This is a genomic window from Crenalkalicoccus roseus, from assembly GCF_004761865.1.
In the GTDB taxonomy this organism is placed as follows: Bacteria; Pseudomonadota; Alphaproteobacteria; order Acetobacterales; family Acetobacteraceae; genus Crenalkalicoccus; species Crenalkalicoccus roseus.
Genome location: NZ_SJDM01000002.1, coordinates 110,396 through 218,568, shown reverse-complemented (window position 1 = coordinate 218,568; position 108,173 = coordinate 110,396). Strand labels below are relative to the sequence as shown.

The 108,173-nt window shown below is 74.7% G+C and carries 112 protein-coding genes, 1 tRNA gene and 1 pseudogene (1 of these 114 cut by a window edge); 51 read left to right on the top strand and 63 right to left on the bottom strand.

Annotation, left to right across the window (positions count from 1 at the left end):
• The 7 genes from ET526_RS03190 to ET526_RS03160 all read right to left on the bottom strand — a co-directional run.
• Nucleotides 1–902, bottom strand: partial view of an NAD-dependent epimerase/dehydratase family protein gene (locus ET526_RS03190; protein ID WP_135466211.1) — the 5' portion only. The gene continues 100 nt to the left of window position 1, outside the view; the window shows 902 of its 1,002 coding nt (coding positions 1–902); its start codon is at nt 900–902; its stop codon lies beyond the left edge, outside the window.
• A 127-nt stretch (nt 903–1,029) separates the two neighbouring features.
• On the bottom strand, nt 1,030–1,395 hold the full coding sequence (locus ET526_RS03185; RefSeq protein WP_135466210.1) for a RidA family protein: 366 nt from the start codon (nt 1,393–1,395) through the stop codon (nt 1,030–1,032).
• A 72-nt stretch (nt 1,396–1,467) separates the two neighbouring features.
• Nucleotides 1,468–2,640 (bottom strand): multidrug effflux MFS transporter, encoded by a 1,173-nt coding sequence (locus ET526_RS03180; protein ID WP_135466209.1) that lies wholly within the window; start codon nt 2,638–2,640, stop codon nt 1,468–1,470.
• A 14-nt stretch (nt 2,641–2,654) separates the two neighbouring features.
• Nucleotides 2,655–4,235, bottom strand: coding sequence for an acyl-CoA synthetase (locus tag ET526_RS03175; protein WP_240048229.1), 1,581 nt, complete (start codon nt 4,233–4,235; stop codon nt 2,655–2,657).
• Nucleotides 4,236–4,252: 17 nt separating this feature from the next.
• On the bottom strand, nt 4,253–5,707 hold the full coding sequence (locus tag ET526_RS03170) for an amidase (RefSeq protein WP_135466208.1): 1,455 nt from the start codon (nt 5,705–5,707) through the stop codon (nt 4,253–4,255).
• 24 nt (nt 5,708–5,731) lie between these two features.
• Complete coding sequence (gene mscL, locus ET526_RS03165) at nt 5,732–6,226, bottom strand: large-conductance mechanosensitive channel protein MscL (protein ID WP_135466207.1); 495 nt, start codon at nt 6,224–6,226, stop codon at nt 5,732–5,734.
• Between the two features lie 95 nt (nt 6,227–6,321).
• Nucleotides 6,322–6,398 (bottom strand) — tRNA-Pro (locus tag ET526_RS03160).
• A gap of 269 nt (nt 6,399–6,667) precedes the next feature.
• Between ET526_RS03160 and ET526_RS03155 the strand changes: the two genes are divergently transcribed.
• Complete coding sequence (locus ET526_RS03155; RefSeq protein ID WP_135466206.1) at nt 6,668–6,991, top strand: ArsR/SmtB family transcription factor; 324 nt, start codon at nt 6,668–6,670, stop codon at nt 6,989–6,991.
• Here the strand turns inward: ET526_RS03155 and ET526_RS03150 are convergent.
• The 8 genes from ET526_RS03150 to ET526_RS03115 all read right to left on the bottom strand — a co-directional run bounded on the left by ET526_RS03150 (nt 6,970) and on the right by ET526_RS03115 (nt 12,552).
• Nucleotides 6,970–8,187: an MFS transporter gene (locus ET526_RS03150; protein WP_135466205.1), complete on the bottom strand. Its 1,218-nt coding sequence runs from the start codon at nt 8,185–8,187 to the stop codon at nt 6,970–6,972. The two genes, ET526_RS03155 and ET526_RS03150, sit on opposite strands and share 22 nt — an antisense overlap.
• A 36-nt stretch (nt 8,188–8,223) precedes the next feature.
• Nucleotides 8,224–8,619, bottom strand: a complete 396-nt coding sequence (locus tag ET526_RS03145; RefSeq protein ID WP_135466204.1) for a MerR family transcriptional regulator — start codon at nt 8,617–8,619, stop codon at nt 8,224–8,226.
• Nucleotides 8,616–8,930, bottom strand: a complete 315-nt coding sequence (locus tag ET526_RS03140; RefSeq protein ID WP_135466203.1) for an integration host factor subunit alpha — start codon at nt 8,928–8,930, stop codon at nt 8,616–8,618. The genes ET526_RS03145 and ET526_RS03140 overlap by 4 nt, the downstream gene beginning before the upstream one ends.
• An 81-nt stretch (nt 8,931–9,011) precedes the next feature.
• The gene (locus ET526_RS03135) at nt 9,012–9,992 is read right to left on the bottom strand and encodes a beta-ketoacyl-ACP synthase III (protein ID WP_135466202.1); all 981 of its coding nucleotides are present in this window, start codon (nt 9,990–9,992) and stop codon (nt 9,012–9,014) included.
• Nucleotides 9,993–10,007: 15 nt separating this feature from the next.
• Nucleotides 10,008–11,054 (bottom strand): phosphate acyltransferase PlsX, encoded by a 1,047-nt coding sequence (gene plsX, locus ET526_RS03130; RefSeq protein ID WP_135466201.1) that lies wholly within the window; start codon nt 11,052–11,054, stop codon nt 10,008–10,010.
• 119 nt (nt 11,055–11,173) lie between these two features.
• Nucleotides 11,174–11,377, bottom strand: a complete 204-nt coding sequence (gene rpmF, locus ET526_RS03125; RefSeq protein ID WP_135466200.1) for a 50S ribosomal protein L32 — start codon at nt 11,375–11,377, stop codon at nt 11,174–11,176.
• 94 nt (nt 11,378–11,471) lie between these two features.
• Nucleotides 11,472–11,996: a YceD family protein gene (locus tag ET526_RS03120; protein ID WP_135466199.1), complete on the bottom strand. Its 525-nt coding sequence runs from the start codon at nt 11,994–11,996 to the stop codon at nt 11,472–11,474.
• Entirely contained in the window at nt 11,986–12,552 is a 567-nt protein-coding gene (locus ET526_RS03115; protein WP_135466198.1) for a ubiquinol-cytochrome C chaperone family protein, read from the bottom strand. Before ET526_RS03115 ends, ET526_RS03120 begins: the two co-directional genes overlap by 11 nt.
• 70 nt (nt 12,553–12,622) lie before the next feature.
• Here ET526_RS03115 and ET526_RS03110 point away from each other — a divergent pair, with 70 nt between their 5' ends.
• Nucleotides 12,623–13,120: an outer membrane protein assembly factor BamE gene (locus ET526_RS03110; RefSeq protein WP_135466197.1), complete on the top strand. Its 498-nt coding sequence runs from the start codon at nt 12,623–12,625 to the stop codon at nt 13,118–13,120.
• Between the two features lie 91 nt (nt 13,121–13,211).
• On the opposite strand, the gene ET526_RS03105 is transcribed toward ET526_RS03110, so the two are convergent.
• Genes ET526_RS03105 through ET526_RS03055 form a run of 11 tightly spaced genes read right to left on the bottom strand, consistent with a single transcriptional unit; the run spans nt 13,212 to nt 22,504 of the window.
• Nucleotides 13,212–14,381 carry an MFS transporter gene (locus tag ET526_RS03105; RefSeq protein ID WP_135466196.1) on the bottom strand — a complete coding sequence of 390 codons (1,170 nt, stop codon included), beginning with the start codon at nt 14,379–14,381 and terminating at the stop codon, nt 13,212–13,214.
• A 49-nt stretch (nt 14,382–14,430) separates the two neighbouring features.
• On the bottom strand, nt 14,431–15,438 hold the full coding sequence (gene thiL / locus ET526_RS03100) for a thiamine-phosphate kinase (RefSeq protein ID WP_135466195.1): 1,008 nt from the start codon (nt 15,436–15,438) through the stop codon (nt 14,431–14,433).
• 4 nt (nt 15,439–15,442) lie between these two features.
• Nucleotides 15,443–15,982, bottom strand: coding sequence for a transcription antitermination factor NusB (gene nusB / locus ET526_RS03095; protein ID WP_135466194.1), 540 nt, complete (start codon nt 15,980–15,982; stop codon nt 15,443–15,445).
• A complete protein-coding gene (ribH, locus tag ET526_RS03090; RefSeq protein ID WP_135466193.1) occupies nt 15,979–16,464 on the bottom strand; it encodes a 6,7-dimethyl-8-ribityllumazine synthase in 486 nt (161 codons plus the stop codon). The genes nusB and ribH overlap by 4 nt, the downstream gene beginning before the upstream one ends.
• Entirely contained in the window at nt 16,461–17,609 is a 1,149-nt protein-coding gene (gene ribB, locus ET526_RS03085) for a 3,4-dihydroxy-2-butanone-4-phosphate synthase (protein WP_240048228.1), read from the bottom strand. Before ribB ends, ribH begins: the two co-directional genes overlap by 4 nt.
• Nucleotides 17,606–18,217, bottom strand: coding sequence for a riboflavin synthase (locus tag ET526_RS03080; protein WP_135466192.1), 612 nt, complete (start codon nt 18,215–18,217; stop codon nt 17,606–17,608). Before ET526_RS03080 ends, ribB begins: the two co-directional genes overlap by 4 nt.
• A complete protein-coding gene (gene ribD, locus ET526_RS03075; RefSeq protein WP_135466191.1) occupies nt 18,199–19,326 on the bottom strand; it encodes a bifunctional diaminohydroxyphosphoribosylaminopyrimidine deaminase/5-amino-6-(5-phosphoribosylamino)uracil reductase RibD in 1,128 nt (375 codons plus the stop codon). Before ribD ends, ET526_RS03080 begins: the two co-directional genes overlap by 19 nt.
• Before the next feature lie 29 nt (nt 19,327–19,355).
• Complete coding sequence (nrdR, locus tag ET526_RS03070) at nt 19,356–19,808, bottom strand: transcriptional regulator NrdR (protein ID WP_135466190.1); 453 nt, start codon at nt 19,806–19,808, stop codon at nt 19,356–19,358.
• 33 nt (nt 19,809–19,841) lie between these two features.
• Complete coding sequence (gene glyA / locus ET526_RS03065; RefSeq protein ID WP_135466189.1) at nt 19,842–21,146, bottom strand: serine hydroxymethyltransferase; 1,305 nt, start codon at nt 21,144–21,146, stop codon at nt 19,842–19,844.
• On the bottom strand, nt 21,143–21,610 hold the full coding sequence (gene rpiB / locus ET526_RS03060; RefSeq protein WP_135466188.1) for a ribose 5-phosphate isomerase B: 468 nt from the start codon (nt 21,608–21,610) through the stop codon (nt 21,143–21,145). The genes glyA and rpiB overlap by 4 nt, the downstream gene beginning before the upstream one ends.
• A 45-nt stretch (nt 21,611–21,655) precedes the next feature.
• Nucleotides 21,656–22,504 (bottom strand): dienelactone hydrolase family protein, encoded by an 849-nt coding sequence (locus ET526_RS03055; protein ID WP_135466187.1) that lies wholly within the window; start codon nt 22,502–22,504, stop codon nt 21,656–21,658.
• A 216-nt stretch (nt 22,505–22,720) separates the two neighbouring features.
• On the opposite strand from ET526_RS03055, the gene ET526_RS03050 reads away from it, so the two are divergent.
• On the top strand, nt 22,721–23,728 hold the full coding sequence (locus ET526_RS03050) for a cyclase family protein (RefSeq protein WP_135466186.1): 1,008 nt from the start codon (nt 22,721–22,723) through the stop codon (nt 23,726–23,728).
• Between the two features lie 342 nt (nt 23,729–24,070).
• Complete coding sequence (gene rpoD / locus ET526_RS03045; RefSeq protein ID WP_135466185.1) at nt 24,071–25,921, top strand: RNA polymerase sigma factor RpoD; 1,851 nt, start codon at nt 24,071–24,073, stop codon at nt 25,919–25,921.
• 54 nt (nt 25,922–25,975) lie between these two features.
• Here the strand turns inward: rpoD and ET526_RS03040 are convergent, their stop codons facing one another.
• Nucleotides 25,976–27,646 carry an NAD(P)/FAD-dependent oxidoreductase gene (locus ET526_RS03040; RefSeq protein WP_135466184.1) on the bottom strand — a complete coding sequence of 557 codons (1,671 nt, stop codon included), beginning with the start codon at nt 27,644–27,646 and terminating at the stop codon, nt 25,976–25,978.
• A 323-nt stretch (nt 27,647–27,969) separates the two neighbouring features.
• On the opposite strand from ET526_RS03040, the gene ET526_RS03035 reads away from it, so the two are divergent.
• Together ET526_RS03035 and ET526_RS03030 are read left to right on the top strand one after the other, a co-directional pair.
• Nucleotides 27,970–28,719 carry a metal ABC transporter ATP-binding protein gene (locus ET526_RS03035; protein WP_135466183.1) on the top strand — a complete coding sequence of 250 codons (750 nt, stop codon included), beginning with the start codon at nt 27,970–27,972 and terminating at the stop codon, nt 28,717–28,719.
• On the top strand, nt 28,665–29,576 hold the full coding sequence (locus ET526_RS03030; RefSeq protein ID WP_456305106.1) for a metal ABC transporter permease: 912 nt from the start codon (nt 28,665–28,667) through the stop codon (nt 29,574–29,576). The genes ET526_RS03035 and ET526_RS03030 overlap by 55 nt, the downstream gene beginning before the upstream one ends.
• Before the next feature lie 18 nt (nt 29,577–29,594).
• Here ET526_RS03030 and ET526_RS03025 read toward each other — a convergent pair whose 3' ends face one another.
• Complete coding sequence (locus ET526_RS03025; protein ID WP_135466182.1) at nt 29,595–30,503, bottom strand: DMT family transporter; 909 nt, start codon at nt 30,501–30,503, stop codon at nt 29,595–29,597.
• 168 nt (nt 30,504–30,671) lie between these two features.
• Between ET526_RS03025 and ET526_RS03020 the strand changes: the two genes are divergently transcribed.
• Nucleotides 30,672–31,376, top strand: a complete 705-nt coding sequence (locus tag ET526_RS03020) for a cysteine hydrolase family protein (protein ID WP_158295471.1) — start codon at nt 30,672–30,674, stop codon at nt 31,374–31,376.
• Nucleotides 31,376–31,870, top strand: a complete 495-nt coding sequence (locus ET526_RS03015) for a CinA family protein (RefSeq protein ID WP_135466180.1) — start codon at nt 31,376–31,378, stop codon at nt 31,868–31,870. Before ET526_RS03020 ends, ET526_RS03015 begins: the two co-directional genes overlap by 1 nt.
• Here ET526_RS03015 and ET526_RS03010 read toward each other — a convergent pair.
• From ET526_RS03010 to ET526_RS03000, 3 genes are read right to left on the bottom strand one after another with little or no spacing between them, the layout of a single operon-like run.
• Nucleotides 31,861–33,027, bottom strand: coding sequence for an acyl-CoA dehydrogenase family protein (locus ET526_RS03010; RefSeq protein ID WP_135466179.1), 1,167 nt, complete (start codon nt 33,025–33,027; stop codon nt 31,861–31,863). The two genes, ET526_RS03015 and ET526_RS03010, sit on opposite strands and share 10 nt — an antisense overlap.
• A 3-nt stretch (nt 33,028–33,030) precedes the next feature.
• Nucleotides 33,031–33,804 carry an SDR family oxidoreductase gene (locus ET526_RS03005; RefSeq protein WP_135466178.1) on the bottom strand — a complete coding sequence of 258 codons (774 nt, stop codon included), beginning with the start codon at nt 33,802–33,804 and terminating at the stop codon, nt 33,031–33,033.
• Nucleotides 33,805–33,828: 24 nt separating this feature from the next.
• On the bottom strand, nt 33,829–35,367 hold the full coding sequence (locus tag ET526_RS03000; protein WP_135466177.1) for an acetolactate synthase large subunit: 1,539 nt from the start codon (nt 35,365–35,367) through the stop codon (nt 33,829–33,831).
• A gap of 275 nt (nt 35,368–35,642) precedes the next feature.
• On the opposite strand from ET526_RS03000, the gene ET526_RS02995 reads away from it, so the two are divergent.
• The 3 genes from ET526_RS02995 to ET526_RS02985 are packed head-to-tail and all read left to right on the top strand — an operon-like array spanning nt 35,643 to nt 38,226.
• Nucleotides 35,643–36,680, top strand: a complete 1,038-nt coding sequence (locus ET526_RS02995) for an ABC transporter substrate-binding protein (protein ID WP_135466176.1) — start codon at nt 35,643–35,645, stop codon at nt 36,678–36,680.
• A complete protein-coding gene (locus ET526_RS02990) occupies nt 36,677–37,438 on the top strand; it encodes an ABC transporter ATP-binding protein (protein ID WP_204623459.1) in 762 nt (253 codons plus the stop codon). Before ET526_RS02995 ends, ET526_RS02990 begins: the two co-directional genes overlap by 4 nt.
• Complete coding sequence (locus ET526_RS02985) at nt 37,435–38,226, top strand: ABC transporter permease (RefSeq protein ID WP_135466174.1); 792 nt, start codon at nt 37,435–37,437, stop codon at nt 38,224–38,226. Before ET526_RS02990 ends, ET526_RS02985 begins: the two co-directional genes overlap by 4 nt.
• Before the next feature lie 139 nt (nt 38,227–38,365).
• On the opposite strand, the gene ET526_RS02980 is transcribed toward ET526_RS02985, so the two are convergent.
• From ET526_RS02980 to ET526_RS02960, 5 genes and pseudogenes are all read right to left on the bottom strand, one after another.
• Nucleotides 38,366–39,697 (bottom strand): NAD(P)H-dependent oxidoreductase, encoded by a 1,332-nt coding sequence (locus ET526_RS02980; protein ID WP_135466173.1) that lies wholly within the window; start codon nt 39,695–39,697, stop codon nt 38,366–38,368.
• 199 nt (nt 39,698–39,896) lie between these two features.
• Nucleotides 39,897–40,798: pseudogene (locus ET526_RS21865) on the bottom strand (Bug family tripartite tricarboxylate transporter substrate binding protein).
• A 41-nt stretch (nt 40,799–40,839) separates the two neighbouring features.
• On the bottom strand, nt 40,840–41,265 hold the full coding sequence (locus tag ET526_RS02970; RefSeq protein ID WP_135466172.1) for an aconitase X swivel domain-containing protein: 426 nt from the start codon (nt 41,263–41,265) through the stop codon (nt 40,840–40,842).
• Entirely contained in the window at nt 41,262–42,512 is a 1,251-nt protein-coding gene (locus ET526_RS02965; protein WP_135466171.1) for an aconitase X, read from the bottom strand. The genes ET526_RS02970 and ET526_RS02965 overlap by 4 nt, the downstream gene beginning before the upstream one ends.
• A 71-nt stretch (nt 42,513–42,583) precedes the next feature.
• Nucleotides 42,584–43,153 carry a BON domain-containing protein gene (locus tag ET526_RS02960; protein WP_158295470.1) on the bottom strand — a complete coding sequence of 190 codons (570 nt, stop codon included), beginning with the start codon at nt 43,151–43,153 and terminating at the stop codon, nt 42,584–42,586.
• 85 nt (nt 43,154–43,238) lie between these two features.
• On the opposite strand from ET526_RS02960, the gene fdhD reads away from it, so the two are divergent.
• From fdhD to ET526_RS02910, 11 genes are all read left to right on the top strand, one after another.
• Nucleotides 43,239–44,138, top strand: coding sequence for a formate dehydrogenase accessory sulfurtransferase FdhD (gene fdhD / locus ET526_RS02955; protein ID WP_135466169.1), 900 nt, complete (start codon nt 43,239–43,241; stop codon nt 44,136–44,138).
• Nucleotides 44,135–44,812: a molybdenum cofactor guanylyltransferase MobA gene (gene mobA, locus ET526_RS02950; RefSeq protein WP_275668628.1), complete on the top strand. Its 678-nt coding sequence runs from the start codon at nt 44,135–44,137 to the stop codon at nt 44,810–44,812. Before fdhD ends, mobA begins: the two co-directional genes overlap by 4 nt.
• The gene (locus ET526_RS22310) at nt 44,809–44,934 is read left to right on the top strand and encodes a hypothetical protein (protein WP_275668627.1); all 126 of its coding nucleotides are present in this window, start codon (nt 44,809–44,811) and stop codon (nt 44,932–44,934) included. Before mobA ends, ET526_RS22310 begins: the two co-directional genes overlap by 4 nt.
• An 83-nt stretch (nt 44,935–45,017) precedes the next feature.
• On the top strand, nt 45,018–45,812 hold the full coding sequence (locus ET526_RS02945) for a RibD family protein (RefSeq protein WP_135466168.1): 795 nt from the start codon (nt 45,018–45,020) through the stop codon (nt 45,810–45,812).
• Nucleotides 45,809–46,777: a zinc-dependent alcohol dehydrogenase gene (locus tag ET526_RS02940; protein WP_135466167.1), complete on the top strand. Its 969-nt coding sequence runs from the start codon at nt 45,809–45,811 to the stop codon at nt 46,775–46,777. The genes ET526_RS02945 and ET526_RS02940 overlap by 4 nt, the downstream gene beginning before the upstream one ends.
• 13 nt (nt 46,778–46,790) lie before the next feature.
• Nucleotides 46,791–47,192: a 6-pyruvoyl trahydropterin synthase family protein gene (locus ET526_RS02935; RefSeq protein WP_135466166.1), complete on the top strand. Its 402-nt coding sequence runs from the start codon at nt 46,791–46,793 to the stop codon at nt 47,190–47,192.
• Nucleotides 47,189–48,229 (top strand): glycosyltransferase family 4 protein, encoded by a 1,041-nt coding sequence (locus ET526_RS02930; RefSeq protein WP_135466165.1) that lies wholly within the window; start codon nt 47,189–47,191, stop codon nt 48,227–48,229. The genes ET526_RS02935 and ET526_RS02930 overlap by 4 nt, the downstream gene beginning before the upstream one ends.
• A complete protein-coding gene (locus ET526_RS02925; protein WP_135466164.1) occupies nt 48,226–49,119 on the top strand; it encodes a class I SAM-dependent methyltransferase in 894 nt (297 codons plus the stop codon). Before ET526_RS02930 ends, ET526_RS02925 begins: the two co-directional genes overlap by 4 nt.
• 111 nt (nt 49,120–49,230) lie before the next feature.
• Entirely contained in the window at nt 49,231–50,502 is a 1,272-nt protein-coding gene (gene otnK, locus ET526_RS02920) for a 3-oxo-tetronate kinase (protein WP_135466163.1), read from the top strand.
• A complete protein-coding gene (gene otnC / locus ET526_RS02915) occupies nt 50,499–51,134 on the top strand; it encodes a 3-oxo-tetronate 4-phosphate decarboxylase (protein WP_135466162.1) in 636 nt (211 codons plus the stop codon). Before otnK ends, otnC begins: the two co-directional genes overlap by 4 nt.
• A gap of 18 nt (nt 51,135–51,152) precedes the next feature.
• Nucleotides 51,153–51,758, top strand: a complete 606-nt coding sequence (locus ET526_RS02910; protein WP_204623457.1) for a nitroreductase family protein — start codon at nt 51,153–51,155, stop codon at nt 51,756–51,758.
• 1,295 nt (nt 51,759–53,053) lie between these two features.
• On the opposite strand, the gene ET526_RS02900 is transcribed toward ET526_RS02910, so the two are convergent.
• Nucleotides 53,054–54,184: a bifunctional 2-methylcitrate synthase/citrate synthase gene (locus ET526_RS02900; protein WP_135466161.1), complete on the bottom strand. Its 1,131-nt coding sequence runs from the start codon at nt 54,182–54,184 to the stop codon at nt 53,054–53,056.
• A 50-nt stretch (nt 54,185–54,234) separates the two neighbouring features.
• The gene (locus ET526_RS02895) at nt 54,235–55,788 is read right to left on the bottom strand and encodes an MmgE/PrpD family protein (RefSeq protein ID WP_135466160.1); all 1,554 of its coding nucleotides are present in this window, start codon (nt 55,786–55,788) and stop codon (nt 54,235–54,237) included.
• Nucleotides 55,789–55,958: 170 nt separating this feature from the next.
• On the opposite strand from ET526_RS02895, the gene ET526_RS02890 reads away from it, so the two are divergent.
• Complete coding sequence (locus ET526_RS02890) at nt 55,959–57,347, top strand: dihydroorotase (RefSeq protein WP_135466159.1); 1,389 nt, start codon at nt 55,959–55,961, stop codon at nt 57,345–57,347.
• A 72-nt stretch (nt 57,348–57,419) separates the two neighbouring features.
• Here ET526_RS02890 and ET526_RS02885 read toward each other — a convergent pair whose 3' ends face one another.
• From ET526_RS02885 to ET526_RS02880, 3 genes are read right to left on the bottom strand one after another with little or no spacing between them, the layout of a single operon-like run.
• Nucleotides 57,420–59,390: a glycosyltransferase family 2 protein gene (locus ET526_RS02885; protein WP_158295469.1), complete on the bottom strand. Its 1,971-nt coding sequence runs from the start codon at nt 59,388–59,390 to the stop codon at nt 57,420–57,422.
• Complete coding sequence (locus ET526_RS21200; protein WP_158295468.1) at nt 59,387–60,160, bottom strand: hypothetical protein; 774 nt, start codon at nt 60,158–60,160, stop codon at nt 59,387–59,389. Before ET526_RS21200 ends, ET526_RS02885 begins: the two co-directional genes overlap by 4 nt.
• A complete protein-coding gene (locus tag ET526_RS02880; protein WP_135466157.1) occupies nt 60,157–61,068 on the bottom strand; it encodes a hypothetical protein in 912 nt (303 codons plus the stop codon). Before ET526_RS02880 ends, ET526_RS21200 begins: the two co-directional genes overlap by 4 nt.
• A 170-nt stretch (nt 61,069–61,238) precedes the next feature.
• Here ET526_RS02880 and rfbF point away from each other — a divergent pair, with 170 nt between their 5' ends.
• A complete protein-coding gene (gene rfbF, locus ET526_RS02875) occupies nt 61,239–62,036 on the top strand; it encodes a glucose-1-phosphate cytidylyltransferase (protein WP_135466156.1) in 798 nt (265 codons plus the stop codon).
• Nucleotides 62,037–62,049: 13 nt separating this feature from the next.
• Here the strand turns inward: rfbF and ET526_RS02870 are convergent, their stop codons facing one another.
• Both ET526_RS02870 and ET526_RS02865 read right to left on the bottom strand, forming a co-directional pair.
• Nucleotides 62,050–62,589: a UPF0262 family protein gene (locus ET526_RS02870; protein ID WP_135466155.1), complete on the bottom strand. Its 540-nt coding sequence runs from the start codon at nt 62,587–62,589 to the stop codon at nt 62,050–62,052.
• Between the two features lie 29 nt (nt 62,590–62,618).
• The gene (locus ET526_RS02865) at nt 62,619–63,080 is read right to left on the bottom strand and encodes a DUF983 domain-containing protein (protein WP_135466154.1); all 462 of its coding nucleotides are present in this window, start codon (nt 63,078–63,080) and stop codon (nt 62,619–62,621) included.
• A gap of 180 nt (nt 63,081–63,260) precedes the next feature.
• Here ET526_RS02865 and ET526_RS02860 point away from each other — a divergent pair, with 180 nt between their 5' ends.
• Complete coding sequence (locus ET526_RS02860; protein ID WP_135466153.1) at nt 63,261–63,926, top strand: aspartate/glutamate racemase family protein; 666 nt, start codon at nt 63,261–63,263, stop codon at nt 63,924–63,926.
• A gap of 229 nt (nt 63,927–64,155) precedes the next feature.
• Here the strand turns inward: ET526_RS02860 and ET526_RS02855 are convergent, their stop codons facing one another.
• A complete protein-coding gene (locus ET526_RS02855; RefSeq protein ID WP_135466152.1) occupies nt 64,156–65,148 on the bottom strand; it encodes an N-carbamoyl-D-amino-acid hydrolase in 993 nt (330 codons plus the stop codon).
• A 173-nt stretch (nt 65,149–65,321) separates the two neighbouring features.
• Between ET526_RS02855 and ET526_RS02850 the strand changes: the two genes are divergently transcribed.
• Both ET526_RS02850 and ET526_RS02845 read left to right on the top strand, forming a co-directional pair.
• Entirely contained in the window at nt 65,322–66,518 is a 1,197-nt protein-coding gene (locus ET526_RS02850; RefSeq protein WP_135466151.1) for a chymotrypsin family serine protease, read from the top strand.
• Between the two features lie 139 nt (nt 66,519–66,657).
• Nucleotides 66,658–66,960 (top strand): hypothetical protein, encoded by a 303-nt coding sequence (locus ET526_RS02845; protein ID WP_135466150.1) that lies wholly within the window; start codon nt 66,658–66,660, stop codon nt 66,958–66,960.
• A gap of 14 nt (nt 66,961–66,974) precedes the next feature.
• On the opposite strand, the gene ET526_RS02840 is transcribed toward ET526_RS02845, so the two are convergent.
• From ET526_RS02840 to ET526_RS02830, 3 genes are all read right to left on the bottom strand, one after another.
• On the bottom strand, nt 66,975–67,769 hold the full coding sequence (locus tag ET526_RS02840; RefSeq protein ID WP_204623456.1) for an NUDIX hydrolase: 795 nt from the start codon (nt 67,767–67,769) through the stop codon (nt 66,975–66,977).
• A 5-nt stretch (nt 67,770–67,774) separates the two neighbouring features.
• On the bottom strand, nt 67,775–68,773 hold the full coding sequence (locus ET526_RS02835; RefSeq protein ID WP_135466149.1) for a Bug family tripartite tricarboxylate transporter substrate binding protein: 999 nt from the start codon (nt 68,771–68,773) through the stop codon (nt 67,775–67,777).
• 128 nt (nt 68,774–68,901) lie between these two features.
• The gene (locus ET526_RS02830) at nt 68,902–70,194 is read right to left on the bottom strand and encodes an ERF family protein (RefSeq protein WP_135466148.1); all 1,293 of its coding nucleotides are present in this window, start codon (nt 70,192–70,194) and stop codon (nt 68,902–68,904) included.
• A 191-nt stretch (nt 70,195–70,385) separates the two neighbouring features.
• On the opposite strand from ET526_RS02830, the gene ET526_RS02825 reads away from it, so the two are divergent.
• Nucleotides 70,386–71,105 (top strand): DUF1028 domain-containing protein, encoded by a 720-nt coding sequence (locus ET526_RS02825; RefSeq protein WP_135466147.1) that lies wholly within the window; start codon nt 70,386–70,388, stop codon nt 71,103–71,105.
• A 185-nt stretch (nt 71,106–71,290) separates the two neighbouring features.
• Here the strand turns inward: ET526_RS02825 and ET526_RS02820 are convergent, their stop codons facing one another.
• Nucleotides 71,291–72,145: an alpha/beta fold hydrolase gene (locus ET526_RS02820; protein ID WP_135466146.1), complete on the bottom strand. Its 855-nt coding sequence runs from the start codon at nt 72,143–72,145 to the stop codon at nt 71,291–71,293.
• Nucleotides 72,146–72,251: 106 nt separating this feature from the next.
• Between ET526_RS02820 and ET526_RS02815 the strand changes: the two genes are divergently transcribed.
• Entirely contained in the window at nt 72,252–73,475 is a 1,224-nt protein-coding gene (locus ET526_RS02815) for an MFS transporter (RefSeq protein ID WP_158295467.1), read from the top strand.
• A 42-nt stretch (nt 73,476–73,517) separates the two neighbouring features.
• On the opposite strand, the gene prpB is transcribed toward ET526_RS02815, so the two are convergent.
• Nucleotides 73,518–74,441: a methylisocitrate lyase gene (gene prpB, locus ET526_RS02810; RefSeq protein WP_135466144.1), complete on the bottom strand. Its 924-nt coding sequence runs from the start codon at nt 74,439–74,441 to the stop codon at nt 73,518–73,520.
• Between the two features lie 200 nt (nt 74,442–74,641).
• On the opposite strand from prpB, the gene ET526_RS02805 reads away from it, so the two are divergent.
• From ET526_RS02805 to ET526_RS02775, 7 genes are read left to right on the top strand one after another with little or no spacing between them, the layout of a single operon-like run.
• Nucleotides 74,642–75,391, top strand: a complete 750-nt coding sequence (locus tag ET526_RS02805) for a CoxG family protein (RefSeq protein WP_135466143.1) — start codon at nt 74,642–74,644, stop codon at nt 75,389–75,391.
• A gap of 59 nt (nt 75,392–75,450) precedes the next feature.
• Nucleotides 75,451–76,347, top strand: a complete 897-nt coding sequence (locus tag ET526_RS02800) for an AAA family ATPase (RefSeq protein WP_135466349.1) — start codon at nt 75,451–75,453, stop codon at nt 76,345–76,347.
• A 40-nt stretch (nt 76,348–76,387) separates the two neighbouring features.
• Nucleotides 76,388–77,608 carry a vWA domain-containing protein gene (locus tag ET526_RS02795; protein ID WP_135466142.1) on the top strand — a complete coding sequence of 407 codons (1,221 nt, stop codon included), beginning with the start codon at nt 76,388–76,390 and terminating at the stop codon, nt 77,606–77,608.
• Nucleotides 77,605–77,928 (top strand): XdhC family protein, encoded by a 324-nt coding sequence (locus tag ET526_RS02790; RefSeq protein ID WP_135466141.1) that lies wholly within the window; start codon nt 77,605–77,607, stop codon nt 77,926–77,928. The genes ET526_RS02795 and ET526_RS02790 overlap by 4 nt, the downstream gene beginning before the upstream one ends.
• Entirely contained in the window at nt 77,925–78,641 is a 717-nt protein-coding gene (locus ET526_RS02785; protein ID WP_135466140.1) for an XdhC family protein, read from the top strand. The genes ET526_RS02790 and ET526_RS02785 overlap by 4 nt, the downstream gene beginning before the upstream one ends.
• The gene (locus ET526_RS02780; protein ID WP_135466139.1) at nt 78,638–80,287 is read left to right on the top strand and encodes an NTP transferase domain-containing protein; all 1,650 of its coding nucleotides are present in this window, start codon (nt 78,638–78,640) and stop codon (nt 80,285–80,287) included. Before ET526_RS02785 ends, ET526_RS02780 begins: the two co-directional genes overlap by 4 nt.
• 24 nt (nt 80,288–80,311) lie before the next feature.
• The gene (locus ET526_RS02775) at nt 80,312–81,109 is read left to right on the top strand and encodes an alpha/beta hydrolase (RefSeq protein WP_135466138.1); all 798 of its coding nucleotides are present in this window, start codon (nt 80,312–80,314) and stop codon (nt 81,107–81,109) included.
• Nucleotides 81,110–81,127: 18 nt separating this feature from the next.
• Here ET526_RS02775 and ET526_RS02770 read toward each other — a convergent pair whose 3' ends face one another.
• Nucleotides 81,128–82,423, bottom strand: a complete 1,296-nt coding sequence (locus ET526_RS02770; RefSeq protein ID WP_135466137.1) for an amidase — start codon at nt 82,421–82,423, stop codon at nt 81,128–81,130.
• 151 nt (nt 82,424–82,574) lie between these two features.
• Between ET526_RS02770 and ET526_RS02765 the strand changes: the two genes are divergently transcribed.
• The 6 genes from ET526_RS02765 to ET526_RS02740 all read left to right on the top strand — a co-directional run bounded on the left by ET526_RS02765 (nt 82,575) and on the right by ET526_RS02740 (nt 86,668).
• A complete protein-coding gene (locus ET526_RS02765; RefSeq protein WP_240048227.1) occupies nt 82,575–83,051 on the top strand; it encodes a hypothetical protein in 477 nt (158 codons plus the stop codon).
• A gap of 10 nt (nt 83,052–83,061) precedes the next feature.
• The gene (locus tag ET526_RS02760) at nt 83,062–83,487 is read left to right on the top strand and encodes a hypothetical protein (RefSeq protein ID WP_135466136.1); all 426 of its coding nucleotides are present in this window, start codon (nt 83,062–83,064) and stop codon (nt 83,485–83,487) included.
• A gap of 15 nt (nt 83,488–83,502) precedes the next feature.
• Complete coding sequence (locus ET526_RS02755; RefSeq protein ID WP_135466135.1) at nt 83,503–84,762, top strand: MFS transporter; 1,260 nt, start codon at nt 83,503–83,505, stop codon at nt 84,760–84,762.
• 74 nt (nt 84,763–84,836) lie between these two features.
• Nucleotides 84,837–85,214 (top strand): hypothetical protein, encoded by a 378-nt coding sequence (locus tag ET526_RS02750; RefSeq protein ID WP_135466134.1) that lies wholly within the window; start codon nt 84,837–84,839, stop codon nt 85,212–85,214.
• A gap of 69 nt (nt 85,215–85,283) precedes the next feature.
• A complete protein-coding gene (locus ET526_RS02745; RefSeq protein WP_135466133.1) occupies nt 85,284–85,634 on the top strand; it encodes a RidA family protein in 351 nt (116 codons plus the stop codon).
• 455 nt (nt 85,635–86,089) lie between these two features.
• The gene (locus ET526_RS02740; protein WP_240048226.1) at nt 86,090–86,668 is read left to right on the top strand and encodes a CHAP domain-containing protein; all 579 of its coding nucleotides are present in this window, start codon (nt 86,090–86,092) and stop codon (nt 86,666–86,668) included.
• Between the two features lie 21 nt (nt 86,669–86,689).
• Here ET526_RS02740 and ET526_RS02735 read toward each other — a convergent pair whose 3' ends face one another.
• Genes ET526_RS02735 through ET526_RS02720 form a run of 4 tightly spaced genes read right to left on the bottom strand, consistent with a single transcriptional unit; the run spans nt 86,690 to nt 90,746 of the window.
• Nucleotides 86,690–87,856: a serine hydrolase domain-containing protein gene (locus ET526_RS02735; protein WP_135466131.1), complete on the bottom strand. Its 1,167-nt coding sequence runs from the start codon at nt 87,854–87,856 to the stop codon at nt 86,690–86,692.
• A 31-nt stretch (nt 87,857–87,887) separates the two neighbouring features.
• Nucleotides 87,888–88,469, bottom strand: coding sequence for a TetR/AcrR family transcriptional regulator (locus ET526_RS02730; RefSeq protein ID WP_135466130.1), 582 nt, complete (start codon nt 88,467–88,469; stop codon nt 87,888–87,890).
• A gap of 47 nt (nt 88,470–88,516) precedes the next feature.
• The gene (locus ET526_RS02725; RefSeq protein ID WP_135466129.1) at nt 88,517–89,794 is read right to left on the bottom strand and encodes an MgtC/SapB family protein; all 1,278 of its coding nucleotides are present in this window, start codon (nt 89,792–89,794) and stop codon (nt 88,517–88,519) included.
• A 22-nt stretch (nt 89,795–89,816) separates the two neighbouring features.
• Nucleotides 89,817–90,746 carry a 3-hydroxyacyl-CoA dehydrogenase gene (locus ET526_RS02720; protein ID WP_135466128.1) on the bottom strand — a complete coding sequence of 310 codons (930 nt, stop codon included), beginning with the start codon at nt 90,744–90,746 and terminating at the stop codon, nt 89,817–89,819.
• Nucleotides 90,747–90,825: 79 nt separating this feature from the next.
• Here ET526_RS02720 and ET526_RS21195 point away from each other — a divergent pair, with 79 nt between their 5' ends.
• The 5 genes from ET526_RS21195 to ET526_RS02700 all read left to right on the top strand — a co-directional run bounded on the left by ET526_RS21195 (nt 90,826) and on the right by ET526_RS02700 (nt 94,710).
• Nucleotides 90,826–90,969: a hypothetical protein gene (locus ET526_RS21195; protein ID WP_158295465.1), complete on the top strand. Its 144-nt coding sequence runs from the start codon at nt 90,826–90,828 to the stop codon at nt 90,967–90,969.
• Nucleotides 90,969–91,718 (top strand): hypothetical protein, encoded by a 750-nt coding sequence (locus tag ET526_RS02715; RefSeq protein WP_135466127.1) that lies wholly within the window; start codon nt 90,969–90,971, stop codon nt 91,716–91,718. The genes ET526_RS21195 and ET526_RS02715 overlap by 1 nt, the downstream gene beginning before the upstream one ends.
• The gene (locus tag ET526_RS02710; RefSeq protein ID WP_135466126.1) at nt 91,715–92,863 is read left to right on the top strand and encodes a toxic anion resistance protein; all 1,149 of its coding nucleotides are present in this window, start codon (nt 91,715–91,717) and stop codon (nt 92,861–92,863) included. Before ET526_RS02715 ends, ET526_RS02710 begins: the two co-directional genes overlap by 4 nt.
• A 114-nt stretch (nt 92,864–92,977) precedes the next feature.
• The gene (locus ET526_RS02705) at nt 92,978–93,520 is read left to right on the top strand and encodes a hypothetical protein (protein ID WP_135466125.1); all 543 of its coding nucleotides are present in this window, start codon (nt 92,978–92,980) and stop codon (nt 93,518–93,520) included.
• Between the two features lie 122 nt (nt 93,521–93,642).
• Nucleotides 93,643–94,710 (top strand): alcohol dehydrogenase, encoded by a 1,068-nt coding sequence (locus ET526_RS02700; protein ID WP_135466124.1) that lies wholly within the window; start codon nt 93,643–93,645, stop codon nt 94,708–94,710.
• A gap of 45 nt (nt 94,711–94,755) precedes the next feature.
• Here the strand turns inward: ET526_RS02700 and ET526_RS02695 are convergent, their stop codons facing one another.
• Nucleotides 94,756–95,265 carry a cupin domain-containing protein gene (locus ET526_RS02695; protein ID WP_135466123.1) on the bottom strand — a complete coding sequence of 170 codons (510 nt, stop codon included), beginning with the start codon at nt 95,263–95,265 and terminating at the stop codon, nt 94,756–94,758.
• Between the two features lie 106 nt (nt 95,266–95,371).
• Here ET526_RS02695 and ET526_RS02690 point away from each other — a divergent pair, with 106 nt between their 5' ends.
• The gene (locus ET526_RS02690) at nt 95,372–95,971 is read left to right on the top strand and encodes a cysteine dioxygenase family protein (RefSeq protein WP_135466122.1); all 600 of its coding nucleotides are present in this window, start codon (nt 95,372–95,374) and stop codon (nt 95,969–95,971) included.
• A 292-nt stretch (nt 95,972–96,263) separates the two neighbouring features.
• Here the strand turns inward: ET526_RS02690 and ET526_RS02685 are convergent, their stop codons facing one another.
• Together ET526_RS02685 and ET526_RS02680 are read right to left on the bottom strand one after the other, a co-directional pair.
• Nucleotides 96,264–96,737, bottom strand: coding sequence for a DUF3237 domain-containing protein (locus ET526_RS02685; protein WP_204623455.1), 474 nt, complete (start codon nt 96,735–96,737; stop codon nt 96,264–96,266).
• 15 nt (nt 96,738–96,752) lie between these two features.
• The gene (locus ET526_RS02680) at nt 96,753–97,169 is read right to left on the bottom strand and encodes a rhodanese-like domain-containing protein (RefSeq protein ID WP_135466121.1); all 417 of its coding nucleotides are present in this window, start codon (nt 97,167–97,169) and stop codon (nt 96,753–96,755) included.
• Nucleotides 97,170–97,274: 105 nt separating this feature from the next.
• Here ET526_RS02680 and ET526_RS02675 point away from each other — a divergent pair, with 105 nt between their 5' ends.
• Nucleotides 97,275–98,012 (top strand): maleate cis-trans isomerase family protein, encoded by a 738-nt coding sequence (locus ET526_RS02675; RefSeq protein ID WP_135466120.1) that lies wholly within the window; start codon nt 97,275–97,277, stop codon nt 98,010–98,012.
• 207 nt (nt 98,013–98,219) lie between these two features.
• Here the strand turns inward: ET526_RS02675 and pncA are convergent, their stop codons facing one another.
• Nucleotides 98,220–98,876: a bifunctional nicotinamidase/pyrazinamidase gene (gene pncA, locus ET526_RS02670; protein ID WP_240048225.1), complete on the bottom strand. Its 657-nt coding sequence runs from the start codon at nt 98,874–98,876 to the stop codon at nt 98,220–98,222.
• A gap of 86 nt (nt 98,877–98,962) precedes the next feature.
• Here pncA and ggt point away from each other — a divergent pair, with 86 nt between their 5' ends.
• Nucleotides 98,963–100,696: a gamma-glutamyltransferase gene (gene ggt, locus ET526_RS02665; RefSeq protein ID WP_135466119.1), complete on the top strand. Its 1,734-nt coding sequence runs from the start codon at nt 98,963–98,965 to the stop codon at nt 100,694–100,696.
• Here ggt and ET526_RS02660 read toward each other — a convergent pair.
• Genes ET526_RS02660 through ET526_RS02650 form a run of 3 tightly spaced genes read right to left on the bottom strand, consistent with a single transcriptional unit; the run spans nt 100,665 to nt 103,562 of the window.
• Nucleotides 100,665–101,990, bottom strand: coding sequence for a TRAP transporter large permease (locus tag ET526_RS02660; RefSeq protein WP_135466118.1), 1,326 nt, complete (start codon nt 101,988–101,990; stop codon nt 100,665–100,667). The genes ggt and ET526_RS02660 overlap by 32 nt on opposite strands.
• Nucleotides 101,990–102,484 carry a TRAP transporter small permease gene (locus ET526_RS02655; protein WP_135466117.1) on the bottom strand — a complete coding sequence of 165 codons (495 nt, stop codon included), beginning with the start codon at nt 102,482–102,484 and terminating at the stop codon, nt 101,990–101,992. The genes ET526_RS02660 and ET526_RS02655 overlap by 1 nt, the downstream gene beginning before the upstream one ends.
• Nucleotides 102,485–102,509: 25 nt before the next feature.
• The gene (locus ET526_RS02650) at nt 102,510–103,562 is read right to left on the bottom strand and encodes a TRAP transporter substrate-binding protein (protein WP_135466116.1); all 1,053 of its coding nucleotides are present in this window, start codon (nt 103,560–103,562) and stop codon (nt 102,510–102,512) included.
• A 308-nt stretch (nt 103,563–103,870) separates the two neighbouring features.
• Here ET526_RS02650 and ET526_RS02645 point away from each other — a divergent pair, with 308 nt between their 5' ends.
• Nucleotides 103,871–105,067 carry an LLM class flavin-dependent oxidoreductase gene (locus ET526_RS02645; RefSeq protein WP_135466115.1) on the top strand — a complete coding sequence of 399 codons (1,197 nt, stop codon included), beginning with the start codon at nt 103,871–103,873 and terminating at the stop codon, nt 105,065–105,067.
• A gap of 19 nt (nt 105,068–105,086) precedes the next feature.
• Here the strand turns inward: ET526_RS02645 and ET526_RS02640 are convergent, their stop codons facing one another.
• Together ET526_RS02640 and ET526_RS02635 are read right to left on the bottom strand one after the other, a co-directional pair.
• Nucleotides 105,087–106,058 carry a 2-hydroxyacid dehydrogenase gene (locus ET526_RS02640; RefSeq protein WP_135466114.1) on the bottom strand — a complete coding sequence of 324 codons (972 nt, stop codon included), beginning with the start codon at nt 106,056–106,058 and terminating at the stop codon, nt 105,087–105,089.
• Between the two features lie 83 nt (nt 106,059–106,141).
• Entirely contained in the window at nt 106,142–108,085 is a 1,944-nt protein-coding gene (locus tag ET526_RS02635; RefSeq protein ID WP_135466113.1) for an elongation factor G, read from the bottom strand.
• Between the last annotated feature and the right edge of the window lie 88 nt (nt 108,086–108,173).

The window sequence follows — 108,173 nt, the reverse complement described above, 5'->3', positions numbered from 1 at the left end:
GCACGGTCGTCGGCATGGTAGCTGCCGATGTCGATCGGCGCGCGGTCGGCCGGGAATTCCTTCACGAGGTAGTGACCGCGGCCGCCATTGGCCGCGATCAGCCGCTCCGCGAGGTCGAGCAGCCTGGCCGGGGGGGCGCCGCCGATGTTGAACACCCGCCCCGCCACCTCCGGGCACGACGCGCTCTCCGCCGCGCGGAGGAAGGCCTCGGTCACGTCGTCCACATAGGTGAGGTCGCGGAGCTGCTCGCCGCCCCAGACCTCGAAGGGCTCGCCCTCCAGCACGCGGCGGATCCAGATGCCGAGGAAGGTCTGCCGCGCGTCGCGGATGCGCAGCCGCGGGCCGTAGCAGTTGGTCAGGCGCAGCGAGACCACGGGGCGGCCGTGCACGCGCTGCTCCAGCAGCCAGTACTGCTCGCCCGCCCATTTGGAGACGCCGTTGGCGTCGGGCGGGTTGACCGGGTGCAGCTCGTCCACCGGCAGGCGGATCGGGCGGCCGTAGAACTGGCGCGTCGAGGCGTGCACCACGGTCGCCCGCGGCGCCACCTCGCGCATCACGCCGATCAGCCGCACCTGGGCCACGGCGTTGACGCCGATATCCGCCACCGGGTCCTTCTGCCCGCCCATGTGGCTGGTCTGGGCGGCCATGTTGAACAGCACCTCCGTGCCCTCGCACAGGCTGTGCAGCTCGGTGTCGCGGATGTCGCCGCGCACCAGCAGGACCGAGGCGCCCTCCAGATTGGCCCGGTTCGCCCCCCCGTCGGGGAACATGGCGTCGAGCGCCGTCACCCGCGCGCCGTGGCGCGCGAGGGCATGGCAGAGCGCGCTGCCCAGGAAGCCCGCGCCACCGGTCACCAGCACGCGCCGGCCGCGCCACCAGGCGGCCCGTTCCGCGTCGTTCATGCTCGTCACAGCCCCTCCCGGGCGGAAGGCGGCGGCCCCCGCCCGCTCCCGTCCTGATCGCCGGGAAATGCGGCGGAACCATGCCTGCCCGCCGGGGCCGGCGCGGCACGGGCAGGCCGGGGCGCGGTCATGCCCCGCCGCGTTCCGGCAGCGCGGCCACCCCGGTGATCTCGACCTTCCAGGCGGGGTCCACGAGCGGTGCCTGGATGGTCATGCGCGCCGGCTTCGCGGCGGGGTCGAGCCAGCGGTCCCAGGCGCGGTTCATCGCCGGGGCGTCGCGGATGTCGGCCAGCACCACCGTCACCGACAGCAGGCGGCGCTTGTCCGTCCCCGCCGCCGCCAGCAGCGCGTCGATCTGGGCGAGGATGTCGGCGGTCTGGCCCTCCGCGTCCAGGCTGGCGTCGTCGGCCACCTGGCCGGCGAGCCAGACCAGGCCGCCATGCACCACGGCCCCGCACAGCCGCTCCTCCTCCGCCAGGCGCCTGATGCCCATGCCGACCTCCCTAGGACAGTGCGGCAGACTGCCACCTGCGTCCCGGCAGGCAAGGGGGGCGGCGCGCCTTCCTCACCGCGCCAGCGCGACGCGCGCGAGCAGCCCCGCCGCGGCGCAGAGCGCCATCACCAGCGCCATCGGCAGCGCCGTGCCGTCCTGCAGCGCGCCGGTGAGCCAGCCGGCGAGAGCGCCGAGGCCGAATTGCAGCGCCCCCAGCAACGCCGAGGCGCTGCCCGCCGCCCGCCCGTGCGGCGCCATGGCAAGCCCGGCGGCCAGCGGCGAGGCGGCGCCGATGCCGGCGACGAAGACCAGCACCAGCCCGGCGGTCAGCGCGAATCCGGCGATGCCGGCCAGCACCGCGGCGAGCAGCAGCGCCCCCGCCCCGGCCATCGCCGCCTGCACCGCGGCGAGCGCGCGCTCCGCCGGCACCCGCCGCGCGAGGCGGGCGTTGAGCTGGGCCACCGCCATGATGCCAAGCGCGTTGAGGCCGAAGAGCAGCCCGTAGCCGCGCGGCGACAGGCCGTGCAGGTCCATGAACACGAAGGGCGAGGCGGCGATGTAGGCGAACATCCCCGCGGTGGCGAGGCCGCCCGCCAGGGCGTTGCCGAGGAAGCGCCGGTCGGCGAGCAGCGCGGCGTAGACGCCGAGCACCGCGAGCGGCCCGTCGCGCCGCCGCCGCGCCGGCGGCAGGCTCTCCGGCAGCGCCAGGGCGACGGCGAGGATCAGCGCCGCCCCGTAGGCGGCGAGCGCCCAGAAGATCGCCCGCCACCCCGCCACCGCCAGCAGCGCGCTGCCGAGGCTCGGCGCCAGGATCGGCGCGATGCCCATCACCAGCATGAGCTGGGACATCATGCGGATCGTCGCCGGACCCTCGGTGAGGTCGCGCACCACGGCGCGCGCCACCACCATGCCGGCGCAGCCGCCGAGCCCCTGCGCCAGGCGCAGCCAGGAGAGCCAGCCCACCTCCTGCGCCAGCGCCGCCCCGGCGGAGGCCAGGGTGAACAGGGAGAGGCCGAGGAACAGCGGCGGGCGCCGGCCGAGACGGTCGGCGAGCGGCCCGTAGGCGAGCTGCCCGAGCCCCATCCCGGCGAAGAAGGCGGCGAGGGTGCGCTGCACCGCCGCCGGCTCCGTCGCCAGGTCGCGGACCATGGCGGGGAAGGCCGGCAGGTACATGTCGATCGCCAGCGGCCCGAAGGCGGCGAGGCCGCCGAGGATGACGATCAGCCGCGCGCCGCCGGCGGGCATCCGGCCCGGCGCGTTCAGAAGCCGATGCCCTCCGCCGCGAGCCGCTCCTTCACCATCCGCTTCGGCACCTTGCCGTAGCCCGAGCGTGGCAGCGACTCCCACACCACCACGCGCAGCGGCTGCTTGTAGCGCGCGACGCGGCCCTGCAGGTGGGCGAGCACCTCGGCCTCGGTCAGGGCCGCGCCGGGGGCGGGCACCACCACGGCGATGCCGGCCTCGCCCCATTTCGGGTGCGGCATGCCGACCACGGCGCATTCCAGCACGCCGGGATGGGTCAGGATCTCCTCCTCCACCTCCCGCGGATACACGTTGGAGCCGCCCGAGATGTACATGTCGCTGGCGCGGCCGGTGATGGTGAGGAAGCCCCGCGCGTCCATCCGGCCGAGGTCGCCGGTATGGAACCAGCCGTGGCGGAAGGCCTCGGCGTTCGCCGCCTCGTTCTCGAAGTAGCCGGCGAAGACGGCAGGGCCGCGCACGCAGATCTCCCCGATCTCGCCGGGCGGCAGGCGGCGGCCCTCGGGGTCGAGGATCGCCACCTCCATGCCGGTGCGCGCGGCGCCGCAGGTGCCGGGCGGGAGGCCCGCATCCGCCTCTAGGCCGTGCTGGTCGGCGCGCAGCACGGTGATGCAGCCGGTGACCTCGCCCATGCCGTAATACTGCACGATGCAGGGGCCGAGCTTCTCCAGCGCCCGCTTCTGGTCCTCGCGGTACATCGGCGCGCCGGCGTAGATGACGTGGCGCAGCGAGGAATGGTCGTGGCGGTCCACCGCCGGGTGCTCGACCATCGCCTTCAGGATGGTCGGCACGGTGAACATGTTGCCGACCCGGTGCTCCTCCACCAGCCGCCAGGCCTCCTCCACGTCCAGCCGCTCTCCCGACAGCAGCACGGTGCGGGCGCCGCGCGCCACCTGCCCCATCTGGTGCACGCCCGCCCCGTGGCTGAGCGGAGCGACAACGAGGGAGGCGTCATGCTCGGTCACGCCGGGAAACAGGTCGGCGAGGTGGTTGTTGATCACGAAGGCCATCTGGCCGTGGGTCAGCACCGCCGCCTTCGGCCGCCCCGTGGTACCGGAGGTGAAGAAGAACCAGCACGGGTCGCCATAAGCGACCTCCGCCTCGTGGTCCGGCGGCGGCGGCGTGGCGGCGGCGAGCGCGGCCTCGTACTCCACCTCCCCCGCCTGCGCGTCGCCGAGGGCGAACACCGTCTCGCACCACGGCCCGGCGGCGCGCACCGCCTCGGCGTGCGCGGCGAAGCCGCGGTCGCGCAGCATGGCGCGGGCGCGCGAGGTGGCGGCGAGGTGCACCACCTCCGGCGGCGTCAGGCGGAAATTGGTCGGCACCCAGACGGCGCCGATCTTCAGCACCGCCCACAGGCTCTCGAACATGGCGTTGCCGTTGCGGGAATGCACCAGCACCCGGTCGCCCTTGCCGATGCCGCGCGCCCGGAGCGCCGCGCAGAAGCGGTCCACCCGCGCATCCAGCTCGCGCCAGGTCCAGCGCCGCTCGCCCCAGACCAGCGCCAGGCGGTCGGGCACGCGTTGCGCGGTCTGCGTCAGCAGCCGCCCGAGGTTCATTGCTGTCGCGGGGCCCATCATCCCTCCCCTTCCTATGCTCAGGCGAAGCCCGGCGGCGGGGTGAAGCCGCGCCACTCCGCCTCGATCTGCCGGGCGAACTCGATGCAGGAGAGGTCCTCGTACTGCGGCCCGACGATCTGCACGCCGATGGGCAGCCCCTCGGGCGAGTCGCCCACCGGCGCGACGGTGGAGGGCAGGTAGGCCATGCCGCTGAACCCGGCCCAGAAGAGCTGGTCGGTCGCCGGCACCGCGCGCCCGTTCACGGTGATGCGCCGCTCCCAGCGCTCGCCCGCCTGGTCGTGCGGGACCGCGGCGGAGGCGGCAGCGGGGCAGAGCAGCAGGTCCCAGTCGCGGAAGAAGGCGGCCCAGGCGCGGCGCATCCGCTGCCGCCGCTCGTTCGCCGCCAGCCAGTCCCTGTGGAACAGCGTGTTGGCCCGGAGCATGCGGGCGCGGTAGCTCTCGTCTTCCGGCGCCAGCGCCCGCGCCTCCGCCTGCTGTGCGGCGAAGGCCTCGGGCGGGATGCGGGCGGAGGTGGCGGCGCGCAGCAGGCGGATGTAGAGCGCCGCGGCCTCGTCCGTGTCCACCTCCGGCCGCGCGGTGCGGCTCACCGTCGCGCCCCGGGCGGCGAGGAAGTCGGCGAGGCGCGCGATCGCCTCCTGTACCGGCGCGTCCACCTCGGCGTTGCGGTCGTCGAGCATCACCGCCACGCGCCAGTCGGCCAGCCGGGTCCGCCGCGGCGGCGGCAGGGCGAGGCGCCAGCCCACGGCCTCGATGGCGTCCGGCCCGGCGATGATGCCGAGCGCGGCGGCGAGGTCGCCGGCGCTGCGCGCCAGGGGGCCGATCACGGCGATGTCCGTCTCCGCCAGGTTGCCGTCCAGCGCCTGGCCGCGCGGCGGGCAGATGCCCCATGTCGGCTTGTGGCCGAACACGCCGCAGTAATGCGCCGGGTTGCGGATCGAGGCGCCGATGTCGCTGCCGAGCTCGAGCGCCGAGAGCCCCGCCGCCAGCGCCGCCGCCGAGCCGCCGGAGGAGCCGCCCGGGGAGCGCGAGAGATCCCAGGGGTTGTTCGTGGTGCCGTGGATGGCGTTGAAGCTCTGCCAGTCGGCGAGCAGCAGCGGCACGTTGGTCTTGCCGAAGATCACCGCCCCGGCGCCGAGCAGCCGCTCCACCGCGACGGCGTTGCCCTCCGCCCGGCTGTCCCTCAGCTCGGGCAGGCCCCAGGTGGTGGGCAGGCCGGCGATGTCGAAGCTCTCCTTCACCGTCATCGGCAGGCCGTGCAGCGGCCCCCAGGCCTCGCCGCGCGCCAGCGCCGCGTCGGCGGCGTCGGCGCGGGCGCGCGCCCGGTCGAAGTCGCGCACCACCACGGCGTTGAGGCGCGGATCCAGCCGCTCCACGCGGGCGATGTGGAGATCGAGCAGCTCGCGGCAGCCGATCCGGCGCTCGCGGATCGCCAGCGCCAGATCGAGGGCGGAGCGGAACGGCAGGTCGTGCATCGGCGTGTCCTCCCGCGCCGGAGCCTACACCGGCGCAGCCGGCGGCGCAGGGGGCGGCCGCGCCCCCTCCTCCGCCCGGGCGCGCAGCGCGTCGCGGATCTCGGCGAGCAGCGCCTCGGTGCGCGTCGGCGGCACGGCGGTCCTGCCGAGATCCTGCAGCCGCAGCCGCGACAGCACGCGGATCAGCCAGAAGATGGCGAAGGAGACGATCAGGAAGCGGATCACCGTGTTGAGGAAGCTGCCGACGGCGAGCACCGCCGCCCCGCCCTCGCGCGTCGCCGCCAGCGAGGCGCGGCGCTCGCCGCTCAACACGATGAAGACGTTGGAGAAGTCCACGCCGCCGATCAGCAGGCCGATCAGCGGGTTGATCAGGTCCTCGACCAGGGAGGTGACGATGGCGGTGAAGGCGGCGCCGATGACGATGCCCACGGCGAGGTCCACCACGTTGCCGCGCATCAGGAAGGCCTTGAAGTCGCGCAGCCAGGCGGGCTCGTGCAGCGGGACCGGACCGATCGGCATGCCTCACCTCCTCGACGGGGCCGGCCCGCTGGGAACGGCCGGCGCGTCCAGGATAGGCGATGCGGTGACGCTGTCGAAAGGAGGGGGCGGGCCGATGGTCGGAGCGGCGGGATTTGAACCCACGACCCCCAGTCCCCCAGACTGATGCGCTACCAGGCTGCGCTACGCTCCGACGGAGGCCTTCCTACCATCCGGCCACCCCGTCCGCCAGCCCCCCGCCCCGCAAGGGGCGGGCCGGTGGCGCTTCGGAACCGTCCCGGCACGTCTTTCGCCGGCGCGGCTCCCTCGCCTACTCTTCCCGCATCACCGCCTGCCGGCCGATGATGACCCGACCCGCCCCAGACCCCCCCGCGCCTCCGGACACCGCCCACGGCGCCACGGCGCGGCGCGAGCGCACGGAGAGGGCGCCTGCCCCCCCGCCGGCTGCGGAGGAGGCCCGCCATGCAGGTTGAGGCGCCGCCGGACATCGCCCTGCTGGAGGAGCGGGCGGCGGAGGCGACGCGCCTGCTGCGTCTCCTCGCCAACGAGAAGCGGCTGCTGGTGCTGTGCCACCTGGTCGGCGCCGGGGAGATGAAGGTGGGCGATCTCGCCGACAACGTCGGCCTGTCGCAATCGGCGCTGTCGCAGCATCTCGCGAAGATGCGCGAGGACGGGCTGGTCGCCACGCGGCGCGAGGCGCAGACGATCTACTACCGCCTGGCCGAGCCCAAGGCGGCGCGGCTGCTCGAGGTGCTGCGCGACCTCTACTGCCCCCCGCGCGGCTGAGCGGCGCCCGCCGCCTCCCGCCGGTGCGCCCGCCAGGCCACCGCGGCGCCGGCCAGCGGCAGCACGGCGATGGCGGCGAAGGCGATGCTGTAGCCGCCCAGCGCGCCCACCATCAGCGCGAAGAGCGAGGGGCCGGCGACCACGCCCGCAAAGGTGCAGGCAAGCACCCCGCCCGTCGCCACCCCCGCCCGGCCGGCGCGGGCCATGCGCGCCGCCTCGGCGATCAGCACCCCGTTCCAGCCGGCGGCGGAGAAGCCGAGCGCACCGATCAGCGCCAGCACCGCCGCGACCGGCCAGGCGGTGGCGAGCGGCAGCAGCGCCGCCGTCACCGCGCTGGCAAGGCCGATCAGCGCCAGCACCGCCAGCCCGGCCCGCCAGCGGTCGGCCAGCAGCGCCCAGACAAGGCGCGCCACCGCGCCCGCCCCCTGCACCAGCGCCGCCGCCGCCCCGGCGGCCACCGTGCCCCAGCCGAACTCCTCGACCAGCATGGTCACCGCATAGGCGCCGAGCGCGAGCTGGATGGCGGCGAACAGCGCCCCAATGATGGCGAGCGCCGTCAGCCCCGGCTGTGCGCGCAGCTCGGCGAGCGCGCCGCCGGTGCCGCCGCGCAGCGGCGCCGCCGGATCGCGCTCGGCATCCCAGGCTGGGCGGAAGGCGGCAAGGCCGAGCGCGGCCAGCGCCAACGCCGCCGCCGCGAGCAGCGCCGCCGCCCGCCAGCCGAGCCAGAGCGCGACCGAGGGCAGCAGCAGCCCGGCCAGGGCGGCCCCGAGCGGCACGCCGGTCTGCTTCACCGCGAAGACCATGTTGCGCCGCGCCGGCGGGGCGAGGCGGCTCAGCACCTGGGAGGCGGCGGGGTTGGTCTGGCCGTAGCCGGCACCGATCAGCGCCGAGCCGAGCAGGATCGCCGGCACCAGGGCCGAGGCGATCAGCACGCAGCCCAGGGCGACGGCGGCGAGCGCCGCCTGGGTAGTGCGCGCCGGCCCCCAGCGCGCCAGCAGCCCGCCCGAAAGGCCCGAGCCGGCGGAGGCGAAGACATAGACCACCGCCACCTGCCAGCCGACGAGATGCGCCGGCAGGCCGATGTCGCGGGCGGCCAGCGGTGCCAGCACCGGCAGCACGAACACCGCCAGGGTGGCGAGGGCCTGGCAGAGCGTGGTGGCGCCGAGCGCCGCGGGAAGGCCGTCGGTGCGGATCATTCCGGAATGCGGCGGGGCGCCTCCCGCCCGGGCGCCTCAGGCACGGGCCAGGGCGCGCAGCTCCTCGGCGATCTCCTCGAGCTCCTCGAGCGCCGCGCGCAGCCCGTGGGCGCCCGGCTCCGCCGCCTCCGGCTCCGCCGTCGGGGCGGCCTCGGCGAGCCCCCCTTCCCGCAGCAGGCGCTGCACGCCCTTGATCGTGTAGCCCTGGGTATAGAGCAGGTCGCTGATGCGCCGCAGCAGGGCGATGTCCTCCGGGCGGTAGTAGCGCCGCCCGCCGCCGCGCTTCAGCGGCTTGAGCTGGGGGAATTTGGTCTCCCAGAAGCGCAGCACGTGCTGCGGGATCTGCAGGTCGTCCGAGACCTCGCTGATGGTGCGGAAGGCCGTGGGCGCCTTGCGCAGGCGGGGCGGGGCGGGGGCGTGGTCGCCGCTCACGCCGCGTCATCCCGCTTCGGCGGGACCTGGTTGTTGATGCGGGCACGCAGCACCTGCGAGGGGCGGAAGGCGAGCACCTTGCGCGGCAGGATCGGCACCTCGACCCCGGTCTTGGGGTTGCGCCCCACCCGCTGCCCCTTCTGGCGCACCAGGAAGGTGCCGAAGGCGGCGATCTTCACGGGCTCCCCGGCCTCCAGCGCGGCGGAGATGCGCTCGAGCACGGTCTCGAGCAGCGCGGCGGATTCGTTCCGAGACAGGCCGACCTGGGCGTAGATGGCTTCCGCCAGATCAGCGCGCGTGAGCGTGTTCATCCCGCAGCCGGTTCCCGCAAGCCCTTCATCGGTCTAGGAAACCTGTATCCGCCGCGGGCGTCAACCGCGCCTTGCGGAAGGCTAGTAGCGCGCCAGCGCCGCCCCCCAGGTGAGGCCGCCGCCGATCGCCTCCATCACGATCAGGTCGCCCCGCTCCAGCCGGCCGGAGGCGTCGGCCTCGGCCAGCGCCAGCGGGATCGAGGCGGCGGAGGTGTTGGCATGCCGGTCCACCGTGACCACCACCCGCTCCGGCGGCAGCCGCAGCTTCTTGCCCATCGCCTCGATGATGCGGAGATTGGCCTGGTGCGGCACCAGCCAGCGCACGTCCTCGTGGCCGAGGCCGTTGGCGGCCAGCGCCTCGTCCACCACGGCGGCGAGCTTGGAGACGGCGTGGCGGAACACCTCCTTGCCGGCCATGCGCAGCTTGCCGCACGCGCCGTTCGAGCCGGCGCCGCCGTCCACGTAGAGGATGTCGCCGTGCCGGCCGTCGGAGTGCAGGTGGGTGGAGAGGATGCCGCGGTCGGAGGCGTCGCCCTTCCCCTCGCCCGCCACCAGCACCACCGCCCCGGCGCCGTCGCCGAACAGCACGCAGGTGCCGCGGTCGGTCCAGTCCATGATGCGGGAGAACACCTCCGCGCCGATCACCAGCGCGCAGCGCGCGGCGCCGGTGCGGATCAGCGAGTCCGCGACGCCGAGCGCGTAGACGAAGCCGGTGCAGGCGGCTGAGACGTCGAAGCCGAAGCCGCGGGTGATGCCGAGATGCTGCTGCACCCGCACCGCCGTCGCGGGGAAGGCGGAGTCCGGGGTAGCGGTGGCGACGATGACGCAATCCACCGCCTCCGCCGGCAGGCGCGCCCGCTCCAGCGCCCGGCGCGCCGCGGCGGCGGCCATGGAGGAGGCGGTCTCGCCCGGCGCGGCGATGTGGCGGCGGCGGATGCCGGTGCGCTCCACGATCCAGGCGTCGGTGGTGTCGAGCCCGTGCTCGCGCGCCAGCTCCTCGTTCGAGACCGCCCGCTCGGGCAGGTAGCCGCCGCAGCCGGCGATCAGCGCGCGCATGGTCATCGTTCTTCGCTGCCTTCAGCGGGAGGCGGGTTCGAGACCCGCCGCCGGGGAGGAGAGCCGGGCGAGGCCCTCCCGGATCCGGTCGTTGAAACGGTGCGTCACCATGTCCATGGCGACGTCCACCGCATGGGCGAAGCCCAGCGCGTCGGTGCCGCCGTGGCTCTTCACCACGACGCCGCGCAGGCCGAGCAGGATCGCGCCGTTGTAGCGGCGCGGGTCCATCCATTCGCGCAGCCGGTCGAGCGCCGGGCGCGCCAGCAGGTAGCCCATCCGCGCCGGGATGCTGCTGGTGAAGACCTGGCGCAGCAGGTCGCGCATCAGCTTCAGCGCGCCCTCGCCGGTCTTGAGCGCGACGTTGCCGGTGAACCCGTCGGTGACGATCACGTCCACCGTGCCCGCGGCGATGTCGTGCCCCTCGACGAAGCCCTGGAACTGCGCCGCGATGTGGCTCTCGCGCAGCACGTCCGCGGCCTGGCGCACGCGCTCGTCGCCCTTCAGCTCCTCGGAGCCGACGTTGAGCAGGCCGATGGAGGGCGCGGGCAGGCCGAGCACGGCGCGGGCGAAGGCGTCGCCCATCACCGCGAACTCCACCAGGTTGCGCGCGTCGCACTGGACGTTGGCGCCGAGGTCGAGCATCACCACGTCGCCGCGCGCCGAGGGACCGATGGCGGCGAGCGCCGGGCGGTCGATCTCCGGCAGCGTCTTGATCACGATCTTGGCGAGCGCCATCAGCGCCCCGGTGTTGCCGGCGGAGACGACGCCCGCCGCCTCCCCCGCCGCCACCGCGTCTATCGCGACGCGCATGGAGCTGTGGCGGCCCTGCCGCAGCGCGGCGGTGGGCTTCATGTCGGCGGAGACGACATCGGGCGCGTGGCGCAGGCTGCACGCGCCGGCCGCGCGGCGGCGGCGGGCCAGCAGGGCCCCGACCCGCCCCTCATCCCCCACCAGCAGGAAGCGCGCCTGCGGATGGCGCTCGGCCGCGAGTTCGAGCCCGTCCAGGACGATGTCGGGCGCGTTGTCGCCCCCCATGGCGTCTATGGCCAGGGAGTAGGTCTGCGACATCTAGGCGGGCTCCCCGTGGCGCGCGGAGCAATCCTCCCCGCCGCGCGGCCGCGCCGCGCCCGGGAAGGGCCATGTCCGTGCCATGGCGGCGCGTTCGCGCGGGCGAGCCAAGGGGGCTCTCAGGTGCGGACGGCCGCCTTCAGGGCGTCGCCGGCCGGAACCACCTCGCGCCCGTCGTAATGGCCGCAGGAGGCGCAGACGTGATGCGGCCGCTTCAGCTCGCCGCAATTGGGGCATTCGGCATAGGCCTCGCGCGACAGCGCCTCATGGCTCCGCCGCATGCCGCGGCGGGAGGGCGAAACCTTCTTCTTCGGAACGGCCATGGTGCCGAGCCTTTCTCGATGTAAACGCAGTGCTTTCGGCGGGAGCGCGCGGGCTTAGCACCGCCCCCCCGCCCATGCAAGCGCGCCGCGCCGCTCAGCGTTTCCGGGGCAGGCGGACGAGGGCGGCGAAGGGGCCGGAGGGGGGGAGCGCCGCGCCGCCCTCCTCCGGCAGCGTGGCGCCGGGCGCCCGAGGATAGGGATCGAGGGCGAGGGAAAGCTGCTCCGCCATCGCCTCGCCGAGGTCCGCCACGCCCTGGGGAGCCTCGATCTCGTCCATCTCCTCCGGCCCCTCATCGGCGATCCGCCCCGGGGGCAGGAAACGCAGCGCCACCTCCTCCTCGACCCGTTGCGCGACCGGCTCCAGGGTCACCACGCAGGTCTGGGTCACCTCGGCGGCGAGGCGGCCGCGGGCGAGGACGGCGCCATCCGCCTCGGCGGTCAGGCGCAGCTCGGCCCGCAGGCTGGCGATGGCGGGAATGCCGAAGCGGCGCGCCAGCGCCTCCCGCTCCGCCGCCCCGGCCTCCACCACCTCCCGCCGCCCCTCGGGGCCGACCAGGGCGAGGCGGAGGGGGCGGGAGAATTCCGGCCGGATCACGGGCACGGGGCGGTCAGCCGGCATGGGAGGCCTCCAGCGGGATGGGGAAGCGCGCCTCCCCGCGCAGGAAAGCCGCGAGGTCCTGCGTCGCCAGCGCGGCGGCCACGCCCATCGCGTGGTCGGCGAGGCGGAGCGCCGCGGCGGGCGGCCCCTCCGGCCCCGGCTCCCGCCGCCACACGTTGCGCGTCAGCGCTGCGGCCAGCGCCGCGCGGTCGCCGGCCTCGAGCGCCGCCTCATAGGCGCGGGCCCTGCCGTGGAAGGCCTCCCACATCCGCCGCACCCGCTTGCCGACGGCGAGGTCGCTCACCCCCATCTCGCGCAGGTTCAGGTCCATGTCGGAGAACATGGCGTCGAACACCGCCTGGGCCAGCGCCGCGCCGCGCGGGTCCGGGTCGGTGCGCAGCCGGCGGATCAGCAGCGCGACGTGCAGGCCGACCAGGTCGAACCGCCCGTCCAGCGTGTCTGGGGCGCCCTCCGGCCCGAAGAAGCGGGGGTTGCGCGCGGCCGCCACGGCCGCCCCGTACAGCGCGAAGCCCGAACGCTCATGCGGCTTGCGGCGGAACAGGGCGAACAGGCCCATGGGTCGGCGGTCCTTCAGGCGCTGGCGGGCCCGTTGACCGGGCCGGGACGAAATGGCATTCGCCCCCCACATGGATCGCCCTCGCCCCACGGTCAACGCAGCCCGGCGCGCGGCGCTCGCCCTGGCCGCCCTGCTCCTGCTGCCCGGCTGCAGCCTCTTCGAGGCGCCGGTGGTCCAGCGCGGCCACCGGGTGACCCAGGACCTGCTGCAGGACATCACGCCGGGCGTGCACACCAGGGCGGACGTGCAGGCGCTGCTCGGCTCCCCCACCACGCGCAACAGCTTCGGCGAGGAAAGCTGGTTCTACATCAGCAGCAAGACCCGCCAGCGGCCGGGCCGCAGCCTGCAGGTGCGGGACCAGCGCACGGTGGCGGTGGATTTCGACCAGAACGGCGTGGTCCGCCAGGTGCGGGTCCTGACCGAGGCCGACGCCCGGCCGGTCGTCATGGTCTCGCGCGAGACGCCGACGCCCGGCACCGACCGTACCCTGCTGCAGGAGCTGTTCGGCAACATCGGCCGCTTCGGCCCCGCCCCCGTGGGCGGCGAGGGGGGCGGCACCGGCCGCTGAGCCGCCCCTCCCGCCGGCGGCCGCATCCCGCCGCCCTATGCGGCCGGCCGCAGCGGGATCCCGGCCGCGGCCGGCGGTGCCGCCGACCGGATCAGGCCGCGGCGCGCCGTGGCGCCGCCCGCCAGCGCTGCCAGGCGAGCAGCGCCACCGCGGCCGCGAGCGGGGGCAGGATCGAGACGTTGAGGGCCGCCCAGCCCGCCTGCGCGTGGACGGCGCCGGAGAGGAAGGCGGTGCAGGCGACGGTGCCGAACACCAGGAAGTCGTTCGCCGCCTGGGCGCGCACCCGCTCCTCCGGCGCATGGGCGGTGCCGAGCAGGGCGGTCGCGCCGACGAACATGAAGTTCCACCCCACCCCCAGCAGCGCCAGCGCCAGGGCGAAGTGCCAGAACCCCTGGCCGAGCAGCCCGACCGCGACGCAGAGCGCGGAGAGCACGGCACCCGCGACGATGACCCGCCGCACCCCGTAGCGCGCGATCAGCCGCCCGGTCACGAAGCCCGGGGCGTACATGGCGACGGCATGGGCCTGGATCACTGTCGCCGAGGCGGCGATCCCGAAGCCGCAGAGCATCATCTCCACCGGCGTCGAGGTCATCACCAGGTTCATCGTGCCGAAGGCGACCATGCCGGTGACCGCGGCGGCGATGAAGGCGGGGCGGGCGATGATCTCGCGGATCGGGGCGCCGCCGGCGTCGCGCGGCGGGGGCGGCGGCAGGCGCACGAAGGTCAGCAGCACCATGCAGAGGACGGGCAGCAGCGCCAGCGCCATGTAGGTGCCGAGGAACAGGTAGGGCGCGAACACCCCCTGGGTGTGCTTGACGATCTCCGGCCCGAGCGCGGCGGAGACCACGCCCCCCGCCATCACCAGCGAGATCGCCCTGGCGCGGTAGGCGGGGGTGGCCACCTCGGCGGCGGCGAAGCGGTAATGCTGGGCGATGCCGAAGCCGAGCCCGGCGGGAATGGCGCCGAGGCAGTAGAGCAGGAAATCCCCCTTCCAGACGCCCAGGGCGAAGACGACGCAGCCGAGGAGCGAGGCCGCCGCCCCGAGCAGGAAGCCGGCGCGGCGGCCGAGCCGGGCGAAGACGATTCCGGCCGGGATCGAGGCCGCCATGGTCGCGGCCATCTGGATGGCGACCGGCAGGGTGGCGAGCGACTTGTCCTCGGCCAGGGAATGGCCGATCAGCGCCCCCATCATCACCTGCCCGACGATCGAGGAGTGCATCAGCGCCAGGCAGAAGAACAGCAGCCAGACCTGCCGCCGCATCGCGGCCTCGGCGTCCCGGCCCGCCCGCTCCGCGGGCGCTGCGGCGGCTTCAGAAATGGCTCCATCCTCCCCTGGCGAGGCCGAGCGGGGCGCCGTCCTCGCCCAGCACGGCGACCTCCGCCCTGCCCTCGACGAACCGCCCGATGCGCGTGACCGGCACGCCGGCGGCGGCGGCACGGGCGGACACCGCCGCGGCTTCCCCGGGCGGGGCGGCGAAGAGCAGCTCGTAATCGTCGCCCCCCGCCAGCAGCAGGGGCAGCAGGGCCGGATCGGCGGCGAGCGCCGCCCGCGCGGCGGGGGAGAGCGGCACCCGCGCCGCCTCCAGCACCGCGCCGCAGCCGGAGGCGCGGCAGAGATGGCCGAGGTCCTGCACCAGCCCGTCCGAGACGTCCATCGCCGCCCGCGCGAGGTCGGCCAGCGCCGCGCCGAGCGCGAGGCGCGGCTCCGGCAGGCGGTAGCGGCGGGCGAGGAAGCCCTCCGGATCCGGCGGCAGCCGCCCCTGCAGCACGGCGAGGCCGAGCGCCCCGTCGCCGATGCTGCCCGAAACCCAGAGCTCGTCGCCCGGCCGCGCCCCGCGCCGGCGCAGCGCCGCCCCCGGCGCGACGGTGCCGAGGATGGTGAGCGACAGGGCGATCGGCCCCGGGGTGGAGACGGTGTCGCCCCCGAGCGTGCCGAGGCCGAAGAGCCTCTGATCCTCGGCCAGCCCGGCGGCGAAGGCGGCGATCCACTCCTCGGCCACCCGCTTCGGCAGCGCCACGGTCATCAGGTAGCCGAGCGGCGCCGCGCCCATGGCGGCGAGGTCGGACAGGTTCACCCGCAGCAGCTTGCGGCCGACGGTTTCCGGCGGATCCTCGGGGAGGAAATGCACCCCCTCCACCATGGCATCGGCGGCGATCACGAGCTGGCGCCCCGGCGGCGGGTCGAGCACCGCCGCATCGTCCTCGAGGCCGAGGGCGCCGGGCCCGGCCAGGGCGCGGAAATGCCGTGCGATCAGCGCGAACTCCCCCGGCAGCCCCGCGCCGGCCTCCTCCTCGCCTGCGGCTGCGCCGGGCGGCATCGGCTCAGCGCCCGGCGCGGCGCGGCGCGGCGAACTCCTCGGGCCTCAGGGTGCGCGCGAGCGCGTCCAGCACGCCGTTGGCGAAGCGCGGCTCCTCCCCGCCGAAGAAGCCGTGGGCGATGTCGAGATACTCGTTGATCACCACCCGCGCCGGGGGCTCCTTGCCGCCGATCAGCTCGGCCCCGGCGGCGCGCAGCAGGGCGCGCAGCACCGGATCGAGCCGCTCCAGCGGCCAGTCCTTGTCGAGGTGGCGGGCGAGCAGCCCGTCCAGCGTCTCGCCCTCGCGCGCGGCGCGGCGCACGATGGCGCCGAACAGCGGCACGTCGGCCTCCGGCACCCGTCCTTCCTCGTAGCCGGGGATGTCGCCGCGCGGGCCGGGCAGCGCGCCGATGCGGTGGCGGACGAACTGCTCGATCACCACCTCCGCCGGCTCGCCGGTCTGCTCGCTCTGGTAGAGCGCCTGCACGGCGGCGACGCGCGCGCCGGTGCGGGGCCGGCCGCGCGGCCTCGGCGCGGCCGGCCTGCCCTTGCCGGTGCCGCTCATGCGAGGCCCCAGCGCCGCCGCAGCGCCACCTGGCCGAGCAGCGCCCGCGCCGCCTCGGCGCCCTTGTTGTGCCGGTCGTCGGAGGAGCGGGCGATCGCCTGCTGCAGCGTGTCCACGGTGAGCAGGCCGAAGCCGACCGCCGCGCCGGTCTCCACGCCGATGGCCATGACGCCGTGGCAGACCGCGTCGCAGATGAAGTCGTAGTGGTCGGTCTCGCCCTTCACCACGCAGCCGAGGAGGAGGAAGCCGTCATGGCGCGCGCCCGGGTGGGAGAGCGCCATGCGCAGCGCCGCCGGCAGCTCGAAGGCGCCGGCGACGCTCACCACCTCGAGCGCGGCGCCGGCCTCGGCCAGGACGCGCTCGGCGCCGCGCAGCATCCCGCCCACCACCTGCTCGTAATAGGGGGCCTGGATCACCAGGATCCGCGGCGCGGGTCCGGAGAGCCGCGCCGCCTGGCGCTCGGGCGCGTCCCTGGTGCTCACTGCCAGTCCTCCGGCGTCACCGGGCGGCTCTCCACCACCCGGAGCCCGTAGCCCTCGAGGCCGACCACGGGGCGGGGGTTGTTGGAGATGCGCACCATGTCGCGCACGCCGAGATCGGCCAGGATCTGCGCGCCGATGCCGTAGTCGCGGATCTCCGGCGGGGCGACGCGCTTGTCGCGGCCGCGGCGGATCTGCTCGCTCATGTTGGTGGGGCGCCAGTCCCGGATGATGACGACGACGCCGCGCCCCACCTCGGCGATCATGGACATCGCCGCGTGCAGGTCGCGCGTGCCCTCGCCCATGACGATGTCGTGCATCAGGTTCGCCGCGTGCATGCGCACGTGCACCGGGCCGGGGGCGGAGACGTCGCCCTTCACCAGCGCCAGGTGCTCGGCGTATTCCAGCGTGTTGGTGTAGACGACGAGGCGCCAGTCGCCGCCGATGCGGTGGTGGATGTGCCCTTCCACCACGCGCCGCACCAGCCGCTCGGTCCGCCGGCGGTAGGCGATCAGGTCGGCGATGGTGCCGAGCTTGAGGCCATGATGCTGGGCGAAGGCGACGAGGTCCGGCATCCGGGCCATGGTGCCGTCGTCGTTCATGATCTCGCAGATCACGCCCGAGGGGTTGAGGCCGGCGAGGCGGGCGATGTCCACCGCCGCCTCGGTGTGCCCGGCGCGGACCAGCGTGCCGCCCTCGCGCGCCATCAGCGGGAAGACGTGGCCCGGTGTGACGATGTGCTCCCGCCCCATCTCCGGGTTGATGGCGACCGCGATGGTGTGCGCGCGGTCGGCCGCGGAGATGCCGGTGGTGACGCCGTCCCGCGCCTCGATCGAGACGGTGAAGGCGGTCTGGTGGCGGGTGCCGTTGGCCGCGGCCATCAGCGGCAGGCCGAGCTGCTCCACGCGGTGGCGCGTCAGCGCCAGGCAGATCAGGCCGCGCGCGTGCTTGGCCATGAAGTTGATGGCGTCCGGCGTGGCGAACTGCGCCGGGACCACGAGGTCGCCCTCGTTCTCCCGGTCCTCGTCGTCCACCAGGATGAACATGCGGCCGCGCCGCGCCTCCTCGATCAGCTCCTCGGTCGGGCTGATGAACTCGGAGAAGCTGACCTTCCCGGGGGCCGTTCCGGCCATGGAGCCCGCGCTCATGGGGTCGTCTCCCGCAGCCGGGCGACATATCGTGCCAGCATGTCTATCTCGATGTTCACGAGCCCGCCCGGCTGCAGCGTGCCGAAGGTGGTCACGGCAGCGGTATGAGGGATGATGTTGACGCCGAAGATGTCCCCGTCAACCTCGTTCACGGTGAGCGAGACGCCGTCCACGGCGATCGAGCCCTTCACCGCGACGTAGCGCGACAGGCCGGGCGGCAGGCGGAAGCGCCAGCGCACCGAGGCGTTCTCCGGCTCCGCCGAGAGCACCTCGGCCACCCCGTCCACATGGCCGGAGACGAGGTGCCCGCCGAGTTCGTCGCCGAGCCGGAGCGAGCGCTCGAGGTTCACCCGGCTGCCGGGGCGCAGCCGCCCGAGCGTCGTCCGCGACAGCGTCTCGGCCGAGGCGTCCGCGGCGAACCAGTCCCCGCCGAGATCCACCGCCGTCAGGCAGCAGCCCGAGCAGGCGATGGAGGCGCCGATGGCGGCCGGCTGGGGCGTGGCCAGGAAGCCGGGCGAGGTGCCGATGACGAGGCGCATGTCGTGCCCGCCGCCGATCGGCTGCACCTCCCGCACCGTTCCGAGATCGGTCACGATTCCGGTGAACATGGCTGCTCGTCCTCGCGCTCGAACTCGGTCAGCACGTCGTCGCCCAGCGGCCGGGCGGCAACCCTCCGGAACCTGGGCATGGCGGAAAGCGAGGCAAGCGGCAAGGGCCGCACGGCGGGCAGCCCGTCGCCGCCCATCACCCCGGGGGCGTGGAACCAGGCGAGCCGGTCCACCAGCCCCGCGCGCAGCAGCGCCGCGGCGATGCCCGCCCCCCCCTCGGCCAGCACCCGGGTGATGCCGCGCTGCGCCAGGGCGGCGAGCAGCGCCGCCATCTCCAGCCCCTCCCGCCCCCGGCGCAGCGGCAGGATCTCCACCCCCGCCGCCTGGTAGGGGGCGAGCACGGGCGGGGGATGGCCGGTGGCGGTGGCGATCCAGGTCGGCGTCTCCCGCGCGCTGCGCACCAGCCGCGCCGTCAGGGGCGTGCGCAGCCGTTCGTCGGCCACCACCCGCGCCGGCGGCACCCGCGCCATGCCGGGGATGCGGCAGGTCAGCTCGGGATCATCGGCGAGGACGGTGCCGGAGCCGACCAGCACCGCGTCGTGGCGGGCGCGCAGCGCGTGCGCTTCCCGCCGCGCCGCCTCGCCGGTGATCCAGCGGCTCTCCCCGCCGGCGGTGGCGATGCGGCCGTCGAGGGTGGTGGCGAGCTTGAGCGTGACCAGGGGCAGGCCGCGAGTGATGCGGCGCGCGAAGCCGGCATGCAGCGCCCGCGCCTCCTCCTCCATCAGCCCGAGCTCGACGATCACCCCCGCCTCGCGCAGCCGGGCGAGGCCGCGCCCATCCACCCGCGGGTCAGGGTCGCGGGCGGCCACCACCACGCGGTGCACCCCGGCGCGGACCAGCGCCTCGCAGCAGGGGGGCGTGCGCCCCCAGTGGGAGCAGGGCTCGAGCGTGACATAGGCGGTGGCGCCGCGCGCCGCCTCCCCCGCCCGGGCCAGCGCCTCCGCCTCGGCGTGCGGGCGCCCGCCCGGGCAGGTCCAGCCGCGCCCGACCACCCGCCCGTCGCGGACGATGACGCAGCCGACCGAGGGGTTGGGCCAGGTGTTGCCGAGGCCGCGGCGGGCGAGCGCCAGCGCCGCCCGCATATGGGCGCGGTCCTCCTCGGAGGCCATGCTAGCCGCGCGCGGCCGCGGCGGGCCGCTCAGGTCTCATCGAGCTCGCCCAGGAAGGCGCGGAAGTCCCGCGCCTCGTTGAAGTTGCGGTAGACGCTGGCGAAGCGGACATAGCCGACCTGGTCCACCCCCTTCAGCGTCTCCATCACGATCTCGCCGATCTGGCGGGAGGTGACCTCGGTCTCCGCCTCGGTCTCCAGCCGGCGCTGGATGCCGTTGACGAGACGCTCGATGCGGTCCTCGTCCACCGGGCGCTTGCGCAGCGCCACGCGGATCGAGCGGGCGAGCTTCTCGCGGTCGAAGGGCACGCGGCGGCCATCCGCCTTCACCACCGTCAGCTCGCGGAGCTGCACGCGCTCGAAGGTGGTGAAGCGGGCGCCGCAGGCGGGGCAGGAGCGGCGGCGGCGGATCGCCGCCCCGTCCTCGGCGGGGCGGCTGTCCTTCACCTGGGTGTCGTCCTTGCCGCAATAGGGGCATTTCACCGCCTGTTCCCTCCCCTCCCCGCCCCTCGGGGCTCAGCCCCGGTAAATCGGGAAGCGGCGGCAGAGGTCGAGGACGCGAGCCCTCACCCCCTCCTCCGCCGCCGTGTTGCCCTCGGCGGCGTTGGCGCGGGCGAGCCCGTCCAGCACCTCCCCGATCAGCGCCCCGACCTCGCGGAACTCCGCCTCGCCGAAGCCGCGGGTGGTCGCTGCCGGCGTGCCGAGGCGGATGCCGGAGGTGACCATCGGCTTCTCCGGGTCGAAGGGAATGGCGTTCTTGTTGCAGGTGAGGTGAGCGCGGTTCAGCGCCCCCTCCGCTGCCTTGCCGGTGACCCGCTTCGGCCGCAGGTCCACGAGCAGCAGGTGGTTGTCCGTCCCCCCGGTGACGAGGTCGAGCCCCTGGGCGCGCAGCGCCTCGGCCAGCGCGCGGGCGTTGGCGACCACCTGGCGGGCATAGGCGCGGAATTCGGGGCGCAGCGCCTCGCCGAAGGCGACCGCCTTGGCGGCGATCACATGCATCAGGGGCCCGCCCTGCAGGCCCGGGAAGACCGCGGAGTTGATGCGCTTCGCCAGCGCCTCGTCGTCGGTCAGGATCATGCCGCCGCGCGGGCCGCGCAGGGTCTTGTGCGTGGTGGTGGTGACCACGTGGGCGTGCGGGAAGGGAGAGGGGTGCGCGCCGCCGGCGACGAGGCCGGCGAAATGCGCCATGTCCACCATGAAGAAGGCGCCGACCTCGTCGGCGATGGCGCGGAAGCGGGCGAAGTCCCAGTGCCTCGCATAGGCGCTGCCGCCGGCGATGATCAGCTTCGGCCGGCTCTCCCGCGCGATGCGGGCCACCTCCTCCATGTCGATCCTCTGGTCCTCGCGCCGCACCGTGTAGGGCACGGGGCGGAACCACTTGCCGGAGAGGTTGGCGAGCGAGCCGTGCGTCAGGTGCCCGCCGGCGGCGAGGTCGAGGCCCATGAAGGAATCGCCGGGCTGCAGCAGGGCGAGGAACACCGCCTGGTTGGCCTGCGCGCCGGAATGCGGCTGGACGTTGGCGAAGCCGCAGCCGAACAGGCGGCAGGCGCGCTCGATCGCCAGCCGCTCCGCCACGTCCACGAACTCGCAGCCGCCGTAGTAGCGTCGCCCCGGATAGCCCTCGGCGTACTTGTTGGTCAGCACGCTCCCCTGCGCCTCCAGCACGGCGCGGGAGACGATGTTCTCGGAGGCGATCAGCTCGATTCCGTCCTGCTGGCGGGCCAGCTCCCGCCCGATGGCGTCGGCGATCTCGGGATCGGCCTCGGCGAGGGGGGCGGCGAAGAAGCCGTCCCCGGCGGGGCGGGCGGCGATGTCGTTCACGGCGTGGCTCCTCCCGCCTGCGGCGGCGTCAGCTTGGCGAGGCGCCGGTCGTGCCGGCCGCCCTCATATGGCGTGGCGAGGAAGGCGCGCAGCGCGTCCAGCGCCACCTCCGGCCCGGTGAGCCGGGCGCCGAAGGCGGCGATGTTGGCGTCGTTGTGCGCGCGGGTGAGGCGCGCCTCGGTGCTGTCGTGCAGCACGGCGGCGCGGATCGCGGGGTGGCGGTTGGCGGCGATGGCCATGCCGATGCCGCTGCCGCAGACCAGCACGCCGAAGCGGGCGCGGCCCCCGGCCACGGCCTCCGCCACGCGGTGGGCGTAGTCCGGGTAGTCCACGCTCTCGGGCGCGTCGGTGCCGAAGTCGAGCAGGCGGTGGCCCTCGGCCGCCAGCGCCTCGGCCAGCACGCGCTTGAGCGGCAGGCCGGCGTGGTCGCTCCCGATGGCGATGGTCAGGGGGGTGGTCTCCATGGCGCTGCACTACCATGGAAGGTGGGGCGCCGGAACGCCGCGCCCCTATTCCTTGTGCGCCGGCGCGCCGTGCCGGGCGAGGAAGGCCGGCACCCGCCGCAGCGCGTCCTGCCGCGCCGCCGGGTCCGTCCCCATCCGCGCGACACCCCCGGGCGCCTGGGCGAGGCCGCGCAGTTCCCTGAGCGGCATTCCCGGCTGGTCGAAGCCATGATGCGCGCCGGGATAGGCGATGACCGTCACCCCCGCCCCCGCCCGCGCCGCCAGGTCCCGGCAGGGGGCGCTGGGCGTCCATTCGTCCGCCTCGCCGAGCAGCATCAGCACCGGCACGGCCGGGCGCCATTCCGGCAGCGCCTGCCCCGCGCGCCGGCAGCCGGGGTAGAGAGCGACGGCGGCGCGGATCAGCCCCGGCGGCACGGGCGCCCCGGCCGCCGCCAGCGCCGTGCTGGCGCCGTGCGACCATCCGAGCAGGAACACGCCCGCCCCCGGCGCCGCCCAGGGCTGCGCCGCGGCCCAGGCGGCGGCGGCGAGGGCGTCCTCCCGCCGCAGGGTCTCGGGGCGGAGGCCGCGCTCGCCGCCGCGGCAGGTTTCCGCCACGCCGCGGCTGCCGAAGCTGTCCGGGAACAGCACGGGGTGGCCGCGCGCCGCGAGGCGTGCCGCCCAGTCCCGCTCCCGCGGCGGCAGGCGCGGCTCCGCCGCGGGGCCTCCCAGCCCGGCGCAGCCATGCAGCGCGACGACCGGAATGCCCGGCCGGCCATCCTCCGGGAGCACCAGCAGGCCGCGCAACGTCACGCCCCCCGGCCCCGGCAGGAGGACCGCCTCCGCCGCCCGCGGCGGTGCGGCCGGCAGGAGGAGCGGAAGCAGCAGCGCGGCGAGGCGGAGGAGGCGTCCGGTCATCCCCCCGCCCTACCGCGCCCCGCGCCCGCGCGGAACCTCCGGCCTCGCGGCATTCGGCGAGAAGTGGAAAGGGCCGCGCCCCGCGCCCGCGCGGAACCTCCCGCGCCTCGCACGCGCGGCCTGCGCAATGTTGATCGCCGCCGCGCGCCCCGCTCGGCCAGGATCGCCGCCGCGGCGGCCCCCCCTCGCGGCGGCCGGCCTGCGGGAGGAAGACCCATGCACACGCTATCCCGACGGCATCTCCTGGGCGGCATCTGCGGCGGCTGCGCGGCGGTGCAGCTCGGCCTCCGGGCGACCCCGGCGCAGGCGCAGCAGGCAGCACCCGCGGGCGCGGCGGCCGCGGGCCAGCAGAACTGGTTCCCCTCCCGCTGGGGGCCGCAGGACGAGATCGGCGCCGCCAACCTGCTGACGCCGCAGAAGGTGCAGCAGGCCGCGCAACTCGTCCGCGAGGGCCGGACCTGGCGCATGGGCATCGTCGTCGGGCGCGACACGCCCGCCTACCCGCCGCGCAACCTCGCCGTCACCATCCTGATGCCGAACCAGTATGGCGGCGCCGTCGTCCCCTCCGAGAACCGGGTAAGCTATGTGGACGACATGATCACCGGCTGGCTCGGCGTCGGCACCCAGATAGACGGGCTCGCCCATCTCGGCATCGACAACGTCTTCTACAACGGCAACCGCGCCGGCGACTTCGTCCGGGTCACCGGCGTGACCAAGCTCGGCATCGAGAAGATCCCGCCCATCGTCACCCGCGGCGTGCTGATCGACCTGGCGCGGTTCAGGAACAAGCCCCGGCTCGAGGGCGGCGAGCTGGTGACCGCCGAGGAGCTGCGCACCGCCATGCAGCAGCAGAACGTGCAGGTGACGCCGGGCGACGTGGTGGTGCTGCACACCGGCTGGCTCTCCGTGCTCGACGAGGACGCGCAGCGCTTCGGCGCCGAGGAGCCGGGCATAGACGGCGAGGGCGCCGCCTTCCTCGCCTCGCTGCAGCCGGTGGCGGTGGGCGCCGACACCTGGGGCGTGGAGGCGGTGCCGTTCCGCAACCCCTCCGTGCTGTGGGAAGGGCATCAAGTGCTGCTCGCGCGCAACGGCATCTACATCCTCGAGAACCTGGATACGCGCGGGCTGGTCCGCGACGGGGTGACGGAGTTCATGTTCGTGCTCGGTCAGCCCCTCTACCGCGGCGCGGTGCAGGCGATCATCAACCCTGTGGCGATAAGGTGATCTGCTGATCCTCCCTTGCGCAAGACAGGCGGCGCCGGACGGCGCGCGGCGCCGCCTCCGTCCGAGCCGGCACAGCCTCCGTGGGCGCGCAACGGAGGGTTGCCAGGATTTGGGGTGTTAGCCGGAACCAGGATTTCCTATATCGGCGATCGCCCCGAGGGGGGCACCTTCCTGACCCGGAGCCGTCCGGCCCTGAGGCCTGCCGCGCAAGCGTGCGGGTTGGCCGGCGTTGCGGAGGGCGGGGCCGGGTGCCGGGGCAGCATGGATGGAGGGACCGGACCGGGCCCGCGGCGCCGCCGCGGCCCGGCAGGTCCGCATTGATAAAGAGTGAGCAGGGCGCACATGGACGGAATGGTCGGGTACAGGGAGGCGGTTCGCGGTGAGGCGGAGGACGGCATGCCGTTCGACGCGCGCTCCAGGGCTCTGTCGGAGCTCCTCGCGCGCGGGAACGCGCGCGGCCACGTGACCCGTTCGGAGTTCGACTCCCTGCTGCCGCCGGGCCTGACCCCGACGGAGGAGATCGAGGAGGCCGAGGCCGTCCTCGAGGAGGCGGGGATCGCGGTGGTCGAGGATGCCGCCGAGGAGGGCGAGGCCCAGCCCGGCGCGCCGGCCCCGGTGCAGGTGGCGGCGGGCACCGCCGACCCGGACGAGGTGGAGAGCGTGCGCACCGACGACCCGGTGCGCATGTTCCTGCGCGACATGGGCGCCGCCGAGCCGCTGACGCGCGAGGGGGAGATCGCGGTCGCGCAGCGCATCGAGGCGGGGCGCGAGGCGATGCTGGCGGGCCTGTGCGAGAGCCCGGCCACCTTCGTCGCGATCGCCGCTTGGCGCGAGGCGATCGCGGCCAGCCGCCTGCCGCTGCGCGAGGTGATCGAGATCGAGGCCGCCGCCGCCGCCGCCGACGCCGCGCCGGCCGAGCCGGTCGAGGAGGGGGCCGAGGCGGCCGAGGCACCGCACGCGACGCTCGAGGAGCGGCTGAAGCCGGAGACGCTGGCCGGGCTCGACGCCCTGCTGGCGACCGGGGAGCGTCTGCGCGCCCTGCCGCTGGAGGCCACCGCCGAGCGCGCCGCGGAGCGGCGCGGCGCGGCGGAGCTGATCCGCACCCTGCGCCTGCGCGAGGCGCGGATCGAGGAGCTGGTCGGCCGGCTGCGCGAGGCCAACCGCCGCCTCGCCCCGATCGAGGGCCGCGCGCTGCGCCTGGCGCAGGCCGCGGGCGTGGCGCGCGAGCAGTTCCTGCAGCTCTGGGACGCCAGCGCGGAGGGCGCGCAGCGCGTGCGGCAGGCCGCCGCCGCGGTGCGGCCGCGCGGCCAGGGCTCCGTCGCCCGCCAGGCCGCGGCGCTCAGGGCGCTGGACGAGGGGATGGACGAGATCCTGGCCGAGGCCGAGCGCCTGACCGCCGACACCGGCCTGCCGCCCGCCCGCCTCAAGCGCGTGCATGCCGAGGTGGTGCGCGGCGAGCGCGACATGCGCCGCGCCAAGGAGGAGCTGACGCGCGCCAACCTGCGCCTGGTCGTGCATATAGCCAAGCGCTACCGCAATCGCGGGCTGATGTTCGGCGACCTGATCCAGGAGGGCAACATCGGCCTGATGCGCGCGGTGGACAAGTTCGACTGGCGCCGCGGCTTCAAATTCGCGACCTACGCCACCTGGTGGGTGCGCCAGGCGATCACCCGCGCCATCGCCGACCAGGCGCGCACCATCCGCGTGCCGGTGCACATGGCCGAGACGGCGGGCAAGATCGCCCGCGTCGGGCGGCGCCTGCAGCAGGAGAGCGGCCGCGAGCCGACGCCGGAGGAGCTGGCCTCGCGCCTCGGCATGCCGATCGAGAAGGTGCGCGCCGTGCAGCGCCTGGCGCGCGAGCCGGTCAGCCTGGAGACGCCGATCGGCGAGGACGGCGATGCCGAGCTCGGCGACCTGATCGAGGACCGGGACGCGGTGATGCCCTTCGACGCCGTGGCGCGGTCCTCCCTGCGCGAGCAGGCGGCGCGGATGCTCGCCGGCCTCTCCCCGCGCGAGGAGCGCATCCTGCGCATGCGCTTCGGCATCGGCATGCCGAGCGACCACACGCTGGAGGAGGTCGGCCGCACCTTCGGCGTGACGCGCGAGCGCATCCGCCAGATCGAGGCGAAGGCGCTGCGCAAGCTGCAGAACGGCAGCCGCGGCCGGGCGCTCAGGAGCTTCCTCAGCGACTGACCGCCAGCCCACCCCGAGGCCGGGGCCCGGATGCCGCGCGCATCCGGGCCTTCCCTATCCGTAGGCCAGCGCCACCCCGGCGCCTCGGCTCATCATCTCCCGCGGCACCTCCTGCCCCGTCAGGTGCAGCGCCAGCGCCTCCGCCACCCGGATGCCGTCCACTGCGGCGGAGAGGATGCCGCCGGCATAGCCCGCCCCCTCCCCGGCCGGATACAGGCCGCGCGTGTTGACGCTCTGGAAGTCGGGGCCGCGGCGGATCCGCACCGGGCTGCTGGTGCGCGTCTCGACGCCGGTCATCACCGCATCCGCGCGCGCGAAGCCCGGGATCTGCCGGTCGAAGGCGAGGATCGCCCGGCGCATCGCCGCCACCGCGTAGTCGGGCAGGCAGGCTGCGAGGTCGGCCGGCGTCACGCCGGGGCGGTAGCTCGGCACCACCTCGCCGAGATCCGTGCTCGCCCGCCCGGCCAGGAAGTCGCCGACGCGCTGCGCCGGGGCGCGGTAGCCGCCTCCGCCCGCCGCGAAGGCCGCGCTCTCCCAGCGGCGCTGGAAGGCGATGCCGGCCAGCACGTCGCCCGGATAGTCCGCGGGCGAGATGCCGACGACGAGGCCGGCATTGGCGTTGCGCTCGGCGCGCGAATACTGGCTCATGCCGTTGGTGACGACGCGTCCGGGCTCGCTCGTCGCCGCCACCACCGTCCCGCCCGGGCACATGCAGAAGCTGTAGACGCCGCGCCCGTCCGCATCGTGGTGCACCAGCTTGTAGTCCGCCGCGCCGAGCAGGGGGTGGCCGGCGTTCGGGCCGAAGCGCGCGCGGTCGATCATGCCCTGCGGGTGCTCGATGCGCACGCCGATGGAGAAGGGCTTGGGCTCCAGGAACACGCCGCGGTCGCGCAGCATGGCGAAGGTGTCGCGCGCCGAATGGCCGACGGCGAGGATCACCCGGTCGGCGGCGATGACCTCGCCATCGGCGAGCGCCACGCCGCGCACATGGCGGGTGCCGGAGGCGTCCTCCTCCACCAGCAGGTCGGTGACCCTGGCGCCGAAGCGGTATTCCCCGCCCAGCCGCTCGATCGTCTCGCGCAGCCCCTCCACCACCGTCACCAGGCGGAAGGTGCCGACATGCGGCCTGGAGACGAAGAGGATCTCCTCCGGCGCGCCGCAGCGCACGAACTCCGTCAGCACCTTGCGGCCGTAATGCCGCGGATCCTTGATGCCGGAATAGAGCTTGCCGTCGGAGAACAGCCCCGCGCCGCCCTCCCCGAACTGCACGTTGCTCTCCGGCTCGAGCACGCCGCGCCGCCACAGGCCCCAGGTGTCCTTGGTGCGCTCGCGCACGATCTTCCCGCGCTCGAGCAGGAGCGGGCGGAAGCCCATCTCGGCCAGGATCAGCGCCGCCATCAGCCCGCAGGGGCCGCAGCCGATCACCACCGGGCGGCGCGCCAGCCCCTCCGGGGCGCGGGCAACGTGGCGGTAGCGCGTGTCGGGGGCGGGGGAGAGGTGGCGGTCGCCGGCGTGGCGCCGCAGCACCGCCGCCTCGTTCCGCAGCGCGAGGTCGAGCGTGTAGACCAGCATGATCGCGCGAGGGTTGCGCGCGTCGTGGCCGCGGCGGAAGACGGTGAGGCCGAGCAGGTCCTCGTCGCGCAGGCCGAGGCGGCGCAGCACGGCGGCGCGCAGCGCCTCGGGCGGATGGTCCAGCGGCAGGCGAAGCTCGGTCAGGCGCAACATGCGGGCAGAGGTTCCAGCGGGGGGCAGTAGAGCAGATCGCGGACGGCCGGAACCGGCCGGGAGCATGAATCTGCTCCGCCAACCAAGGCCGGGACGGATCGCGGGCGGCCGGAAGCGCGACTCTGCTCCGCCCACCAGAGCCGGGGCACCGCGGGAACCGGCACGCTGTGCTTGCCGATCGGCAGCCAGATGTTATGTCATAACATCATGCGCCTTCCCTGGTCCGACCCCCTCGCCCTGTCCGCCGGCGCCGGCGCGCGGCTCGCCCTGGCGGCCGCCCTCGCTGTCCTGCTCTGGCTCGGCGTGTTCTGGGCGATGCAGCCGTGACGGCGCCGGAGATCCGCCTCGCCGACCTGACCGTCTCCCATGAGCGGCGGCCGGCGGTGCACCACGTCTCCGGCCGCTTCGCCCCGGGCAGCCTGACCGCCGTGGTGGGGCCGAACGGCGCCGGCAAGACCACGCTGCTGCGCGCCATTGCCGGGCTGCACCCCCCGGCGGAAGGACGGGTGGAGACGGGGGGCGCGCGCATTGCCCTGCTGCCGCAGCAGGCGGCGCTGGACCGCGGCTTTCCCGTTTCCTGCCTCGACGTGGTGCTGTTCGGCCTGTGGGTCGAGGCCGGCCCGTTCCGCGCCCTGCCGCGCGACGGCCGGGCGCGCGCCGTGGCGGCGCTGGAGGCGGTGGGGCTCTCGGGCTTCGGGCGGCGGCCGATCGGCAGCCTCTCCGCGGGGCAGTTCCAGCGCGTGCTGTTCGCCCGGCTGCTGCTGCAGGACGCGCCGGTGATCCTGCTCGACGAGCCCTTCAACGCCGTGGATGCCCGCACCGCCGCCGACCTGCTCGCGGTGGTGCGCCGCTGGCACGGCGAGCGGCGGACGGTGATCGCCGTGCTGCACGACCTCGACCTGGTGCGGCGCGAATTCCCCGAGACGCTGCTGCTGGCGCGGGACTGCCTGGGCTGGGGGCCGACCGCGGAGGTGCTGACCGCGGCCAACCGCCTGCGCGCGCGCATGATGGCGGAGGCCTGGGCCGAGGAGGCGGTGCCCTGCGCGCGCGGCGCCGTGCGGGACGCCGCCTGATCCTGCTCGACCCCTTCCTGGAATTCGGCTTCCTCCGCCGCGCCCTGATCGGCTGCCTGGCGCTGTCGGTGGCGGCGCCGCCGCTCGGCGTGTTCCTGGTGCTGCGGCGCATGAGCCTGACCGCGGACGTGCTGGCGCACGGCATCCTGCCCGGCGTCGCCCTCGCCTTCCTGATCGCCGGCCTCTCCGTACCGGCGCTCGCCGCCGGCGGGCTGGTGGCGGGGCTGGTGGTGGCGGTGGGCGCGGGGGCGCTGTCGCGCGCCACGGGCGGGCGGGAGGACGCCTCCTTCGCCGCGCTCTACTTGGTGGCGCTGGCGCTCGGGGTGGCGCTGGTCTCCTGGGGCGGCGGGGCGGTGGAGCTGAACCGGATCCTGTTCGGCTCGGCGCTCGGGGTGGACGACGCGGCGCTGCTGCTGATGGCGGGCACCGCCACCCTCACCCTGGCGGTGCTGGCCTTCGCCTGGCGCCCGCTGGTGCTGGAATGCTTCGACCCCGGCTACGGCCGCAGCGTCGGCGCCCATGGCGCGCTGTGGCATCTCGGCTTCATGGCGCTTCTGGTGCTGAACCTGCTCGCCGCCTTCCAGGCCCTCGGCACGCTGATGGCGGTGGGGCTGATGATGCTGCCGGCCATCGCGGCGCGGCACTGGGCGCGGCAGGTGGGGGGCATGGTCTATGCCGCGGTGGCGATCGCCGCCACCGCCTCGGTGGCCGGGCTGCTGCTGTCCTACCACGCGGACATGCCGACCGGGCCGGCGGTGGTGCTCTCGGCCGGCCTCGCCTGGGCCGGCTCGGTCCTGGCCGGGCCGGTGGACGGGCTGCTGCCGCGCCTCCTGCGCCGGCGCCACCTGACGGGGTGAGCCGGCCACGGCACGGCGTCAGCGCCCCCGCCCTCTTCCCCCCGCCGCGGTCAGGGCGATGTACACGCCGGCGGCGACGATGATGCCGGCCCCGGTCCAGGTGTGCGCGTCCGGGAACAGGCCGGAGACGACGTAGCCCACCAGCACCGAGCCGATGATCTGCCAGTACTGGAAGGGGGAGAGCACGTTGGCCTGCGCATAGGTCATCGCCCGCGCGACGCAGTAGTGCCCTGCCGCGCCGAGCAGGCCGAGCGAGCAGAACAGCAGCGTGTCCACCACGCTCTCCGGCGCCTTCCAGAAGAACGGCACCACCGCCGTCATCACCAGCGCGCCGATCAGCCCGCTGTAGACCACCGACGTCTCCGGCCGGTCCGTGCCGGCGACGCCGCGGGTGTAGATCTGGTAGAGCGAATAGGCCATGGCGCTGCCCATGATGAGCAGCGTCGCGGGGTGGAAGACGTCGCTGCCCGGCCGGATCACCACCACCACGCCGACGAAGCCGATCAGCACGGCGACCAGGCGGGAGGGCTGGATGCGCTCCCCCAGCATCGGCCAGGCCAGCAGCGTGACGAAGAACGGCGCCATCAGGCTGATGCAGGCCGCCTGTGCCAGCGGGATGTGCTTGACGCCGAAGAAGAACAGCGTGGTCGAGGCCAGCAGCAGCATGGAGCGCGCGAACTGCGCCCCCGGCCTGACGGTGTGCAGGATGCGCAGCCCGTTGCGCGGCAGCAGCAGGATCAGCACGATCAGCAGGTGGCCGGCGGTGCGCGCCCAGATGATCTGCTCCGAGGGGTAGGTCCGGCTCAGCACCTGCACCAGCCCGTTCATCACCGGGAACAGCGTGCTCGCGGTGCACATCAGCAGCACGCCGATCAGGATGCGGGTGTCGAACCGCCCGGGCGGCGCGGCTGGAACGGGGGAGGTCACGCCGCGGCCGTGCGCGGGCGACCGCCATGCGAGGCATCGCCGCCGATGCCCCCGGCAGGGCGCTGGTGCAGGGTGTGGGACATGCGATTCCAGGGCTGGTCCCCGGGCAGTCTGCCGGGCCGAGGCGGCGAATCAACCCCCTTGCCGCGCCGGCCATGCGGCGGTGTGATGGCGGCCGTCCGCAAGGAGGCCGAGGTGCAGAGATCCTACGCGGGAGCCGACCCCTTCGCCCTGACCCGCTTCGAGCTGGCGCCGGGCCGCGTCGCGCTCGTCGTTATCGACATGCAGAACGACTTCCTGCACGAGAGCGGGTGGTACGCCCGGCAGGGCATCGATATCGCCCACATGCGGGCCGCGATCACCCCGACCGCGGCGCTGGTGGCCGAGGCGCGGGCCCACGGCGTGCCGGTGATCTGGACCCGCCACGGCTTCCGGGACCTGCGCGACGCCGGCATCCTCGCCCGCCACCGCCCCTTCTTCGCCGAGGGCGGGCTGCGCCCGGGAAGCTGGGGCTACGAGGTGCTGGAGGAATGCGGCGCCCGGCCGGACGACTGGTTCGTCGAGAAGCAGCGACTCTCCGCCTTCTTCGCCACCAACCTGGAACTGGTGCTGCGCGCGCTGCGGGCGGAGACGGTGCTGTTCTGCGGCGTGCTGACCAACCAGTGCGTCGCCGCCACCTCCAAGGATGCGAGCTTCCGGGATTTCCAGCCGATCGTGGTGCGCGAGGCCACCGGCACCACCCTGCCCCACCTGCACGATCCGGCGCTGGAGATGATGGCGGTCGGCTGGGCCGAGGTGCGCAGCCTTGCGGATACCGTCGCGGCGCTGCGCGCGCTGCCGCTGGTCAACGAGCCGGCGGGAGGGCTTGCCTGATGCGGACGCTGCTGCCGATCGCCGGTCGTGCCGCCGCGCTGCTGAAGGCGCGGGGCGAGACGGTTGCCGTCGCCGAATCCTCGGCCGGCGGGCTGGTCTCGGCGGCGCTGCTCGCCGTGCCGGGCGCCTCGGCCTATTTCCAGGGCGGCGTCGTGGTGTACACGCGCGCGGCGCGGGAGCGGCTGCTCGGCATCCCGGCCGCCGCGCTGGACGGCGTGCCGCCCTCCTCCGAGCCCTATGCGGCGCTGCTCGCGCGCGGGGTGCGGGAACGCCTCGGCACCACCTGGGGCCTTGGCGAGACCGGCGCCGCCGGCCCCACCGGCAACCGCTACGGCCACGCCGCGGGCCATGCCTGCCTCGCCGTCGCAGGGCCGGTGGAGCGGGCGCTGACGCTGGAGACCGCCAGCCCCGACCGCGAGGCCAACATGCGGGAGTTCGCCGCCACCCTGCTGCGGATGCTCGTGGAGGCGCTGGAGACCGCTCCTCAGAAGTAGCCGAGGCCCATGATGCCGTCGGGGCCGGGATCCTCGCCGGCGAGCCTGCGCCCGATCAGGTCGCGCAGCGTCTCCGAGGCGCCGCCGCCGAGCGAGCCGTAGCGCGCGCCGCGGTAGAGGCGCGAGACGGGGTACTCGTCGGTGAAGCCGAAGCCGCCATGGAGCTGCACCGCCTCCGAGGTGACGCGGATCGCCATCTCGTTGCAGAACACCTTGGCGGTGGCGGCGAGGAACGGGTCCGGGAAGGGGTCGGCGGTCCAGCAGGCGCGCCAGAGCAGGCCGCGCGCCGCCTCGATGTCCTTGTACATGTCGGCGAGCTTCCAGCGTACGCCCTGGAAGTCCGCGATCGGCCGGCCGAAGATCGGGCGCTCGCGCGTGTAGCGCACCGCCTCGTCGAAGGCGCCCTCGGCGAGGCCGAGGCTGATCGCGGGGTTCAGGCAGCGCTGGGTGTTGAAGGCGGAGAGCAGGCGGCGGAAGCCGTCCTCCCGGATCACCAGGGTCTCGATCGGCAGCTCCACGTCGTTGAACTGCACCTCGTGCAGGTTCTCCCCGCCCATGGTGTGGAAGCGCCCCGTGACCGCGAGGCCGGGCGTGCCGCGCTCGACCAGGACGCAGCCGATGCCCTCCCGCCCCGGCCTGCCGTCGATCCGCGTGAAGACCACGAACATCCCCGCCTCCTCGGCGCGGGAGATCAGGGTCTTGGTGCCGTTCAGCACCAGGCGGTCGCCGCGGATCACGGCGTTGGTGCGGTAATTCGCCACATCCGTGCCGGCATGCGGCTCCGTCATGCAGATGGCGAGGATGCACTCGCCGCGCACCACCGCGGGCAGGATGCGGCCGCGGATGGATTCGGGCGCGTACCGCGCGATGACGCGGGTCTGCACGCCGGCCTCGCCCAGCACCGCCATCGCCGTAGGGTAGCAGACCTTGGCGATCTCCTCGAGGATCAGCGCCGTCTCGAACACCGGCAGGCCGAGGCCGCCATACTCCTCCGGCACGCTCATCCCGAGCACGCCGAGGCCCGCGAGGTCGCGGATGTTGTCCCAGGGGAAGGTGCCGTCCATCCAGCGCAACGCGCGCTCGCGGAAGCGGGTCTGGGCCAGTTCGCGCACCGGGGCGATCAGCGCGCGCTGCTGGTCGGTAAGCCGGAATTCCACGGCTCAGCCCCGGAACTGCGCCCCGGCATCCACCTCCAGCGTGGTGCCGGAAAGGTAGCCGCCGCGCGGGCTGGCGCAGAACACGGCGAGATCGGCGATCTCCTCCGGCTTCGCGGCGCGGCCGAGCGGCAGGTTGGCGAGCATCTCCTGCCAGCGCCCCTCGTCGCCGAAGCGGGTCCTGGCGCGGCTCTTCGACAGCTCGATGATGCGGTCGGTCATGGTGGCGCCCGGCGCGATGCCGACCACCCGCACCCCCTTGTCGGGGCTGCGCCCGCCGAGCGCGGCGGTGAAGGCGATCAGCGCCGCGTTGCCCGCCGCGCCGCAGATGTAGTCGGCGCGCGGGGTGCGACCGGCCATGCCGATGATGTTGACGATCACCCCCGCGCCGCGCGCCTCCATCGCCGGCAGGTAGAGCTGCGTCAGATGGATGTAGCCGAACACCTTCAACGCCCAGGCCTGCTGCCAGCGCGCCAGGTCGATGTCGTGGACCGTGCCGCCCGGGATGGCGCCGGCGTTGTTCACCAGGATGTCGATCTCCGGATGCGCCGCCTTCAGCCCCTCCCGCGCCCCCGGATCGGAAAGGTCGGCGGCATGAACCGCGACGGCGACGTTGTGCCGCGCGCGGATCGCCTCCGCCGCCTGCTCCAGCGCCGCCGCGTTGCGGGAGGCGAGGACGAGGTCGCACCCCTCCCGCGCGAAGGCCATGCCGCAGGCGAGGCCGATGCCCTTCGACCCGCCGGTGACCAGCACCCGCCTGCCGGCGATCTCCATTTCCATGGCGTTCCCTCCCCTCGCGGGTGGTCAGATCAGCAGCTCGATCAGGAACGGCCCCGGCCGTGCGAAGGACTGCGCCATCAGGTCGGCGCAGCGGTCCAGCGTGTCGGCCTGCGCCGCTTCCACGCCCATGCCGTTCGCAAGCTGCACCCAGCCGATGTCGGGATTGCCGAGATCCATCATGTCGAGCGCCGTGCGGCCGGGATTGGCGCCGACGTTGCGGTACTCGCCGAGCAGGATCTGGTACTTGCGGTTGGAGAGCAGCAGCGTCGTCACCGGCAGCCTCTCCCGCGCCTGGGTCCAGAGCGCCTGCACCGTGTACATGGCCGAGCCGTCGGCCTGCAGGCCGACCACCCGCCGCCCGCCGACCGCCACGGCGGCGCCGGTCGCGACGCAGGGGCCGTAGCCGATGGCGCCGCCGCAATTCTGCAGCCAGTCATGCGGCGGCGCGGCGTTGGTGAGCGGGAAGAAGCCGCGGCCGTAGGTGACGCTCTCATCCACCACCACCGCGCCCTCCGGCATCAGCGCGGCCAGGGTCTGCGCCAGCCCCTCGGGCGAGAGGGCGCCGCGCGCCGGCTCCGGCCGCGCACCGGGGTCGGGGATGTCCGCGCGCGGCGCGCCGAGCTCCTCGGCCAGGGCGGCGAGGGCCTGCTCCGCGTCCTGCTCGAAGCGGGTCAGCACATGCACCTCGGCGGCGGGCGGGTAGAGCCGGCTCGGCTTGCCGGGATAGCCGAAGAAGCCGACCGGCGCCTTGGCGTTGACCAGGATCAGGTGCTCCACCCAGCCCAGCGCCTGGGCCGCCTGCTCCACCACATAGGGCACGCGGTCGAGCGCCAGGCGACCGCGGCCGCGCTGGATGCGGCCGTTGGAGCCCTCGGCCATCAGCCTCGCGCCGGTGGCGGCGGCGATGCGGTGCGCCTGGCGCTGCGCCCCTTCGCGCAGCCCGAGGCCGCCGAGCAGGATCAGCACGTTGCGCTTCTCGCGCAGCACCCGCGCCGCCTGGCGGATGGCATGCGGGTCGGCCTGCGGCACCGCCGGCACGGGCAGCGGCTGCGCCACCACGCCGCCCTCGTTCCAGGAGGCGTCGGAGGGCAGGATCAGCGTCGCCACCTGGCCGGGAGAGGTGCGCGCGGCCTGCACCGCCACGGCGGCGTCGGCGCCCACATCCTCGGCGCGGGTCGAGGTGCGGACGAAGGCGGAGGCGCCGCGCGCCCAGCCCTCGGTGTCGGCGGTCAGCGGCGCGTCGTAGGGGCGGTGATACACCGCCTGGTCGCCGACGATGTTGACGATGCCGCTCCGCGCGCGGCGGGCGTTGTGCAGGTTGGCGAGGCCGTTGGCGAGGCCCGGGCCGCAATGCAGCAGGGTGCAGGCGGGCTTCTCCGCCATGCGCCAGTAGCCGTCGGCGGCGCCGGTGACGATGTTCTCCTGCAGGCCGAGGATGCAGCGCATGCCCGGGATGCGGTCCAGCGCGGCGACGAAATGCATCTCGCTGGTGCCGGGGTTGGTGAAGCAGACGTCAACGCCGCTTCCCAGCAGGGTATGGACCAGGCTTTCGGCTCCGTTCACGGCGTCTCTTCCCCTTTCCGGCAAGCGCCCGCCGCCGCCCTCGGATGGGGTGCGGGGCGGGCAGAGAGGGGTGCAGGGTGCGCGGGACCGGCCGCGGCCGCAAGATGTCCTGCCATCGGGTCCTGTCTCAGTTCGCCCTCGGCCGCCGCAGAAGACTGCGGTGCAATCGGGCGAACTGAGACACTGGGGGCCATTGGCGCTTGCGCCCCCCCGCAGGCGTGCCACCCTGTCGCGCCGGCCGGGCGGTGGCGCCGCCGGCGGAGAGGGGGGATTGCATGACCGTCCAGCGCTTCATCGTCTCGCGCCGCGCGGCGCTCGGGCTGCTCGGCGCCGGCGCGCCGCTGCTCGTGGCGGCCCCCGGCCCGGCGCGGGCGCAGCCCAGGCTCGACCGCGTGAGCTTCGTGACGAACTGGCGCGCCCAGGCCGAGCATGGCGGCTTCTACCAGGCGCAGGCCGCCGGCCTCTACCGCGAGGCGGGGCTGGAGGTGGAGCTCCGCTCCGGCGGGCCGCAGATCAACCCGGCGCAGCTCCTGGTTGGCGGGCGGGTGGACATGTCCATGGGCAACGGCCTGACGGCGCTCAACTTCGTGCGCGAGGCCATGCCCTTCCTCTGCATTGCCGCGATCTTCCAGAAGGACCCGGTGGTGCTGATCGGCCACCCCGGCACCGGGCTGACGGGCTTCGAGGCGCTCAGGGGCCGCACCATCCTGATCAGCGCCGAGCCGCGGGTGACCTGGTGGCCCTTCGTGCGCGAGAAGTTCGGCCTCTCCGACGACCAGGTGCGGCCCTACACCTTCAACCTGCAGCCCTTCCTGGCCGACCGCCGGATCGTGCAGCAGGGCTATCTCGGCAGCGAGCCCTTCTCCATCCGCCAGCAGGGGATCGAGCCGGTGCTGCTGCTGGTGCACGACGCCGGCTTCGAGAATTACGGCACCACCATCAACGTCGGCGCCCGCACGCTGGCCGAGCGGCGCGAGGTGATCCAGCGCTTCGTGGACGCCACGCTGCGGGGCTGGGACCAGTACCTGAAGGGGCCCGCGGGCGGCTTCGACACGGCGGGCGCCAACCGCCTGATCCGGGAGCAGAACCCGGAGATGACGGAGGAGCTGATCGCCTTCGGCACGCGCATGATGAACGAGCAGGGCATCGTCCGCTCCGGCGACGCGGCGACGCTCGGCATCGGCGCCATGACCGAGGAACGCTGGGGGCGCTTCCACGATTCGGTCGCCGCGGTCGGCGTGCTGCCGAGGGATCTTGACTGGCGCCGCGCCTTCGACCTCTCGCTGGTCAACAGGGGCATCGGCCGGGCGTGACGGCGGCGGCGCCGCTCGTCTCGCTCGGCGGCGTCGCCCGGCGCTTCGGCAACGGCACCCTGGCGCTCGCCGGCCTGGACCTCGCGATCGAGGCGGGGGAGTTCCTCTCCATCCTCGGCCCCTCGGGCTGCGGCAAGTCCACCCTGCTGCGGTTGCTGGCCGGGCTGCTGGCCCCGAGCGAGGGGCGGATCGACTGGCCGCGCGGCCATCCCGGCCGCCGCGGCATCGGCTTCGTGTTCCAGGACCCGACGCTGATGCCCTGGGCGGATGCGCTCGCCAATGCGCGCCTGCCGCTGCGCCTCGCCGGCCTGCCGCGGGCGGAGCAGGAGGCGCGGGGGCGGGCGGCGCTCGCCGCGGTCGGCCTCGCGGGGTTCGAGCGCGCCTATCCGCGCGAGCTCTCGGGAGGGATGCGCATGCGCGTTTCCCTCGCCCGCGCCCTGGTCACCCGCCCTGCCCTGCTGCTGATGGACGAGCCCTTCGCCGCGCTCGACGAGATCACCCGCCACCGGCTGAACGACGAGCTGCTGGCGCTCTGGCAAGGCAGCGGCATGACGGTGGTGTTCGTCACCCATTCGGTGTTCGAGAGCGTCTACCTCGCCACCCGCATCGTGGTGATGGCGGCGCGGCCGGGCCGGGTCGCCGCCGTGCTGCCGGTCGCGGCGCCGATGCCGCGCCCGCCCGGCTTCCGCACCTCCGCCGCCTATGCCGCGCTGTGCCGCGAGGCGAGCGCGGCGCTGGAACGGGCCATGGCGGCATGAGCGCGGCGCCGCGCCTGCTCCTCTGGCTGCTGCCGGCGCTGACCGGCCTTGCCGTGCTCGCGGGGTGGGAGGCGCTGGTGCGGCATTTCGCGGTGCCGCCCTACGTCCTTCCCGGCCCGGTGGCGGTCGCCCGCGCGCTGGCCGAGGACTGGCCGCTGCTCTCCGCCTCGCTGCTGGCGACGCTGCGCATCGCGCTGCTCGCGCTGCTGGCGGCGGTGACGGTGGGCGGGCTGCTCGCCGTGCTGTTCGCGCAGTCGCGCTGGGTGGAGCGCGCCCTCTTCCCCTATGCGGTGGTGCTGCAGGTGACGCCGATCGTCGCCATCGCGCCGCTGATCCTGATCTGGGTGGACGACGTCACCCTGGCGCTGCTGCTCTGCGCCTGGATCGTCGCCTTCTTCCCGATCCTGTCCAACACCGTGCTCGGCCTCAACAGCGCCGACCGCAACCTGGAGGAGCTGTTCCGCCTCTACGGCGCCACGCGCTGGCAGGCGCTGTGGCTGCTGCGCCTGCCCGCCGCGCTGCCCTTCTTCCTGGCCGGGCTGCGCGTGGCCGGGGGGCTCTCGCTGATCGGCGCGGTGGTGGCGGAGTTCGTCGCCGGCGCCGGCGGCACGGGATCGGGCCTCGCCTTCCGCATCCTGGAGGCCGGCTACCAGCTCCGCATCCCGCGCATGTTCGCCGCGCTGGCGCTGATCAGCGCCTGCGGCATCGCCATCTTCGCCGCGCTCGGCCTGGTGCAGCACCTGCTGCTGCGCCGCTGGCACGAGAGCGCGCTCGGGCGCGAGGGGTAGGACGCTTGCCGTCCGGCCCAGCTCGCGACAAACGCTCCCCTCGTTGATCGTACGAGCATCCTCATCCGTTCAGGCGGGTCCCCTGGACGGGATCCGCTCCGGGGCCATGCCCGCGCAGTCGGCGCCAGGGTGCCTCGCGCTACAGCGCCGGCGCCGGCGCCACATTGGCGCGGCTGCGGCCCGGCAGCGGGAACAGCGCGTCCTGCTCGGCGCGCAGCCGGTCCACCAGCCGGCCCGGCGGCAGCTCGACATCGTCATAGGTCAGCACCGCATCCTTCGCCACGGCGCGGCGCAACCGGCAGCCTTCGGCCACGCCCATGGGCAGCAGGCGCGCGGCGCGGGCGGCGGGATAGGTCTCGCACTGGCCGTAGGTGTGGTAGCCCCCCAGCCCATCCAGCACCGTGCCCGCGGCGAGGTCGGTCTTGGCCGTCGCCACCACCTCGACGCGCGGCCCGTCCAGCGGCTGGATCACGGGGTCGCCGCACAGCACCACGCGCGCGACGGAGAGCGGCACCTCGAAATGGCAGAGGTGGTAGGGGGTGTAGAAGCTGTAGAGTGGCCCCTCCCCCAGCTTGTACAGGTTCAGGTAGTGGCGCTGCTTCGGGTCGTCATGCGCGGCCAGCACATAGACCCCCGGCCCCGGCCTGGCGCCCACGACGTAGTCCACGATGCCGCCATGCGCGCGCAGCATCCCGATGTCGTACACCCTCGTCAGCTCGTCCACATGGCCGGCGTGGTCGAGGCCGAGCATGCCGCGCTTCGCGATGCCCATCCCGGTGGCGTTGGCGACGATCGCCTGCTCGAAGCTGATCTTGGTGCCGTCGGCGAAGCTGGTGACCATGTGCGGGTCCTGGCCCCATTTCGCCGCGAAGCCGGCCTGCGTCGTCGGCGTGCGGTAGGGGTCCTGCAGGCCCTTGATGTTGCCGCAGACCAGCGGCGTCAGGCCGATGGAGCGCACGAAGCGGTACAGGTTCATCTGCACGCCCGGCTGGTCGCCGTCGCTGCCGGAGAGGATCACGCCGGCGCGGTCGGCGTGGCGCTTCAGCACCGGGCCCACCGTGCCGTCCACCTCCGCGTTCATGGTGACCACATGCTTGCCGTGGCGGATCGCGGCCATGATGACCTGCGCGCCGAACTCCACCGCCCCGGTCACCTCCACCAGGCAGTCGATCCCCTCGGCGGCGCAGAGCAGCGCCGGGTCGCCGGTGACGGCCGGTACGCCGGCGCGGATGCAGTCCTCGAGGGCGGCGACGCTGCCGACCTCCCGCACCTCCTCCCGCCCCGCCTCGGCATAGGCGCGGATGGCGCGCGGCGGGGTGCGGTTGGCGATGGCGACCAGCCGCATCCCCGGCACCGAGTTGACGATCTGGTTGGCGATGCCGCGCGCCATGAAGCCTGCGCCCACCATGCCGACCCGCACCGGCCTGCCCTCGGCCTCCCGCTGCCGCAGCAGCCTGTCCACGATGATCATGCCATCTCCGTCCCTGGCGCAGGCCGAGCCCGCCGATGCCTTCCTCTACCGTCCCGGGGAGATCGCTTGGAGGCCCGAAGGCGTGAGGCGCGGTCATCTGCCCGTGTGCGGAAGGAATCGCCGGGCGGCGCCCTCATGCCGGCGGCCGCGTTCGCCACGCCGCCCCCATCACGGCCGGCCGCGATGGGATCCCGGCAGGTCAGTCCGCGCTGGCGCCGGAGACCCGGACCGCCTCGCCCCATCGCCGCCGCTCCTGGTCCAGGAAGGCGGCCAGCTCCTCTCCCTGCAGCAGCATCGGGCTGATGCCGAGCCGCGCCAGCCCCTCCCGCCAGTCCGGCCGCTGCGCGATCCGCGCTATCTCGGCGGCGAGGCGCGCCGCCGCCGCCTCGGGTATCGCCCGCGGCGCCACGACGGCCCACCACGCCACCATCTCGTGCCCGGAGACGCCGGCCTCGGCCATGGTGGGCACCTCGGGCAGGGCGGGGCTGCGCGCCGGAGCGGAAACCGCGAGTGCCCGCACCCTGCCTGCCTGGATCTGGCCGAGCGGAGACTGGACGGGGTCGAACATTGCCGGGATGTGGCCCGCTGCCAGGTCCTGCACCGCGGGGGCGCTGCCGCGATAGGGCACATGGGTCAGCGCGGCTCCGGTGCGGATACGGAACATCTCGCCCGCCAGATGGCCGGGCGTTCCGGCGCCGGCTGCGCCCGGGTCCAGGCCACGAACTCGGCCACCCCGCGCACCGGGACGGCGGCGTTCACCACCAGCGCCACCGGCGCCCCGGCCACCACCGCGAGGGGACGAAAGTCGCGCTCCGGGTCGAAGGGCAGGGTGCGGTAGAGTGCTTGGTTCACCGCCAGCACGCCGACATTGGAGAGCAGCAGCGTATGACCGTCGGGCGGCGCCTTCGCCACCGCGTCCGCGCCCACATTGCCCCCCGCGCCACCGCGATTGTCCACCACCACCGGCTGGCCGAGCGCCTCGCCGAGGCGCTGCGCCAGCGGGCGGGCCACGAGGTCGGTGGGGCCACCGGGCGGAAAGGGCACCACCAGACGCAGCGGGCGCTCGGGCCCCCAGCCCTCGGCGCGGAGCGCGGGCGCCATCGCCAGGCCACCCGCCGCCAGGAGCAGCGCGCGACGGGCGGTCACGGCGCCCTCCGCAGCAGTTCCACCTCCCGCCGCGCCGGGTCCACCCGCACCCAGTCGCCGGTGCGCAGCACCGCGCGCGGATCCTCCGACCAGCCCTCGGTGATCGGGATGCCGGCGAGGATCGCGCCCTGCACCATCACCGGGTTGGTGACGCCGAAGCAGAAGGCGCGCGGGGCGATGCCCTTGGCCCTGATGTCGTTGAAGGCCCAGCCCGCGGCGATGCCGCCCTTCGCCGTGGGGAAGAAGCAGATGCGGTCCTTGATGCTCATCCCTTCCAGCCGGTGCCCCGGCTTGGTGATCAGGCCGCTCCAGCGGTCGAGGTCGTAGCGGGGGGAGAACCCCTCCTCGGAGACCAGCGCCTCCCCCTCCACCACCGGGCCGAAGGCGCGGTCGAGGCGGATCACGTGCAGGGGCGCGCTCATCGCAGCGCCCCCGTGCAGGCGATCTCCACGCAGTCGGCGGTGCGGCGCAGGATGGTGCGGAAGCGGTGGGCGCCGATGATGTTCACGATCTTGGCGCTGTTGCTGACCATGTTGCGCCATCCTTCCCGCTCCCGCATCGGCGAGAGGTTCTGCAGGATGTAGAAGCACACCCCCTCCAGCACCGCCACGCCCGCCTCCTCCAGCGGCGCCAGGTAGCCGAGCTTCCGCGCCGCGCTGAGCACGCCGTTGCTCGAGGTGACGAAGACGCTGGTGCCGCGCGCCACGCGCCGCCCGGCGAACAGCGCCGACAGGTGCTTGATCTCGAACAGCGAGAGCTGCGGGCCGGAGAACACCACCAGCCGCGCATCGCCCTCGCCGAGGTCGTAGCCGCGATACACCGCCTCGATCGCCGCGTCGTCCACCGCCATGCGCTCGGCGCCCTCGGGCACCGCGCCGCCGAAGGCCGCTTCCACCGAGGGCGCCTCGGGCGTCACCCCCACCATGTGGAACATCCCCATGGAGCCGTAGGAGGCGAGCGCGCAGCCGAGATGCTTGAGCTCGTCGGCAAGCGGTGGCCGGCGCAGCCCGATGAAGACCGGCACCGCGTAGTAGCTCTGGTGGCTCTCGCCCACGATCCTGCCCACCGCGCCCCAGTCGGCGAGGTCGCCGAGCGTGGCGCCGGAGAGGTCCACGAGGAAGGAGCCACGCCGGTGCGCCTCCAGGTGGAAGCCGTATTCCGGCGTGCGGCCGGTGATGGCGGCGGCGAGCGCGGCGGGGCCGCTCTCGAAATTGGTGCGCGCCCCGAAGACGCTGTTGGCGTAGATGCAGGTGCCGGTGTCGCCCCAGGCGACGCGCTCGCCGAGATGCGGCTGGTAGAGCGTCTGGTAGTTGATGCAGGTATCGGTGGTGAGGATGTCCATCGCCTGCAGCGTGGCGATCACCTGCCGTTCCTTGGCGCATTCGCCCGGATCCTGGCCGAGGCGGTCCGCCCAGGCGAAATCCACGCAGCGGGCGTTGGTGGTGATCGGGATGCGCGCGCGGGCGCCGAGCGCCTGCATCTCGCGCAGGAAGCCGAGGCCGGCATCGCCCAGCACCTCGATGTCGCCCATCATGTGGGCGTTGGTGACCGGCACCAGGCGCCGCGCGCCGAAGAAGCGCCCGACCTCGACCTGATAGGCCAAGGCGCGGCGCACCGCCTCGCCCTCGGCCCCGTCCAGCATGCGCCGTTCCCGCGCGCTCAGCTCCACGCCGTTCCTCCCGCTCCTCGTTGCGGGAAGGCTAGACCCTGGGCGCCCGGAAGGGAACCGGCCGGCGCGGTTCAGCCGGCCGTGGGGCCGCGGCGGGCGCGGCCGGAGGGAAGCCGCAGCACCAGGCCGGGCTGCACCTCCCTCGCTCCCGCGAGCATCGGGGCGTTGGCCTCGCGGATCAGCAGGGCCTCGGTGGTGGAGCCGAAATGCCGCCGGGCGATGTCGTCCAGCGTCTCCCCCGGCTGCACGGTGTGGAAGAGGCTGCCGGCCGGACCGAAGGCGGTGCCGGGCTCGGGGCGGGCGCGGTGCACCTCCGCCTCGCCGGCGTTCAGGTTGGCCGCGCCCGTCGGCAGGTGGGCCAGGCCGCCGAAGGCCTCCAGCAGGCCGGAGCGCTTCGCCGGCACCATCCGGTCCTCCACGCGCTCAACCCCCCGCACATTGCCGGCAGCGAGGACGATGCGCTCCTGCGTCGCCTCGTCGGGCACCTCCCCTTCCAGCACCACCCGCCCCTCCTCGCAGGCGATGCGCAGCGCCGAGGCAGGCAGGCCGAACCGTTCGAGACGCGCGGCGATGGCCTCGGCGGTCGGGCCGCCCTCCTGCGGCGGCTCGCCCGCCTCGATGGGGAAGTGGTAGGTCGGCATGGAAACCCCTTCTGCAACCGCGCAGGCGCAACGCCCGCCGCCTGCGACGGTTGCGCCGGTCCGCCGCGCGCCCAACCTTTCCGCCATGGAAGAGACGCTCCTGGTCCAGCCCGACCCCGCCGATCCGCGCCTCACCCGCCGCGTCGCCGGCCTCGACCACACCGGTGCGCGGGTGGAGACCAGCGTCACCGTGGAGCGGCCGCTGACGCTGTTCCTGAACGGGCAGGAGATCGTCACCATGATGACGATCCTCGACCGGCCGGAGGATCTCGCGCTCGGCTACCTGCTGAACCAGGGGATGCTGCGCCGGGACGACAAGGTGACGGGCGTCGAGTACGACGAGGACCTCGCAGTGGTGGTGGTGCGCACCGAGCGCCGCACCGACTACGAGGAGAAGCTGAAGAAGAAGACCCTCACCAGCGGCTGCGCCCAGGGCACCGCCTTCGGCGACCTGATGGAGGATTTCGCGGCGGCCCAGCTTCCCGTGTCGGCCGAGATACGGACATCGTGGCTCTACCGGCTGCTGCACCGGATCAACACCCTGCCCAGCCTCTACCTGGAGGCCGGCGCGATCCATGGCTGCGCCCTCTGCGTGCGGGACCGGCCGCTCGTCTACATGGAGGATGTCGGCCGGCACAACGCGGTGGACAAGATCGCGGGCTGGATGTTCCGCCACGGCGAGCAGCCGGAGGACAAGATCTTCTACACCACCGGCCGCCTGACCTCGGAGATGGTGATCAAGACTGTCCGCATGGGCATTCCCATCCTGGTCTCGCGCTCCGGCTTCACCGCCTGGGGGGTGGAGCTGGCGCGGCAGGCGAACCTCACGCTGATCGGCCGCTGCAAGGGCAAGCGCTTCATCGCACTGGCCGGCGAGGCGCGCATCGTCTTCGACGCCGACCTCGCCTATGTCCCGGAGGAGAGCGCGAAGCACTGGCGCAAGAACTCGCGCGAGGCCACGGGCGTGGCGGAGGAGGGTGCGTGAGGCGCGCCGACACGCTGGCGGTGGTCCTTGCCGGCGGCCTGGCCCGCCGCATGGGCGGGGGCGACAAGCCGCTGCGCCTGCTCGCCGGCCGCCCGCTGCTCGATCACGTGCTCGCCCGCGCCGCGCCGCAGGTGGCCGCGGTGGTGCTGAACGCCAATGGCGATCCCGCCCGCTTCGCCGCCTATGGCCTGCCCGTGGTGCCGGACGGGCTGCCGGACCACCCGGGGCCCCTCGCCGGCGTGCTGGCGGCGCTCGACTGGGCGGCGGCGCACCGCCCGGACCTGCCCTGGGTGCTGTCCCTGCCCGGCGATTGCCCCTTCCTGCCCCGCGACCTCGCCGCACGCCTGCACGAGGCGCGGGCGCGCGAGGGGGCGCCACTCGCCTGCGCCCGGTCCGGCGGCCAGGCGCACCCGCCGGTCGGCCTCTGGCCCGTGGCGCTGCGCGAGGCGCTGCGCGCGGCGCTGCTGGGGGGCGAGCGCAAGATAGACCGCTGGACGGCGCGGCACGGCATCGCCCATGCCGACTGGCCGGCCGGCCCCTGCGACCCCTTCTTCAACGCCAACGCGCCGGAGGATCTGGCGGAGGCCGAGCGCCTCCTCGCCCAGGGCTTGCAGGACGGCCGCCCGCCACCCATACGCTTGCTGGAACCAAACGCAGGGAGAACGCCGCCGTGAAGGCGATCCTCACCGGCATCCTGGCCGCGATCGCCATCGCCGCCATCGCCGCCCTGGTCCTGGACACCCAGGTGCAGCGCACCGCCGAGCAGCGCTTCGTCACCGAGGGCGTGCGCCTCTGATCCGGCGGCGCTGGCGACATCGTTTCCGCCCGCCGCGTGGCCGGCCATAGCCATGCCGCATTGCTCGCGCCATAGAGCCCATCATGGATGGGACACCGGAGGACGCCGCCTGGGCCGCGCTGCTGTCGCTGCGCGATGGCGGCGATCCGTCGCGCCTGCCGCCCTCCGAACTGTCGGACCTCTTCGCGCCGCTGCTGCTGCCCCCGCGCACGCCGGATGGCTGCCTGGTGGTGGGGCGGCTGGCGCAGACGCTGGACGGGCGCATCGCCACCCTCAGCGGCTCCTCGCAATGGATCGGCGGGCAGGGCGACATCCTGCACACGCATCGGTTGCGGGCCCTCTGCCATGCCGTCATCGTCGGCGCCGCCACGGTGCGCCAGGACGATCCGCGCCTGACCACGCGCGAGGTGACGGGGCCTGATCCCGTCCGCGTGGTGCTGGACACGGAGCGGCGCCTGGCGCCAGGCTACCGCCTCTTCCGCGAGGGTCCGCCGACGCTGCTGCTCTGCGCCGAGGACGTGCCGGGCCCCGACCGCCTCGGCGCGGCCGAGGTGCTGCGCCTGCCGCGCGCGCCCGCGGCCACGGGGCTCTGCATCCCGGCCGTGCTGCGCGCGCTCGCCGCGCGCGGGCTCAGGCGCGTCTTCGTCGAGGGCGGCGGCATCACCGTCAGCCGCTTCCTCGCCGCGGGCTGCCTCGACCGGCTGCACGTGACGGTGGCCCCGGTGCTGCTCGGCTCCGGCATCCCGGCCTTCACCCTGCCGCCCGCCGCGCGCATCGCCGACGGGCTGCGCTTTCCCTGGCGGCACTACGATCTGGGCCCGGACGTGCTGTTCGACATCGCGCTCGACCGCGCGCGGCCGGCGGCGCCTTCCCCGTGAAGGCCCGCGCCCTCTGGATCACCGGCCCGCGCCAGGCGGCGCTGCGCGAGGAGGCGCTGCGCCCGCCGGCGGAGGGCGAGGCGCTGGTGCGCACCCTGCATTCCGGCCTTTCCCGCGGCACGGAGCGGCTGGTCTTCGAGGGCCGCGTGCCGGAGAGCGAGCACGGGCGGATGCGCGCACCGCTGCAGGCGGGCGACTTCCCCTTCCCGGTGAAGTACGGCTACTGCGCCGTCGGGCGGATCGAGGCCGGGCCGGCGCACCGCATCGGGGAGACCGTGTTCTGCCTGCACCCGCACCAGGACCTGTTCCTCGCTCCCGCCGCCATGTGCGTGCCCCTGCCCGCCGGCCTGCCGCCGTCGCGCGCCGTGCTGGCCGCGAACATGGAAACGGCGCTCAACATCCTCTGGGACGCACGGCCGCTGCCCGGGGAGCGGGCGCTGGTGATCGGCGCGGGCGTGGTCGGTCTGCTGGTGGTGCGTCTGCTCGCGCGCATCCCCGGCATGGCGGTGGCCGTGCACGACACCGACACGCGCAGGGAGGCGCTGGCGCGGGCAGCCGGGGCGCGCTTCCTGCCCGCCGATGCCCTCGCGCCCGAGCACGAGCTGGTGGTCCACGCCTCCGGCCAGCCGGAAGGGCTGCGCACCGCCCTCGCCGCCTGCGCCTTCGAGGCGCGCATCCTGGAAGCGAGCTGGTTCGGCGCGCGGGAGGTGGCGCTGCCGCTCGGCGAGGCCTTCCACGCCCGGCGCCTCACGCTGCGCTCGACCCAGGTGGGCGCCGTCAGCCCCGCCATGCGCGGCCGGCGCAGCCATGCCGAGCGGCTGGCGCTGGCGCTTTCCCTGCTCGACGACGCGTGGTGCGACACGCTCCTCGGCCCGCCCGTGCCCTTCGCCGCGCTGCCGGAGGCGCTGCCGCGCCTGCTCTCCGGCCCGGACGCGCCGCCCTGCCCCCTCGTCACCTATATATAAGAGTGTGGATGCGATGTTCTCCGTCACCGTCTGCGACCACATCATGATCGCCCACAGCTTCCGCGGCGCCGAATTCGGCCCCGCCCAGCGCCTGCACGGCGCCACCTTTGCGGTGGAGGCGGAGTTCCGCGCCCCGAAGCTCGACGCGCTGAACCTGCTGGTGGACATCGGCCTCGCCAAGCAGGCGCTGCGCCAGGCGCTGGACACGCTGGACTACCGCAACCTCGACGAGGAGGCGCAGTTCGCCGGCCGCAACACCACCACCGAATACCTCGCCTTCCACATCCACGGCCTGCTCCGCCAGGCGCTGAAGGAGGGCCGCCTCGGGCCGCAGGGCGGCGGCGTCACCGGGCTGAAGGTGCTGCTGCGCGAGAGCCCGAACGCCTGGGCCGCCTATGAGGGTCCTGTCGCGTGAGCGTGACGCTGCTCGTCCCCGGCCCCTTCGACACCGTCTCCGGCGGCTACCTCTACGACCGCCGCATCGCCGAGGGGCTGCGCGCCCTCGGGCGGGAGGTGCGCGTCGTCGAACTCGCCGGCCGCCACCCCCTGCCCGACGCGGCGGCGGAGGCGGCGGCGCGCGAGGCGCTCGGCACCGTGCCGGAGGAGGCGCGGATCGTGGTGGACGGGCTCTGCCTGCCCGCCTTCGCCCCGCTCGCCGAGGCGCTGGAGCGGCGCCGCGCGGTGGGGCTGATCCACCACCCGACGGCGCTGGAGCGCGGCGTCCCGCCCGACGATCGCGCCGCGCTGAAGGCGCGGGAATGCGCCCTGTTCCCCCGCATGGCGCGGCTGATCGCCACCTCGCCACTCACCGCGCGGCGCCTGGCGGAGGAGTTCGGCGCCGATCCCGCGCGCATCGGCGTGGTCGAGCCCGGCACCGACCCGGCGCCGCGCGCCCGCGGCTCGGGCGGGCCGGGGGTGGCGATCCTCTCGGTCGGCGCGCTGACGCCACGCAAGGGCCACGACGTGCTGATGCGCGCCCTCGCGGGCCTGCCCGACCTCGACTGGACGCTCACCATCGCCGGCGGCGCGCGCGACGCGGTGCATGCGCGCGGCCTGCACGCCCTGGCGGAGGAGCTTGGCATCGCCCGGCGCGTCACCCTCGCCGGGGAGGTGGACGCGCCAACGCTGGAGGCTCTGTACGACCGCGCCGACATCTTCGCCCTCGCCACCTGGTGGGAGGGTTACGGCATGGCGGCGGCGGAGGCGCTGGCGCGCGGCCTGCCGGTGGCGATCACCGCCGGCGGCGCCATCGCCGATCTCGTGCCGGTGGAGGCCGGCATCTGCTCCCCGCCCGGCGATGCCGCCTCCCTCGGCAAGGCGCTGCGCCGCATGATCTTCGACCACGATCTGCGCGCCGGGATGGCCGAGGCCGCCTGGCAGGCCGGGCAGCGCCTGCCGCGCTGGCAGGACCGCGCCGGCGCCTTCCTGGCCGAGCTGGAACGCGCCGGATGAGCGAGGCCGAGGGCTTCGACCCGGAATGGCTGGCGCTGCGCGAGCCCTTCGACGCCCTCGCCCGCAGCGAGCGCCTCGCGGCGCGGCTGGTCGCGGCGCTGCCGGCGCGGCCGCGGCTGCTCGACCTCGGCGCCGGCACCGGCAGCCTGCTGCGCTGGCTGGCGCCGCGCATCGGCCGCGCCCAGGCCTGGACGCTGGTGGACGCCGACCGCGCCATGGTCGAGGAGGCCTTCGACACCATCGCCGACCGCGCCGAGGCGATCGGCTTCCGCGTCACCTTCCCCAGCCGCAGGACGCTGCTGGTGCACGCGCCGGGCGGCGTCTGGCGGGTGGAGGGGGTGATCGCCGACCTTGCCGAGGCGCCGCGCAACCTGCCGCTCGCCCAGGCGGATGCGGTGCTGAGCAGCGCGCTCTGCGACCTGGTCTCGGAGCCCTGGCTGGAGCGGATGGCGGCGACGCTCAGCGTGCCCTTCTACGCCGCGCTCTGCGTGGACGGGCGCGACCGCTTCAGCCCGCCGCACCGCGCCGATGCCGCCATCGCCGCCGCCTTCCGCCGCGACCAGGGGCGCGACAAGGGCTTCGGCCCCGCCCTCGGCCCGCGCGCACCGGAAGCGATCGCGCGCCTCTTCGCCGCGCGCGGCTTCACGGTGGAGAGCGCGCCGAGCGACTGGGTGGTTCCGGCCCGCGGCCACCCCTCCCTGCGCGGGGTCGCGGAGGCGTTCCTGACCGAGCTGGTGCTCGGCCATGAGGCGGCGGCCGCACGGCAGCACCGCGGCCGGCGCGGGCTGCTGGAAGCGTGGAGCCAGGCGCGGCTGCGCCAGATCGAGGCACGCATCCTGACCGCCCGCATCGGCCACCGCGACCTGCTGGCGCTGCCGCCGGGCCATTGAGACGGATCGCGGTGGACGCCCGCCCGCTCCGGCGGCAATCCACCGTGGAGCGGATCGCCCGAGGGCGGCATCGTCCCGAGGCGTGCTTTCGCTCTTTCCTGGGAGACCGCCATGCCTGTCCCGCTGCTGCTCGGCTGCATCGCTGACGACTTCACCGGCGCCACCGACCTCGCCAACACCCTGGTGAAGGGCGGCATGACCGCCGTGCAGGTGATCGGCGTGCCAGAGGGCGCACTGCCCGAGGCGGATGCGGTGATCGTGGCGCTGAAGTCGCGCACCGCACCGGCGGCGGAGGCGGTGGCGGAGAGCCTGGCCGCCTGCGAAGCCCTGCTCGCCGCGGGCGCCCGGCAGATCTTCTTCAAGTACTGCTCCACCTTCGACAGCACCGACCAGGGCAATATCGGCCCGGTGGCGGATGCGCTGGCGCGGCGGCTCGGCTGCGGCTTCGCCCTGGCCTGCCCCGCCTTCCCCACCAATGGCCGCACTGTCTATCAGGGCCACCTCTTCGTCGGCAGCGCCCTGCTGAACGAGAGCGGTATGGAGAACCACCCGCTGACGCCGATGCGGGACGCCAACCTGGTGCGCGTGCTCGGGCGGCAGACCGATGGCGCAGTCGGCCTCGTGCCCTTCGCGGTGGTGGAGCAGGGGCCGGCGGCGATCCGCCAGGCGATGACGCGGCTGAAGGAAGGCGGGCGGCGCTACGCCATCCTGGACGCGGTGACGGATGCGCACCTGCTCGCGATCGGCGAGGCCGCCGAGCACCACGCGCTGATCACGGGCGGCAGCGGCGTGGCGATGGGCCTGCCGGCGAATTTCCGCCGCGCCGGGCTGCTGCCGGAACGCGGCGCCGCCGCCGCCGCGCTGCCGCCGATGCGGGGCGCGGCGGCGGTGGTGGCCGGTTCCTGCTCGCGCGCGACGCTCGGGCAGATCGGCTTCGCGCGCGGCCACGTGCCGGTGCTGGAACTCGATCCGCTGGAGACGCCCGACGCCGCGGCGCTTGCCGCACAGGCACTGGGCTGGGCGGAAGGCCGGCTCGGCGCGGCCCCCATCGTCATCGCCGCCAGCGCGCCGCCGGAGAAGGTGGCGGCGCTGCAGGCGAAGCTCGGGCGCGAGGCTGCGGGGACGCTGATCGAGACCGCGCTCGCCGCCGTGGCGGAAGGGCTGGTGGCACGCGGCGCGGGGCGGCTGGTGGTGGCGGGCGGGGAGACCTCGGGCGCCGTCGTGCAGCGCCTCGGCATCCGCTCGCTGCGCATCGGGCCGGAGATCGACCCCGGCGTGCCCTGGACCTATGCCGAGCCGGCCGGGCTGCACCTGGCGTTGAAATCCGGCAATTTCGGCGCGCGCGACTTCTTCCTGAAGGCCTTCGAGGGAGCGGCGGCATGAGCGAGGAGGCACGGCTGCGCGAGGCGATCTGCGAGCATGGGCGGCTGCTGTTCGGCCGCGGCTTCTCGGTCGGCAGCGCGGGCAACATCAGCGTCCGGCTGGAGGATGGCGTCCTGATCACGCCGACCAATTCCTGCCTCGGCCGGCTCGACCCGGCGCGCATCAGCAAGCTCGACGCCGCCTGGCGCCATGTCGGCGGCGACAGGCCCTCGAAGGAGGTGTTCATGCACCGCGCCTTCCTGGCCGCGAGGCCGGAGGCGGGGGCGGTGGTGCACCTGCACTCGACGCACGCCACCGCCATCGCCTGCCTCGCCGCGCCGGGCGGGACGGCGCCGATCCCACCGCTCACGCCCTATTTCGTGATGCGCATCGGCCGCGCGCTGCCTGTCCTGCCCTATTATCGCCCCGGCGATCCGGCGATGGAGCCCTCCATCGCCGAGGCGGCGCGCGCGGCGCGCGCGGTGCTCCTGGCCAATCACGGCCCTGTCGTCTCCGGCCCCTCCCTCGACGACGCGGTCTGGGCGGCGGAAGAGCTGGAGGAGGCGGCGCGGCTCGCCCTGCTGCTGCACGACCGCGGCGCGCGCACCCTGACCGCGGCGCAGGTGGACGAGCTGCTCCACACCTTCGGCTGAACGCGAGAGGAGACCAGCATGGACGCCATGACGCCGCCGGACCGCGAAGCCCCGGCCGAGGCCCCGATCGAGGCGCTGCTGCGCCGCCGCTGGAGCCCGCGCAGCTTCCAGGACCGCCCGGTGCCCGATGCCGCACTCGCCAGCCTGCTGGAAGCCGCGCGTTGGGCGCCGAGCTGCTTCAACGCGCAGCCCTGGCACCTGATCGTCGCCCGGCGGGAGCGGGAGACGGAGGCGCATGCGGCGCTCGCCGCCTGCCTGTCGGGCAATAACCGGCGCTGGGCGCCGCAGGCCCCGGTGCTGATGCTCGCCGTAGCCCGCACCACCTTCCCGCAGGATGGCAGCCCCAACCGCCATGCCGGCTACGACACCGGTGCGGCCATGGCGCAGATGGCGGCGCAGGCCGTGGTGCTCGGGCTGCAGATCCACCAGATGGGTGGCTTCGATCCGCACCGGGCGCGGGAGGCCTTCGCCATTCCGGACGGCTTCGAGCCCTATGCCGCCATCGCCATCGGCTATCCCGGACCGGCGGATGCCCTGCCGGAGGATCTCCGCGCGCGGGAGCAGGCGCCACGCCAACGCCGCGCTGTCGCCGACTTCGCCTTCTTCGGCGGCTGGCGGGCATAGGCGCGCGACGCCGCCGGACGCAAGAAGGGCGCCGCCCCCTTGGAACGGCGCCCTCCTGCCGGGATCAGCGGTAGGCTCAGGTCGAGGAGGTCTCGCCGCCCTCGGCCTGCGGCGTCGTGGTCGTGGCGCTTTCGGCCGCGGCGGCCTCGCGCTTCGCGCGGCGCGTGGCCGCTCCCTTCTTCGCCGCCTCGGAACGGGAGGCGCTGCTGACCTTGCTCGCGGCGGCGCGGCGCGGCGCAGCCTTGGAGGCGCTGGCCGTCTTGCGCGCCGTGGTGGTCTTGCGCGCGGTNGGCCGTCTTGCGCGCCGTGGTGGTCTTGCGCGCGGTGGTGGTGGTCCGCCGGGCCGTCGCGGTCTTGCGCGCGGCGGGCTTCCTCGCCGCCGTGGTGGTCTTGCGCGCGGCGGTGGTGGTCCGCCGGGCCGTCGCGGTCTTGCGCGCGGCGGGCTTCTTGGCCGCCGTGGTCTTGCGCGCGGCGGGCTTCTTGGCCGCCGTGGTCTTGCGCGCGGCGGGCTTCTTGGCGGCCGCCGCGGTCTTGCGCGCGGCGGGCTTTTTGGCGGCCGTGGTCTTCCGCGCAGCGGGCTTCCTGGCGGTGGTGCGGCTGCGCGCCGAGCCGCTCTTGCCGCCGGCGCTGCGGCGGCTGGTGGACATGGCCATCGCCTGCGCCTGCGGCGCGGCGGGTGCCTCGGTCTTGTCGGTCATGGCTCAGGATCTCCTTATGCGTTCCGTTGTGGGGCGGGGCCGCGCCGCACGGCGGGGCACGGACCCGTACTCGGCAGGGAGGGTCGTGCGACGGAGGAGGCGCGCGGATCCCGAGGCGCGCGGCACCCAGGCGGTCGCCGTCCAGGTTGGGCAGGATGAGGCAACGGCGAAGAGGCTGGCGGCGTGCCGCATGGCGTCTCCCCTCGCTGCTCCTGCGCCGCCGGATTTGCCCGGTGGCGCCGCGGGATGTCGGGAGCGTGGCTGCGCCCTCATCCCGCCTGGCCTGCGGTCCATGGACCGTCCTTCCCTGCTGCGGCACGACGCTGCACGCTGTGCTGGTCCGCTGCAGAGCGAATCGCGTGCGATGTCGGCGCGCGCATCACGCTATCTGCACACGCATCCCGCATGTCAACAGAAACCCTGCGCAGCGCCGCGCTTTTGTGCGCGCAGCACACGCAGGCGGCGTGCGCCGGACCGGATGGCGCGTCACCGCGGCGCGCAGCGGCGCCGATCCTCACGGTGCGGTGTGCGCGGCCCGCGCAAAAGAAACCGCCGGCCCCGTGCCCGGAGCCGGCGGATGCGCGAGGGAGGATCGGCTCAGCGCGCGTCGAGCGGCGGCACCGGGCGCTGCTCCGGCCCGGTGTACCAGGAGAGCGGGCGGATCAGCCGGTTGTCCGCCGCCTGCTCGATGACGTGCGCCGCCCAGCCGGTGATGCGGGAGGCGACGAAGATCGGGGTGAAGAGCGGGATCTCGAAGCCCATCAGGTAGTAGGCGGGGCCTGCGGGGAAATCGAGGTTGGGGTGGATGTTCTTCGCCCGCAGCATCTCCTCGGCCAGGATGCGGCTGATCTCCATCCAGCGGGTGTCGCCCACCACCTCGGCCATCCGCTCGGCGTACTTGGTCATGGTCGGCACGCGGCTGTCGCCGCTCTTGTAGACCCGATGGCCGAAGCCCATGACCAGGGCGCGGTGGTCGAAGCGGCCCTGCAGCCACTCCCGCGCCCGCGCCGGCTCGCCGATCTCCTTCAGCATGTGCATCACGGCCTCGTTGGCGCCGCCGTGCAGCGGCCCCTTCAGCGCGGCGATGGCGGCGGTGATGGCGCCGTGGATGTCCGCCCCGGTCGAGGTCACCAGCCGCGCCGTGTAGGTGGAGGCGTTGAAGGTGTGCTCGGCATAGAGGATCAGGGAGACGTCGAAGGCCTTCAGCACCTCGGGCTGCGGCACCTTGCCGAAGACCAGGTGGAAGAAGTTCTCGGCGAAGCTGTGCCTCGGGTCCGGCTGCACCGGCTCCTGCCCCTTGGCGGCGCGGTGGGCGGCGGCGATCGCGGTCGGGATCTTGGCCAGCAGCCGCACCGCCTTGCGGCGGGTGGCGGGTTCGGAGGTGTCGCCGCCCTCCGGATCCTCCATGCCCATGAAGGACACCGCGGTGCGGATCGCGTCCATCGGGTGGGCGTCCTTCGGGAAGGCGCGGATCACCTGGTGCAGCGCCGGCGAGATCGGGCGCTCCGCCGCCACCTCGGCCCTGAAGGCCTCAAGCTGCCGCCGGTTCGGCAACTCGCCGTTCCAAAGCAGGTAGGCCACCTCCTCGAAGCAGCAGGTCTCGCACAGCTCCTGCACCGCATAGCCGCGGTAGGTCAGGCTGTTGGTCTCCGGCATCACCTTGGAGATGGCGGAGACGTCGGCATAGACGCCGACCAGGCCCTTCTTGATCTCTGGCGTGTCGCTCATCGGTTCGCTCCCTCGGGCGGGGCGGGGGCGGTGCGCCCCCCGCTCCTGGTTCAGAAGATGCCGGGCTTCGCCTCCTCGAGCGCGCCGGCGGGCAGGGCCACGTTCAGCGCGTGCAGCTCCCCGGCCGGGATCCGGGCCAGGTCCTGCACGTCGGCGAGGAAGCGGTTGGCCTCCCGCGCCGAGATCAGCCCCTCGGTCAGGGTCAGGAACTTGTTGATGTAGTCGTCCCGCGCGAAGGGCCGGGCGCCGAGCGGGTGGGCGTTGGCGACCGCGAGCTGGTCCTCGATCCGCGTGCCGTCCTTGAAGAAGATCTCCACCCGCCCGCCGAAGGAGAGCTCGTTCGGATCGCGGGAGTGGTAGCGCCGGGTCCACTCCGGGTCCTCCCGGGTCTCGATCTTGTGCCACAGCCTGACCGTGTCGGGGCGGGAGGCCCGCTTCGGGGTGTAGCTGTCCACGTGGTGCCAGCGCCCGTCCTGCAGCGCCACGGCGAAGATGTACATGATGGAGTGGTCGAGCGTCTCGCGCGACGCCTTCGGGTCCATCTTCTGCGGGTCGTTGGCGCCGGTCCCGATCACGTAGTGGGTGTGGTGGGAGGTGTGGATGACGATCCGCTCGATGTCCTCGAAGTCCCGGATCTGCTCGCGCATCCGGAAGGCGAGGTCGATCAGCGCCTGGGACTGGTACTCGGCCGAGTGCTCCTTGGTGTAGCTGTCCATGATGCCCCGCTTGGGCTCGCCGGGCGCGGGCAGCGGCACCTCGTAGTACACGGGCTCGTAGGCGGCGGCGCGGCCCTTCTGGTCGGCCACGGTCCGCCCCGACAGCACCCAGCCGATGATGCTGTCCTCGCCCTCGTAGATCGGGGAGGGCGCGCCCTCCCCGCGCATGCAGCGGTCCACCGCCTCCACCGCCAGCTTGCCGGCATGGGCCGGGGCGTAGGCCTTCCAGGAGCTGATCTCCCCCTTGCGCGACTGGCGGAAGGTGATGGCGGTGTGCACCGCCTGCTGTACCGCCTGGTAGATCACCTCCTGCTTCAGCCCGAGCAGGGTGCCGATCCCGGCGGCGGCGGCGGGGCAGAGATGGGCGATGTGGTCCACCTTGTGCTCGTGCAGGCAGATGGCGCGCACGAGGTTGATCTGGATCTCGTAGCCGGTGGCGATGCCCCGGATCAGGTCCCGCCCCGAGCGCTCCATGTGCTGCGCGACGGCGAGGATCGGCGGGATGTTGTCGGCGGGGTGGGAGTAGTCGGCGGCGAGGAAGGTGTCGTGCATGTCGAGCTCGCGCACCGCCGTGCCGTTGGCCCAGGCCGCCCATTCGGGGGAGACGCGGGTCGCCGCGCGCACGCCGAACACCGTCGCCCCCGCCCGCCCGTCGCGGGCGCGTACCGGATGGCCGAGCGCCATGCCGCGGGCGGAGACCACGGGGCGGCGGTTGATGGCGGCGATCGCGACGGCGGCGTTGTCGATGATCCGGTTGATGATCATCTCCTGCACGTCCTTCTCGACCGGCACCCTGTCGGCCGCGACGCCGGCGATCTTCCAGGCGAGCTGCTCCTCGCGCGGCAGCAGGGCCTTGGACGGGTAGAGCTTGACGGGGTGGTACTGCACGGGCCTGTCGTCCCCCTCTGTGGCTGCGGTGGTGAGACGCTTTCTGTCCCTATGCGCGGCTTTCGTCCATCGCGGATCGCGCGCGGGCGGCGGGCGCCCGCCCCCGCCCGCGGGTTGAGGCGGCCAGCGGCCCGGCCTAGCCTGCCGTCCCCGATGCCGGAGCGCCCCCCATGGAGACCGCCCCCTTCGACCTCGTGATCCGCGGCGATCTCGTGCTGCCCGGTGCCGTGCTGGCCGATGGCTACGTCGCGGTGCGGGGCGAGCGGATCGCGGCGATCGGCCAGGGCGTGGCGCCGCCCGCGGCCAGCCTCGCCGACCATTCGGGCAGGCTGGTGCTGCCCGGCCTGGTGGACGGGCACATGCACACCTCCTCCTCCACCGGCTGGCCCGGGATCGAGGGCGCCTCCATGTCCGCCGCCGCCGGCGGCGTCACCACCTGCGTGGACATGCCCTACGACGTGCCGCGCCCCGTCACCGACGCGGCGATCCTCCGCGAGAAGGCGGCATGGGTGGAGCGCACCTCCCATGTGGACATGGCGCTCTACGGCACGATCGCGAAATCCGGCGGCGTGGAGGCGATCGCCGGCCTCGCCGAGGCGGGGGCCTGCAGCTTCAAGCTCTCCACCTACGAGTACGACCCGGTCCGCTTCCCGCGCATAGACCACCCGACCATGGTCGCCGCCTTCCGCGAGATCGCGAAGACCGGGCTGATGGTGGCGGTGCACAACGAGGATCAGGAGCTGGTCGAGCGCCTGACGGCGGAGGCGAAGGCGGCCGGGCGCACCGACCCGATCATGCACTGCCGTACCCGCCCGCCGCTGGCCGAGACCCTGGCGGACCTCACCATCTTCGAGATGGCGCTGGAGACGGGGGCGCATGTGCACATCGCCCATTCCTCCCTCGCCCGCGGCTTCGAGCTGGCCGAGGTGTTCCGCCGCAGCGGCGCCAGGACCACCGGCGAGGCCTGCATCCAGTACCTCTGCATGACCGAGGAGGACCTCGTCCGCCTGCAGGGCTTCGGCAAGTGCAACCCGCCCTTCCGCACCGCCGCGGAGGTGGAGCGGATGTGGGGCGCGCTCCTCGCCGGCAAGGTCGCCTACGTCTCGACCGACCACGCCCCCTGGCCGCGCGGGCGCAAGCTCTACGAGGGCGACATCTTCGCCCCCGGCGCCGGGCTGACCGGGCTGCAGAGCTTCGCGCCGCTGATGTACACCCTGCTCGCCGAGCGCGGCCTGCCGCCGACCCTGATGGCCCGGCACTGCGCCGAGCGCCCGGCGCGCTTCCACGGCCTCTACCCGAAGAAGGGGGCGCTGCGGGTCGGCGCGGATGCCGACCTCTGCGTGCTGGAGCGCGGGGAGTTCGTCTTCGACGCGCGCGAGATCCGCGACCGGGAGGATGCGCGCTGGTCGCCCTATGACGGGCGCCGGATGCGGGCCCGCGTCGCCGCCACCTACCTGCGCGGCCGCTGCATCTGGGACGGGGCGGAGGTGCTGGCGCGCCCGGGAACGGGCCGCTTCGTGCCGCGCCAGCACCGGGAGACCTGGCTCGGCGAGGACTGACGCCAAATCCCGCGGATCGCGACCGAGCCGCCCCCGCCGGACGCGGGCCCGCCCGGCGGCGCGCCGGCCGCGTCAGACGCCGGCGCGTGCCTCCGCGTGCCTGGCGCGGTGCGCGCCGCGCGCCGCCCGCCAGCCCTCGCTGTCGCGCATCAGGCCGAGCGCCACGAGCTGGTCCGGGCCGGCGAAGCGCAGGCTGCGCTCCGAGTGCAGGCGGAAATCCGGGTCGGCGCGCAGCGCCTCCAGGTAGCGGCGGTATTCGCGCGAGCCGTCGAAATGCGCGCCGCGCGCCACCGCGTCCTCGGCGCGGGCGTGGAAATCCTGCAGGTACTTGAAGTGCAGCAGCACCCCGCTCGGCTGGTCCGCCGCCATCGCCATCGGCGCCAGCATGTGGGTGGAGGAGATCAGCCGCGCCCCCTCCCGCCACCGCACCAGCGGCACCTTGGTCAGGTTCGGCGAGCGGCGCGGCGCCAGCGCCCGGAACCAGGCGGCCCGGCGCAGCGGCGGCAGGCGCCAGCCGAGGTTGAACAGCTTCTGGTGGATCAGGCGCCCCGGCCGGCGCGGATCGGCCTCGGGGAAGAACAGGCGCTCGCGCAGCCCGCCATATTCCTGCTCCCAGGGGAAATGCGGCGCCGGCTCGCGGCGCAGCGCCGGCGGCTCGAACCAGGGCGCGGCCGCGAGCAGATCGTCGCCCGGGGCGAAGCGCACCGCGCGCAGCGGCTCGGCCGGGAAGCAGTCGAGCAGGAGAGTGCGCAGCGCCTCCGAACCCAGCGCGTCGAGATGCTCGCAGAGCGGCCGCAGCCCCGCCTCGTCGCTGCCGGGGAAGACCAGCAGCTCGTCCGCATCCACCACCAGCACCCAGTGGCCGCGCGCGTAGCGGTCGAGCAGCGCGTTGGTCCAGTCCACGCCGAAATTCGAGGCGGCATAGCTGCCCGGCGCGTCGAACAGGTGCACCCAGGGGTGCCGCGCCGCGATCTCGCGCGTGGCGTCGCCCGAGCGGTTGTCCACCACCAGCGCGCGGTCCACGCCGAGGCGGCGCAGGTGGCGCAGCGCCGCGGGCAGGCGCAGCGCCTCGTCGCGCGTGACCAGGAGCGCGAGGATCTCGCCGGGCTCCGGCCGCGGCTCGGGGCCGAGCGGCGCCAGCCCGTCCGGCAGGGCGGAGGGCGCGGCCGGGCGGCGCGGGGCGGCGAGGCGCAGCGCCTCCCGCACCGCCGCCGGCTCCCGCGCCAGGTCGAATTTGCGCGCGAAGGGCCGGCCGCTGGCGCGCGCCGCGGCGAGTTCCGCCGTGCCGATGAGGCGGGGGCTGTAGGCGTCGATGCGCTGCCAGGAGGGGGGCTCGCCCACCCGCTCCGCATACGCCGTGGCGCCGAGCAAGGTCTGGAAGAACGCCTCGTCGGGGATGCGCACGCGGCGGAAGAAGGCGGCGTACCAGGGGTTGGCGTCGAGGAAGGCGAGCAGGTCGCGGGCGCAGCCGGCGGTCATGTGCCACCACTGGCTGCCGACCATCGGTGTCATCCCGCGCAGCCCGCGCGCCAGGTCGCGCCGGCCGAGCCGCCAAGCGTTGCGGTTCAGCGCCCGCAGCAGCGGCCGCTCCGCCTCCCGCCCCGGCAGGGCGGGATGCCAGAAGCGGTGCAGGCTCTCGCGCTCCGGCGGCTCCGCCGCGGCCAGGCGCAGATCCATGTGCTCCCTGCCGTCGAACAGGAAGGCGGCGATGCGCTCCGGCGGCTGCACCGGCAGGTGGGTGCCGGAGAGCAGGCAGAGATGGCGCGTCCCCGGATCGGCCAGCGCCTCGCGCATCAGGGCGAGCGTCGCCTCGACCATGGCGAAGCCGCCCCAGGCGATGCGGCGGCAGCGTTCCTCCGCCAGCAGCGCCGTGCCCGCCGGCGGCGCGGCGGCGAGCTCGCGGCGCAGCCCGGCGGCGCGCGGGTCGAGATGGACGAGGCAGCGCGCCCCCGCTGCACCGAGGCTCTCCAGCAGCAGGCGGAGCTGTGCCGCGTTGTCATGCGCCAGCACCAGGCAGGCGAGGCCGGCGAGCGGCGGGCTCATGCCGCCCCCCAGGCGCGCCAGTAGGCGGCGGCGGCGCCCCGCAGCCGCGCCGGGCGGCCGAGCAGGGCGGCGAACAGGCTGGCGCCGGGGCGGTCCGTCTCGACCTCCGCATGCGCCGCCACGACGCGCCGGGCCGCTTCCAGCAGGCGCCGGCGGGCGAGCGCGGCCGGGCGGCCGAGCGGCAGGCGGAGCCCGCGGTGCAGCCGGGCAATCCGCCGCGCCAGCGCCACCCGCCCGGGCGGCAGCAGCGCCGCCCATGGGTGATCGCCCCCGACCGCCAGCACCCCGGCGCCCTGCGGATGGTGGTCGAGCAGGCCCCAGAGGGCATGGGCCGGGTCAGGCATCGCCATCGCCTCCTGCCCGGGCGGCGCGGCCTCGGGATGGGCGAGCAGGAGGCGCGCGCCCGGCCGCGCGCCCAGGGCCGCCGCGACATGGGCCGGCGGGGCATCGGCAGGGGGCCAGAGCAGCACCGGCGCGCCCCGCGCGAGGCGCGGCAGCTCTCCCACCTCGCCGCCGAGCCAGAGGGCGGGCTCCGCCCTGCCGGTCCGGGGGGGGCGCTCCTCCACCGCGAGGCCGTGCGCGGCGAGCAGCGCCGCCACCCCCTCGAGGCGGAGCGCGCCCTCGGCATCCTCCGGCGGCGGCAGGCCGCACAGGCGCACCCGCCGGGCTCCGCCGAGCAGGGCCGGCACGCGGTCGAGCCGCCGCTTCAGCCGCTCCATCTCCCGAAGCCCGGGGTGGCAGGGCAGCGGCGCCGTGGCGCCGCCGCTCATGGGGCGGCGCGGCCCGCTTCCCCGACGCCGCGGCTCAGCAGCCGGGCGAACAGCCGCCGCCGCGCCGCGCCGAGGTCCATGCGAAGGTCCCGCACGGCCTGGCGCAGCTCGACCCTGGGCCAGAAGGGCTTGACCGGGTGCCAGAGCATGTCCGGCCGGCTGCCGGCGCGCAGGAGCGGCGGCTTCCACATCAGCGTGCCCGGGGCGAGGCCGATGTCCTGCATGGTGCTGCTGTAGAAGCGCCCGCGCAGCGCGGGCGGGGTGAAGGGGCCGTCCCCACCGGGGTCGAGCAGGGTCAGCCCGGCCCGCGCGATGGCGGTGGGCCAGACGGTTTCCGAATGGCCGGCCCAGCCGGCGCGCCAGGCCGCGTCCACCGCCTGCCAGCCGGCGCGGCTGACCCGCCAGACCGGCATGAAGGCGCAGAGCATCTCCTCCTCCGCCAGCGGCACGGGCGGGCGCAGGGTGTGCCACCACATCCAGTCCGGCTGGTCGGTGCGGCGGCGCAGCACGGGAACGATGAAATCGGCCGGATGGTCCTCGAAGGCACCGAAGAAGCGGTACCAGGGGCCGCTGAAGCGCACATCGTACTCGACCAGCCAGGCGCGGTCGTACTCGGGATGGGCGCGGAGGAAGTGCAGCGGCACCAGGTCGGTGTGGCCGCCATTCCACAGGTTCCAGTCGGCGCCGCCGCATTTCGTGACATAAGGGGGGAAGCGAAGCTCCGGCGTGCGCGCCACGTGGTGCGGCACCCGCTGGAGCAGGGGCGGCACCGGCGCGCCGGGGGGGAGATGGATCAGCACCCAGGGCTCGTAATGCGCCGGCAGGCCGCGGCGGAGGCGCGCGAAGACGCGCGCCGCGCCGCGGTCGAAGAAATGGGTCTGAAACAGCAGCGCCGTGCGACAGGTCATTGGAGCTCCGGGGCGGGCCCCAGCAGGCTGAGGCAAAGACGCAAGCTGCGCCTCTCAAACTAACGCGAGACGAAGTTTTCGAGACAGCCCACGCGCCCGGACTGGGCTAAGCATCGTTCCGGACGCCGGCGCGCCGGTGACGCCACCTATCAGGTTCTTGAGGACAATCCATGGCGGTTGGAAAGGTGCGCCGGGCGGTGATCCTTGCCGGCGGGTACGGCACGCGGCTGATGGAGGAGACGGAGGCGCGCCCCAAGCCGATGGTCGAGATCGGGGGGCGCCCGATCCTGTGGCACATCATGAAGATCTACCTGGCGAACGGGATCTCGGAATTCGTGATTCCGCTCGGCTACAAGGGCTACATGATCAAGGAGTTCTTCGCCAACTACCGGCTGCACACCAGCGACGTCACCTTCGACTACAGCCGCAACGAGATGCTCACGCATGACCGCCGCGCCGAATCCTGGAAGGTGACGCTGGTGGACACCGGCCTCACCACCATGACCGGAGGCCGGCTGCGGCGGCTGCGGGACTACCTGGGCGACGAGCCCTTCTGCATGACCTATGGCGACGGCGTGGCGAGGCTCGACATCCAGAAGGTGATCGCCTTCCACCTCTCGCACGGCCGCCTCGCCACGGTGATCGCGGTGCACCCGCCCTCCCGCTTCGGCTCCCTCGACCTGCAGGGCGACCGGGTGCGGGCCTTCCGCGAGAAGCCGCCGGCCGGGGAGAACCGCATCAATGGCGGGTTCTTCGTGCTGTCGCCCCGCGTGCTCGACTACATCGAGGGCGATCACACCGTCTTCGAGAAGGAGCCGCTCGAGCGCCTCGCCGCGGATGGCGAGCTGATGGCCTGGCGGCATGACGATTTCTGGTTCTCCATGGACACGCTGCGCGACAAGAAGCAGCTCGAGGAGATGTGGGCGCAAGGCCAGGCGCCCTGGGCCGAGGGCTGGAACGGCGGCTGAGCCGGGCGCCCGCTCAGATGCGCTGATGCAGGGCGCAGACCAGGGTGAAGAGGCGGCGGGCGGTCTCGAAATCCACCGAGACGCGGCCGCGCAGCCGCTCCTGCAACAGCGCCGCGCCCTCGTTGTGCAGGCCGCGCCGGCCCATGTCTATGGCCTGGATCCGCGCCTCGTGCCCGCCCTCGACCACCGCCCGCTCGTGGCTCTCCACGATCAGGTGGTAATCCTTGATCAGCCGCCGGAACGGGCCGAGGGCGAGGATCACCGCGCGCAGCGGGCGGTCCTCGCCGTCCCGGATGTCGAGGATCAGCCGCCCCTCCCGCACCATCAGGCGCAGGACGAAGGGGCCGCCGGGGATGCCGCTCGGGTCGAAGCTGTTGTCCTGCAGCAGGTCGGCCACCGCCTGCCGCCGGTCCGCCTCGGCATAGGCGGAGGGCAGCGGCGTCGCATCCGGCAGCTCGATCCGCTCCAGGCGGCGCGTCGCCCGTGCCGTCTCCGCCGACGACGGGGCATCGGCCAGGCCGGCGCCGCCCCCGCTCAGCGGCGCCCGCCGCATGGTTCCGATCCCCTGCTCATCGGGCGGGGTCACGCGCCCGGCCGCCCGCGATCCGCCCCGGGCAACGGGGCGGCGACGGGCAGGGCCGGGCCATGCTCCTCCCCGGTGAGGCCGAGGCTGGCCATCCAGCCCACCACCGCGCCCTTGATCGGGCGCAGCGCCAGGGTGCAGAGGATGGCGAAGAGCGGCAGCCACAGCGCCATGTGCAGCCACATTGGCGGCATCCAGGCCTTCTCCACCAGAAGGGCCAGGGGCAGCAGCAGCTTGCCGACGATGAAGATGGTGAAGTAGGGGGGCGCGTCGTCCGCCCGCAGCGCCCCGAGCGGGGCGGCGCAGGACGCGCAGCGCGGCACCACCCTGAGGTAGCCCTGGAACACCTGCCCCTCGCCACAGGCCGGGCAGCGGTTCCTGAGCCCGCGCAGCACCGCGGTGCCGAGCGGCGGCGACCCGAAGGCCGCGGCGGGGGTAACGGGATGGGCTTCCCAGCGCATCCGGCAGTCCTCCTGGAGTGTTCCTGTGCAACGGCCGCCCGGACGCTTGGTGGCCTGCGGGGACTGGTATTGTGCGGCGCAATATGGCCCCGCGCCGCCCCTGCGATCAAGCGGAACGGCGCGTCCGGCCGGCGGCGTCCGCCGCTTGCCCAACGCGGCGCGCCGCGCGAGGCTTCACAGATGGGCGACCGCATCCTCGTCATCAACCCCAACAGCTCGGCCTCCTGCACCGCGGGCATCGCCGCCGCGCTGGCGCCCTTCGCCGCGCCGGGGCTGCCGCGGATGGAGGTGATGCGGCTCGAGCAGGGGCCGCCCGCCATCGCCACCTGGCGGGACTGGCATGGCGTCGCGGAGCCGCTCTGCCGCCTCGTGGAGAGGGAGCAGGCCCTGGCCTACGTGATCGCCTGCGCGTCCGATCCGGGGCTGGAGGCGGCGCGCACGGCCACCGCGCGGCCGGTGCTCGGGATGCTGCGCTGCGCCGTGGCCGCCGCCCTGGCGCGCGCCGAGCGCTTCGGCATCGTCGGCTTCCTCGACACCTCCCGCCCCCGCCAGCTCCGGGTGCTGCAGGCGATGGGGGTGGAGGCGCGGCTGGCCGGCTACGAGGCGCTGAACCTGCCGATGGAGACGCTGACCGATCCGCACGCGCCGCGGGAACGTCTGCGACAGGCGGCGCGCACCCTGGCCGGGCGGGGGGCGGAGGCGGTGGTGCTGGGCTGCGCCGGGCTCGCCGGGCATGTCCACGCCGCCGAGGACGCGGCCGGCCTTCCCGTGATCGAGCCCTGCCGGGCGGCGGGGGCGCAGGCGCTGCTCGCCGCCCTGTCCGGGCAGGGCGCGCGGGAGGCCTAGAGCCGTTTCCACGCGGCCATGAACGCGAAAACGGCTCCAGGCCATCGTTTGCAGGGCAGAGTCACGCTCCCGGCCGTTCCCAGCCGTCCGCGATCCGCTCTGCAGCATGTTCCCTTCGCCCTGGCTCGCGGCGCATGCTCCGGTTCGCCGATCGTGCGAGCCTCTTCGCCCGTTCCGGCGAGGCCGCCGGAACGGGGCCGCTCCCGGGGCGCGCCCGGATCGGCCCGCCTCACCCGGCCGGGCGCGGCCGCCAGGCGGGCGGGGCCTCGCTGCCGACCTGGGCGGTGATGCGGCCATAGGCCTCGGGGCGGCGGTGGCGGGCGAAGTCGAAGATGGTGCGCCGGCCGAGGTCGCACATCGAGAGGTCGCACTCCGCCACGATCAGCTCGTCCTCCCAGGAGGTGGCCTGGGCCATGATCTCGCCCTGTGGGTTGACGATGATGGAGTGGCCGAACAGCTCGTGCCCGTCCTCCGTGCCGGCCTTGGCCACGGCGGCGGCGAAGCAGGCGTTCTGGTAGCAGCCCGCCTGCACCGAGAGGTGGGAGTGGAAGACGCGCAGGTGGTGCGCCTCGAAGCCCCGGTTCTCCATGTTCAGGCTGGGCGTGTTGTAGCCGAGCATGACCAGCTCCACCTGCTGCAGCCCGAGCACGCGCCAGGCCTCCGGCCAGCGCCGGTCGTTGCAGATCATCAGGCCGATATTGGCCTCGGTGCCGCCGAGCGGCGCGCGGACCACCGGGAAGCCGAGATCGCCGACCTCGAAGTAGCGCTTCTCCAGGTGCTGGACCCCGCGCCGCGGGTCGTACTCGGCATGGCCGGGCAGGTGGACCTTGCGGTACTTGAGCACGATCTCGCCCGAGGGGTGGACATAGACCGCCGTGTTGAAGCGGCGCTTCCGCATCCGGCCGGCGGCGTCCGGCTCATGGGCGAGTTCGGCGTAGCCGAGATGGAAGCCGATGCCGTAGCGGCGCGCCGCCTCGAACAGCGGGGCCGTCGCCGCCGAGGGCAGCGCGGTCTCGAACCAGCGATCGGCGCGCTCCGGCTCCTCCTCGTACCAGCGCGGGAAGAAGGTGGTCAGCGCCAGTTCCGGGAAGACCACCACCTCGGCGCCGCGCCGGTGCGCCTTCTCCATCAGCCGCACCATGCGCCCGACGGCGACGTCGCGGCCCTCCGCCTTCTGGATCGGCCCGAGCTGGGCGGCGGCGAGGACGAGGGTGCGGGCCATGGCGGCATCTCCCTGCGGATCGGATGCGCGCATCCTGCGAGAGGGAGAGCCTTCGGTCGAGGCGCCGCCATCTCCCTCGCCTCCTGTGTGGCCGCGCACAGAGGGCGCCGTGCCGCGGGACCGATGCTTCCCCTCCGTCCGCCCGGTGGCGGATGCGCGAGGGAGATCCCGTCATGCCGAGCGGCACGAATGACGACAGGTCAGGACGCTTCGAGACTCCTGGCGGCGGTGGCGGCGCGGAACGGCCCGGGGCGGAGCCCCCGGCGCAGGGAGAGCGTTTCGAGGCGCCCGACGCCGATGCCGCCTCCGCCCAGGCGGAGGCCGACGACGCGGCGCTGCGCGAGGCCCTGTCCGGCGTGGACGGGGACCTGCTGGCGCTGCGCGACGAGATCGAGAAGACCCTCCTCGCCGCCACCGGCGAGGAGGTGCCGGCGCAGGCCGCGGAGGCGGAGGGCATCGTCGGCGTCGGCATCGGCTTCCCGGACGCGGAGGCGCTGGCGAGCGGCCTCGCCACCAACCTCGAACTCGGCAAGGCGGCGCTCACCCTCTACACCGTCGAGCCGATGGCGGCCGAGCGGCTGCAGGCGAGGGTGGCGCGGTCCGCGGGCACGCGCGCCCTCTCCGAGGTGCCGGTGCAGCAGATCCCGTGCGGCGTCATAGACGCCCAGCCGCACCGGATGCGGCTGCGGCCCGCGCCCGGCGGGATCTCGGTCGGGCACCATGCGATCACGGCCGGGACGCTCGGCTGCCTCGCCACCGGCCTGTCGCCGCCGACCAGCAGCCGGCTGCTGATCCTGAGCAACAACCACGTCCTCGCCAACTCCAACGCCGGCAAGTACGGCGACTGCATCTGCCAGCCCGGGCCGTTCGACGGCGGCCGGTGCCCGGCGGACCAGGTGGCGATCCTGCACAGCTGGGTGCCGATCAGCTTCGGCGGCGCGGCGAATTACGTGGACTGCGCCACCGGCTGGGCCTGGCCAGACCGCGTGCGGCGGGAGCTGATGTATCTCTCCGGCGGCACGGTGCGCTACTTCCGGGTGGGGGCGACGCCGCTGGCGCCGGCGCTCGGCATGATCGTGGGCAAGAGCGGGCGGACCACGCAGCTCACCCAGGGCCGCGTCACCGACATCGCCGCCTCGATCAACGTGAATTTCGGCGGCGGCCGGGTGGCGCTGTTCCGCGACCAGATCGGGATCCGCTCGACCGGCTCGGGCAATTTCTCGGCGGGCGGCGATTCCGGCTCGCTCATCTGGCGCTGGAGCACGCAGCGCGAACCGGTCGGGCTGCTCTTTGCCGGCGGCGGCGGGATGACCTTCGCCAACAAGATCGGGCGGGTGCTGAGCGCACTCAGGATCCGCCTCTACACCTGAGGCGGGCGGACCCGCCTGAACGGGTGAGGATGCCCGCACGCTTCAGGCGCCGGGCCGGCCGAGGCGGCGGCGCGTGGCCGCCGCCGCCCCGCCTGCGATACTCTCCCCCCGCGCGAGGGAGAGAGGAGAGAGGGCGAGCATGACGCAGCAATTCGACGGACCGCCCGGCTCCGGCCCCGCCCCGGACACCGGCCCGATCCCCTACCACCCGGCCGAGCCGGCGCCCGCCGGCCGCGCCGAGGCGGTGCGCCAGCGGCACGAGGCGGCGCTGATGGCGATCCCCGGCGTCACCATGGTGTCGGTCGGCCAGGGGCCGGCGGGGGAGCCGGCGATCCGGCTCGGCGTCCGCGACGCCTCGGTGCTGCCGCACCTGCCCGCGGCGATCGAGGGCGTGCCGGTGGTACCGGTGGTCACGGGGCCGATCGACGCCCAGCCGCGCTGAGGGCGGGCGGCGCGCTACATGGCGCGGCGGCCGAGCGGGAAGAGCGGGCCGCCATAGCCCGCCTCCACCGGGATGCGCATGCGCAGGGCGCCGTCCGCGGCCTTCTCGACCTCCGGCTGCACCGTCACCACGGGCGTGGCCGCGGCGGCGGCGAAGGCGGCAGCGGCATCGGCGAAGCGTGCCAGCCGCTCCAGGTTGAGGCGGGTGGCGAAGACCAGGGTGCGCCGCCCGGCCTCCGCCTCGGCCACCGCCAGCGGGGGGCGGATCCACAGGCTTTCCACCGCCTCCTGCCCGTCATGCGTCCCGGCATGGCCGGGCGGGGCAGGGGCGAGGAAGAAGTGGGTGTCGAAGCGCTTCGGCAGGTCGGACGGCGTGATCCAGTGCGCGAAATGCGCAAGCGCCGCGAGGTCCGGCACCAGCCGCTCCGCCCGCAGCAGCGCCGCGAAGGAGAGGGCGCCGGCGTTCACCGCCGCCTGGTGCGCGGCGGTGATGGCCTCGGCGCGGTCATGGGGCAGCGGCGTGCCGTCCTCGTGCCGCGCCAGCAGCAGGCCGCATTCCTCGAAGGCCTCGCGGATCGCGGCGACGCGGAACGGGTTCAGCGGGTCTTCGCCCGGCAGGGCGGCGGCGATGGCGTGGTCCCCCTCCTCCACCCGCCCGCCGGGGAAGACCAGGGCGCCGGAGGCGAAGTCGATCTGGTGGTGGCGCACCACCATGAACACCTCCAGCCCCTCCGGCCCGTCGCGCAGCACGAGCACGGTCGCCGCCGGGCGGGCGGGAACCGGCGCGGCGGCGCCCGGCATCTCGCGCATCGGCGCTACTCCGTGCGGATGCCGGCGGCGCGGATCACCGGTGTCCAGCGCTCGTAATCGGCGCGGATGCGCGCGGCGAACTCCTCCGGCGTGCCGCCGACCACGCGCCCGGCCTGGGTCTGCTCCACCGAGCGGCGCACCTCCGGCACCTGGATCGTGGCGTTGAAGACGCGGTTGATGGCGGTGACGAGGTTGGGCGCCATCCCGGCCGGGCCGAGGATGCCGTGCCAGACCGAGGCGTCGAAGCCGGGCAGGGTCTCCGCCAGCGGCCGCACCCCCGGCAACTGCTCCACCGGGTCCTTCGAGGCGATGGCGAGCGCCTTCAGCTTCCCCTCGCGGATCTGCGGCAGGGAGGTGGAGACGGTGATGATGGCGCTCTGCGTCTCGTTGGCGAGCAGGCTGCGCAGCACCTCGGCGCCGCTGCGGTAGGGCACCGGCGTCATGCGCAGCCCGGCCTCGCGCAGCATCAGCTCCTGCGCCAGATGGCCGATGTAGCCGACGCCGGGATGGGCGTAGGGGATGTCTCCCTGCCGCCGGGCGTATTCGAAGAAGCTTGGGGCGTCGTTCGCGGGAACCGAGGCCGGGACGACCAGCACCAGCGGCAGCGTCACCAGGTGGCAGATCGGGGTGAAGGCCGTCATCGGGTCGTAGGGCAGGCTGGGCTGCAGCTCCCTGCCGATGGCGTTGGCGCCGAGATCGCCCATCATCAGGGTGTAGCCGTCCGGCCGCGCCTGGGCGGTGACGTTGCCGGCGATGGTGCCGCCGGCGCCGCTGCGGTTCTCGACGATCAGGTTCTGGCCGTTGGCATGGGCGGGGAAGGCCTGGGCGACGGTGCGGGAGAGCGTGTCGATCGCGCCGCCGGCGCCGAAGGGCACGATCAGGCGCACCGGGCGCTCCGGCCAGGCGCCCTGGGCGGCGGCGCCGCGCGGCAGGCCGAGCGCGGCGGCGAGCGCCAGCAGCGCGGCATCGCGCCGGCCGAGGCGGGGGGTGGAGGGCTGGGTCATGGGGGCGTCTCCCGGTCCGTTCTTGTCGCGCCCGCCGGCCGCCCTCCTCCGCGCGCGGGGCAGGCGGCCGGGGGGCCGGGGGCGGACAGTGCCGCCGCCCGACCGGCCGCGCAACCGCCCCGCCGGGATCAGCCCGCCGCCGGCTGCGGCGCCTCCTCGGCGCCGAGCCGGTCGAGCACCTGCCGCGCCGCGGCGTGCCGCGCCGCCTGGCCGAGCGCGCGGACGTTCCGCCGCGCGAGCAGGCTGCGCGCCTCGGGCGGCACCGCGTTCCACGCCTTCGCATAGGCATGGGCGAAGGCCACCGGATCGCCGATCGGCTCGGAGAGGACCTCGCCCTCGGCGCTGCGCAGCACCAGGCCCGCGGGCGCCTCCGCCGCGCGCTCGCCGCCGCGGGGGCGCGCCTCCTCCCCGCCGGCGCGGCGCTCGGCCTGGGGGGTGCGGTTGGCGGCCGCCGCGGCGCGGACGCGGGCGATCTGGCTCGCCACGTGGCGACGCAGCAGGGCGAAGGTGGCCGGGGCCTCCTGCTGCATGGCGGCGAGGGTCTCGGCCCACCTGCCCTCCCAGTGCTGCTGCAGCGCCTCGACATGCTGCGGCTCGGTGGCGCGCAGCGCGGCGACGAAGGCCGCCGCCGGCTCGGTGCCGAGGGAGCGCTTCAGCCCGGCGCCGAGCTCGCGCTCCAGCGCCTCCCAGGCCCTGGTGCCGCGGAGCTGCTCGAGCACGCTCATGCGGCGGATCCAGTCCTCGAGCAGGGCGTGGCCCTCCTCCACCCCCTCGGCCAGGCGGGCGCGGTTCAGCAGCACGCGGGCCACCGCCTCGCCCACCACCTCGCCGATCTCGGCCGGCCCCTCGTCGGCGCGGCCGGCCTCCGCCTCCGCCGCGGGGCGGCCGCGCTCGCGCCGCGGCGCGAGGTCGGCGTAGTGGTTGCCGGCGGCGCGGTTGGCGTCGTCGTCCTCGTCCGGGGCGATGTTCAGCATGGCGCTGATGGCATAGCGGCGGATGTAGGTGACGACGGAGCCGAAGGCCTGCGGGTTCTGGCCGAGCGGCGGCAGCGCCACCTCGCACTCCATCCACTGCCCGCTTTCGTGCAGCAGGCGGGTGACCAGGGCGGGGCCGCGCTCGGTGCTGACGATGGGCTGCAGGATGCAGAGCCCGTTCTCCGCCAGCACGCGGCGGGTCATGTCGGTGATGCGGTCGAGCGTCGCGTAGCGGAAATTGTAGGAGCCGGCCTGGGTCCGCACCTGCACCGAGCGGTTGCGGGCCGGGTTCTCCATCGCCGCCTGGGCCCGCACGAGCGCCGGGGCGATGCGGGAGATGTCGGTGCTCTCCCGCATCTTGCTGTTGTGGTCGCAATAGGCCCGGAGGTTGACGATGCCGCTCATCTGGGGCTCGCCAGTCTCCGGGGTGCGCACGATCTCGTTCATCGGACGGTCCTGTTCTGGGGGGACGCGCACCGGAGGGGCCGGGGCGGCCGCGCGCCGCGTGGAAAGAACAGATAGGGAACACACGACTCGACGGCAAGGGCCGGCCGAGCTCCTTCCCCCTCCGCACCGGACCCGCCTCCCCTCCCGGCCGAATGGCCGTAGGATGCGGCGATCGAGGCAGGGGAGTCCCGATGACCTGGTCCATCGTCGCCCATGATCCGGCCACCGGCGCCTTCGCCGTGGCCGTTACCACCTGCGCCTTCGCCGTGGGGGCGAGCTGCCCGTTCCTGCGGGCGGGGGTGGGCGCCGTCTCCACCCAGTCCTTCACCAACCGCTATCTCGGCCCCGCCATCCTCGACGCCCTGGCGCGCGGCCTTCCCCCCGCCGCGGCGATCGAGGGGGCGCTGGCCGGCGACGAGGGGCGCGGGATCCGCCAGGTGCACGCGGTGGACCGGCACGGGCGCAGCGCCGCCTTCACCGGGCGGAACTGCGTGGAGTGGTGCGGCGACCGGGCGCTGCCCGGCTTCTCCGTCGCCGGCAACATGCTCGCCGGTCCGGCGGTGCTGGAGGAGACCGTCGCCCGCTTCCAGGCCGGCCGGGACCTGCCCCTGCCGGAGCGCCTGCTCGCCGCGCTCGACGCCGGACAGGCGGCGGGCGGGGACAGGCGCGGGCGGCAGAGCGCAGCGCTGCTGCTCACCACCACCGAGGACTTCCCCGACATCAACCTCCGCGTGGACGACCACCCGGAGCCGCTCGCGGAGCTGCGCCGCCTGCTCGGCATCTGGCGGCGGGAGCGGGAGCCGGGGCTCGGGGACGCGCCGAGCAAGGCCAATCCCTCCGGCAGGCACGACCTCGACGCCATCGAGGCCGGCTGGCGCGCCCGCGGCCTCGATCTCCGCTTCCGGCGCTAGAGCGGACCCCGTTCAGGCGGCCTCACCCGCAGGGGTGAAGAGGCTGGCTATCGGAAGGCTGGAGCAGCGGACGAAAAATGCCCTAGAGCAGATCGCGGACGGCCGGGACCGGCCGGGAGCGTGACTCTGCCCTGCAAACGATGGCCTGGAGCCGTTTCCGCGTTCATGGCCGAGTGGAAACGGCTCTAGGCCGGAGTGGCGTCCAGGCTCCACCGGCCGCGCTCGACGGTGGAGAGGAAATCCGCCACCGCGCGGTTGAAGGCCATCGGCTCCTCCAGGTTGATGGCGTGCCCGGTGCGCGGGTGCACCCACAGCCCGGCGTTGGGCAGCACCCGCTTGAGGAAGATGCTGGTCTCGACGCAGGGCCAGTCCTCGTCGCCGAGCGCGATCAGCGTCGGCACCGCCATGCGGCGCAGCTCCGCCTCCCAGTCGAAGATCGAGTCCCGCCCGCCCTGGTAGCGCTGCATGGTCAGCCCGGTGCCGAGGCCGGAATGCTGCGCCAGCCGCTCCATGTAGGCCGCCCAGCCGCGCGGGTCCTTCTTGCGGAGCTGGATGCGCGTCGGCGAGGTGCCGGTCTCCTCCGCCATGGCGCCGGCCCAGCCCTCCTGGATCAGCCGCTCGCCCCGCTCCCTGCTGGCGGCGCGGAACGCCTCCTGCTCGTGCTTCGGCGAGCCGGAGCCGATGCCGGCCAGCACCAGCGCCGTCGCCATGCCGGGATGGCGGATCCCGAGCAGCAGCGCCGCGAAGGCGCCCATGGAGAGGCCGACGACGTGCGCGCGCGGGATGTTCAGGTGGCGCAGCACCGCCACCGCATCCGCCACCGCGAAGTCCTGGCCGTACAGCTTCGGGTCCGCCGGCACGTCCGAGGGCGGGTAGCCGCGCGCGGCATAGGCGATGCAGCGGTATTCGCGGGAGAAGAAGCGGAGCTGGTCCTCCCACTCCCTGTGGTCGGCGCCGAATTCGTGGATGAACAGGATCGGGTGGCCGCTGCCGGCCTCCTCGTACCAGAGCCGCGCGCCATCCGATGGGGCGTAGGGCATGGGCGTCCTCCCGTCTCGCCGTTCCTCCGATCCTGCACCGCCGCGCCGCGCCTTGCACCCCCCCTCGCCAGCGCCGCGCCGGCGTGGAAGGCTGCGCGGTCCCGCCATGCCGAGAGACGACGCGCCCCGCCCCGCCGGCCACCCGCTGCGCCGGCTGCTGGCCAACCCGGATTTCCTGCGCCTCTGGGCCGTGGGCGGGCTCGCCAACGCCATGCGCTGGGTGGAGACGCTGGTGGCCGCCGTCTTCACCTTCGAGGCGACGGGCTCCGCGCTCGCCGTCTCGCTGGTGGCGGTGATGCGGGCGCTGCCGATGCTGCTCGCGGGCGCCGTCGCCGGCGCCGTCGCCGAGGTGCTGGACCGCCGCCGCCTGCTGATGGCGGGGCAGGCCGCGACCGCCGCCGGGGCCTTCGCCGTCGCCGCGCTGGCCGTGGCGGGGCGGCTCGAGGTCTGGCATCTCGGCGCCGCCGCCCTGCTCGGCGGGCTGGTCTGGACCGGGGAGATGGCCTCCCGCCGCCGCATGGCGAGCGAGGCGGCGGGGGAGCGCGACGTGGTGCAGGCGGTGGCGCTCGACAGCATGACCGCGAACACCACGCGCATGCTCGGGCCGCTGCTCGGCGGGCTGCTCTACCAGACGCTCGGCCTCGCCGCCGCCTTCGCGCTCGCGGGGATCTGCCACCTGGCGGCGCTGGCGCTGCTCGCCGGCGTCCGGCTGCCGCAGGCCCGGCGGCGGCTGCGGCCGCGCCGGCTGCTGGCCGACGTGGCGGACGGGGTGCGCGTGGTGCGGCGCTTCCCGGTGCTGCGGGCGGTGATCGGCGTGACCGTCGCCATGAACGTGTTCGGCTTCTGCGTGAACGCGGTGATGCCGGCCTTCGGCAGCGCCGCCTACGCCGCTTCCCCCCTCCAGATCGGCGTACTGACCGCGGCCGAGCCGGCCGGGGCGCTGCTCACCGGCCTCGTGCTCGCCGCCGGGCGTGGCGTGCCGCTGAGCGCGGCGCTGATGATCGGCGGCTGCGTGCTGTTCCTGCTCTGCCTGCTGCTGCTGCCGCTGATGCCCGCGCTGTGGCTCGCCGTGGCGGTGCTGATGCTGGGCGGGGTCGGCACGGCGCTGTTCTCGGCGCTGCAGACGGCGCTGCCGGTCACCTGCGCGCCGCCCGAGGCGCGCTCGCGCGTGCTCGGGCTGGTCACCACCTGCATCGGCATGGGGCCGGCGGGCGTGCTGGCGATCGGCGCGCTGGCCGACGCGCTGGGGCCGGGGCGGGCGATCCCGCTGATGGCCGCGGCGGGCCTCGCCATGCTGGCGGGCATCGCCTGGCGCACGCTGCGGCGATAGGGCAGGCGGCGAGGGCCGGGGCCGGCCCTCCGCGATCCGTCCCTATCCCCTCGGGGACGGCGCCTGCGGCAGCACCGTCCGCACCAGCGTCGCGTCCAGCGCCTCGTAGTCGTGGTAGCCGATGGCGGCGTAGAGCTCGGCCCGCGTCTGCATCCGCTCCACCATCCGATGGGTGCCGCCCTCGGCGCGGATCGAGGCGTAGAGCTCCTCGATCGCCTTCGCCGCCACGCGCAGGTGGGAGACGGGCCAGATCACCATGGCGTAGCCCATCTCCTGGAACTCCTTCGCCGTGAAGAAGGGCGTGCGGCCGAACTCGGTCATGTTGGCGAGCAGCGGCACCCCGGGCAGGCGGCGGGCGAATTCGCGGAACATGTCGGCGCTGGTCAGCGCCTCGGGGAAGATGGCGTCGGCGCCGGCCTCGAGGTAGAGCTTGGCGCGGCCCACCGCCCCGTCCATGCCCTCGCTCGCCGCGGCGTCGGTGCGGGCGATGATGTAGAGGTGCTTGCGCGCCTTCCGCGCCGCGGCGAGCTTGGCCGCCATGTCGTGCGGGTCGGCGAGCTTCTTGTCGTTCAGGTGGCCGCACTTCTTGGGCAGGAGCTGGTCCTCGAGGTGCACGGCCCCGGCGCCCGCCTCCTCGAAGCTGCGCACCATGTGCATCACGTTCAGCGCCTCGCCGTAGCCGGTGTCGCCGTCCACCAGCATCGGCAGCGCCGCGGCGCGGTTCGCCTGGCGGATCCAGAAGCAGACCTCGTCCACGGTGATCATGCCGAGGTCGGGCAGGCCCATGGTCGCCGTCATCGCCGCGCCGGAGAGGTAGATCGCCTCGAAGCCGGCGCGCTTCGCGAGCAGCGCGGCGAGGCCGAAATGCGCCCCCGGCATCTGCAGGATCTCCGGCCGGTCGAGCAGGCGGCGGAAGCGGAGCCCGGCAGGCTCGTCCGGGACGTCGGTGCCGATCACGTAGGGCATGGCTCGGGGATCCTCGGTTCGGAATGGGGGGCGGGGCGACCCGCGCCCTCGCCGGAGGCCGGGCATCCTGCCGGAACCCGGCGGGGCCGTCACGACCGCGCGCGCCCGGCGCCGGGTGCAACCGGGATGGGAACCCGGCGCCGGGGGTTCCCCTTCCCGCCCTTGGACCGTAAGGTCCGCGCCGAGATCGGGAGCAGACCATGGAGATGACAGGCGAGCGGCGGATCCCCGCGCCGCGCCAGCAGGTATGGGAAGCGCTGAACGACCCGGAGGTGCTGCGCGCCTCCATCCCCGGCTGCGAGTCGGTCGAGCGCGTCGCCGATGACCAGTTCCAGGCCCGGGTGGCGGTGAAGATCGGCCCGATGGCGGCGAAATTCGGCGGCAGGGTGAGGCTCGAGAACATCAACCCGCCGGCGAGCTACACCATCACCGGCGAGGGCAACGGGGGCGCGATGGGCTTCGCCAAGGGCGGGGCGGACGTGGCGCTGCAGGAGCTGGGCCCGGCCGAGACGCTGCTCACCTACCAGGTGAAGGCCCAGGTGGGCGGCAAGATGGCCCAGCTCGGCGCGCGGCTGATCGACAGCACGGCCAAGCAGATGGCCGACCAGTTCTTCGACCGCTTCAGCCGCCACTTCGCCCCCGCCCCGGTGGCCGAGCCGGTCGGCGCCGGCGCCGAGGCGCCCGCGGGCGTCACCCCGGTTGCCGGCACCGATACCGAGTACCTCGCCGACCGGCAGGGGCTGCAGACCAGCCCGGTGACGCAGCACGGCGTGACGCCGGTGACCGGCCCGATCGGCGCCGGGGCCGGGGAGCGCTCCCCGCCCCCCGCGACGCCGGAGGATTTCCGCCCCCTGCGCCTGCTCACCACCATCGAGCCCTTCGGCCTGCCGCTCCAGTTCTGGATCGGCGCCGCGCTCATGCTCGTCATCCTGGCGCTGATGTTCCTGTGAGCGCGAGCGCACGCCCCCCCGGCGAGGAGGCCGCCGCCGCGCCGCGGGCGGCGGGCGAGATGCCGCGTTCGGTCGAGGCGACGCAGCAGCTCCTCGCCGCCGGGGGCTACGTCGCCGACCGGGCGCTGGCGACCACGGTGCACCTCGCCCTGCGCATGGGCCGGCCGCTGTTCCTGGAGGGCGAGCCGGGCACCGGCAAGACCGAGATCGCCAAGGTGCTCGCGGCGCAGCTTCCCCGCCGTCTGGTGCGCCTGCAGTGCTATGACGGCCTCGATCTCTCGGCGGCCGCCTACGAGTGGAACCACGCCCGCCAGCTCATGGCCATCCGCCTCGCCGAGGCCACCGGCGAGGCCAGGGACCGGGCGGCGCTGGAGCGCGGCATCTACGACCGCCGCTTCCTGCAGGAGCGGCCGCTGCTGCAGGCGCTGAGCCCCGAGGGCGGGCCGGCCGTGCTGCTGATCGACGAGCTCGACCGCGCCGACGAGCCCTTCGAGGCCTTCCTGCTGGAGATCCTGGCCGACTTCCAGATCAGCATCCCCGAGCTCGGCACCATCCGGGCGGAGACGCCGCCGGTCGTGGTCATCACCTCCAACCGCACGCGGGAGGTGCACGACGCGATCCGCCGCCGCTGCCTCTACCACTGGGTGGACTACCCCGACGCGGCGCGGGAGCGCGCCATCCTGCGCATCCGCGCGCCGGGGGTGTCGGAGCGCCTCTCCGCCCAGGTCGTCGCCTTCGTGCAGAAGCTGCGCGCCGGGGACTACTTCAAGCTGCCTGGCGTCGCCGAGACCATAGACTGGGCGGCGGCGCTGTCGGCGCTGGACGCGAGCGAGCTCGAGCCCGCGGTGGTGGACGAGACGCTCGGCGTGCTCCTGAAGTACCAGGACGACATCGCCAGGCTGCGCGGCGCCGAGGCGGCGAGGCTGGTCGCCGAGGCGAAGCAGGCGGCGGCGTGAGCGCGCGGCGCCGCAGGGGCGCGCGCCGCGCCCGCCCGGCATGGTAGGCGAGGCCCTCGCCGCCGCGGGCCTCTCCGGCGCCGGCGGCGGGGCGCTGGCCGCGAACCTGATCGCCTTCGCGCGGCTGCTGCGCCGCAGCGGCCTGCCCGTCGGCATCTCCGAGACCCTGCGCGCGCTGGAGGCGCTGACCGAGGTGGAGATCGGCGACCGCCGCCAGGTGCACGCCGCGCTGCGCGCCACGATGATCCACCGGCGCGAGCATTTCGAGCTGTTCGACCAGGCCTTCCTGCTGTTCTGGCGCGACCCGGAGGCGGGCCGGCACGCCGCGGCCATGGCGCTGATGGAGGGGCTGCGGCAGCAGGAGAAGGCCCCGCCCGCCTCCCGCCGCGTCGCCGAGGCGATGCGCGACCGCCGCCCCCACGCCCCGCCGCCGCGGCCCGAGGAGGACCGCCGGCAGGTGGACATGACGCTCACGGTCAGCGACCGCGAGCGCCTGCAGACCATGGATTTCGAGGCGATGTCCGCGGCCGAGATCGCCGAGGCGAAGCGCGAGATCCGCCGCCTCGTGCTGCCGCTCGACGAGCGCCGCACCCGCCGCTTCCGCCCCGACCCGCAGGGGCCGGCGGTGGACCTGCGCGCCACCATCAGGGCGAGCCTCCGCTGGGGCGGGGAGATCCTGACCATCGAGCGCCGCCGCCGCGTGACGCGGCCGCCGCCGCTGGTCGCGCTCTGCGACATCTCGGGCAGCATGGCGCGCTACGCCCAGGTGCTGCTGCACTTCCTGCACGCCGTGACCAACGACCGCGACCGCGTGCACGCCTTCCTGTTCGGCACGCGGCTGACCAACGTGACGCGCCAGCTCCGCCACCGCGACGCCGAGGTGGCCTTCGAGCTGGTCTCCCACATCGTCCCGGACTGGTCGGGCGGCACGCGGATCGGCGAATCCCTCACCCTGTTCAACCGCCTCTGGGCGCGGCGGGTGCTCGCCCAGGGGGCGGTGGTGCTGCTGATCACCGACGGCCTCGACCGGGAGGGCGCGCGGGGCCTGGCCGAGGCCACCGACCGCCTGCGCCGCTCCTGCCGGCGGCTGATCTGGCTGAATCCCCTGTTGCGTTACCAGGGCTTCCAGCCCAGATCCCAGGGGATCCGGGCGATGCTGCCGCATGTGGACGAGTTCCGCCCGGTCCATAATCTGGCGAGCCTGCGGGAGCTGGTCGCCTCGCTCAGCGGCCCGCAGGCGGGGAGGAGAAGGGCGGCATGAGCGAATCCACCGAGGATGTGCTGGGCACCGCCGCGCAGTGGCTGGCGGAGGGCGAGACGGTGGCGATCGCCACCGTGGTCGAGACCTGGGGCAGCTCGCCCCGCCCGCCCGGCTCGCGCCTCGCCGTCACCGCCTCCGGCCGGCTCGCCGGCAGCGTCTCCGGCGGCTGCATCGAGGGCGCGGTGGCCGAGGCGGCGCGGGAGACGATGCGCACCGGCGCGCCCCAGCTCCTCGATTTCGGCATCTCCGACGAGCGCGCGTGGGAGGTCGGCCTCGCCTGCGGCGGCAGGCTGACGGTGTTCGTGGAGAAGCTGGCATGACCCCCGCCCTCCTCGCCCGGCTGCGGGCGGCGCAGGCGGCGAAGCAGCCGGTGGCGCTGCTGACCCGGCTCTCGGACGGCCACCAGTGCCTCTGGCCCGAGGATGCCTGCCCCGGCGCGCTGGCCGAGGCGGCGCAGGCGGCGCTGCGCGAGGATGCCGCGCGCACCGTCGCCCTCGACGGCGAGCCCTGGTTCGTCCACCCGCACAACCCGCCGCTGCGCCTGATCGTGGTCGGCGCCGTGCACATCGCCCAGGCGCTGGTGCCGATGGCGCTGCCGCTCGGCTTCGCCGTCACGGTGATCGATCCGCGCCGCGCCTGGGCGACCGCGGAGCGCTTCCCCGGCATTGCCCTGCGGCACGACTGGCCGGACGAGGCGATGGCCGCCCTCGCCCCGGATTCCCGCACCGCCGTGGTGACGCTGACCCACGACCCGAAGCTCGACGACCCGGCGCTCGACGTGGCGCTGCGCTCCCCCTGCTTCTACATCGGCGCCCTCGGCAGCCGGCGCACCCATGCGAAGCGCGTGGCGCGGCTGCGCGAGATGGGCCACGGGGAGGCCGCCATCGCCCGCATCCACGCCCCCGTCGGGCTTGCCATCGAGGCGGTGACGGCGCCCGAGATCGCGCTTTCCATCCTGGCCGAGCTCGTCGCCGTGCGCCGCGGCGCCGCGCTGGCCGCAAGGGCCGCGCCGGCGGCGGAGCAGGCGGCATGATCTTCGGCCCCACCCCGCTCGAGGAGGCGCGCGGCGCCATCCTCGCCCACACCGTCCGCCTGCCGGGCAAGGTGCTGAAGAAGGGCACGGTGCTCGACCAGGCCGCGCTCGCCGCGCTGCAGGCGGCCGGGCACCGCGAGGTGGTCGCGGCGCGGCTCGAACCCGGCGACGTGCCGGAGGACGAGGCGGCGGACCGCATGGCCAACGCGCTGATGGCGCCGCTGCTGACGCGCTCCCGCGCCGCCACCGGCCGCGTCAACCTGTTCGCCGAGACGCCGGGGCTGCTCGTGGTCAACGCCGCGGCGGTGAACCGGCTGAACGCGCTCGACGAATCCCTCACCATCGCCACCCTGCCGCCCTACGTGCCGGTGGCGGCGAAGGAGATGGTCGCCACCATCAAGGTGATCCCCTTCTCCGTGCCGGGACCGGTGCTGCAGGTGGCGGAGCTGCTGGCGCGCCAGGGCCCGCCGGTGCTCTCCGTCCACCCCTTCCGCCCGCTCAAGGTGGGGCTCGTGCTGACCGAGCTGCCGGGGGTGAAGGAGAGCGTGATGGAAGGCGCGGTGGAGGCGACGCGCCATCGCGTGGAGGCGCTGCTCGGCACGCTGCTGCCGCACGAGCGGGTGCGGCACGAGACCGGGCCGGTGGCCGACGCGCTCACGCGGCTGCGCCGGCAGGGGGCGCAGGTGCTGCTGATCGCCGGCGCCTCGGCGGTGGTGGACCGGCGCGACATCGGCCCCGCCGCCATCGTCCGCGCCGGCGGCGGCATCGAGCATTTCGGGATGCCGGTGGATCCGGGCAACCTGATCTGCCTCGGCCGGATCGAGGACATCCCGGCGCTGGTGCTGCCCGGCTGCGCCCGCTCCCCGAAGCTGAACGGCATAGACTGGGTGCTGCAGCGCCTGTTCGCCGGGCTGCCGGTGCGCCCGGCGGACGTGATGGCCATGGGCGTCGGCGGCCTGCTGAAGGAGATCGAGGTCCGCCCCCTGCCGCGCGCCGAGGCGCCGAGCACGCCCGCCCCCTCGGTGGCGCCGCGCCGCGGGCCGAGGGTGGCGGCGGTGGTCCTCGCCGCCGGGCGGTCGCGCCGCATGGCGCCGCTGAACAAGCTGCTGGTGCCGGACGAGCACGGAACCCCGATGGTGACGCGGGTGGTGGACAACGTCCTCGCCTCCCACGCCCGGCCGGTGGTGGTGGTGACCGGCCACGAGCGCGAGCGGGTGGAGGCGGCGCTGGTCGGCCGCCCGGTGCTGTTCGCCTACGCGGAGGACTACGCCGAGGGGCTCTCCGCCAGCCTGAAGGCCGGCCTCGCCGCGCTGCCGCCGGATGCCGAGGGGGTGCTGGTCTGCCTCGGCGACATGCCGCTGGTCACCGGCGCCATGATGGACCGCCTGATCGCCGCCTTCGACCCGGAGGAGGGCCGCGCCATCGTCATGCCGACCTTCCGCGGCAAGCAGGGCAACCCGATGCTGTGGGCGCGGGAGTTCTTCCCCGACATGATGCGCATCACCGGCGATGTCGGGGCGCGCCACCTGGTCGGCCAGCACGCCGACCGGATGGTCGAGGTGGAGATGGCCGACGACGCCGTGCTGCGCGACTTCGACACCACGGACGCGCTGAAGAAGGCGCCGACCCTCGCCGGGGCGCGCTGAGCGCCCGCGCCCCCGGCGCGCCGGATGCTGACCGCGCTGCTCGCCGTGATCGGCGCCTGGCTCCTGGTCACGGGCGGGATGTGGGCGGCGCAGGAGCGGCTGATCTTCATGCCCGACCGCCGCCCCGCCGAGGCGTCCCCGCCCTTCGCGCCGGAGCGGGTGCGCACCGCGGACGGGCTGGAGCTGCGCTTCCTGCTCGCGCCGCCGCGCGGGCGGCCGCTCGTGCTCTACTTCCACGGCAATGGCGGCAACGCCGCCCATCGCGCGCCGCTGCTGCGCCCGCTGGCCGAGGCCGGGTTCGGCGTGGCGGTCGCGGGCTATCGCGGCTTCGGCGGCAATCCCGGCGCGCCCTCCGAGGCCGGCCTGGTGCGCGACGCGCAGGCGCATCTCGCCCATCTCCGCGCCCGCTTCCCGGACGCGCCGCTGGTGCTCTGGGGCGAGAGCCTCGGCACCGCGCTGGCGACGCGGCTGGCCGCGGAGGGCGGCGCCGCGGCGGTGGTGCTGGACAGCCCCTTCACCTCGGTTGGCGACCTGGCTGCCGGGGCCTATCCCTGGCTGCCGGTGCGGCTGCTGCTGCGCCACGCCTTCGAGAGCGAGCGCCACCTCGCCGGGCTGCGGGTGCCGCTGCTGATCCTGCACGCGGAGCGCGACGCGGTGGTGCCGGTGACGCATGCGCAGCGGATGCTGGCGGCGGCGGAGGCCGCCGGGGTGCCGGCGGAGGCGGTGTTCCTCCCCGGCAGCGCGCATCCGGCGATCGCGGCCGGGCCGGACGGGCCCTGGCTGCCGGCGGCGCTCGCCTTCCTGCGGCGGGTCGGCGGGTAGCGGCGCCCCGCCGCCGCATCACCCCGCCACCGCCTGCCGCACCCACTCCGCCCAGGCCAGCGCCTCGCGGTCGCGCCCGAAGCCGGCGACGATCTGCAGGCCGAGCGGCAGCCCCCTCGGCCCCGTCCCCGCCGGCACGGTGACGCAGGGCACGTGCAGCAGGGTCCAGAGGGCGTTGAAGGCGGGGTCCCCGGTCCAGCCGAGCCCCTCCGGCGCCTCGCCGGGCGCGCTCGGCGTCAGGATCGCGTCGAAGGGGGCGATGACGTCGGCGAAGGCGGCGCGGGCGGCGGCGAAGGCGGCGCGGCCGCGGTCCAGCGCCTCGGGGCCGTGGCTCCGCCCCTCCGCCATGCGCTCGCGCAGCACCGGAGAGAGCTGGGCGGCGGCGTGGTCGAGCTCCCAGGCCAGCGCCGCGGCGGTCTCGCCGTTCATCACCATGGCATGGGCCTCGAACCCCGCCGTCACCGCGGGCGGCATCTCCACCGGGGTGACGATGGCCCCGGCCCGCGCCGCCGCCTGCGCGGCACGGTCGAGCAGCGCCCGCGTCTCCGGCGCCGCGAGGGCGGCGGCCGGGCCGAGGCAGAGGCCGAGCCGCGGCGCCCGGCCCGGCCTCGCCTCCGGATTGCCGAGGTCGCGCCCGGTCAGCGCGGCGAGGAACAGGGCGCAGTCGCCGGTGCTGCGCGCGATGACGCCGATGGTGTCGAGCGATTCGGAGCAGACCTTCATGCCCGCCCGGTGCAGCATCCCGAAGGAGGGCTTGCAGCCGACGACGCCGCAGAAGGCCGCGGGGCGGATGATGCTGCCCGCGGTCTGGGTGCCGTAGCCCATGTGGAAGAAGCCGGCCGCCACCCCGGCGGCCGAGCCGGAGGAGGAGCCGCCCGGGGTGTGCGCCGGGTTGTGCGGGTTGGTGGTCGGGCCGGGATGGCGGGTGGCGAACTCCGTCGTCACCGTCTTGCCGAGCAGGATCGCCCCCGCGCGGCGGGCGAGGGCGATGCAGGCCGCATCCGCCCGCGGCCGGTGCCCTGCCCAGGCGGGCGAGCCGTACTGCGTGGGCATGTCGGCGCTGTCCAGCACGTCCTTGGCGCCGAAGGCGAGGCCGTGCAGCGCCCCCCTCGCCCGCCCGGCGCGCGCGGCGGCATCCGCCCGCGCCGCCGCGCGCCGCGCCATCGCCGGGTCGAGCCAGGCGAAGGCGCGCAGCGTCGCCTCGCGGGCCGCGATGCGGTCGAGCAGCGCCTCCATCAGCGCCGTGGCGGAAAGGGAGCCCTCGCGCAGGCGGCGGGCGGCTTCGGTGGCGGGCAGCAGGGCGGGATCGCGCATGGGGGGAGCTTAGGCCGCGATCGTCCCGGACAGAATGCCCCGGGGCGCGGATCGCCGCCCGCAGGCCCTTCCCGCGCCGCGCCCCGGCAGGGCGGGGCTGGCGGCGGGGCGGGCGCGGGTCCACTCTAGGCGGATGCATGATGCGATCCAGGTGGGCCAGGCGCCGGACGGGACGCTGACCTACGCCATCCCGCTGCCGCCCGAGCGCCTGCCCGCCGTCCCGCCGGCGGAGCTGCTCGTGGCCTGGGACCTCGCGCGGCAGGCGGCGCGGCTGCACCGCTGGGGACCACGGCGCGAGCTGCTCTTCGTCCGCGCCGGAGGGGAGGTGACGCGGATCACCATCGCCGACAGCGACGCCGGCTGCTGGGCGGAGGCGATCGACGCCGCGCGGGGCCTCGGGACCCTCTCCGGCCTCTCCCTCTGCCTGCGGCTGCTGGCGCTGGTCGAGGTGCTGACGCGCGCCCCCTGGCTCTCCGGGCTGTTCGATGTCACAACGGAGGGGATCGACCTGCATCCCGCCCTGCTCCGCGCCGCCGCCACCATGCCCCTCGATGCCGGGGCGCGGTTCGACGAGGGCGGGCTGAGGCGCCTCCTTTCCCGACCGCTGCCATGGGGCAGCGCAGCCTGAGACAAGCCCGATGACCCGCCTGCCGATCCTGCTCCTTGGCGCGCTCGCCGCCATCCTGGCCGCCTGCGCCCGGCCGGAGCCGCCGCGCGCCGGCATCGCCCCGCCGCCTCCCGCGCCCGGGGCCGGGCCGGCGGCGCCGGCGCGGCCGGTTCCCGGCCCGCCGCCCGGGGCGAGCTACGTCTCGCCCCGCCCCGCGGCACCGCAGGACGCCGAGGCGGCGCGCGCCGCCGCCTGCCGCGAGCAGGCGGACCGCGTCATCGCCCGCCAGGACCGCGGGCAGCTCTTGCGCGAGGACGAGCGCGACGCGCGCCTTGGCGCCGATGCGGGCATCTACGGCCTGCGCGCGCCCATCGACCGGCTGGGCCGGCAATTCGCGCGCGACCGCCTGATCGGGGAGTGCATCCGGGGGGCCGGCCCGGCGGGCATCCGCCCCTGACCGCGGGAGGCGGCGATGGCCCCGCGCGGCCTGGCCTTCTCCGGCGCGCTCGGCCGCGCCCTGTCGCACCGCGACGCCCGGCTGTTCTTCCTCGCCTCGCTGGTCGCCTGGACCGGCCTCTGGGTGCACCGCATCGCGGTGACCTGGCTCGCCTGGGAGATGACGGGCAGCGCCTTCTGGGTCGGCATGGTGGCCTTCTGCGACCTCGCCCCCGCGGTGCTGTTCAGCCCGATCGCCGGCGCGGTGGCGGACCGCATGGACCGGGTGCGGCTGACCATGATCTCCCAGGCGGTGATCGGGCTGCAGGCCGCCGTCGTCGGGCTGCTGATCGCGGGCGACCACCTGACGATCGGCCTCCTGCTCGCGCTCGAGGTGGTGACGGGCATCGCCGCGAGCTTCTCGCAGCCGGCGCGGCAGAGCCTGATGCCCGGCCTGGTGCCGCGCGCCGACCTGCCGGCGGCGGTGGCGTGCAACTCGCTCTGCTTCAACGTCGCGCGCTTCATCGGCCCGGCGATCGCGGGGCCGGTGATCGCCACCTGGGGCGTGGTGCCGGCGGTGTTCGTCAACGCCGCCGCCTATGCGGCCGCCACCCTGACCATGCCGCTGCTGCGGGTCGAGCCCGCGCAGCGGCGCGGCCACCCGCCCGAGGGAAGCGTGCTGGCCGAGGTCGCGGCCGGCTTCCGCTATGCGGGGCGGCACCCGGGGATCGGGCCGATCCTGGTCTTCGCCGCGCTCGCCGCGATCCTGCTGCGCGGCGTGCCGGAGATCCTGCCCCCCTTCGTGGACCGGTTGTTCGGCCAGGGTCCGCAGGGGCTCGCGGTGCTGACGGCGGCCTTCGGCATCGGCGCGCTGCTCTCCGGCCTCTGGGTGGCGAATCGGGGGCGGCTGACCGGCTCCACCGCGCTTGCGATCTGGGCGGTGGCGGCGCAGGCCGCGTTCACCGCCGGCTTCGTCGCCGCGCCCTGGTTCCCGCTCGCCGTGCTGTGCGGTGCGCTGATCGGCGCCGCGGGATCGGTGCATGGCATCTCGGTACAGACCCTGGTGCAGAGCGCCTCGGACTCCGCCATGCGCGGGCGGGTGCTGAGCCTGTGGGGGATCATCACCCGCGCCTGTCCCGCGGCGGGCGCCCTGGCGCTCGGCGCGGCGGGGGAAGTGTTCGGCCTGCGCCTGCCCACCCTGCTCGCCACGGCGCTGGCGCTGCTGGTCTTCGCCTGGGGCCTCGCGCGGGCGGGGCGCATGGCCTCGGCGATGGAGGCGCCGCGGCCCGGGGCGTGAGCGCCCGCCCCGCTTGCGCCAGGGAAGCGGCCCGTGGATCCTGGGGCGGATCCCGCCGGAGCAGCCTGGCCATCATGCGCGACATGTCCGAAGCAAGCGGCCGTTCCGCTTCCCCTCCCGCAGGGCGCGCGCCGCGCCGGCCCCTCGGCCGCCGGGCGCTGGCCGGCCCGCTGCTCGCCATCGCCCTTGCCCCGCGCGCCGCGGGGGCCTTCAGGCTGGAGCCCGCCTCTCCTGCGGATGCGGCGGCCTGGGCGGAGGGGGCCTGCCGCGAGGCGGCGCTGCACGAGGCGCTGCTCGCCGAATGGCGCGCGATGGGAGAGGGCGCGCCTGCCGGCCCGGCCACGGATGGCGCGGGGCGGCAGCCGGCCGTTCCCCTGCCGCGCTGCCCCTTCTGCGGCTGCCCCGTGCTCGGCGGGGCGGATCACGGCGAGGGGGCGGCGCCCCGGGGATGACCCCCGCCTTGCCCGGCGGGGGAGCGGGACCGTAGAAGCGCAGGACCCATCAAGGAGGGACCCGCGCCGATGTCCAAGATCACCCGCCAGGGCGGCAACGCCATCCTCTCGAACTCGGTCGAGTACCACAATTTCGTCTTCCTGGCCGGGATGACGGCCGAGGATCTCGGCCAGGACATCACCGGCCAGACCCGGCAGGTCCTGGCGCGCATCGACGCGGCGCTGGAGGCGAACGGCACCGACAAGACCCGCCTGCTCAGCGCCCAGATCTGGCTCAAGGACATCCGCGACCGCGATGCCATGAACAAGGTGTGGGTCGAGTGGCTGGGCGATGCCGGCCGTCCGGCGCGGGCCTGCGTGGAGGCCAACATGGCCGACCCGCGCCACCTGGTCGAGATCATGGTCATCGCCTGCCGCTAGAGCGGATCGCAGAAGGCCGGAACGGCCAGGAGCGTGGCCCCGCTCCACACGCGATGAACCGGGCCGTTCCCGCGGGCACGGCGGGGCGGAAACGGTTCCGGCCCCGCCGGTTCGGAGTCAGGTGTGCGGCGGCGTCCTCCCCTGGGCGCCGCCGTTGCATTTTTGCATGCCACACTGTGACGGATGCCACTTTTTCGCCCCGATCCTAGGAGGATCGTCCAATTGTCGCCGCCGCCAGGGCGCCCCAGGCGACAAATCACGCCACGTTTCGCTCGGTTTCGCCGCGCCGGGTTGTCCCCCGCCGATGCCGCTTGATACCCCCCGCTGGGGCGCGAGGTCACGGCCTCGTGAAATCAGTGGTTTTGCGAACCAAAACGGGGGGCTCGATGCGGGTTCGGGGAACGGCGCTTGGGTTCTGCGTGCTGCTGGGATCGGCCATCCTGGCTCCGGAGGGAATGGCCGAGGGCACCGGGCAGGGCAAGGCGGCGAAGCTGTCCCCGGCCGTGCTCACCCAGCCGGCCAGGCCGGGCCGCGCCATCCCCGCCACCGTGGCGGTGCATGAATTCGGCCGGCTCTCCTGCGTGCCCTATGCGCGCATGGTCACGGGCATGACCATCACCGGCAATGGCGGGCGCTGGTGGCACAACGCCGCCGGCCGCTACGCCCGCGGCGCCGAGCCCGAGCCCGGCGCCGTGATGGCCTTCCGCTCGACGAGCTGGATGCCGCTCGGCCATGTGGCGGTGGTGAGCAAGGTCGTCGGCCCGCGCCACGTGCTGATCGACCACGCCAACTGGGCGGGGCCGGGCATCCGCCGCGGCATGGTGATGCGCAACGTGCACGTGATCGACGTCTCGCCGGACAACGACTGGAGCGCGGTGCGCGTGCAGACGGGATGGGACCCCGGCACCTTCGGCCGCGTCTATCCGGTCTATGGCTTCATCTACAACCGCTCCGAGGCGGATACCGCCTACGCCGCCGCCCGCCCCCGCTACGAGGAGGTGGCGGAGATGCCGCCGGCCGGGGCACGGCGGTAGCGCGCCCCGGCCGCCGGCGCCTCAGCGCCCGGCGTAGAGGGCGCGCTCGAACGCGCCGAGCAGGTCGAGCACCCGCGGATCCGCGAAGGGCAGGATCTGCGTCACCAGCACCCCCGCCAGGTCGCGCCGCGGATCGATCCAGTAGTAGGTGTTGCCGAGGCCGGCCCAGGCCAGGCTGCCCGCCGCCCGTCCGCCCGGCACGTCGTCCTCGTTGATGAGGAAGCCGAGGCTCCAGCGCTTCACCATGCCGGGGAAGAACTCGGCGTCGTTGGTGGCGGCGGGCTGGGCGCTGCGCAGCATCCCCACCGTCAGCGCGCCGATCTGGTTGCGGCGCATCTCCTCGACCGATTGCGGGGAGAGGATGCGCACGCCGTCGAGCGTGCCGCCGTTCAGGATCATGCGCGCGAAGCGCAGGTAGTCCGGCGCCGTGCCGTAGAGCCCGCCGCCACCCATGTGGAACTCCGGCTCCTGCGGCACCTCGAAGGGAATGACGGAGAGCGCGCCGTCCGGCCCGCGCGCGTGCATGGCGGCGAGGCGCTCGCGCTGCCCGGGGCGCAGGCGGAAGCCGGTGTCGCGCATGCCGAGCGGCCCGAGGATGCGCTCCTCCAGCACCGCGTCGAGGCGCCGGCCCGTCACCGCCTCCACCGCCAGCCCGGCCCAGTCTATGCCGGTGCCGTACTCCCAGCGCTCGCCCGGCTCGGCGACCAGCGGCGTCTCCAGCGCGGCGCGGCGGCAGGTGATGATGCCGGGCACGCCCTCGCGCTCCATGTAGCGGCCGATCTCGGCGTTGAAGAAGTCGTAGCCGAAGCCCGCGGTGTGGCTCAGCAGGTGGCGCAGCGTCACCTGCCGCCGCGCCGGGCGCAGGATCGGCGCGCCCTCGGCGTCGAATCCCTCGAGCACGCGCGGCGCGGCGAGCGCGGGCAGCACGCGCGCGATCGGCTCGTCGAGCGCGAGCCGCCCCTCCTCCACCTGCTGCAGCGCCGCGGCGGTGGTGATCGCCTTGGTCATGGAGGCGATCCAGACCACGCTGTCCGGCGTCATCGGCGCCTCGCCGTCGAGGGCGCGGCGGCCGAAGGCCCCCTCGTACAGCGTGCCGGCGCGGTTGCCCGCCGCCGCGGCGACGCCGGGCACCGCCCCGCTCTCCACCGCCTCGCGCAGCACCGCGTCCACCCGTGCCATGCCGTTCATGGCCGCCCTCCCCTTTGCGAAGGCGCCGAGCCTACCGGCGCGGCAGCCGGTCCAGCCAGCGCAGATTGCGCGCGAGGAAGGCCCGGAGCCGCCCCTGCTCCCGGCCGGCGTCGCACAGCCACACCGGCAGGGCGCGGAGGAAGACCAGGGTCAGCCCCACCTCCTCCGCCTGGCGCTGCAGCCCCCCGGCGTCGAGCCGCGCCGCCTCCCGCACCCAGTGGATCAGGCGGGAGAGGCTGAACACCATCGGCACCCAGTGATGCGGATGGGAGGGCCAGAGCTTGGTCAGGATCATCTCGCCCGCGACGCGGCGATGCGCCGCCTGGGCCTCGAACCAGCGCCCCAGCACCGCCGCCGCGCGCCGGCTGGGGGGCAGGGCGGCGAAGCCCGGCCCCGGTTCGGCCAGCATCGCCCGCAGCGCGCGGGCGAACCAGGCATCCGCCACCGCGTCGGCGTCGCGGTAGGCCTCGAGCACCGCGCCGAGCGGCAGGCCGAGCCGTTCCGCCACCACCCTCAGGCGCAGGTCGTGCCAGCCGGCCTCCTCCGCCACCTGCATCGCCATGTCGAGGATGCGCTCGCGCCGCGCCGCCGGATCCTCCGCGCCTGCCGTCATGCCACGCCTCCCGCCGCTGATGCCGGCGATATTGGCGCCCCCGCCCCTCAGCGGGAGAGCAGGAGGACCGCGCCGGTCGCCGCGAGGCCGCAGAGCGTGCCCGCGGCGTAGCGCAGGCCGAAGCCGGCGGCGCCGAGGGCGGCGGCATAGGCGGTCTTGGCGAGGCCGTTGGCGATGACGGCGGTGGCGACCGTCGCCGCCGCCAGGAAGGACGGAAGGGGGTCGGGCATCAGCGCCGGCACGGTCAGCGTCACCGCGTCCACGTCGGCAAGGCCGGTCAGCGCCGCCACCGCCATCGCCCCCGCGCCGCCGAAGCGTGCCGCGGCGGCCTCGGCGACGAGGGCGACGGCGGCGAGCAGCAGGGCGAGCTGCAGCACCGCGCGCAGCTCGAAGGGGTTGCCGATGGCCTGCGCCTCCGCCGCCCCCGCCTGCCGCCCGCGCCGCAGCAGCAGCGCCGCCGCCGCGCCCTGCGCCGCCGCGCCGGCCAGCAGCGCCGGCGCCAGCGCCGTGCCGAGCGTGGCCGAGCCCGCGAAGGCCAGGACCGTCGTGCGCAGGTAGGAGACGGCGCCGGCCAGCAGCGCCCCCGCCGCCAGCGCCTGCGCCTCGCCGGGCCGCGCCACCGAGGCGCGGGCATTGGCGAGCGTCGCGGCGGTGGAGGAGACGAGGCCCGCCGCCGCCCCCGCCAGCGCATCTCCCGCCCGCGGCCCGAACAGGCGGATCGCCACGTAGCCGAGGAAGGAGACGGCGGCGAGCACCACCGCCAGCAGCCACACCCGCGCCGGGTTGAGCCCGGCCAGCGCCGCCACCGGCCGGTCCGGCACCAGCGGCAGCGCCACCAGGGTCATCGCCAGCAGCAGCACCGCCGAGCGCAGCTCCACCCAGCGCAGCCGGGCGAGGAAGCCGTGCAGCGACTCCCGCGCCGCCAGCAGCGCCGTCATCGCCACCGCCGCCGCGCCCGCCACCCGCATCTCCCCCAGCACGGCGAGCGCGCCGAGCAGGAAGGTGGCCTGCGCCGCGACCACGGAGGTGACGCTGAACCGCCCCTCGGCGGCGGCCTCGCGCAGCTTGAACGCCGCCATCGCCGCGCCGGAGCCGAGGAAGCAGAGGCCGAGCAGGAGCGCCGCCCCCGCCCCGCCGGCCAGCGCCGGGGACTGCGCCAGCGCGCCGGCCAGGCCGCCGAGCAGCCCCGTCAGGCCGAAGGTGCGCACCCCGGCGGTGCGCCGGCCCGCCGGATCGTCACGCTCGCGCCAGTGGCGCTCCGCACCGACCAGGAGGCCGATGGCGAGCGCCACCCCCAGCCGGTGCAGCAGCTCCGTCCCCTCCATGCCGCCGGCGGCGCCCGCGGGCTCAGCCGCCCTGTCCGCGCCGGTGCGCCAGCAGCGCCATCAGCCGGCGGTCGCGCCAGGCGCTGCGCTCCTCGATGCGCTCGAGCGGCAGGGCGGCGCGGCGCTCGGCGGCGACGCGCGCCACCGTCGCGGCGTCGTAGTGGAAGGGGGTCTGCTCCTCGGTGATGCCGCCCATCAGCGGTCCGAAGCGCTCGGCATAGTCGGCGACGCCGCCCGGCGCGTTGAGGTCGATGGTCTCGAAGGGGCCCATGAAGGACCAGCGCAGGCCGAGCCCGTCCTTCACGCAGCGGTCCACGTCCTCGACCGACATCACCCCGTCGCGCACCAGCCGGAACGCCTCGGCGAGCAGCGCCGCCTGCAGCCGGTTCAGCACGAAGCCGCGCGTCTCCCTGTGCGCCGTCACCGGCACCTGGCCCACCCGCTCCATCAGCGCGCGGGTGCGCGCCACCACCGCCGGCTCGGTCCAGGGGGCGCCGACCAGCTCGACCAGCGGCACGAGGTAGGGCGGGTTCACCGGATGGGCGACCAGGCAGCGGCCGCGCCCCGCCAGGGTGGCGGTGAAGGCGCTGGCCGGGATGCCGCTGGTCGAGGAGGCGAGCACCACCTCCGGCGGGCAGAGCCGGTCGAGCTCCGCGAACAGCTCCCGCTTCGGCTCGAGGCGTTCCGGCCCGTTCTCCTGCACATGCGCCGCGCCGGCAACCGCCGCGCCGAGCTCGGCCACCGGGGCGATGCGGGCGGCGATCGCCTCCGGCGCCTCCCCGACCAGCCCGGCGGCACGGAGATCGGCCAGCCGCGCGCGGATGACGGGCATCGCACCCTCCGCCACCCCCGGCAGCTTGTCCCACAGCGAGACGGCGAGCCCGGCGCGGGCGAAGACGATGGCCCAGGCCCGCCCGATCAGCCCGGCGCCCACCACGGCGACTCGTTCCATCCGCTCCTCCCCCGCTCACGATCGCGCGCATCCGCAGGCGCTTGATCGCACCGCCTGCCGAACCGATCTACGCCCCGCCATGGAGCCGAGCAACGTCACCCCCGCCACCCCCGTGCCGCGCGGCGCGCCCCTCGCCTGGTTCGGGGGGGCGCTGCTGCTGGGGGGCACCATGTCCCTGACCGGGATCTTCGCGCTGATCCGCGCCGTGCAGGCGCTATTCTGATGCTGGACGGCTTCCTCGCCGCCTGGGTCCGGCTGCGGCTGCGCTACCGCGGCCTGGCGCTGCCGCTCTTTGCCCTGCCGCTGCTGCCGGCGGCGCTGCTCGCGGCGCTCGGCGGGGCGGACCGCATCGTGCTCGGCTGCGCCCTCGGCATCGGCGGCTCGCTGCTGGCGGCGCGGATGATCCGGCGCGGCCGCAAGGGCGATCTGCGCCGGGCGAGCTGGCTGATGGCCGTGGGCACGGGCCTCGCCGCCTATTTCGCCGGCGGCATGGGTGCCATCCTGCCCTTCGTCATGGCCGCGGGCGCGCTGTTCGGCACCCGCCTGCTCTACGACTCCCTGCCCGAGGCCGCGCCGCCGCCGCCGCCCGCGCCGCCGCCGCCCCCGCCCGGGCCGATCGAGGAGGCGCGGCTGCGCCTCGCGCGCGTCGAGGCGGTGGCCGACCGGCTGGCCGACCGGCGGCTGCGCGGCGTTGCCGACGCCATGGAAGGCGTGCTCGACGACCTGACGGCGAAGCCCGAGCGCCTGCCGATGGCGCGGCGCTTCCTGAACGTCCACCTGGAGGGGCTCGAGCGCATCACCGAGCGGCTGGAGGCCGGCGCCGCCCCGCCCGAGAAACTGCCGCTGCTGCTGGACGATCTTGCCGCCACGGCGCGGGAGCTGCGCGAGCGCCTGCGCCGCGAGGAGAGCGAGGCGCTGGAGATCCAGGTCAAGGTCCTGTCCGACCGGCTGCGCGAGGAGGGCTACCGATGAGCGACACCACCCGGGACATGCCGGCCGAGGCGCCCGTGAACGAGGCCGCGGCAGCGGTGCGCGACGCCACCGCCGCCGCGCTCGCCGCCGCCGTCGAGCGCGTGCCGGAGGAGCGGCGGCCGGAGATCGAGCGGCTGGCGCAGCAGCTCGACATCGCCGATCCCGGCAGCATCCTGCGCTTCGGGCAGGAGGCGCAGAACCGCGCCACCGCCGCCGCCGACGCGATGCTGGAGGGGGCGCGCAACCGCGAGGCGGGCGAGGCGGGGGTGACGCTGTCCAGCCTGCTCGCCACGCTGCGCGGCTTCGACATGAGCGGGCTCGGCGAGCGGCCGGGCTTCCTCGCCCGCATGTTCGGCCGCGCCCGCGCCGAGACGGCGCGCGTGGTGCAGCGCTACGAGACCATCAAGGGCCAGGTGGAGGAGATCGGCGACCGGCTCGACACCCACCGCACGCGCCTGCTCGAGGACGTGGAGAAGCTGGAGCGCCTGTACGGCGCCACGCTCGAATGGTTCCACGGCCTCGGCGACCACATCGCCGCCGGCGAGATGGTGCTGCGCCGCGTGGACCAGGAGGCGATCCCCGCCATGGCGCGGGAGGTGGAGGGCGGCGACTCCGTCGCGGCGCAGCGGCTGCGCGACCTGCGCGCCGCGCGCGACGAGCTGGAGCGGCGCGTGCACGACCTGAAGCTGACGCGCCAGGTGGCGATGCAGGCCCTGCCCTCGATCCGCCTGATCCAGGAGAACGACAAGGCGCTCGCCGCCAAGATCCAGAGCGTGATCGCCAACACGGTGCCGCTGTGGCGCCAGCAGCTCGCCCAGGCGCTGGCGATCCAGCGCATGCGCGAGGCGGGGCGGACGCTCAAGGAGGCGACCGACCTGACGAACGAGCTGCTCACCGCCAATGCCGAGCGCCTGCGCCAGGGCAACATCGAGGCGCGCACCCAGATCGAGCGCGGCGTCTTCGACATCGAGGCGGTGAAGAAGGCCAACGCCTCGCTGGTGGCGACGATCGAGGATTCGCTCCGCATCGCGCAGGAGGCGCAGGCGCAGCGCGCCGCCGCGGGCAAGGAGCTCGAGAAGGCGGAGGCGGAGATCCGCCGGGCGCTGACCGCCGCCCGCGCGCGGGCGCAGCCGCGGCCGGGCTGAGCCCGCGCCGCCGTGGCAGGGTGGCCACGGCCCCCGTCTTGAGGCGGAAGGGGGCCGAACCCCCTTCCGATGCGCACGTTGTCCCATCCGACAACCGAAGGATGGGAGAATTCCATGGCCAACGCCCGCGATCCGCGCGACCCCCTCGACCCTGCGGCGCCGCGCGACCCGGCGATGCCGACCGACCCGACCCTGCACCCCGACACCGCCGCGCGGCCGACGGTCGGGCCGGCCACGGCCGGCTCGCCGCCGCCTATACGCCGCCGCGCCGGCGGCTGGGGCTGGGCCATCGGCGCCCTCGTCGTGCTGCTGCTCGTCGCCTGGTTCGCCTGGGATGGCAATCTCGGCCAGCGCGACACGGTAGCCGGCGCCGACCGCCAGCCGGTTGCCGGTGAGACGATGCCGCGTGCCGATATCCCGGCGGATCGCGGCGGCATGACGGCCGCGCCGGGCGACACGGCGACGGGCACCGGCGTCGGCACCCCGCCTGGCGCGGGCGGCGGTCCGGCGGGCACCGCGGCCGCGCCGCCGGCCGGTACCACCGGCCCCGGCACCGCCGGCGCCGGCATCGGCCCCGCGCCGGGCGCGACCGACCCCGCCCCGGCCACCGGCACGACCGCGCCGCCGGCACCCGCGGAGTCCCCGGCCACGCGCTGAGGCGGCGACGAACCGGTAGCGCGGGGCCGGCGTCGACGCCGGCCCCGCCTTCCGCATGCCTTGACCCCCATTGCGGCGCTTGGTGACATGCGCGCCGGATCGTCGTTTTCGGGAGGAACCCCATGCGCGCATGGGCCGTGGTCGAGACCGGGAAGCCGCTGCAGGAGATCGAGCTGCCGACGCCGGAGCCGCAGGGCGCCCAGGTGCTGCTCGAGGTCACCCATGCCGGCGTCTGCCATTCCGACCTGCACATCTGGGAGGGCGAGTACGACCTCGGCAGCCGCGGCAAGATGCGGCTGACCGACCGCGGCGTGGTGCTGCCGCTGGCGATGGGCCACGAGATCGTCGGCCGCGTGGTGAAGCTCGGCCCCGAGGCCGAGGGCCAGGGCGTGAAGGTGGGCGATGTCCGCCTCGTCTATCCCTGGGTCGGTTGCGGCAAGTGCGCCGCCTGCCAGCGCGACGAGGAGAACATGTGCCTGACGCCGAGAAGCCTCGGCGTCTATCAGAACGGCGGCTACGCGACGCACGTGCTGGCGACGCATGTGAAGCACCTGGTGGACATCCAGGGCCTCGACCCGGCGCTGGCCGCGACCTACGCCTGTTCCGGCGTCACCGTCTATTCGGCGGTGAACAAGCTGATGCCGATGGACCCGGAGGAGCCGATCGTGCTGGTCGGCGCCGGCGGGCTCGGGCTGAACGCCATCGCCATCCTGAAGGCGCTCGGCCACCGGCGCATCTGCATCGTGGACGTGGACCAGAAGAAGCTGGACGCGGCACGCGAGGAGGGCGCGACGGATGCCGTGCTCGTCTCCGGCGACGACACCACCAAGCGTATCCTCGACGCCTGCGGCGGTCCGGTCGCGGGCGTGGTGGACCTGGTGAACGGCACCCAGACCGCGCGCTTCGCCTTTGACGCGCTGCGCAAGGGCGGCAAGCTGGTGCAGGTCGGGCTGTTCGGAGGGGAGCTCTCCATTCCCCTGCCGCTGATGCCGATCCGCGCCCTGACGGTGCAGGGCAGCTATGTCGGCAATGTGAAGGAGCTGCGGGCGCTGATCGACATCGCCAAGCAGGGCAAGATCCCGCCGATCCCGATCACCAGGGAACCGCTGCGCAACGCCGACGCGGCGCTGAACCGCCTGCGCGAGGGCAAGGTGGTCGGGCGCATCGTGCTGACTGCCGAGGCGGCCTGACCCGTCATCGCGGCGGAGCCGCCCGCGCGCGGCCCCGCCGGAGGGTCAGCCGGGCCCCTTCCCCGCCTCCCGGTCGAGGCCGGGCCAGGGGCCGCCCTGCACCGGATCGCTTGGCGGGTCCGGCGTCTGGGTGATGGCCTGCACGGCGCGGTCATGCGCCGTCCGGTCGGCGCGGCACTCCTCCGGCTCCGCGCCGGGCGGATAGGCGCCGACCACCAGCAGATCCTCGCTGGCGCCGAGATTCTTGTGCCCGACCCCGGCCGGCAGCACCACCACATCCCCCGCCCGCAGGTCGAGCGCCCTGCCCTGCTCGCCGCCGAGCTGCACCCGCACCTGCCCGCAGGCGATCGCCAGCGCCTCATGCGCGTTGGGGTGGTAGTGGTGGTAGGGGTGGATGCCGTTCCGCCAGGCGGGCGGCCAGCCGTTCCGGGCGAACAGCGCCTCCGCCGCCTCCGGATCGCCGGGGGGCACCGCGCCGCGATAGACCAGCGCCGGCAGGCGCGGGTTGTTCGGAACCTCGCCGTCATCGGCCAGCAGAAGCGTCTCGGGCGTCATGGCCTCTCCTCCTCGCGGCCCAGCAACGGCCGTCGGGACGGATGGTTTGCGCGCGGGGCGGCAGGGAGGATAGTGTTCTCCGCGAGAGGATCGTCGGAGAAAATCCATGACCAACATCGCCCGCCTGCGCCATTTCGTGTGCGCCATGACCCGGCTGGCGGATGAGGGGGCGGAGGAGCGCCGCTTCCTGACCGAGGGGGCGGCGCTGCTGAGGGACCTGGTCTCCCACGATGACTGGCTGCCCGAGGACTACGCCACGCCCGGCCCCACCTATCGCCAGTACCTGCTGCACTGCGACCCGGCGGAGCGGTTCTGCTTGGTGAGCTTCGTATGGGGCCCCGGGCAGAGGACGCCGGTGCACAACCACACGGTCTGGGGCCTGGTCGGCATGCTGCGCGGCGAGGAGATCTCGACCGAGATGCAGCTCGGCCCGCCCGGCACGCCGATGCGCCCCGGCCGGGTGGACCGGCTGCGGCCGGGCGAGGTGGTGGCGGTCGGCGCCGATACCTACGACATCCATGTGGTGGAGAACGCCTTCGCCGACCGGCCCAGCATCAGCATCCACGCCTATGGCGGCAACATCGGCGCGATCCCCCGCAGCGTCTTCGATCCGGCAACGGGGGCGGAGAAGCGCTTCATCTCCGGCTACACCAACGCCGCGGTGCCGAATCTGTGGGACCGCAGCCAGGAACTCGCGGCGGCGTAGGGTAGCCGCCCCGTGGCGCGGTACGCCTTCGCGGAACGGCGCAAGAGCGGATCGCGGCGGGCCGGGTCGGGAGTGTGACGCCGCCCCGGCGAAGCACGGGCTACCGGCGCGATCCGATTCCGCAGATCACGCTGCGCTCCTTGCCGAGCGGCCGAGTCGCGGCTCCGGCGAGCCCGCCTCCGTGGACCAGGCGCTGGAGCAGATCCCGTCCAGGTGGCCTCGACGGGGGAAGAGGCTCGCACACTCAACGAGCTGGAGCAGTTTCCGCGAGCCAGGGTGAACGGACAATGCTCTAGCGCACCACGTACACGTCGTAGGTCGGCCCGCCCGGCGGCCGCTGGCCGACGCCGAGGGCGAGCACGCGGTTCAGCCAGGCGAGCTCCGCATCGCCCGTCTCGAAGCGGATGGCGATGCGGAAGTAGTAGTCGGCCGGGTCCACCGCCTCTCCGGCGCCGAGCCGGGCCAGCACCTCCGGCGCGCCGGTGCGGAGGCCGCTGTAGTGCATGTAGAAGAGCTGCCCGCGATCGGTGCGCATCACCAGCCGCACATCCATGTGCGCGGTGCCGTCCGCCTCCACCCGCAGCCAGTCCGCCGTGGTGCCGGGCACCACCTCCCCCCTGAGGCGCGGCCCCTCGAAGCGCCCGCCGGTGACGGGAATGACGCGCAGCTCCCCGCCGCGTCCGGGGGCCGTCATCTGCGGCGCGCCGGCGGCAAGGGCCATGCGGAACAGGAACTCCGTGCGGAGCGGCAGCGGTGCCTCGGTCACGTCTCGTCTCCCTTCTCAGCGCTGCCGCCAGGGCAGCCCCTCGGCCTTCCAGCCGGCGACGGTGCCGCGGTGCCCCTCCGCGTCCACCGGCCCCTCGAAGCCGTCGGCGACGTTGAAGGCTTCGGGGAAGCCCGCCGCCTGCGCGGTCTGCGCCGCCGCCAGGCTGCGGGCGCCGGAGCGGCAGATGAAGTAGAGCCGGTGCTCCGGCGTCAGCCCCGCCTTGCGCAGATGCTCCGCGAAGGCGGCGTTCACCTGCATGGAGGGGTAGAGCTGCCAGGGGATCAGCACCACCTCCTTCCCCGCCTCGGCGAGGTCGGGCACGCCGACGAAATTCCACTCCGCATCCGTGCGCACGTCCACCAGGACGGCCTTGGGGTCCTCCCTGAGGGCCCGCCAGGTCTCGCTGGGGCTGATGTCGGGCACTCCTCGCATGGCGCCTCTCCTGCGATCGGCGGCAGAATGGGCCGCCCCGGGCGGCAGGGCAATCCGCCGCCCGGGCCCGACCGCCCGCGTCACGATCCGCCCGGAAGGACGAGGATGACACCCTCCGCCCCCGCGCCGCTCCGCCTTGGCATGCTGACACCCTCCTCGAACACGGTGCTCGAGCCGCTGACGGCGGCGATGCTCGCCGCCCTGCCGGGTGCGAGCGCGCATTTCGCCCGCTTCCGGGTGGTGGCGATCGGGATGGACGCAGCCTCCCGCGCCCAGTTCGACCCCACGCCGATCCTGGCCGCGGCGGAGCTGCTGGCGGATGCGCGGGTGCATGCGATCTGCTGGAACGGCACCTCCGGCGCCTGGCTCGGGCTGGAGCAGGACCGGGCGCTCTGCGCCGCCATCACGCGGCGCACCGGCATCCCCGCGACCACGGCGACGCTGGCGCTGATGCAGGCCCTCGCCGCCCTCGGCCTGCGGCGCTACGGCCTGGTCACGCCCTATCTGGAGGAGGTGCAGCGGGCGATCGTCGCGCGCTGGCGCGCCGAGGGGCTGGACTGCGTGGCGGAGCGCCATCTCGGCGATCCCGGCAATTTCAGCTTCGCCGGGCACACGGAGGCGCGGATTGAGGAGCTGATCCGCGAGGTGGCGCGCGAGGGAGCGCCGGCCATCGTGGTCCACTGCACGAATTTCCGCGCCGCGCGGCTGGTCCCGGCGCTGGAGGCGGCGCTCGGCATCCCCGTGCTCGACAGCGTCGCCGTCGCGCTGTGGGGAGCGCTGCGCGCTGCCGGCGCCGATCCCTCCCCCCTCGCCGCCTGGGGGCGGCTGTTCGCGCTGCGCTAGAGCAGATCGCGGACGGCTGGAAACAGCCGGGAGCGTGACTCTGCCCTACAACCAATGGGCTGGAGCCGTTTCCGCGTTCATGGCCGAGTGGAAGCGGCTCCAGCGCCCGATCCGAAGGCGGGAGTGCCGGAGCGGCGAACCAGCCGGGAGCGCGTCTCCGCGTCACGGACAATGGGCCGGAACCGGCGGCCGCGCCTGCGCCCCGCGTCAGCCGATCGCCTCGCTGCGCAGGAAGGCCACGCCCATGCCCCCGAGGCGCCGCCGCGCCGCCTCCAGCGTCGTGCCGCCCTCGGGAAGCGGCAGGCCGATGCCGCGGCAGGCATCCTCGATCACCACCACCCCGAAGCCGAGCCGTGCCGCGTCCTCGGCCGACCAGGCGACGCAGAAATCCGTCGCCAGCCCGGCGAGGAACAGCCGCCGCACGCCGCGTGCGCGCAGCCAGCCCTCGAGCCCGGTCGGGGTCCGGTGGTCGTTCTCGAAAAAGGCGGAGTAGCTGTCCACCTCGCGCCGGAAGCCCTTGCGCAGGATCATCTCGATCCGCCCCTGCGGCAGGGCGGGGTGGAGGGCGGCGTTGGCGCTGCCCTGCACCGCGTGGTCCGGCCAGAGCGTCTGCGGGCCGTAGGGCATGGCCACGCTGTCATAGGGCGCGCGGCCGGGATGCTGGCTGGCGAAGGAGAGGTGGTCGGCCGGGTGCCAGTCCTGCGTGGCGAAGGCGTGGCGGAACGGCCCTTCCAGCAGCCGCGCGATCACCGGCAGGACGGCGTCGCCCTCCGGCACGGGCAGTTCGCCGCCCGGCATGAAGGTGGGCTGCACGTCGATCAGCCCGAGCATGTCGGTCTCGGGGTCCGGCACCATCCCGGCCATTCGCCTTCCCTCCCGCGTCGCGCCACGGCTTGCACGGAATGGCTGGGGGCGCGACGCTCGGGACGCAAGAGGGGGGGATCCCGCCGATGTCCAGCCAGGCATGGCGTGCGCGCGCCGGCAGCGCCTTCACCTGCGTCAAGCGTCCCGCGACCGGATCGCGGGGCATGGTCGTCACCAACCATCCGCTCGCCTCCGCCGCCGGGGCGGAGATGCTGGCCGCGGGCGGCAACGCGGTGGACGCGGCGGTGGCCTCCCTCTTCGCTCTGACCGTGGTGGAGCCGATGATGGTCGGCCTGCTCGGCGGCGGCATGACGCATCTCCGCCTGTCCGACGGCACGCACACCGTGCTCGACGGGCTCTCCACCGTCCCCGCCGCGGGGCGGCCCGACATGTTCACCCCCGTCAGCCAGGACTGGCCGGCGGCGCTCGAGACGGTGGGGCGGGAGAACGCGGTCGGGCCGCGGGCCGTCGCCGTACCGGGCAATCTGCTCGCCTGGTGCGAGGCGCTGCGCCGCTTCGGCACCCTTCCCCTCGCCGATGTGATGGCCCCGGCGATCCGCCTGGCGGAGCGCGGCTTCCCCGCCACCCCCTACCTCTCCGAATGCGTGACGGAGGCGGCGGCCGACCTGGCGCGCGACCCCGCCATCGCCTCCCTGTTCCTGCCCGGCGGCGCGCCGCTGCGGCCCGGCGCGCGCCTCGTGCAGGGCGCGGCGGCGGAGGTGCTGCGCTGCATCGCGCGCGAGGGGCCGGGCGCGCTGCATGGCGGCGCCATCGGCGCGGCGGTGGCGACCGACATCGCCCGCCGCGGCGGCCTGCTCTCCGAGGCCGATCTGCGCGAGGCGCGGCTGGTCGAGCGCGCGCCGGTGCGCGGCACCTATCGCGGGGTGGAGGTGGTGGGGCCGCCGCCGCCCTCCTCGGGCGGAGTGCACCTGATCCAGATGCTGAACATCCTGGAGGGATTCGATCTCGGCGCCCTCGGCTTCGGCACGGCGGAGGCCACGCACCTGATCGCCGAGGCGCTGAAGATCGCCTTCGCCGACCGCGCCGCGGCCACCGCCGACCCCGCCTTCGTGCGGGTGCCGGTGGAGCGGCTGCTCTCCCCCGCCTATGCGGCGGAGCGGCGGGCACGGCTCGACCCCGCCCGCGCGCAACGCTGGGGCGCCGGCGTCGCCGCGGGGGAGAGCCCGAACACCACCCACCTCACCGTCGCCGATGCCGAGGGCCGCATCGTCTGCGCCACCCACACCATCAACAGCACCTTCGGCGCCCGCTTCCTGATCCCCGAACTCGGGCTGATCCCCAACAACTACATGGCGCTGTTCGACCCGCGCCCCGGCCACGCCCTCTCCATCGCGCCGGGCAAGCGCATCACCACCAGCCAGGCGCCGCTGATCGCGCTGAGGGAGGGGCGGCCCTGGGTCGCGCTCGGCCTGCCCGGGGGGCTGCGCATCTTCGGCAGCGTCCTGCAGGCCCTGATCGCGCTGGTGGACCACGGCATGGCGCTGCAGGAGGCGGTGGAGGCGCCGCGGGTCTGGACCCAGGGCCAGGCGCTGGAGGTGGAGGCCGGCATCGCCGCGCCGGTGCGCGAGGCGCTGCGCGCCATGGGCCACGAGGTGCTCGCCGTGCCGCATGTCGCGGGCGGCATGTGCGCCATCCGCTTCGCCGAGGACGGCCTGCTGGAGGGCGCGGCCTGCTGGCGCGCCGACGGCACCGCGATCGGCGTCGGCGGCGGGCTGGCGCGGCCGGGCGTGCGCTTCTGGCCGGATGCGGTGCCCCCGGCCCGACCACTCAGCTCAGCACCCGCACCAGCCAGAGGCTGAGCGCCGGGAAGGCGACGCAGAGGCCGAGCCGCAGCAGGTCCATGGCCAGGAAGGGCATCACGCCGCGATAGGTGCGCGCGATCGGCACGTCGCGCGCGAGCGCCGAGACGACGAAGACGTTGAGCCCGATCGGCGGCGCGGCGAGGCCGATGCCGACCACCACCAGCACCAGGATGCCGAACCAGATCGCCGTCTCCTCGGTGGTGGCGAGGCCGAAGTCGAGCGCCGTCACCACCGGGAAGAACACCGGCAGCGTCAGCAGGATCATCGCCAGCTCGTCCATCACCGCGCCGAGCACGAGGTAGGCGAGCAGCATCAGCAGCAGCACGCCGTAGGGGGAGAAGTCCTGCTCGCTGATCCAGAGGCCGAGCAGCTCCGGCGCCTGGGTCAGCGCCAGGAAGGCGTTGAACACCTCGGCGCCGAGCAGGATGACGAAGATCATCGCCGTGGTCTCGGCGGTGCTGAGCAGCGCCTCCTTCACCTGGCGGGCGCGGAGCGTGCCGCGCAGCACCCCGACCGCGAGGGTGGCGATGCAGCCGACCGCGGCGCTCTCGGTCGGGGTGAACACGCCGCCATAGATGCCGCCCACCACGACGACGGCGATGACCAGCACCGGCACCACGCCGAGCAGCGCGCGCCGCCGCTCCTCCGCCGGAAGGCGCAGCGCCGGGGGCGCGAGGGCGGGGCGGCGCCAGGTCACCAGCGCGATCGCCAGGATGTGCAGCAGCGCCGCCAGCAGGCCGGGGATCAGCGCCGCCATGAACAGGCGGGCGATGTTCTGCTCGGTCTGGATGGCGTAGATCACGAGGATCACGCTCGGCGGGATCAGGATGCCGAGGGTGCCGCCCACCGCGATGGTGCCGGTGGCGAGGCCGGGCGCGTAGCCGTAGCGGCGCAGCTCCGGCAGCGCGGCGCGGCCCATGGTCGCGGTGGTGGCGACGGAGGAGCCGCAGACGGCGCCGAAGCAGGCGCAGGCGCCGATCACCCCCATCGCCATGCCGCCGCGGCGGTGCCCGACCAGGGCATGGGCGGCGGTGAAGAGGTCCCGCGCCAGCCCGCCGCGCTCGGCCAGCGCGCCCATCAGGATGAACAGCGGGATGACGGAGAGCGTGTAGTTCGCGAACAGGTGGTAGGGCGTGGTCTTGAGGTAGTTCAGCAGCGTCGCGGCGTCGATGATCCAGAGATAGCCGGCCGCCCCGGTCAGCAGCATCGCCAGCCCCACCGGGCAGCGCAGCACGATCAGCGCGAGCAGCACGCCGAAGCCGGTGGCGGCGAGGACGAATTCGGGGGCCATCACCCCCGCCCTCGGGCCAGGCGCAGCGCCCAGTAGAGCGCGGCGAGGGCGGTGGCGGCGAAGCCGAGCGCGCCGATCCCGACCGCCCACCAGGTCGGCAGGCCGAGCACCATGGTGGTGGTGCCGCTGCGCAGCGTCTCCCGCGCGCCGATCCAGAGCCGCTCCGCCAGCACCGCGGCGGCGGCGGCCCAGACCAGCGACCAGAAGGCGTCCACCGCCTGCGCCATGCGGCGGGGCAGCCAGCCCGTGAAGGTGTCCACCAGGATGTTGGTGCGCATCAGCGTGCCGTAGGCGAGGAAGCCGAGCACCGCGACGCCGGCGCCGAGCGAGACGAGCTCGAAATCGCCCCGCACCGGCTGCCTGGTCAGCCAGCGCAGGAGGACGCTCACGCTGGTGAGCAGGGCGGTGGCCAGCAGCACGAGTCCGCCGGCGAAGGCGAGGCCGGCGGCGAGCCGGGCGATCAGGCCGCGCGGCGGCGCCGGCTGGTCGGCCATGCGGGGCTCTCGGGGTCCGGCCCCGTCAGCTCACGCCCTGGCCGTGCTTCTCGATCAGCGCCCGCGCATCCGCAAGCAGCGCCGCGCCGTCGAAGCCGCGGCCGGCGGACTGCGCCACCCAGGCCTCGACCACCGGGGCGGTGGCGCGCATCCAGCGCTGCTTCTCCTCCTCGGAGAGGAGGATGATCTCGTTGCCGCGGCGGCGCACCATCTCCTCCACCACCGGGCCGCGCTCGTCCCAGGGCACCGCGGCCATGGTGGCGGCGGCCTGGCCGCTGTTGGCGTCGAGCACCCGCCGGAGATCCTCGGGCAGCCCCTCGTAGCGGGCGCGGTTCATCGCCAGGATGAAGGTGGCGGTGTAGAGGGTCGGGCTGCCCGGAATCTCGGTGTGGTGGCGCACCATCTCCTGCAGGCGCAGCGCCGGCACCACCTCCCAGGGCACCACGGCGCCGTCGATCACGCCCTGGCTCAGCGCCTCCGGCACCTGCGGGATCGGCATGCCGACCGGGGCGGCGCCCAGCGCGCGCAGCGCCTCGCCGTTCAGGCGGGAGGGGAAGCGCAGCTTCAGCCCCTGCAGGTCCTCCATGGTGCGGACCGGGCGGCGGGCGTGGATCAGCCCCTCGCCATGCGCCCAGACGCAGATCGGGTGGACCTCGCGGAACTCCTCGCGCAGGTGCCTCTCGGCGAATTCCTGCACCGCCCGGCAGTTCACGATCGCCCGCTTGTGGGCGACGAAGGGCAGTTCGAACACCTCGATGCGCGGGAAGCGGCCGGGGGTGTTGCCCGGCAGCGTCCAGATGATGTCGGCGACACCGTCCCGCGCCTGGTCGTAGAGCTGCGGCGGCGCGCCGCCGAGCTGCATGGCGGGGAAGATCTGGATGCGCAGGCGCCCGTTGCTCTCCTGCTGCACCTTCTGCGCCCAGGGCTGCAGGAAGAAGCGGTGGACGTTGCTCACCGCCGGCAGGAAGTGGTGCAGGCGCAGCGTCACCTCCTGCGCCTGGGCCCGCGGGATGCGCAGGACGGCGGGGGCGGCCAGCGCGGCCGCGCCGAGGGCGAACAGGTGACGGCGATGCGGCATGGAGCCTCCCGGGGACAATCGGTTCTTGCGGCGCCCGGCCGCCGGCCTGCGCGCCCGTTCTCCGCCTCGTTCAAGCGAAACCGCCGGATTTTCGCAAGCCCGTTTCGCATCCGCTCCCGCCACGCGCCGTGCTTGCGCCGCGGGGCGGAGCGGGCCGACACTGCCGGAGCCGGGCCCTGAGGACCTTCGGTAGGAAGCCGATGCCGCACCCCAAGCCCGCCGCCCCGGCCGCGCCCCCGGCGGTTCCGCCCGGCGCGATCACGGGCTAGCCTGCCCGCGGGAAAGACGGTTCGGAAAGGCAGCGTCCCATGGCCCATCGCGGCTTGCGCTTCGGCATCTTCCTCGCCCCCTTCCACCGCGTGGGCGACAACCCGACGCTGGCCCTCGGCCGCGACCTGGAGCTGGTCCAGTGGCTCGACACCCTCGGCTACGACGAGGCCTGGATCGGCGAGCACCACTCGGCGGGGTGGGAGATCATCGCCTCGCCCGAGATCTTCATCGCCGCGGCGGCGGAGCGGACGAAGCACATCATGCTCGGCTCCGGCGTCACCTCCCTGCCCTACCACCACCCGCTGCTGGTGGCGCAGCGCTTCGTGCAGCTCGATCACATGACGCGGGGGCGGGTGATGCTGGGCTGCGGCCCGGGCGCGCTGGTCTCCGACGCCTACATGATGGGCATCCCGGCGGAGGCGCAGCGGCGGCGGATGGACGAGAGCCTCGGCGCCATCATGCGGCTGCTGGCCTGCGAGGAGCCGGTGACGCTCAAGACCGACTGGTTCGAGCTGCGCGAGGCGCGGCTGCACCTCGCCCCCTACACCCATCCGCACTTCCCGATCGCGGTTGCCAGCGTGACCACGCCCGCCGGCGTGCTGGCGGCGGGCAAGTACGGGCTCGGCCTGCTCTCGATCGGCGCCGGCCTGCCGGGCGGCAACGCCAAGCTCGCCGAGCACTGGCGCCTCGGCGAGGCGGAGGCGGCGAAGCACGGCAGGACGCTGGACCGCGCCGGCTGGCGGCTGGTGGTGAACATGCACTGCGCCGAGGAGGACGAGCGCGCCATGCGCGAGGTGCGCGCCGGCGAGCGGCTGGAGACGCTGAGCTACTTCTCCGAGACGCTCGGCCGCCCGCCGATGCGCAGCGAGGACCCGCTGACCGACGGGCTGAAGGCCGGCACCACCCTGGTCGGCAGCCCCGACACCATCGCCAGAGGCATCGAGCGGCTGCTGGAATACACCGAGGGCGGCTGCGGCGGCATCCTGTTCCGCAGCCACGAATGGGCGAACCGCGAGGACACGCTGCGCAGCTACGAGCTGTTCGCCCGCTGGGTGATGCCGCGCTTCCAGGGCTCGCTGACCATGCCGGCGCAGTCGCGCGAATGGTGCAGCGCCAACCGCACCGGCATCTTCGGCCCCAACATGGACGCGCTGCGCAAGGCCTTCGTGGATGCCGGGCAGGAGGTGCCGGAGCACATGCGCCTCAGGCTGTTCACCGACAAGCTCGGCTCCTGAAGAGGGGGCGGCGCCCCCCTCACCGCGCGAGTTCGGGGATCACCCAGAGCGGCGCCTCGCCGCGCGCCACGCGCTGGCAATTGTCGAAGGCGTTGCGGAAGCGGGCGTGCTGGTTGTCCGCCGTCGGCCCCGCCAGGTGCGGGGTCAGCACGACGTTCCTGAGGCGCAGCAGCGGGTTGTCCGGCGGCGTCGGCTCCTGGTCGAAGACGTCGAGGCCGGCTCCGGCGAGGCCGCCGCCCTCCAGCGCCGCGACCAGCGCCGCCTCGTCCACCACCGGGCCGCGGCAGGTGTTCACCAGGAAGGCGCCCGGCTTCATCAGGGCAAGCTCTGCCGCGCCGATCATGTGCCTGGTCGCCGGCGTCAGCGGCACATGGAGGGAGAGGATGTCGGCGGCGCGCAGCACTTCCCGCAGCAGGCGGAAGCGGACGTTCAGCGCGTCCTCCTCCGCCTCGGTCAGGCGGCGGATGTCGAAGTAGATCACCTGCATGCCGAAGGCGTTGGCCAGCCGCGCCACCTTGCGCCCGATGGTGCCGAGCCCGACGATGCCGAGCGTCCTGCCGCGCAGCTCGAACAGCCCCGCCTGGCCGGGGGCGTTGCCGCGCCAGCGCCCGGCGACGACGCTCTCGTGCTGCCAGACCAGGCGGCGGCAGACGGCGAGCATCAGCATCATCGCGTGCTCGGCGACCGCGGTGGCGTTGGCCCCGCCATTGTTGCAGATCGGCACGCCGGCGCGGCGCGCCGCCTCGATGTCGCAATTGTCGTAGCCGGCGGAGAGGAGCTGATAGAGCCGGAGCCGGCGCGCCGCGCGGTAGAAGGCGTCGTCCATCGCCGGGCTGCCGAAGCCGACCAGGTATTCGGCCTCCGGGATCGCGGCGGCGAACTCCGGCGTGCCGGGGCGGGCGATCACCAGCTCGAAGCCGGCGGGGCACAGCTCGCGCGCCACCGCCATGTCCGAGAGGCCGTTGTCCATCAGCACGATGCGCCCAGCCATGCGTTCCCTCCTGCCGCTTGCGTGGCGACCGGATAGCGCGCGCGGCGCGCGGCGGCAGCACGCCGGGCGCGCCGCCGTGCCGGCTACCGCCCCCGCGCCTCCGCCAGATGGTCGAAGCGGCGGACATAGGTGCCGAGGCCGAGCGTCTGCGAGCGCAGCTCGATGATCAGGTCGTGCATCTCCGCCTCGGGCACCAGCGCCTCCACCTCGTCCCAGCCCTCCCAGCCGGGCTTTGCGGCATAGCCGAGGATCTGGCCGCGCCGCCCGGTGAGCAGGCGCTGCGCGTTGGCGGTGAACTCGGCCGGCACGCTCACCGTCACATGGTCTATGGGTTCGAGCAGCACCGGCTCGGCCTTGGCCAGCCCCTCCTGCATCGCCATCCGGGTGGCGGTGGCGAAGGCCATGTCGGAACTGTCCACGGAGTGGAAGGTGCCGTCCACCAGGGTGACGGCGATGTCCACCACCGGATGGCCGAGCGGCCCCTTCTTCGTCGCCTCCTCCGCCGCCTCGCCGACGGCGGGGATGAAGCGCTTCGGCACCACGCCGCCGACGATGCGGTCGGTGAAGCTGAAGCCCTCACCGCGCCCGCGCGGCTCGATCTCCAGCTTCACATCGGCGAACTGCCCGTGCCCGCCGGTCTGGCGCTTCAGCCGCGCATGCTGCAGGACGGGGCGGCGGATGGTCTCGCGGTAGGCGACCTGCGGCCGCACCGACTTCACCTTGACCCCCGAGGCCGTGGCGAGGCGCTCCAGCGCCGCGCGCAGATGCATGTCGCCCTGGCCGGCGATGACCATCTGCCCCATCTCCGCGTCCTGGCGCACGCTGAGCGACGCGTCCTCCTCCACCAGCCGCTGCAGCGCCGAGGAGAGACGCACCTCGTCCTTGCGGTCCTCGAGCGTGATGGCGAGCGCGTAGACCGGCGGCGGCGGCTCGGGGAAGGGCAGGCGGTCGCCGCCCAGCGTGTCGCCGGTGCGCACGCCCTCCAGCCGGCCGAGCGCCACCACCTCTCCGGTCTCGGCCTGCGGCACCTTCTGCGCCTCGCCGTTCGGGAAGCGGTGGATGCCGCCGATGCGCACGCCGCCGAGCGTGGCGCCGTCCTTCACCGGGCCGCGCCAGATGCGGGCATAGGAGAGGCGGCCGGCATGGCCGGCATGGACGGTGCGGAACACCTGCGCCAGCGGCTCGCCCTCGGCGGGGATGCCGAGGCGCTCGCGCGTCTCCGCCGGCGAGGGCGTGTCGTGCCGCAGCGCCTTCCACAGCCGCTGGATGCCGTTGCTGCGGTCCGCCGCGCCGAGCAGCACGCTGACCACGGCGCCACTCACCTCGCCCTGGTGCAGCGGGCGGTAGATCTCCTCCGGCGTCGGCACCAGGTCCTCGAGCACCTTCTCCATCAGCGCGTCGTCGTGGTCGGCCAGCGCCTCCAGCAGCTCGGCGCGCGCCTCGGCCTCGCGCGCGCGCACCGCCTCGGGCAGGGGAATGCGTTCCGAGGGCTCGCCGCGGCGGTAGCGGTAGGCGCGCTCGCTGACCACGTCCACATAGCCGGTCACGGTCTCGCCCTCGCGGATCGGCACCTGGCGCAGCACCAGCTTGCGCCGGCTCTGCCCCTGCAGCGCCGCCAGCATGTCGCGCACCCGTCCGGAGAGCATGTCGATCTTGTTGATGAAGATGATGGCGGGGATGCCCGCCTCCTCCACCGCGCGCAGGGCCGGGCCGATGGTGGCGACGCGTTCCGGCGCCGGCTCGCAGACCAGCACGGCGAGATCGGCCACCGCCAGCGCGCAGCAGGCCTCGTGCGCGAACTCGATCGAGCCCGGGCAGTCCATCAGGGTCCAGGGGTCGCCCATGAAGCCGCAATGGGCGAGGCGCAGCTCGGTGGTCATGCCGGCCGCCTCGCGGCGCCGCACGGGCGAGCCCGCAGCGGCGAGCAGGGCGTCGAGCAGGGTGGTCTTTCCGCTCCCCTGCGGCCCCACCAGGGCAATGGCGCGGGGCTGGGCCCCGCCGGATTCTCTGCCGGTGAAGTCTGGCATCGCACGCCCTCCCGTCTGCGTTGGCAGGGCGGCCGCGCGGCCGCCCGCCGCCGGCGTCCGGGGGAGCCCGGGGCTCGCCCGGGCGCCA

Coding starts and splice junctions, on each gene's coding strand:
- ET526_RS02750 (WP_135466134.1), top strand. CDS start 84,837: ATGCGCGACATGTCCGAAGCAAGCGGCCGTTCCGCTTCCCCTCCCGCA.
- ET526_RS02785 (WP_135466140.1), top strand. CDS start 77,925: ATGACCCCCGCCCTCCTCGCCCGGCTGCGGGCGGCGCAGGCGGCGAAG.
- ggt (WP_135466119.1), top strand. CDS start 98,963: ATGTCCAGCCAGGCATGGCGTGCGCGCGCCGGCAGCGCCTTCACCTGC.
- ET526_RS02795 (WP_135466142.1), top strand. CDS start 76,388: ATGGTAGGCGAGGCCCTCGCCGCCGCGGGCCTCTCCGGCGCCGGCGGC.
- ET526_RS03140 (WP_135466203.1), bottom strand. CDS start 8,930: ATGAACACGCTCACGCGCGCTGATCTGGCGGAAGCCATCTACGCCCAG.
- ET526_RS02705 (WP_135466125.1), top strand. CDS start 92,978: ATGGCCAACGCCCGCGATCCGCGCGACCCCCTCGACCCTGCGGCGCCG.
- nusB (WP_135466194.1), bottom strand. CDS start 15,982: ATGAGCGGCACCGGCAAGGGCAGGCCGGCCGCGCCGAGGCCGCGCGGC.
- ET526_RS02790 (WP_135466141.1), top strand. CDS start 77,605: ATGAGCGAATCCACCGAGGATGTGCTGGGCACCGCCGCGCAGTGGCTG.
- ET526_RS02780 (WP_135466139.1), top strand. CDS start 78,638: ATGATCTTCGGCCCCACCCCGCTCGAGGAGGCGCGCGGCGCCATCCTC.
- ET526_RS03050 (WP_135466186.1), top strand. CDS start 22,721: ATGCACACGCTATCCCGACGGCATCTCCTGGGCGGCATCTGCGGCGGC.
- ET526_RS02755 (WP_135466135.1), top strand. CDS start 83,503: ATGGCCCCGCGCGGCCTGGCCTTCTCCGGCGCGCTCGGCCGCGCCCTG.
- ET526_RS03175 (WP_240048229.1), bottom strand. CDS start 4,235: ATGATGGGCCCCGCGACAGCAATGAACCTCGGGCGGCTGCTGACGCAG.
- ET526_RS03040 (WP_135466184.1), bottom strand. CDS start 27,646: ATGTTGCGCCTGACCGAGCTTCGCCTGCCGCTGGACCATCCGCCCGAG.
- ET526_RS02860 (WP_135466153.1), top strand. CDS start 63,261: ATGGGCGACCGCATCCTCGTCATCAACCCCAACAGCTCGGCCTCCTGC.
- ET526_RS02675 (WP_135466120.1), top strand. CDS start 97,275: ATGACACCCTCCGCCCCCGCGCCGCTCCGCCTTGGCATGCTGACACCC.
- ET526_RS02970 (WP_135466172.1), bottom strand. CDS start 41,265: ATGAGCGCGCCCCTGCACGTGATCCGCCTCGACCGCGCCTTCGGCCCG.
- prpB (WP_135466144.1), bottom strand. CDS start 74,441: ATGCCCTACGTGATCGGCACCGACGTCCCGGACGAGCCTGCCGGGCTC.
- ET526_RS02980 (WP_135466173.1), bottom strand. CDS start 39,697: ATGATCATCGTGGACAGGCTGCTGCGGCAGCGGGAGGCCGAGGGCAGG.
- ET526_RS03155 (WP_135466206.1), top strand. CDS start 6,668: ATGCAGGTTGAGGCGCCGCCGGACATCGCCCTGCTGGAGGAGCGGGCG.
- rfbF (WP_135466156.1), top strand. CDS start 61,239: ATGGCGGTTGGAAAGGTGCGCCGGGCGGTGATCCTTGCCGGCGGGTAC.
- ET526_RS02985 (WP_135466174.1), top strand. CDS start 37,435: ATGAGCGCGGCGCCGCGCCTGCTCCTCTGGCTGCTGCCGGCGCTGACC.
- ET526_RS02700 (WP_135466124.1), top strand. CDS start 93,643: ATGCGCGCATGGGCCGTGGTCGAGACCGGGAAGCCGCTGCAGGAGATC.
- ET526_RS02825 (WP_135466147.1), top strand. CDS start 70,386: ATGACCTGGTCCATCGTCGCCCATGATCCGGCCACCGGCGCCTTCGCC.
- ET526_RS02900 (WP_135466161.1), bottom strand. CDS start 54,184: ATGAGCGACACGCCAGAGATCAAGAAGGGCCTGGTCGGCGTCTATGCC.
- ET526_RS03080 (WP_135466192.1), bottom strand. CDS start 18,217: ATGTTCACCGGAATCGTGACCGATCTCGGAACGGTGCGGGAGGTGCAG.
- plsX (WP_135466201.1), bottom strand. CDS start 11,054: ATGTCGCAGACCTACTCCCTGGCCATAGACGCCATGGGGGGCGACAAC.
- ET526_RS02880 (WP_135466157.1), bottom strand. CDS start 61,068: ATGACCTGTCGCACGGCGCTGCTGTTTCAGACCCATTTCTTCGACCGC.
- mscL (WP_135466207.1), bottom strand. CDS start 6,226: ATGCCGATCGGTCCGGTCCCGCTGCACGAGCCCGCCTGGCTGCGCGAC.
- ET526_RS02725 (WP_135466129.1), bottom strand. CDS start 89,794: ATGGAGGGGACGGAGCTGCTGCACCGGCTGGGGGTGGCGCTCGCCATC.
- ET526_RS02925 (WP_135466164.1), top strand. CDS start 48,226: ATGAGCGAGGCCGAGGGCTTCGACCCGGAATGGCTGGCGCTGCGCGAG.
- ET526_RS02715 (WP_135466127.1), top strand. CDS start 90,969: ATGCTGGACGGCTTCCTCGCCGCCTGGGTCCGGCTGCGGCTGCGCTAC.
- ET526_RS02870 (WP_135466155.1), bottom strand. CDS start 62,589: ATGCGGCGGGCGCCGCTGAGCGGGGGCGGCGCCGGCCTGGCCGATGCC.
- otnC (WP_135466162.1), top strand. CDS start 50,499: ATGAGCGAGGAGGCACGGCTGCGCGAGGCGATCTGCGAGCATGGGCGG.
- ET526_RS02690 (WP_135466122.1), top strand. CDS start 95,372: ATGACCAACATCGCCCGCCTGCGCCATTTCGTGTGCGCCATGACCCGG.
- ET526_RS21200 (WP_158295468.1), bottom strand. CDS start 60,160: ATGAGCGGCGGCGCCACGGCGCCGCTGCCCTGCCACCCCGGGCTTCGG.
- ET526_RS02660 (WP_135466118.1), bottom strand. CDS start 101,990: ATGGCCCCCGAATTCGTCCTCGCCGCCACCGGCTTCGGCGTGCTGCTC.
- ET526_RS03170 (WP_135466208.1), bottom strand. CDS start 5,707: ATGCACGACCTGCCGTTCCGCTCCGCCCTCGATCTGGCGCTGGCGATC.
- rpiB (WP_135466188.1), bottom strand. CDS start 21,610: ATGGAGACCACCCCCCTGACCATCGCCATCGGGAGCGACCACGCCGGC.
- ET526_RS02945 (WP_135466168.1), top strand. CDS start 45,018: ATGGATGGGACACCGGAGGACGCCGCCTGGGCCGCGCTGCTGTCGCTG.
- ET526_RS02800 (WP_135466349.1), top strand. CDS start 75,451: ATGCCGCGTTCGGTCGAGGCGACGCAGCAGCTCCTCGCCGCCGGGGGC.
- ET526_RS02890 (WP_135466159.1), top strand. CDS start 55,959: ATGGAGACCGCCCCCTTCGACCTCGTGATCCGCGGCGATCTCGTGCTG.
- ET526_RS02645 (WP_135466115.1), top strand. CDS start 103,871: ATGGCCCATCGCGGCTTGCGCTTCGGCATCTTCCTCGCCCCCTTCCAC.
- ET526_RS03105 (WP_135466196.1), bottom strand. CDS start 14,381: ATGCGGCGGCAGGTCTGGCTGCTGTTCTTCTGCCTGGCGCTGATGCAC.
- ET526_RS03055 (WP_135466187.1), bottom strand. CDS start 22,504: ATGACCGGACGCCTCCTCCGCCTCGCCGCGCTGCTGCTTCCGCTCCTC.
- ET526_RS02740 (WP_240048226.1), top strand. CDS start 86,090: ATGGCCGAGGGCACCGGGCAGGGCAAGGCGGCGAAGCTGTCCCCGGCC.
- ET526_RS02775 (WP_135466138.1), top strand. CDS start 80,312: ATGCTGACCGCGCTGCTCGCCGTGATCGGCGCCTGGCTCCTGGTCACG.
- pncA (WP_240048225.1), bottom strand. CDS start 98,876: ATGGCCGGGATGGTGCCGGACCCCGAGACCGACATGCTCGGGCTGATC.
- rpmF (WP_135466200.1), bottom strand. CDS start 11,377: ATGGCCGTTCCGAAGAAGAAGGTTTCGCCCTCCCGCCGCGGCATGCGG.
- ET526_RS02640 (WP_135466114.1), bottom strand. CDS start 106,058: ATGGCTGGGCGCATCGTGCTGATGGACAACGGCCTCTCGGACATGGCG.
- ET526_RS02655 (WP_135466117.1), bottom strand. CDS start 102,484: ATGGCCGACCAGCCGGCGCCGCCGCGCGGCCTGATCGCCCGGCTCGCC.
- ET526_RS02865 (WP_135466154.1), bottom strand. CDS start 63,080: ATGCGCTGGGAAGCCCATCCCGTTACCCCCGCCGCGGCCTTCGGGTCG.
- ET526_RS02805 (WP_135466143.1), top strand. CDS start 74,642: ATGGAGATGACAGGCGAGCGGCGGATCCCCGCGCCGCGCCAGCAGGTA.
- ET526_RS02710 (WP_135466126.1), top strand. CDS start 91,715: ATGAGCGACACCACCCGGGACATGCCGGCCGAGGCGCCCGTGAACGAG.
- ET526_RS02840 (WP_204623456.1), bottom strand. CDS start 67,769: ATGCGCGAGATGCCGGGCGCCGCCGCGCCGGTTCCCGCCCGCCCGGCG.
- ET526_RS02735 (WP_135466131.1), bottom strand. CDS start 87,856: ATGAACGGCATGGCACGGGTGGACGCGGTGCTGCGCGAGGCGGTGGAG.
- otnK (WP_135466163.1), top strand. CDS start 49,231: ATGCCTGTCCCGCTGCTGCTCGGCTGCATCGCTGACGACTTCACCGGC.
- ribD (WP_135466191.1), bottom strand. CDS start 19,326: ATGGCCTCCGAGGAGGACCGCGCCCATATGCGGGCGGCGCTGGCGCTC.
- ET526_RS02855 (WP_135466152.1), bottom strand. CDS start 65,148: ATGGCCCGCACCCTCGTCCTCGCCGCCGCCCAGCTCGGGCCGATCCAG.
- ET526_RS02635 (WP_135466113.1), bottom strand. CDS start 108,085: ATGCCAGACTTCACCGGCAGAGAATCCGGCGGGGCCCAGCCCCGCGCC.
- ET526_RS02770 (WP_135466137.1), bottom strand. CDS start 82,423: ATGCGCGATCCCGCCCTGCTGCCCGCCACCGAAGCCGCCCGCCGCCTG.
- ET526_RS03005 (WP_135466178.1), bottom strand. CDS start 33,804: ATGGAAATGGAGATCGCCGGCAGGCGGGTGCTGGTCACCGGCGGGTCG.
- ET526_RS02835 (WP_135466149.1), bottom strand. CDS start 68,773: ATGACCCAGCCCTCCACCCCCCGCCTCGGCCGGCGCGATGCCGCGCTG.
- ET526_RS03110 (WP_135466197.1), top strand. CDS start 12,623: ATGGATCGCCCTCGCCCCACGGTCAACGCAGCCCGGCGCGCGGCGCTC.
- ET526_RS02960 (WP_158295470.1), bottom strand. CDS start 43,153: ATGCCGACCTACCACTTCCCCATCGAGGCGGGCGAGCCGCCGCAGGAG.
- ET526_RS02720 (WP_135466128.1), bottom strand. CDS start 90,746: ATGGAACGAGTCGCCGTGGTGGGCGCCGGGCTGATCGGGCGGGCCTGG.
- ET526_RS03015 (WP_135466180.1), top strand. CDS start 31,376: ATGCGGACGCTGCTGCCGATCGCCGGTCGTGCCGCCGCGCTGCTGAAG.
- ET526_RS02850 (WP_135466151.1), top strand. CDS start 65,322: ATGCCGAGCGGCACGAATGACGACAGGTCAGGACGCTTCGAGACTCCT.
- ET526_RS02935 (WP_135466166.1), top strand. CDS start 46,791: ATGTTCTCCGTCACCGTCTGCGACCACATCATGATCGCCCACAGCTTC.
- ET526_RS03180 (WP_135466209.1), bottom strand. CDS start 2,640: ATGCCCGCCGGCGGCGCGCGGCTGATCGTCATCCTCGGCGGCCTCGCC.
- ET526_RS02830 (WP_135466148.1), bottom strand. CDS start 70,194: ATGAACGAGATCGTGCGCACCCCGGAGACTGGCGAGCCCCAGATGAGC.
- thiL (WP_135466195.1), bottom strand. CDS start 15,438: ATGCCGCCCGGCGCAGCCGCAGGCGAGGAGGAGGCCGGCGCGGGGCTG.
- ET526_RS02820 (WP_135466146.1), bottom strand. CDS start 72,145: ATGCCCTACGCCCCATCGGATGGCGCGCGGCTCTGGTACGAGGAGGCC.
- ET526_RS02745 (WP_135466133.1), top strand. CDS start 85,284: ATGTCCAAGATCACCCGCCAGGGCGGCAACGCCATCCTCTCGAACTCG.
- ET526_RS03120 (WP_135466199.1), bottom strand. CDS start 11,996: ATGCCGGCTGACCGCCCCGTGCCCGTGATCCGGCCGGAATTCTCCCGC.
- ET526_RS03115 (WP_135466198.1), bottom strand. CDS start 12,552: ATGGGCCTGTTCGCCCTGTTCCGCCGCAAGCCGCATGAGCGTTCGGGC.
- ET526_RS02995 (WP_135466176.1), top strand. CDS start 35,643: ATGACCGTCCAGCGCTTCATCGTCTCGCGCCGCGCGGCGCTCGGGCTG.
- ET526_RS02845 (WP_135466150.1), top strand. CDS start 66,658: ATGACGCAGCAATTCGACGGACCGCCCGGCTCCGGCCCCGCCCCGGAC.
- ET526_RS03020 (WP_158295471.1), top strand. CDS start 30,672: ATGGCGGCCGTCCGCAAGGAGGCCGAGGTGCAGAGATCCTACGCGGGA.
- ET526_RS21195 (WP_158295465.1), top strand. CDS start 90,826: ATGGAGCCGAGCAACGTCACCCCCGCCACCCCCGTGCCGCGCGGCGCG.
- ET526_RS02910 (WP_204623457.1), top strand. CDS start 51,153: ATGGACGCCATGACGCCGCCGGACCGCGAAGCCCCGGCCGAGGCCCCG.
- ET526_RS02730 (WP_135466130.1), bottom strand. CDS start 88,469: ATGACGGCAGGCGCGGAGGATCCGGCGGCGCGGCGCGAGCGCATCCTC.
- ET526_RS02680 (WP_135466121.1), bottom strand. CDS start 97,169: ATGCGAGGAGTGCCCGACATCAGCCCCAGCGAGACCTGGCGGGCCCTC.
- ET526_RS02650 (WP_135466116.1), bottom strand. CDS start 103,562: ATGCCGCATCGCCGTCACCTGTTCGCCCTCGGCGCGGCCGCGCTGGCC.
- ribB (WP_240048228.1), bottom strand. CDS start 17,609: ATGAGCGCGGGCTCCATGGCCGGAACGGCCCCCGGGAAGGTCAGCTTC.
- ET526_RS03150 (WP_135466205.1), bottom strand. CDS start 8,187: ATGATCCGCACCGACGGCCTTCCCGCGGCGCTCGGCGCCACCACGCTC.
- ET526_RS02885 (WP_158295469.1), bottom strand. CDS start 59,390: ATGAGCCCGCCGCTCGCCGGCCTCGCCTGCCTGGTGCTGGCGCATGAC.
- ET526_RS02695 (WP_135466123.1), bottom strand. CDS start 95,265: ATGACGCCCGAGACGCTTCTGCTGGCCGATGACGGCGAGGTTCCGAAC.
- rpoD (WP_135466185.1), top strand. CDS start 24,071: ATGGACGGAATGGTCGGGTACAGGGAGGCGGTTCGCGGTGAGGCGGAG.
- fdhD (WP_135466169.1), top strand. CDS start 43,239: ATGGAAGAGACGCTCCTGGTCCAGCCCGACCCCGCCGATCCGCGCCTC.
- ET526_RS02760 (WP_135466136.1), top strand. CDS start 83,062: ATGACCCGCCTGCCGATCCTGCTCCTTGGCGCGCTCGCCGCCATCCTG.
- ET526_RS03135 (WP_135466202.1), bottom strand. CDS start 9,992: ATGACCATGCGCGCGCTGATCGCCGGCTGCGGCGGCTACCTGCCCGAG.
- ET526_RS03185 (WP_135466210.1), bottom strand. CDS start 1,395: ATGGGCATCAGGCGCCTGGCGGAGGAGGAGCGGCTGTGCGGGGCCGTG.
- ET526_RS02815 (WP_158295467.1), top strand. CDS start 72,252: ATGCCGAGAGACGACGCGCCCCGCCCCGCCGGCCACCCGCTGCGCCGG.